Source organism: Vibrio fluminensis (genome assembly GCF_015278125.1).
GTDB classification, from domain to species: domain Bacteria; phylum Pseudomonadota; class Gammaproteobacteria; order Enterobacterales; family Vibrionaceae; genus Vibrio; species Vibrio fluminensis.
The window spans coordinates 1-115,343 of the sequence record NZ_JADILO010000005.1; the positions used below are offsets into that span (position 1 = coordinate 1).

Genomic DNA, 115,343 nt, shown 5'->3' on the forward strand with positions numbered 1-115,343 from the left:
ATGGTATGACCCCATAAAAGTAGACACATGGGGTTAATTCATTAGTTCAAAGTCAATGGGGCTCATACCACCTAGAGTCCCATGCCTTCTTACTGGATTGTAATACGTATCGATATAAAGTCGACTTTGCATCGTCATTTCTTGACGCGACATCTCTCCTAAATTGCTTATCCACTCTTTCTTGTATTGGGCAAAGAAGCTCTCTGAGCAAGCATTATCCCAGCAGTTTCCTTTACCTGACATACTGACTGTTATTTTACGTTTCCGGTGCCATCTGAGTGTCTCTAATGCTCGATATTGAACCCCTTGGTCTGAATGGAACATCAGCTTCTCTCCATCAGGTCGCCGAGTTTTCCATGCTTTATTCAGCGTCGTAAGTACTAAGCTAGCGCTGTTAATTCGGCTTGTTGCCCACGCTATTACCCTTCGTGAATATAGGTCGAGAATAACGCACAGGTAGCTCCAACCTTCTTTACATCGTACTTGAGTGATATCTGAAGCCCATACTTTATTCGGTTGGTTAACCTCAAATCGGCGGTTGAGAAGATTATATGCAGGTCGCAACGTTTTCTGCCTTGGGGCTAGCCCATGACGTTTCTTACTGGCTCTTGAACGATACCCCATTGACTGTAGCAACCGTTGAACTCGCTTCTTATTGCAAGCGAAGCCATAAGCAACGGCAGCCTCCCAAAGCTTACGGTAGCCAGGTATACAATGTTGTTTGTCACTTTCTTCTTTAAGGAAGTGACGTAAGCCTCGGTTCTTTTGCTCACGTTTACTGGGCTCACGCCGAAGCCACTTATAGTACCCAGCTGGAGATACTCCTAACCATTGGCATAGCCGTATAACGGGACGCTTCATCGTTGCATGTTTGAGAATGTGTTCGAACCTTATTCTTTTAGGCTGTCGAAGTAAGCTTTCGCTTCCTTTAAAAATTCATTCTCCATTTCAGCCATTTCCAGTCGTTTTTTAAGTTCTCGAATTTCTTTTTCAAGTTGGGCAATCGACTTTTCTGGACCGTTATTGGGTATAGGATGAGAACTGTGTTTTCGAGAGGTCATTTGAGCCCTCCATTTAGAAAGTAGATTAGGTGCAATCCCTAACGATTTTGCCACTGATTTTACTGTATCAGAGGATTCTAAAGATTGCTGTACTGCTTGCTTCTTAAATTCATCCGAATGTTTACGAACAGTTTTTACTTTCATAGTACTCGATGCTCCGGCATTGAGTGTCTACTTTATGGGGGTCATATCAGAATTGAGAATTGAGAATTGAGAATTGAGAGGCGATAATCGCGACCAGTTTAATTTTGCAAGGTCGCATCAATATGAAATCGCCAATGTATTCTACCTTCGCCCATCAGTACGACGAAGTGATTCAAGATAATATTTATAACGCCTACTTAGAGCGACCTAGTTTACAAGCCTTATTACCTGAATTCGCTGGGCTTAAAGTACTTGATCTTGGCTGCGGTTCTGGCGTTTATATGCAGTATCTGTTTGAAAATGGCGCCGCGGATGTGACGTGCATTGATTATTCAGCCCAAATGGTCGATATCGTTAAGAGCAAAGCAACTCAGCTTGGGGTTGATGAGCGTGTTAACGCGTACGCACAAGACTTAAAAACAGGTTTGCCTGCTGAACATGATAACAGTTTTGATTTGGTGATTTCGCCCCTGATGATTCACTATCTTGAGGATCTTAATCCGCTGTTTAAAGATGTGCATCGTGTGCTCAAAAAAGATGGACGCTTTGTGTTTTCGACTCATCACCCGTTTGCGGATTTTGAGTGTTCTACATCAGGTAACTATTTCACCTGTGAGCAAGTTAAAGAAGAGTGGAACACAATAGGTGAACTTGTAGAAGTTACATTTTATCGACGTTCGCTGACAGAAATAACGAATGCACTGACTCAACATGGTCTCGTTATCACCACGCTTTCTGAAGGTCAGGTGTCTGAGCAAGTGAAACAGATTGATGCAGAGCGTTTCGAGTACCTGTCAAAGAACCCGAACTTCATCTTTATTCAGTGTCAGAAGATAGGCTAGGGCTTGGATTAGATGTAAAAAAGCCGAGATTCTTCATCTCGGCTGTTTAAATTAGCTTTCGTTTTTATGATCATGTCTAACGTTTATGACCATGTCTAATTTGGGTTTTTTATTAGCTAAGCCCAATGATATTCCCGTCATCATCTAAGTCTAGGTTCATAAAAGCGGGCTTCTCAGGTAAACCCGGCATGGTCATCACATTGCCACACAAAGCATAGATAAAGCCTGCACCTGCGCAGAGTTTTAGCTCGCGAATTGGAACATTGAATTGGCTTGGTGCGCCTTTGATGCTGCCGTCGGTTGAGATTGAAAGTGGTGTTTTCGCTAGACACACCGCAAGGTTGTCAAAGCCTTGTTTTTGATACTCTTCTAGCTGATGTCTTGCTTGATAGCTCAGCGTCACACTGGTAGCGCCGTAACCCACTTCCGCAACGGCCATTAATTTCTCTTCAGTGGTCTGAGAAAAATAATAAAGAGGCTTAAAGTGGCATTCCTGCTCACTCTGTTTGATGACTTTGCTCGCGAGTTCAAGTGTACCATCACCGCCTTTTGCGAAACCTTCACTTAAGGCTACTTCAACATTATGCGGCAGAGCCTCAATCATAGTGCGTAATTGTGCTAATTCAGCATCACTATCTTGTGGGAAGCGGTTGATGGCAACCACTGCTGGTACGCCATACTTAGCGACGTTTTCAATATGCCACTTTAAGTTGGCAAAACCCGCTTCTAATGCGTTAGCATCATCTTCAAACAGTGAGTCTGGAATCGCTTGCCCCGGTTTTAAGTCATACAAACCTGAGTTGGCTTTTAAGCCGCGTAGTGTCGCAACGATGACGGCACAATCAGGCGCTTTTCCTGCAACTTGCGCTTTGATGTTACACGCTTTCTCAAAGCCCATGTCTGAGCCAAAACCACCTTCTGTGACGGTGTAATCGGCAAGATGTGTCGCGATGTTATCCGCGATTATTGACGAGTTACCATGAGCGATATTAGCAAAAGGGCCAGCGTGGATAAGAGTCGGTACACCTTCCAGCGTTTGCATTAGCGTTGGTTCTATCGCGTCACGCATGCTCACTGCCATGGCGCCAGCTACTTGCAAGTCTTCGGTGGTGATAGGCTCGCCATCGAGTGAATAGGCGACCACCACACGACCAATGCGTTGACGAAGATCTTTGAGATCTGACGACAGTGCGAGAATGGCCATGAGTTCGGAAGCGGCAGAAATATCAAAGCCGTCTTCACGTTCGAAGCCGTTAATGTCTTTGCCAAGCTCGTTTTTGCCTACCGTCACCATGCGTAAAGCGCGATCGTTATGGTCCATCACACGCTTCCAAACGACGCGCTTATGGTCGATTTTCAGTGCCTTTAAGCCGCTACGGGCTTCAAAGTCATCATAGCCATTGCGTTGTTCGTGGTAGATGCGAGCATCGATCGCCGCTGCTGCTAGGTTGTGTGCGGCGGTGACAGCATGAATGTCGCCCGTTAGGTGGAGGTTAAGCTCCTCCATAGGGGCAACCTGTGAGTAACCACCACCTGCTGCGCCACCTTTAACGCCAAATACTGGCCCCATAGATGGCTGACGGATGCACGCCATGACTGAGTGATTAAGTTTGGCAAGACCTTGAGCTAAACCAATGGTGGTCACCGTTTTACCTTCACCTAATGGTGTAGGGGTGATAGCGGTCACCACGATTAACTTACCACTGCGGTTTTGATTAATACGTTTTAAGCAGTGAAGTGAAACTTTAGCTTTATGTTTACCTTGACTGTGAAATTCTTCTGGTAGTAAACCAGCGCGCGAGGCGATGTCATTAATTGGTGATAATGACGTAGTACGGCAAATATCTATATCCGACAGCATAAAACCCTCAATTATGCGAAAAACATGGACACGAAAACGTTTGCGCAAGAATAATAGCGCCAAAACGTGCTTTGTAAAGGATTAGTTTGTAGCACACTGTCCAGTAAGGGGGCTACTATGCTCGCGAAATGGGGTTTATACAAGTCAAAAGTGAATCGGTGGGTAAAACAAAAGCCCCTTTCGGGGCTTTTCAGTACAGTGCGAGTAAGACGAGTTTACCACTCATCGTCAAGGAAAAGTTTTCCCTCTGGCGCGTAGGGGTCATCGTCAAAAGGGTGCTCCGCTTTAGTGCGTAGCATTTCTAACTGATGCTCGAGCATGTTGACTGTGTCGTAATCACCTTCGGAGCAAGCAACATAAATCTGTTGCTCAAGGTTTCGCATTGTCTCTTTGCTGTTCATACACACCTCCTGAACTAGGATAGAAGGGTTAAAGATTTCTACCTATTCTCAAATCTATTGTAGTCAAGCAAACCAAATTCGATAGGTTGATCTTGCTGATACCAACGATGAACTTTATCGCTAAAAGACCAGAACTCTGAGTTACTGCGGCGAATTGCGAATGTATCCAATAACTTGATGTAATCTTCCTCGTCACGCATGTTTTTCAGCAAATTGACTAACAGTGGAATTTGATTCTCTTCGAGTGATAGATACGCGGCAGGGTAGCTACCGATCACTCCACGAGCCAAAGTGAGATCATCATGTTGGTAATCACGGTTGCTTTCTTCATCGAACAGACTCGTAATGTTGGTGTGCGCGTTGTTATGTAGCAGAGTAAACAATTGCTGCTTGCCATTTTCTGATTCAATCATCAGCATCATGATTTGTGGAACTGGACGCAGTCCTTCACCTTTAATAGCAGCGATTTGGCGCAAAAGCACTTCATTTTCATGCTTAAATCCGGTCTCAACAATGTCAAAGCGGTTATTGAGAACGGGTGCCAACTTGTCGTGCAAAATGTCGTACAGCTCTGCCTTTGGATTCGCCGTTGTGTAAGGAACCTGTGTAGGCTGGTCAAATGGCTTTACATTGCGCTGCAAGAAGTCACTTAATTGGGTGCTTTGGTTTTGATACCAACTCGATTGCTCTTTATGGCGTACATCTCTCGGTAATAGAGCAACGAAGTTACTTTCTCCCTCTAGGCGCAAAAAGTCCATGAACATGCGAGTGATGAGCTGGTGGCCAAAGTTACCATAGACGTCAAACCCTGCCACCAATAGATAATGGATACGTTCAAGAAGCGCATAATCGAGGATCCACGCTGTCTTAGGTGGGGTTCCGACCATTCCTTGCACTACGGATGCACTATCAAAGTGGCGGAAGATAGTGAGGGCTGCATTTGGGTTAGTGCCATTACCATCCCAGATAAGACCAGTATCGAGATGTTCACCGTTCTTAAATGTTGTGTTAATGAACTCAGACTTAGCTTCTAAGTAGCGTGCCTGCTGGCGAGCATATTTAACCCAGTTGGTGACAGGTAGAGTATTGCTTTCTAGTTCACCAGGCAGCTTTAAATTGTCTGCTTGGCTGCGATAAAAGTCGTTAACTTCAGGAATGTCGCTCTTGTCTGGATCTAGGAAGAACACCCAGAAGCGGTCGTTAATCACATTGAGCGCGAGTTGCCCACGACACACCGGACCTTTGATATAGGCCGCGATGGTATTTTGCGCATTATCCAGCATAAATTTAAAGCGAGACTTAACCGGCAAATCGATAAATGCTGTCATTGGGTTTGCGGCAACTTCAGGTGCATAGCTTGGTAGTTGCTTAACTTGGTACTCGGCGTTGAAAAACCACTGTTGCCAATCGTTCATGCGTTTTTTGCTCAGTGCAAAAGGCATATGTGTTTTATCAACAATCGTTCCTTGCTCCGGAATAATTCGGTAGTAAACGCGTTCAACCATCGGATCGTCATAAGGGCGTCTTGTCGCAATACGTTTAACCTGCTCACCTGGTGGCGTTGCTGAACGAACCAGAGTAAAGAAGCGAGGCGTAGTCGCTTTTAAATCAGAGAAATAGAGATGAGATAAAAACAGATGTTCATACACGTAACGTGCAACCAATTGGTGTTTAAAGCTCTTTCCATTAAACAGAGCTTCATATTCGTTAACCATTGCTTGCTGTTCAATCGTTAGCGGGATCTGCTTGTTCATCACTGCGCCATCTTCTAGCCAACTGAGCAGCGTGTTGTACTCTTGGTTGTTTAGATTTGGCATACCATAAGGCATTCCCCACGTTGGGTAATCTTGCTGGTACTGATCTAATTCTTCAATTGTCGGGCAAACTTGTTCGCGATCAATCGAAAAATCAAACCCTTCAAGCTGAACTTGTTCAGGTTGAGGATGTTGATCCTTCTGTATTAATAAACGAGCGACTAGGCCCGCCTCAATATTTGCTGTGGGCGTTTGACTGCGTTCGTTGAGTACTGGGTGAAAGCCTAATGCTCGCCACTCTTCCGTTGTTTGTGCATCTTCAAATAAGCGAGTTGGTACTGCTGCGGTTAATCGAGTGCCTTCGTAAACCAATGCTTTAGTTGCACCGCGTTCTATCCCCTCAACAGAGGTCATTTTTAATTGACAAGGGGCATCATAACAGGCGTGACAGACTACGCAGCGGTTATCAATGATTGGTTTGACGGTTTCAAGAAAATCGACGCTTTGTTGAGACGTTAATTCAACACGACGATCACGTACTTGTTGCTCACCAAACAGTTGGTCGTAGTTTAGGCCCGCATACGTCGCGCAACCCGCGAAAAAGAGAACAAGGATTAAAGAGAATAGTTTACTAAATTGCATTACTTGGATTGTTTTCGAATTTGCCACTAAGTGTACACCAAAATGACATACGGTTACGGAATGTTTTTTGGTAGTAACTGTTTATAAATCAAGCGATGAAAGTGAATAATAAATTGATGGTGACTTTACAAAATTCATTCAATTCAAGGTGTTTTGTCGCACGAGGATTGCACTAAGTATCTAAATAAGAAGGAAAAAATTTACATTTTCCTTGAAGTTAGTCGTATTTATCATTTTAACTAATGAAACGTTTTGCAAATGTTTTTCTGGTCTATATTTCTGAGTTTAAACATTAAATTGGAGTAAAATTCTGTTTAATTAATTGTTAAATAACTTTGCCGATAAAAAATATTAAAACCAGAGATTTGGTGCATTTTTGTTGTTGTTAATATGGAGTTACAAAATTAACTGGTTGAGTGCGAGGGTTCTAATTTAAGTATCTGATTTTTAATGGATATATTTTTTCTGTGATTGGTTTTTGCTCAAATTGACAGTGGTTAGTGAAATTTGTCAACCTAAAAAGGAACTCAGATGTTTATAAGCATAAGTTTCTCAAATTATTAATATTTTTTGATTTTTTGGAATTCAGGTAGGAATTCCACTTTTTAACAAGGTTGTAATAAATATATGAAAAAAACATTCCTAGCACTAGCAGTTGCAGCAGTGGCGACTTCAGCGCACGCAAAAATCGATCTATACAAAGATGATACAAAGAAAGTTACGGTAAAAGGTGAGGTAGATGTTTATTTAAACATTGTTGACGAAGTGAAGTCAGAAGATGCTTCGGAAGTAAAAGATGATGACTTCAATGTATCAACATGGGCTCAAGTAGAGTTTGGCTTCGAACATCAAATCAATGATGATCTAAAGGGTTTTGCAAGCTTTGAAGTCGATTACAGCGATAGTGATGCAGTGTTTGATGATGTGTATGCAGGTGTGACTGGTTCTTTCGGTACACTTAAAGGTGGTGAAACTGGTGACTCGTTAAGTGTAGTTGGTAACCTAACTGACATCACAAACGAAGGTACTTACGCTTACGATTCAAATATCGAGAGCAAAGGCAAAGGTATTCGTTACGAGAAGACTCTAGGAGGCCTTTATGTTTCTGCCGACTTACAAACTACGTCTGCAGAAGATTCTGATGATGAAATAAACGTTGGTGCATCTTACTCGTTTGATTACGTAACATTTGCAGCTGCATATTCTGATGGCGGCGAAGATGTATCTTCATCGGCATTTGGCGCTTCTTTAAGTGTAAGTGATTTCTACCTTGCTGCACTTTACTCTGTTTACGAGGGCGGATACGCACAAGTTGGAAGTGGTTTTGGTGAAGGTGAAGTTTATGGTTTAGCTGCATCTTACAGCTTTAATGACTTCCGTTTTTACGCATCAACCGCTTTTGATTCTGAGGATGACACTGATAACAGAGGTGATTCTAAGACTGTAGGTTTAGATTACACGGTCAACGGTGATATTACCTTGTTCGCAGAATACACTGGCGCATCTTACGACGTAAATGACAAAGATGCAGACACATTATTAGCTGGTGTTTACTACGCATTCTAAGCAGATTTCAAATTTCATACTGCCTTAAGCCAGCTAATCTAAGCTGGCTTTTATTGTCTGGGGGGAAGCCTATATGAAAAAATGGTTGGGAATTCTAGTGGCGTTGGTTTCATTGCCAACTTATTCAGCACAAGTGAATCTCGCAAAAGGTGTTGAATTGAGTGTGCTTAATGAAGAAGTTGTTCGCTACAAAAGTGACGTTAATTTGGTCGAGGGTGAAAACCAATTGATTTTGCGAATGGAGCGAGATTTGCGCGATGGGGCTCGAAAAGAGCAGGTACTTACGCCTCCTTATGTGGTCGTTTTGTCAGCCAAACCAGAACCGAAAAATTTAGATATTGATTTGGTCTCAACTAACTTAACTAAGATAGAAAGATTGATTGAATCAGGTGAGAGCATTTTTATCATCACTTTGGACGGCGTTGAGATAACACACACAATTGAAGAATTACCGCCAGCTGTTGGCTTTATGCCCTATGGTGATATTTTAGGGCTAACGGAAAAATTCAATAAAGAGAATGGCTATTTGTATGATTCTGGCAAGATCCGTAATTTAAAACAAGAGTTAGAAAACGTCGCAGGTAAGAATGAGGTTGTAGAGAGTGCTGAAACGGAAACAACATTAAATCTGAAAATTTGGTTTAATCGAGCGAGTGACGAAGAGAAAAAACAACACCTAGAATGGGTACTTTCACAGCTTGGTAAATAAAATAGCTCAGATCTATACCCAAGTCACGTTATACCGAAGTGACTGGATAATAGAGTGCGGCCGCTTGATATCAAGCGGCCGTATGTCGATTATCGTAGGGCGCGATTCATATCTTCGATCATGATATTGGTCGCGGTGATACCGCTCGCTGATATATACCATGCCTGAGAATCTAATTCGGTAATTCGGTCATTCTTCGCTGCGTTAGTTTGTCCGACTAATGCGTTGTAGAAATCTTGTTTTGCCTCGCCCGAAGCACGACCGATAGCTCTGTCTCTATCCATGAGTAATAGGTAGTCAGGATTGGCTTGTGAAATGAACTCAAAGCTAATTAGTTCCCCATGGGCAAGCGCTTTGTCGTTATGCACTAATTGTTTGAAGCCAAATTCATCAAAAATTGCGTTATAACGCGAGCCAGAGCCAAATGTGGTTACATTGCCACCATTAGTCATCACCATCAGTGCAGTCGCGTCTTTAGCCTTAGTTTTTGCTTTAACTGCGTCAATTTTTTCTTCAGTTTTTGAGATTAAGCTTTCCACCTTTTGCTCAATTTCAAAGATTTGACCAAACATTCGCCAGCCTTGCTGAGTTGTTTGCCAAAACTTTTGTGCATCCGCCATAAATACCACTGTAGGCGCAATTTTGCTCAGTTCTTCATAAGCAGTGGAGTTGCGATTACTGGCAATAATGAGATCTGGCTTGAGGGTAAAGATAGTCTCAAAATCAGGCTCATGCAGAGTTCCAACGCTGATGTATTTATCATCTTGATAATCAGTTAGATAACTTGGAATTGGCGCTTTTACGACGCCAATTGGTTCAATATCCAGGTAATCCAAGATATCGAGTGTATCCATACCCAAAACGACGACACGTTCAGGCTTAGTATCTAATTGCGTTGTACCAAGCGCGTGCTCGACGGTAATAGTTTTGCTGTTGGCTATAAATGAAACCGCCATCAAGGCGGCCACTAACCATGGTGTTACATTCAGTGTCATAGATGTGGCCTCTTAATTAAAATGCGTAACTTAGGTTAAAGCGGTAATCACGGCCAGCAGCAGCATAGCCACCTAAGCTGTTTCCAGCTGAACCATGGTAAGTTCCGTGCGCAACGTATTGCTTGTTTAGGACATTTTTCACTGAGAGCGTTAAAACAAGCGCTTCGTTATCGATAGGTAACCATTGTGCATAAAGGTCGTGTACGCCGTAGCCGGCTTTTTCTTGGTAGCCGTCAGCAACGTCATCAAGTCTTTCAACAAATTTCGAAGTCCAGCCGAAATCCAGGTTCTGTGATAGTGCGTAATCGAGGTTTAATACCCAGGTGTCACCTACAGCGGTACCGAGTGTCATATCGCCATCACTTAGAGGTTCGCCATTTAACTCAGGATTCGATTGGTTGTAGCTTAAACGAGTGGAAAGGTCACCAAATACCTGGCCAACATATGCTGTTACGCCTTTTGTCGTGAGATCGCCGACATTATCGAAATCGCCATTGTCGTTTTTATCCACCACATTTTTAATCTTAGTATCAAACACGGTGATTCCAGCGATAAAGCTGTCACGTTCAACTTTAACCCCAAACTCGAAGTTTTTAGCACGCTCAGGGCCGCGGCTTGGATCATTTGCAGTCCAGTCTATAATGAATAGCTCTTTTGCGGTTTGGCCACGAAATGCTTCAGCATAGCCGGTGAAAAGACTAACACCAGGCGCTACTTCATAATTAACAGAGATATTCGGGCTAAAGCCAGAAGAGTCAAATTCTTGATCGATGTTATCGATGAGTTCATACCAATCGTAACGGGCACCTGCTGAAAGCAACACTGTATCTGAAACTTGCCAGTCATCTTGCAGAAATATGCCGTAGACTTTGCCTTTCTCATAGTGAATTTTGTTGTCCCAATCGGTCGCAAATTTTGATTCATCGTTGCGATATTCCGTACCGACACTCAATGAGTGACTGCCAATCTGTGCGGTATTGAAAATCTTTCCACCAAAGGTCTCAATGTTGCCATCGCTTGTGCCCCAGCGAGGGTGATTCAAATGAGCGATTCGGCTACGAGTATTATAAGCAGTCAAATCGAGTTTGACGTAATCGCCATTCGTAAATACGTAATTACCCGTGATAGTGGTACGGTCAGTCTCTTGGTCTAATGGAATATTACGGGATGACTCTTGAAAGTGAGGCTTGTGTAGACGAGTTTCATTGTCTTCACGATAGTCGTAAGCCAGTGATAGATAGTGATTAGGGTTGATGTCTCCGGATAGTTTAATCAGGCCAACCTGCTGCTCAGCAGCGGTATAAGGTTGCTCTTCACCCTCAGAATCTTCGATGTTGTCATTGTCGATGTAACCGTAGGTTGCGAGTAGTCCTAAACCATCAAGTACTTCTCCATAGACACTGGTAGAATACTTTTTGCCATTATTGTTGGTGTAATAGCCGCCTTTAACCATAGCACCAAATTTTTCATTCGCTTGCAGCAAATCATGAGCATCTTTGGTTTTAAACTGGATAGCACCGCCTAACGCTCCAGGACCGTTTGTTGCTCGACCTGCACCCGCGCTGATATCAACCTGTTTAAGCAGTTCAGGCTCGATAGATAGTCGGCCTTGGTGGTGGAACAAATTACTGGTTTGTGAGGCGCCATCTATGGTGACATTGAGCATAGTATCTTCCAAACCACGCACATAAAGTTTCTGGGTGATCCCAGATGAGCCTCCTATAGTAACCTCTGGATTGTCTCGAAAGATGTCATCGAGATCGATGGCTTGACGCTTGGCCAAATCATCGGCGGTGACTACGGCATCAACGCCTTTTAATTGATGTCCGGTGACTTCGATTGTTTCTGTTTCTTGAGCTGATGCGGAAAAGGCGATAAGCGCCAAAGTGATAGGGCTTAATTTACAAACGGCGTCCATTTACCGTTACTCCTTTGGTAATGAGAATGATTATCAAAGGAATTTTGCTTATTTTAACCTAAGCAGTAAATTGATTTTACAACTGTTACATTTGATTAGTTGGAGAGCGATATTTTTCTCCAACTAATAGAGTTTAAAGATTAGTTCTTTGGTTGTGGCAGGGTGATTATCATGTCTAGTCCCTGATATTTTCGATTGCTCGCGGTTATTGAACCTTTAATTGCTTCGATATGTCGTTTAGCCAACGCAAGGCCGACACCAAATCCTTTGCGAGAGTGAGTTTGATTGTCGGCTTTAAAGAATGGTTTGAAGATCGATTCAGTTAAAGTTGGGTCGAGGCCCGGACCTGAATCTGAAATCGTGATGACCCAGGTGTTTTCTTGTTTGCACGCCCTTATAACAAGCGCTTCGTTGCTTGGTGTAAAGCGCAGGCCATTGCGGATGATATTCTCAAACGCTTGGGAGAGCGCTCGTTGATTGGAGGAGGTTAGTAACAGTGATTCGGGGAGCTCATTGACGATAATTCTATCTGGAAATTCGAACTGAGCATCATCAATGATCGCATCAAGTAGTTCGATTAAATCAAATGACTCGGTGCACAGATTAGGCTGTTCGTTTTCGAGCCAAGCTAAAGTCAATGTATCCTCGGCCATTTGACGCATATTACTGACTTCAATACGAATTCTATCAATCATACTTTCTTTGTCTAAGCCATTAGCGGCGCAGTCAGCGGCCATTTCGATTCTGGCAAGAGGTGTTCTGATTTCATGAGACATTTCGGCAATAAGATTACGATTATGTTGGATAACATCCGCGGTTCTCTCGGCCATTTTGTCGAAGGTCTTGGCGACTTGGCTGAGTTCGTCATTGCCAAGTGTTATATGATCCGTTACTCGTGCTTGGTAGTTGCCTTGGCTAAATTCTTTAGCGGCAAGAGAAAAGCCTTTCATTGGCTTCATGATGTAACGGTAAATGAAAATTGTCAGTGTCAGTAAGGCAATAAAAGGGATCACGACACGGAATGTCCAAAAAGCATGAGACATATACGTACCGGGTCTCATTCGGTCAGGTAAGATTAATAGAAAATGATAGTTTGAAGGTGTTAGGGCGACTTCCATGATTGGGTTATTCGGAAAATCGAGATGAATCTTCCATTCAACACTTCGGCCAATACCATAGCCAGACCAAAATCGCTCAGTTAACTCATTCCCGCCAATCACTTTAATGTTCGATTCAACTAACGTGACCCAAGTATCTTCTTTTTCTGCTAGAGCATTAAGCCAATCATTCAGTTCATTGCGATCACCATTTTCAAGCAATGTTTGCGCTTGATTACCCCAATCTAAAATTTCTTGTTGATGAGCCTTTTTTAAATAGCTCATCTTTTCACTGGATAAGATAGCAACACTATGCAGTAGCGAGAAAAAGATCACTCCTCCTAGAGCTAACGCAACAAACAGTCGCCAAAACAAGATTTTTTTCATTTGAGTAAATACCCTTTGCCGTGAACGGTTTTGATTCGTTCCTTGTCCATGCCATTTTGGGTTAGTGTTTTGCGAATACGGCTCAAATGCATATCGAGGGAACGGTCGTAAAGACTAAACTCACGCTCTAAGACCGCTTGGTACAGGTAAGGTTTATTTTGTATCACGCCGTGATTCTTGGTTAAAACCCAAAGCAATTGAAACTGTGTCGCAGTAAGCGTGACCACTTGTTTGCCGAGATTACCGTTAACCATAACTTCTTGGCGTTGTTTGTCTAAGGTAAGTTCCTGATATTCCAAGTAGCGTACAGATATCGAGTTTTGGATCTGAGTTCTCCTCAGCACCGCTTCAATTCTTAAACTCACTTCTTCAAAATTACATGGCTTGCTTATGTAATCATCCGCTCCAAATCGAAGCCCTTGTATACGGTGTTCTTCAGCGCCAAAAGCGGTAAGCATAATTGTGGGGGTAGTGGAGTAGGATCGGATATAGTTTAATAGTTCAAAGCCATCAACATTCGGTAAGTTTATATCCAATATTATCAGATCAAAATGTTGTTGCTTTAAGGTATTGAGAGCTTCTGAACCGCAGCGGAGAGTCATTACACGGTACTGTTGGTTGCGTAATAACATGGTTAGCTGATGGCTGAGGGTTTCATCGTCCTCGACGAGTAAGATCGATGCCTCTCGCTCATAACTTGATGTATCCACATCTTTGGTTGATAAGTAACTGTTGCTGCTGCATGCATCAAACATATTAAATATTCACAATAATGATAAGAGTTATCATTATCAATAAATTTATCTATGTTTCAAATCTGTTACTTTCATAAATTATAACATTTTGTTTCGATGTGTGATTTTGCGGTCGTTGTTGATATTTCTTTGTTCAGACTGGTTGAATTTTACGTATATCAATGAATGTTAGGCATCTTGTGTCGAATCATAGGCAGAGAAAATTAAAGCCACCCAAAGTAGGTGGCTTTAATGCTAGGTTAAACAGTGCTTATTGCATTGAATTCACTTGTTGTTTCAACTGCTCAAGTTGTTGCATCTTACCTTGCAAACCAAGTGACTGGTAATTGATTGAAGCAGGATTCATGGTTTGACCTTGCTGCATTGGATAGTCAGGCAATGTTTGGAAGAAATCCCCCAGTACATCTTGGATTGGTACAAATAGCCACATGTTGTCGGCCATCCAGCGCAGGTACATGCCAGACTCATGCGGCGCTCGCTCAAACGGGTCAGCACGTAGATGGATGATTTGCGGCCAGTTTGGCGAGAAGCGAACCGCGTCAGAGATGTTGCCTTCAAGCGTGGCGAAGTTGAGTTTCCAATCATGCCAGCGTACCGCGTTTAGTTCACCATTCGCCGTGAAGTAGAGCAGCGACTCTCTCGGACCTTGCTCTTGCTTGCCTTCAAAATAAGGTTTGAAGTTGTAACCATCAATATGCACGCGCCATTCTTTGCCATTGGCTTGGTAGCCTTCAGCCAGTTTTTCTTTTACATCAGGAACGCCCGCGGCGGCCATAAGTGTTGGCAACCAATCTTGGTGTGCCATCATCTCATTGACCTTTGTACCTGGTTCAATCACGCCCGGCCAACGAACTAATTGAGGAACGCGCATACCGCCTTCCCAAGTTGTGCCTTTTTCACCATGGAATGGTGTTGCGCCACCATCTGGCCAAGAAACTGTCTCAGCACCATTGTCGGTCGAGTAGATCACGATAGTATTATCAGCTACACCAAGCTCATCCAGCTTATCGAGCAATACGCCGACATGATCATCATGCTCTAACATACCGTCGGCATAGATGCTGACGCCTGACTGACCTTGGTATTTTTCTTGTAAACGAGTCCATACGTGCATACGCGTCGTGTTATGCCAGATAAAGAAAGGCTTGTCGTCTTTAACCGCTTTTTCCATAAAGGCGAGTGAGGATTCTAAAAACTCTTCGTCAGCGGTTTCCATGCGTTTGCGCGTCATTGGACCGGTATCTTCGATTTTGCCATCCGCATAGGACTTGATAACACCGCGCGGGCCGTATTTCTGACGAAACTCAGGATCTTTTGGATAGTAGTAAGTTTCAGGTTCTTCCTCGGCGTTTAAGTGATACAGGTTGCCAAAAAACTCATCAAAACCGTGGTTGGTCGGCAGGTGCTGATCTTGGTCGCCTAAGTGGTTTTTACCGAACTGCGCTGTTACGTAGCCTTGGTCTTTAAGCAAATCAGCAATGGTTGGCGCCCAATCTGGGATCCCGTGAGTTGATCCCGGCATGCCAATCGTCAGCAAACCAGTACGAAATGGCTCTTGACCAGTGATAAAGGACGCACGTCCTGCTGTACAAGATTGTTGACCATAGTGGTCGGTAAATAGTGCACCTTCATTGGCGATGCGGTCGATATTCGGCGTTTCGTATCCCATCATGCCTTGGTTATAAGCACTGATATTCCAGTAACCAACATCGTCGCCAAAAATAGCGAGGATATTGGGTTTGTCGGCAGCAACAGCGACGGATGATGTGGCAAGCACACCAACGCCAACAGCCAGTTTGGTTAATTGATTAGCCATAAAAGCTCCAAAGTTAGTTAACAGTCTGGTTTGATGGACAAATTTATTGTGCAATTAACTTAACTAACCTGAAGCTAAGTGTCGCTTTATAGTCAATATAACCCTTAGTTATGTTGATAGCGTATCACCATGATTTTTCAACAATAGTTATCTTTACTCTCGGTGAAGCAATCGATTTGTGAGAGTGATGCGTATCACATTTTTTCGGGTGCTTAATGGCTAATAACCTGATGTTTTGTAGGCAAAACGACAGTCGTGAAAATATGGCTAACAATTCGCATTCGCTTGATTTGTGAACTATATGTTTGTCTGCAGGATGCAAAAGTACTCATATCGGTTGAGACGGGCAAGAGTTAAGCAATCGCTAGTATTGATCGGTATTACAACAAGAGGTTTCTATGAAAGCGAATCATGGTGCTAAGCGCCGATTAGCGATTCTTGCAGCAGCTCTGATGGGCTTTGCAAGTAGCAGTATCGCAGCAGAAAAACCAAACATTTTAGTCATATGGGGTGACGACATTGGCCAATCAAACGTGAGTGCGTACACGTTTGGCTTAATGGGATACCAAACGCCAAACATCGACTCTATCGCCAAAGAAGGCATGATGTTTACCGACTATTACGGTGAACAATCTTGTACAGCAGGGCGCTCTACTTTCATTACCGGTCAAACTGTACTTCGAACTGGTTTGAGTAAAGTCGGTTTGCCGGGAGCAGATCTTGGCTTGAAAGAAGAAGACGTTACCATTGCTGAACTTCTCAAACCAATGGGCTACATGACAGGGCAATTTGGTAAGAATCACCTCGGTGATAAGGACGAACACTTACCAACTAACCACGGCTTCGACGAATTTTTTGGCAACCTTTATCATTTGAACGCCGAGGAAGAACCTGAAAATGTAGACTACCCAAGCGACCCAGAGTTTCGTAAGAAGTTTGGTCCGCGTGGTGTGATTAAGTCTTATGCCGACGGTAAGATTGAAGATACCGGTCCGCTAACCCGCAAACGTATGGAAACGGTTGATGCAGAGACACTCGATGCGGCGCTTGATTTTATGGATCGCGCGGTCAAAGCAGACAAGCCATTTTTTGTTTGGTGGAACTCGACTCGAATGCATTTCCGCACTCATGTGAAGGAAGAAAATCTCGGCAAAACCGGGATCAGTTTTTATGCCGATGCCATGGTTGAACATGATAATCACGTTGGTCAGCTGCTGAAAAAAGTGGACGATTTAGGCATTAAAGACAACACGATTGTGTTCTACTCAACCGATAATGGCCCACATATGAACACCTGGCCTGATGCTGGCTTAACTCCTTTCCGTGGTGAGAAGAATACCAACTGGGAAGGGGCATACCGAGTGCCAGCCATGGTACGTTGGCCTGGCAAAATCGAGGCCGGTACGGTTTCCAATGAAATCATGCACCATATGGATTGGATGCCGACTTTCGTTGCCGCCGCGGGTGATGCTGATGTGAAAGAGAAGCTATTGGAAGGTTTCCAAGTAGGTGATACCAACTACAAACTGCATCTTGATGGCTATAACTTCTTACCTTATCTAACGGGTGAGTCGGAAGCCGCGCCACGAGAGGAGATTTTCTACTTCTCTGATGATGGTGACCTCACCGCGCTTCGTTACAACAATTGGAAAATTGTCTTTATGGAGCAGCGCGCAGAGGGGACCTTGCGTATTTGGGCAGAACCGTTTACTGAACTGCGCTTGCCGAAAATCTTTAACTTACGTATGGACCCATACGAAGTCGCGGATATTACCTCCAATACTTACTACGACTGGATGATTGACCGAGCTTATATGTTGGTACCGGCACAAGCGTACGTGGGCAAATTCTTAGAGACATTCCAAGAGTATCCACCTAGGCAAAAACCCGCCAGTTTCTCACTCGAGCAAGTGATGGAGAAGCTGCAAGAAAATCCAAACAAGTAATCTGAAACTGACCAAGGGCTCTACGGAGCCCTTTTTGCTAATTGTTTGTATAAAAAGACAAAGTTGCCTATCTTTTTACATACAGCAACGATAAAAATAACAAGGAATGTTATGCAATGGACGTTGGCAGTCAGATGGATAGGTTTACTTTTTTGGCTACTCGCTACCGGGCTTGCAAATGCTGAGAGCGTGAATGCTCAGCCACAAGCTAATCAATATGTTGGATCTGAAGTGTGTCGTGATTGTCATCAAGAGCAAGCAGAGGCTTGGCAAGGGTCACACCATGATATGGCGATGAAGCATGCAGACCCTCTATCTGTACGGGGCAATTTTGCTGACGCGACGGTTAAGTTCAATAACCAAGACAACCGCTTTTTCATGCGCGGTGATGAGTATTGGGTCAATATTCAAGGGCCTGATGGTCAATATCGTGATTATCAAATTCTCTATACCTTTGGCTGGGAGCCACTGCAGCAATACATGGTTCAGTTTGAGGATGGGCGAGTGCAACTGATTCCGTTTGCATGGGATACTAGAGAGAAACAACAAGGCGGGCAGCGATGGTTTCATCTATACCCTGATGCCACACCGACAGATGAGTTTTATTGGACCAACAGCGGTCAGAACTGGAATTTTATGTGCGCGGATTGTCACTCGACCAATTTAGCCAAGAAGTATGATGCCACGACCAATACATACAATACCCAGTGGTCAGAGATCAACGTCGGGTGTGAAGCCTGCCATGGACCTGCAAGTCAACACGTTGAGCTGGCAAAAAACGCCCAACTAACTGAAAACAAGCAAGCGCACTTCGGTTTAACCCGCGATCTTGCTCAAGCGGTGAATGAGTGGGTATTTAAACAAGGCAGCACAACCATGCAGCCCAAAGCGATTCATCCAACTGATCAACTGCAGACTTGCGCTCAATGTCATAGCCGACGAACGCAACTCAATGAAACAGCAGATCATGTTAAAGGTTCATTTCTTGATAAATACCGTTTGAGCCTTATCACGCCAGAGCTTTATCATCATGATGGTCAAATTTATGATGAAAACTATGTCTATGGCTCATTTTTACAATCGGCAATGGCAGAAAAAGGGGTAACTTGCACCAACTGTCATGATCCTCACAGTGCAAAACTCAAAGTGGCTGAAGAAGCCGTTTGCAGCCAATGCCACTTAGCCATTGAATATACTCCAGAGAAACATACTTTCCACCAGCCTGACACGGAAGCGTCGCAATGTACGACATGTCATATGCCGCAAACCACCTATATGCAGGTGGATCCAAGGCGTGACCACAGTTGGCATGTACCACGCGCCGACATCAGCCAGCATATTAACACCCCTAATGTGTGTACTTCCTGTCATGAGGATGAAACTGCGCAGTGGGCGGATAAGCAAGTGGCGAAATGGTTCCCTAATTCAAAATATCGTAATGAGCAGCACTTTTCGGTCGCGTTTTATGCCGATTCGATTGGTCATAGTGGTGCGGCAGACGCGTTGGCTTATTCGGCGCAAGATTCATCCTTAAGCGACATCATTCGCGGCTCTGCGTTGGAGCGAATGGGGGGCAATACTGGCAAGAATACTTTGGTCGCGCTTGCACGGGCGGTCAAACATGAGTCTGAGCTGATTCGCTTAGGTGCGATAGAAGGCAGTGCCGGTTATGAATTGAATGATCGATGGCAGATTTTGGTGCCATTACTGAGTGACTCTGTGTTATCGATTCGCGCTGAAACCGCAGCCGCTTTGGTTAGCCGTTATAGGGAAATGAGTGATGCTCAAAGGATGCTAATTAATGATCCATTAAATGAATACCTCGAGATTCAGCGCTTTAATTCTGATCGCGGCTTTGGTTTGGTTAATTTAGCCAATGTTCAGCGTGACATGGGTGATTTAGCGGATGCGGAACAGCTTTACTTAAGCGCGATCGAAATCGAGCCCTATTTTGAAAACAGTTACGCCAATCTCGCCGATTTGTATCGCTCTCAAGGTAAGGAAGCGTCTGCACTGGCTGTTTTGCAACAAGGCATGCAGGCGCAGCCTAAGTCCAGCGCACTGCCCTATAGCATGGGGCTCGCCTTATTAAGGGCAGATCAAGGCGATAAAGCAGTGAATTACTTACGACAAGCGGCGCAAACTGCTGAGAGCAACGCACAGTATTGGTATGTTTATGGATTGGCATTAGAACATCGAGATTTGTTGGCAGCAAGCAATGCGCTTCAACAAGCCTATCGAGTCGGTGGTAATCCACAACATCTTTATGCGCAGTGCGAAGTGTTGGCAAGAAACCTAAGTACCGGAGAGGTTCAAGCGCCATTTCAACAGTGTCTGGCTGAATTAAGCAAAGTCGTACCGCCGCAAGTTATCGAGCAGTTGGAAAGCAAAATACGCTGACGCCTGAATAAGTAAAGCTATAGGCGGTATAACCAATAGTTATTGGGGAAGTCAGTAGTATTTCAAAGTAAATCAACCTACTGAGGGCAGAATATGAACACTGCACAGCAAGCCATTAACCAACTTATCGCACAAACAGAGCAGAGTGTCATCGGTCAAAGTCATGTGGTGCAAGCTTTGGTGATCGGGCTGTTAACCAACGGGCATATTCTGCTAGAAGGCTTACCGGGTACGGCGAAAACACGTTCGGTAAAGTCATTAGCAAATTTACTCAATACCAGTTTTGGTCGCATTCAGTTTACGCCCGATCTGCTGCCCTCTGATGTCACTGGTACAGAGGTGTATCAGGAAGTTGAGGGCAAGCCACAATTGCATTTTCAGCCAGGTCCTATTTTCAACAGTATTGTATTGGCAGATGAGGTAAACCGCGCGCCAGCCAAAGTTCAAGCCGCTTTGCTTGAGGCGATGGCAGAAGGCACGATTACGGTTGGTGATAAAACCCATCAACTGCCCGATCTCTTTATGGTGCTTGCGACGCAAAACCCGGTAGAACAAGAGGGGACTTATCCACTTCCTGAAGCGCAGATGGATCGCTTTATTATGAAAGTGACGGTGGACTATCCGCACGACGAAGCTGAGCGCGATATTATTCGTTTAGTACGCAGTGAGGAGTTAGGCGCGCTAAGCGAAGCTAGCCAAGCAGAGAGACAATTTATTGAGCCGGAACTGGTGCTTGAAGCAAGGCGACAACTCCCGCATATCAGCGTCTCTGATCTGGTCGAAAAATACATCGTGGCATTAGTCATGGCAACGCGACAGCCTGAGCGATACCCAGAGAGTCAGTTACATGCATGGATAGAAATTGGTGCCAGTCCACGAGCTTCTATTGCGTTAGATAAATGTTCTCGCGCTTATGCTTGGCTACAAGGACGTGACCATGTCACGCCTGATGATGTAAGAGCGATGGTGCCTTTTGTCTTGGGGCATCGCTTTTCGCTCTCTTATGATGCGCTTGCCGATGGTGTGAATCATCATGGTGTCGTCAATGAGTTACTTGATCATGTAGAAATCGCATAAGTGGAGGCGCTATGGCAAAGCCAACACTGGTTCCTCAATCTCAACAACTCGACTCGAGGCTTTATTGTGACTATGCGCGCTTGGTGAGGTTACAAGGGCAAGCTGAGTCGTTTTCACTCCTACCGCATTTAAAAGCTGGCAGTGTTTTATCTGGTCGACACAACTCGCTTTTTCGTGGGCGTGGTCTGAATTTTGAAGAGTTACGCCATTATCAACTGGGTGATGATATTCGTAATCTAGACTGGAAGGTGACACTGCGCACGGGTAAACCGCATGTACGCAGCTATACCGAAGAAAAAGATCGCAATGTCATCATATGTATTGATCAACGCAGCGCGATGTTCTTTGCCTCTGACAATGCAATGAAATCAGTAGTGGCGGCGGAGAGTGCCGCAGTGTGTGCTTGGCGAGTACTGAAAGATGGCGACCGCGTAGGTTTTGTTGTTGCGACGCCACAGCGCATATTGCATAGCAAACCACAACGCTCACAACACCATTTACTTGCGCAGTTAAAGCAGTTAGCGCAGTTTAATCAAGCGTTAAATGTTAACTCGCGAGACAGTGAACAGGTGAGCTTTAAGTCTTGGATAGAGTTAATTAAACGCATGCGTCCCAAGCAATCAACGTTGATCTTCATTAGTGATTGGCGAGATTGCCAAGCCAAGGATTTAGATCAGCTCAAGCAATTGCAGCAACATAATGATGTGTTGGCGATAACGGTCAATGATGCGTTTGAACACTCTTTGCCGCAGCATTTGGCTAACGCCAACTGGGTGGTGGGCGATGGTCAATATCAGCTTAATCTAGATACACACAGCAAAGTCGACCTCGCGAGTAATGAGTTGCGGCAACAAAGCCAAATGCAACGTCATGCGCTGGTGAAGTTAATGGCAATGAAGCATTTGCCACATATCGAGTTGGATACTGCAGGGCAACATATTAGTCAGCTACAAAAAATGGTCGGGGGTCGTTAATGTCAGTCGAACATACACCGCCAAGCACTTATATATTACGTGAATTGCATGATGTAGCTGTACCTGAGAGCATCAGTTGGATGCCGCAAACCATCGGTTGGCAAATGCTAGCGCTGCTGGTGTTATTACTATTGCTAATGTTGATGGTAAAGCGAGCACGCCTTTGGTGGGTAAATCGATATCGCAGCGAAGCCATCAATGCGCTCGAGCAGCTAGATATTAACCACGCCACACAGCCTTATCAGGTGTTTTCGGTTCTTAAGATTGTGTTGGTGCATCTTAATGCGCGCCACCGTTCACTTCATGATACCGCTTTTTTACAGGTGCTTGATGACTTGATGCCAAGTGAACGGGACTTTTCCGCTAGCTTCCCTGCCAACTGGTTAGCGAGCCTCAATGATCCCAATAGCAATTTGGATGCAGCCGAGAGGGAGATCTTAGTTACGCAAGCCAAACGCTGGGTTTTACAGCACAGCAACGCTGATTTAATTCCTCAATCTAATTGGGCTAGTTTGCTACAAAGAGTCGGGTTGAAAAGCCGTTTTGAGAAGTTAGGGGATAAGAGATGAGCATGAATAGCGTTTTATCATCTATCCACTGGAGCAGCGTTGAATTAGCGCATCCGATGTGGCTAGTTATTTTACCGTTACCTCTGGTCGTTTATTGGCTTGTTCCCGCTTATCGCACCAAACAGACGGCGATAAAAGTGCCGTTTTTTGGTCAACTTGTCGCAGCCATTGGTGAGTCGCCAACTCATGGTGCAAGTCAACTAAGTCCAAGCTGGTGGCAGCGTGCAACCTTAGTGGTTTCATGGCTGTTGGTGGTGTTGGCGCTGGCAAAACCTACCGTATTGGGTGAGCCACAAGTGCGTGAAAGTTTAGGTCGTGATGTGATGGTGTTGGTCGACTTGTCTGGCTCTATGGCTGAGCAGGATTTTACCTCGAAAAACGGCGACAAAGTTTCTCGTTTAGAGGCGGCGAAAGAAGTGTTAGGCGAATTTGTCCAAACCCGAAAGGGTGACAGGTTAGGGCTGATTTTGTTTGGCGATGCTGCTTTTGTGCAAACGCCGTTTACTGCCGATCAGAAAGTCTGGTTGGAGCTCCTACAACAAACAGATGTGGCGATGGCAGGACAGAGTACGCATCTTGGCGACGCGATAGGTTTAGCCATAAAAGTATTTGAGCAAAGTAAGCAAAGCCGTAATGACGCTGGTGATGTTAACTCACCGCAGCTAGTGGCAATAGTGCTAACCGATGGCAATGATACCGGGAGTTTTGTCGAACCAATCGATGCGGCAAAAGTAGCCAAAGCGAAAGATGTTCGTATCCACGTGATAGCGATGGGCGATCCGCTCACTGTTGGCGAGGTGGCGTTGGATACAGAAACGATGGATCGAATTGCAAAAGAATCTGGCGGCGAGTCTTTTCAAGCACTAAACCGAGATGAGTTGGCAGAGGCTTACCAAGCGATTGGTGAGCTCGAACCTCAGTTGTACGAAAGCACCACCTATCGCCCCAAACAGAGCTTACATCATTATCTGATCGCAATTGTGGTGGTGATCTATTTGGCGGCGTTTAGTTTGGCGACGCTGAAACGTCGGATGCTTGCCACGACTATGAAAATAAGCACCACGAAAGCGCGCACTCAGCCCACTAACCAATCACAAGGAGAACATGATGTTTGATTCTCTTACGTGGCTAACAGGTGCTTGGCTAACAGGTGCTTGGCTAACAGAAGGTTGGCTAGCGGAGCTGAGCCAATTTCACTTTATTCGCCCACTATGGTTACTTGCGTTCTTGCCGATGGTGTTGTTGATATGGTTGAGATGGCGGGAAGACAATAAACCGAGTTGGAAAGATGTACTGCCAGCGCATCTGCGTGATGCACTTACCATTGGCGAGCGCGGTTGGCGCAAGCAATTACCCCTTAAATTGCTTATGGCGATTGTGTCGGTCGCGATTGTGATTTGTGCGGGTCCTAGTTGGCAGAGAGAAGCCTCACCATTTGGTGAAGACCAAGCGTCATTGCTGGTGGTTTTGGACAACAGTGATTCCATGTTGGCGACCGACATTGCGCCAAGTCGTTTGGAGCGTTCTAAACATAAGATACGCGATTTGCTGAAAGTGAGAAAAGGAGGGCGCACAGGGTTGGTTGTTTACGCGGGTTCCGCGCATGTCGCGATGCCTATTACACAAGACAGTAAAGTGTTTGAGCCCTTTTTAGCGGCGATTGAGCCACAAATAATGCCTATTGCAGGCAAACAAGCAGAGCAAGCGTTGCCGCTGATTAAACAACAATTGTCTGACCAAATAGGTGCGAGCGTATTGTTGATAAGCGATGGTGTTAATCCAACCACTGTTGAAGCCTATCAACGTTTTTTCGCGCAAGGTGAACATCAGCTTTTGATACTCGCGGCGGGCAATCGTAACGTAGTCAGTAACAATCCTATCGATATCGACTCACTACAAAATTTGGCGTCTGCGACCGGAGGCAAGGTGGTGGAGATCAGTGTCGATGATAGCGATATTCAACAACTCAATCGTATGATTGAGCGAAATATGCAGCTTAATGGTGAATCGTCCATGCCATGGAAAGATATGGGCTATTACTTGCTAATACCGATGGCATTGGTGATGTTAGTCTGGTTTAGAAAAGGTTGGCTGGTGCAATGGTGTGTTTCTGCGTTGTTGGTTGCTCAGTTAGCGTTTGTGCCGCCAGTGCAAGCAGAGACGGTGGCGATTAAGGCAGAGCAAGTAACGGTATTAGAAACGCGCTCAAACTGGGACAAGTTTACTCAGTGGTGGTGGGATTTATGGTTAACGCCGAATCAGCAAGGTCAGCGTTGGTTCAATCAGCAAGAGTATTTGCAAGCGGCAAAACACTTTGTTGATCCATTGAGAAAAGGCACCGCTTACTACTATGCCGGCGAATACAAACTTGCTCATAGTGCCTTTCTTGAGATGCTCAACGACCCAGATCCTGATGTGGTTAATTATGGTTTGTATAACGCTGCAAGTGCCTTAGCGAGACAACGAGAGTACTTAGCTGCGCGAGAACTATTGCAAAATCTTGCTGACGACGAGCAGCTTAATCCGGCATTAAGGACAGACGTTGAGCACAACCTGACAGTGATTGCAGGTATCGTCGAAGAGATAAACCGCACCAGTGAAAGCCAAGCGGGCACGACAGATGGACCAGAAGAGTCTTTTGAGCTTGATGATGATAAACCGCGCACAGCGGATGGGGCTGACGAAGAAACAGTGGCGGAGCTTATGCTCAAAGAAACGTTAAACGCCAATGAAATTCTCGGTAGTGAAGAGTTAGCCGATAAGTGGCTTAAGCGTGTTGAAGCTGACCCTAAATTCTTTTTGCGCGCCAAGTTTCAAATTCAACTGCGTGAAGCATCGAATTTTGTGGCAGAACCAACTGCTGAGAGTGAGGATAAACAATGAAAGTAAACCGCGTTCCCACCGTTGTTTGGCTGGCGTTGATTGGCTCGCTGTTCTTTAGCTCACTGTTTTTTAGCACGTTGAGTTTGGCGCAAGAGAATCAGGGATTATCCATTTATGATCTGCAAGCAAGCCAGAATGTGGCGATTTCTGCTTGGGTAGGTGATAAATCCAATCCTGCGTCGAGCGCTACGTTTAGCGTCAACCAGCAGGTCATCCTCAATATTGAGGTTGCCACGCCGCGCTGGTTTACCGGCGGTACGCGTATTGGCAGTGTCGAAATCCCTAATGTGATCGCTAAGCAGCGCAACCAACTGGCGACCAACTATACCGAGCGCAAAGATGGCAAAACTTGGTCGAGGCAGCATTGGGAAGTCACCCTATATCCGCAAGAGTCAGGCGAGTTTGTCGTTCCGCCAATTGCGGTAAGGGTTCAGGTATCCGCCCCTGATGGTAGCAATGTATCGGGTACACTCTATACAGAGCCTGTACGTTTTACTGCTCAATTACCGTCTGGCTTGCTTAGCGATAAAGCGAACTGGTTTGCAGCAACAAACGTAACGGTTGAGCAGCAGTGGTTTACCTCCAATGACGATCTGCAAGTCGGCGATTCTGTTACGCGCGCGATCACTATCCAAGCACAAGATAGCTTATCAATACTGTTACCGGATTTACTACAAGCCCCTGTAGAGTCCTCAGCAAAAGCTAAGCAACACTCTCAAGGGCAACCACCGACACGTTTATATCAAGTCTATCCGATGCCAAATCGTCTTGCGGACTCTCAAAGCCGAGGAGACTATCAATCGAGCCGTGAAGAGCAATCGGTCTATGTGTTGCAACAAGGGGGAGAGATTGCTTTTCCCGAGTTAACATTTCAGTGGTGGAATACACACAAAAACCGTTTAGAAACGGTGACAATTGAAGGGCGTCGGTTTGAGGTTCAACATACCGTGAAATCATTTGTCATTATGTATGCAAAAGGTTTGTCGATAGCCGCGACGCTATTCTTGCTGATCGTTTTAAGTGTGTATGCGGCTAAACGTTATTTTAAACATCATGCAAAGCCAGCTTGGCTTGTATTACATCAATTAATTAAACAAAGAGAGTGGGGGAAAATCCGATTATTTATCTACCGTGAGTTGAGAATGACCAATGGCGATTTGGAGTTGGCTAAATTTAAACCAGACGACCAGTGGCGTGAGAGCAGTCAGCGATTTCAAGCGGGGGAGCAAGATAGTCATTTAGCGCGAAAATTGTGGCTAACGATTGGAAATAAGCGAAAAAACAATCGCTCTAAGCGTGGATTTCGAGGTTCAATACCGCCAGCGTTACCCCAACTTGAACGTTTGCTCAATACTATCAATAGCACAAATAAAGCAGACAAATAAAGCAGACAAATAAACCGCGCAGAGACCGGATCAAAATCGCAATTATTTAACGCGCCACTAACTTAACTATCGAAGAAGTTCCTATACTATCAGTAACTTTGGTCATTGTTACTGTGGTAGTAAGTACTTTAGTAATATGTGCTTTGGTAATAAGTGCTGTGGAGCGTTATGAAAAATACTGATCTCAACTTAGTCCCAATTTTTGTCGCTATCTATGAGGAACAAAACCTCTCTAAAGCGGCCGTGCGGCTGGAGATCAGTCAGCCTGCGGTGAGTAAAGCGTTAGCGCGATTAAGAGATATATACGACGAACCCCTTTTTCATCGCTCACCTAATGGCGTGGAACCGACCGCTTTTGCGATGGATATCTATCCCGCCATGGGCGCGGCATTAAAGAACTTTACTTCTACACTCTCAGCATCACGAGACTTTGATCCTAGTATCGCCAATAAAACTTTTTCAATTGCCTGTGTCTCGGTGGCGAGTTATGAACTTATGCCGCAACTGTTCAAGCAAATCCGTCAAATTGCACCGCACATCAGTTTAGAAATCCATCCACTTTTTACTGAAGATCATGAAAGTGATCTTCGTCTGCAACGTTACGATCTGATTGTTGATATGGCGCCAAGAGGGCGAACGATGCTCAAGTTTGAAACGATATTTTCTGAGCGTTTAATGGTGGTGTGCAGTGAGCACCATCCAAGAATTAAGGGCTCAATTACGGTGGAGCAATTTCTCACAGAGCAACATGTGGTGGTATCACGTTGGCAAAGCCGGCAAAGTTTGATGGATGAAGACGATATTGCTGAACTGAACAAGCGAGACATCGTTTATCGCGCGTCTGGTGCGCTGGAAATGTTACCAGTCATTCACGATAGCGAACTGATCGGCATGTTACCAGAATCGACCATCAAAGCCTTTTCTGATGCTTACCAAATCAAAGGCGTACCACTACCATTTAGTGACAAAATCCATGATTTGTGTGCGATATGGCATCCAAGTAGAAGTAATGAGAGTGCGCATATTTGGTTGAGAAATCAGCTTAAACTGGCGGGTAAGACGATGTCATAACGGGATAAATAATTAAACTTGAGTAATATGGCGAGTGTGAAATCGCGAATCATTAGCTCAGTAATGCTCGCGAATTCACAGGCTAGAACCGGTGGTATCTAACGGTGGTATCTAACTTAGATTTTTTGTACTGAATCGACGTCGATTTTAGGCGTGCTCCACTCTGAATCAACTTCACCACGGATCACTACGCGATCGTTTGGAGTCACATCAACACCCATCCAATCTTCATCATCGATTTCAATTTGAATTTGACCTGTCTCATCTTTAAACAGGTAAGTTTCATTGCCAATTGATTCAATAATATTACCTGTTAGTAGAACAGCACTATCATCAGCAGCATCATTCGCTTGTTTAACGGTATTCACTGCCGCGGTTTCAGGACCTTTGAAAGCAGCAAAAGCAGGAGCAGTAATCACTGAGCAAGCGACAACAATAGCTAGGAGTGTTTTTTTCATTTTAGTTTTCCTATTTAGGTGACTCGGTCATAACCGCTAGGTTAGTCAGTCATGATTGAGTTCTGAACTTTATACAACGGATTATGCGCCTGGTTGTGTGAAGTGATCGTGAAGAAAACAAAGTATGCAGAATTGGTGTGATGTGCCAGGTATGATGGAAAAGATTTGATGTGTAAGGTGCGAGTGATAAAAAGCCCCACAGCGTAATGTATCCGCGGTGAGGCTCAGTAATGGAGCGCTTCGCTTACCCGATGATGGGGGCTAGTAGATCGTGCACCATTCGTTTTTCATGTCGATCAGATGCCAATTGTCACGTTGGTTTGCTTCATCCATCGCTTTATCAAGATGACCGACACTGGATTTTCTATCGTACTGCCATTCTCGCTCGGCGTCAGTATGGTGAACAATCATTGCCATTGAGTTGGGTTGGCTCGTTGCCCATTGCATCATAGCGTGGTCGCCATCCGAGTTACCGACTGCGAGAACCGGCTTCTTACCGATGATGTGTTGAATGTTTTCAACTTTGCCGGCTTTGTCGTCAATGGTCAGGATCTCACCGAGTTTAATCACTTGCGGCTGACCATTGTTGTAGTCGTATTGGTATTTTAGTGCGCTGCCAATAATTTGCTCCGCAGGGATGTTATACACCTCAGGAGCCCATGCGCGCATAAAGTCTACACCACCACCTGAAACGATGTAGGTTTTGAAGTCGTTCGCTTGTAAATAAGCGAGCATTTCCTTCATCGGTTGGTAAGTCAGCTCGGTGTAGGCTTTTTCAAAGCGAGGGTCTTTTGCAGCGGCAATCCAATTTGCAACTGTGGTTTGGTATTCTTCTACCGTCATACCACTGTGGGTTGCGGTGACTATCTCAAGTAGTGCTTCTTCACCGCCAGCGAGAACGCTTTTTACATCATCTTCGAGCACAAACTTAAACGGTTCTTGAGTTTTCCATTCAGGATGTTGCTCCGCCATCTTCTTTACTTGGTCAAATGCGTAAGCGAGTTGAAAGTAATAAGGTTTTTCTGACCAAAGTGTGCCGTCGTTATCGAATACCGCGATGCGTTCAGCAACGGGAACGAATGAATCCTTGCGCTCATCAGTCGAGTTTTCGACATAGTTTAAAAGCGCGGTTTTACTACTACCATCTTTCCATGAGGGTAGTAGGTTAGGGTCACAATCAATCGCCACCGCGGAGAATGAGAGGGTTGATAAGATTGCTAGAGCACAGAGGTTTGTTTTCATAGTTGTTGTTACCCATTTTTAAGTAAGAGTGGATTCAATCATGTACTGCTAGGGGACTAACCTTGCCCATCTGTAAAGAGAACGTGGTTATCGGTCTTTGGCGAGACGCAGTCCCATGTCAGACATAATTATAGATTGGCTAGCAAAATCACGACGGAAATTTTCCGACTGTTCAGCATCATAGGCGAAGCTTCCACCTCGTACTGACTTGTGTGCTAAACCAGAATCGCTGTGTTGTTGATTATTTGGATTATCATTGCCACCCCAGCGATAGAATGTGTCGTCAAACGCATCCATAACGAACTCACCTACGTTGCCCGTCATGTCATATAGCCCTAGCTCGTTGGGCTGTTTCTGTCCGACAGGATGAGCGCGGTTTTGCGCGTTACCGGCATACCAAGCGACATCATCAATGTTGTTTGAGCCCGAGTAGGTGAAACCTTGGCTTTTATTGCCTCCTTGGGCGGCAAATTCCCACTCGGCTTCGGTCGGTAAGCGATAGGTTTCGCCAGTTAATAGATTGAGCTGTTCGACGAAGTAGTTCGCTTGCTGCCAGCTTAAGTTGTTGACCGGAATATCATCGCCCGGGAAGTAACTGAGAGAAGAGCCCATCACGCTTTCAAACAGCGCTTGTGTGACCTCAAACTTGGCCAAGTAGAAACTATCTACACGCACTTCTCTTGCTGGCGTCTCGGCTTTGCTGGCACCGTTTTGCTCTGAGCCCATCACAAAGTGACCGCCTTCAACGAGCACCATCTCTTGATCGATTTGCAGTGCAATAGGATGGGGCGTATCTGCACTGCAACCATTGAGCAGGGCTAACAAGCTAAAGATTGAGATAATCTTTATCGGCGAACGGTTAACTGGTGTCATAGGGCGGCTCTCGTTAGTAAGTTCACCATCAACACTAGCAATAAACGCCATGAAAAAAGGTTATATACGCTATAACAAGCACCGGTTAAGGCGAGGATTTATGATGTGGTTATTCCATAGTTAGCCCAGATCGATGGCTAGCTCAGGTCGATAGATAACTCAGCTCAACCATCAATTCGCTCAACGATTAGGTGACTTATGCATATTACTCAAGGTCCACAGTTTAACGGTAAAGCTTCCAAGCGTTTACATGTCATGGCTAAGCCAATAGGGGCGGCATGCAACATTGACTGCACCTATTGCTACTACCTAAGTAAACAGGAGTTACTTGAGTACAAAAAAGGATGTTCACCAGTGATGAATGAAGACACCTTAGAGACATACATTCGTCAGTACATCGAGGGACAAAATACCCCGGAGATCATTTTTTCATGGCAAGGTGGTGAACCGACCATATTGGGCGTGGATTACTTTCGTCGCATTGTCGAGTTACAACAAAAGTACTGTCCTGAAGGGGTGAGTATTGCCAATGATCTACAAACCAATGGTACTTTGCTGACCGACGAATGGTGCCAATTTTTAAAGCAGCATAACTTTCTGGTTGGACTAAGTATTGATGGACCAGAAATGTTGCACAATGCTTACCGAACCAATAAGGCAGGACGCGGCACATTTAAGCAAGTGATGAAGGCAGTCGAGTTGCTGCATAAGCACCAAGTGAACTTCGCGACCTTGACTTGCGTGAACAATCTGACCAGTTGTAACCCTTTAGAAGTGTACCGATTCTTACGTGATGAAGTGCGCTCACCGCAAATGCAGTTTATTCCCATTGTGGAACAAAAGAGTTTTCGCAGTACTGCGCCACAAACATGGTCGGCAACTGAACAATTAAAGCAGGGCGATAAGCGTTTAATTCCTGGCAATAAAGACTCAATCATGGAGCCTTGGTGCGTGTCTGATCAAGCTTGGGGTAATTTCCTTATCACGATATTTGATGAATGGATTGCAAACGACATCGGTAAGGTCTTCGTTCAGTATTTTGAAGCGAGTGTCGAGCGATGGATGGGGCGTGCGAACCCGCTTTGCACATTGGGTGAAATCTGCGGTAAAGGGTTAGCCATGGAGCCCAATGGCGATGTCTACACATGCGACCATTACGTCTATCCCGAGTATCAGACAGGTAACATCCATAGACAAAATCTTGAGAGTTTGGCTTACAGCGCGCAGCAGCAGAAATTTGGTTACGGCAAGACGCGCAATCTTACTGAGCAATGCAAAGCGTGTGACTATCAATTTGCCTGCAATGGGGAGTGTCCGAAAAATCGTTTTATTCGTACACAAGCAGGCGAACCAGGACTCAATTATCTGTGTGCGGGTTGGCATAAGTTCTTTGCTCACGCAGATAAATCACTGGCTTATATTCTGCGTGCGACGGGGAATCCGGTCGCTTTTGGCAAATATAGCGACGAGCAGTTAAAGCAGCAGTTACAGCAGCGCCAAGTCTCGAGCGCTGGCTTTGCAACGCGATTTTAAGTGAGGTTTGATATGAAGAAATTCACGATAAGAAAAGTCGCGTTGATGTTGACGCTTGTGTTTGCAGCACCGACTTTTGCTCAAACAGGTACTCCTCAAAGCGCCCAAGTACACAACGAGTCACTATCCAGTACCCAAGCCAGTAGTTCGGTTACACAAGCGCCCAACACAAGCATTAGCCAGCCATTAAGTCAGCATATTGCAGATTTGTCTTATCAGGCGCAGGACAAAACACTCGATTCTGCCCAACGAGCGAAAGCGTTACGAGAGCTAGCTCAGTACCCGAACCAAAATGCCTTGGTTGCGGTGGCGCGAGGGTTGAAAGACCAAGATGCAGAGATTAGAGAGGCGGCGGTGATTGCTGCAGAGCCCTACGGCATTGAATATCGTTGGCGTTTGTTGTCACCACTGCTTAATGACGCCAATCATTCAGTAAGAGTCACCAGTGCGGCGAATTTAGTGCGTGATTATCAACGGTTAGAGCCCGTTCAGCAGCAACAGCTGAGCCGCCCTATTGCGGAGTTGATTGATTACCTAAAGCCTCAGCAGGAGAGTTCATCACGGTTATTGCTGGCTGATGTCTATCGTTGGCAAGGCGAGTGGCAACAAGCGGACGTTATCTATCAAGCATTATTAGCCAAACAGCCGGATAACCGACAAATTTGGTTAAGTTTAGCCGATAACTATCGAGCGCAAGAGCTCGATAAGGCGGCGTTGGAAACGCTGAATAGCGCAATTCAAAGAGTCCCTGCAAATGCCTTGAAAAATGCCCCTCTGCATTATTCAAAAGCACTAACACTTGTACGTTTAGAGCGTCCAGAAGAAGCGGCTCAGGAAATGGCGATCGCAGCAAGTTCAGCAAAAGACAATAGCTACTACTGGTATTTAAATGGCGTGTTGCAAGAGCCTATTAACGTTAAAACTGCTACCAGTTCGTTTGAAAAAGCTTACGTAATTTCAGGTGCGCCCGAACAGCTATATGCCTTGTGTGATATCTACCTTCGCCACGATAACGCAAAAGGCACTCAGTGTTTGGCTGAGCTTGAGATGATTGCGCCGCCTTATGTAATTGAGAAGCTCAAAACAAGTCGCAGTGAATCTTGAGGTGCCTATAAACTCGTTTGCATTACATAAATTTATGCGGTTAAGAACACATTTATCGGCTGTTCACCATCAGCAGAGTTTTGTTACTTTAGTCATATTCGTTGTTAGAACGCAAATGAAATGATGAAAGGAGCAGCGGTAGATGGAGATCAACAACTTACCTTTTGGTATCACTGAATGGGAAAACGTTGAAGTTACACAACATTCCGGCGAGACGGGGGTAGCATTGTGGCGAACCAAACATTTTGGCGAGCTACGAGTACGTATGGTGGAGTATTCAGAGAACTATCTTGCGGACCACTGGTGCTCAAAGGGACATATTCTCTTTTGTCTGTCAGGTGAGCTCACCACTGAATTGGATGACGGTCGCGTGTTCGTATTAAAGCCGGGAATGAGTTATCAGGTCGCAGATAATGCAGAAGCGCATCGCTCTTCTACGCTGTTGGGTGCAACGTTGTTTGTGGTCGATTAATTGAATTAGTAAGTGGTGGTAGCCATGTTTCAATGCCCCAATTGTCATGCTAAATCGATCTCTCTGATGGCGAAAATGACAGCAAAATCGAAGGAAGCTTACCTGTGTAAGATGTGCAATAAAAAGTGGCAAGTATCAACATACTTTTACGTTGCAGGCGTTATGCTGCCGCCACTGTTTCTGCTCCTTTCAAATGGCTTTGGCTGGTTGTCACTTGATATGGCGGCAATCATCGCCGTCACATTTTGGGTTTGTCTTTTGTTGCTTCAACCGCTTCGCAAATCCTATTAGTGTCAGGGTTGTTATCAACGTAACAGACGGAAAAAGGCACGCCTAGGCGGCTAAACTGTTTGAACCAGCGAATTTGGTTATCTTGCAGTTTGTCTCCGGGACCTTTGACTTCAATCCACTCAAACTGTCCATCTTTAAACGCGATAAGATCGGGCATACCATTTCGATACAGTTTTAAATCACTGAGTTGCACTTTGATTAAATTGACCAGTAGTTCAGGTTTTACGGTGCTTAACGCCAAGCTAAGCAGCTCCTCAGTGAAATGACTCCAAACGACAAACGGATTGCTTATCCCAAATTTGTTGTGGTAGTTGTCGATAACGAATTGGTGGTTGCCTTGTGCGAGTTTATCAAGCGCTCGGTTAATTTGCTTAGAGCGTTTGGCGTAAAAATCCTTATGATATAGATCCAATGGCTTGAACTGATAGGCGTTGATGAACGCCCCTTCAACTGGGGCAAATATTGCATCCCAAAGCGCTACGCCCATAATGCCATTGAGCAGCGAGTTTTCACTATAGAATACTTGCCAACCTTGGTCCTCAAAATGGTGTTTCACCGCAAGTTCAACTCGTTGCTGCGACAAGTTTAACGCTAAGTGATGCTCTTTATATGTTGGTTTTGCCACGCGAGTAATTTTAACTCCCTGTTTACGTAGCAGGCGCTGCTCAAGCTTTTGACTGATTTCAAGCTCAGAGATGTCGCTGGGTTGGTTTAAAATTAATGTGACAACGTCACTAAATTTGTCGTTTTGCTCTAGCTTGTCATAAATCCTGGCTTGTCGCTCTCTGCTTGGCGGCAGTGAAGTTTGCTTAAATAGGTTTAATGCCGTTTCAAACTCTCCGAGGCGTTCAAAGTCACGTGCGATATCATTGATAAGGTGCTGTCGCTTTCTCTCTATATATGGGTGATCAATGACGGCGGGAATTGCACCGGCAAGCTGTTTCACTACTTTCAATTGCTTTCTATCGGCATTCCAATAGCTATCCGCTAACTTACTCAGTGCCAGCAGTTGTTCGACTTGGTCGCGATGGTTGAAAAATCGTCGCTCGATGCTGAGGGGGTAATTCTCAAACTGATTTAAACCCAGATCATCGAGGACAAATTGGGTTAAGTCTTGATGAGTGTTGGCAAAGAATAGCGCTAACAGCAGGTCTATCATCTCAGCAAAGTGCAATTCAATGACCACAAAACTGAGCTCGTCAAATCGCTCAAATGGTTCATCCGTGAGTAGTTCAACCATTTGCGGTTTTTTCAGTGAGCGTGAGTGATCTAAAAATCGCTTTGGAAATAGGGGAGTTAACTCGGTTTTGGTCAGCAGAGTTTGGGCTAACTGCTGCTCGCTAATAGCAGGGTTTAGCGAAATAAAGTCTTTAGCTGCCAATTGCTCTAAAGCGAGTGGAATGGAAGGAATTTCGTTGTAGATGAGTTTGTCACTGCGAAATAACGATCCTTTGCGGCTATATAAGCGCACCAGCAAACATTGACTGGCTTTATCGAGTGAGCGATAGGCAGATATCCACTCCAGTTCTGAAATATGGAGTATATCGTTATACCAAGCTTGGGCGTGTTCAATCAGGCGATTGAAATTAGCCAGGTAATAATCTTCAGCGAGTTGTATTTGAGATTCCATAACGCACACATACAAAAAAGGCTTACCACAAGGGTAAGCCTTTTAACTTTCAATTCAAGCTATTAAGCGTTTTTCAGTTCAGCAACTTTTGCTTCTGAAAGTGGCTTAGTGATGAATGCTAGAACGATACACACTGCCATCATTACTGCAGAGATAGTGTACGCTAGAGTGTAGCCTTCACCGTTAGTCATTGAGAAACCAACTACAGCTGCGCCGATCGCACCACCAATACCCCATGCAGTGTATAGTACACCGTAGTTTGTACCGTAGTTTTTCAGGCCGTAGAACTCAGCTGTTAGAGTAGGGAATACCGCTAGTAGAGTACCGTAACCAACTGCAGCAATTGCTGTACCGATGATTAGCGTTACTTCTGATTTAAACGTTGCAAATAGCACCATGTTAATGCCTTGCAGTACGAATGCGATTAGTAGAGTGCGAACACCACCAATTTTGTCAGCAAGCATACCAGCTGCTACACGACCGCCTGAGTTAAATACCGCTAGAAGAGACGCTAGGTAAACTGCATTTGGCAGGTTAGCTTGCACGCTTGCGATAGTTGTGATGTTACCGATGATCATTAGACCAACAGAAGCTGCGAACGCGTACATGATCCATAGAGAGTAGAACTGAGGCGTTTTAAGCATCGCTTTCCAAGTTAGGTCTTCAGACTTGCTTGCCGCTTTTGGTGCTGCGCCGTCTTTAACCGCTGGCTCTGCTGGAGAGTAACCTGCTGGTGGGTTGTTGATTGTTGCTGCTAGCGGAACTGCGATAGCAAGAATACCAACACCAAGGATCATAAAGCTTGTTTGGATGCCCATGCTTTCGATTAGTGCAGACGTTACTGGCGCTAGGTAAATAGCTGCAAGACCAAAACCTGCTGCGATGATGCCGTTAACCATACCTTTCTTAGAAGAGTGGAACCACTTCATTGCAGATGGCGCAAGACATGCATAACCAAAACCGATACCAGCACCTGTGATAACACCGAACGTGATGTTTAGCATCATTGGTGAGTCAACAAAGCCAGAAGCGATCATGCCAATACCCGTTAGGATAGTACCTAGGATCAGGATCATACGTGGACCCATACGGTCTTGAAGGATACCTGCAACTAAAAGACAGATAGAGAAAGTGATTGTTGCAGTTGCGTAAGGTGCAGATGCTTCAGCTGCACTCCAGCCTGACTCAGTCACAAGCGCTTTGTTAAATACACTCCAAGCATACAGGATGCCAAGACAAAGGTTGATACAGAATCCTGCTAGCAGAATGCGCATAGCTTTATCAATCTTGCTCATTTTATTTCTCAGTTTGCCTCTATAGAAGAGGATGGTTTAACACACGATTTATTCAAAATTTGTTTGCGTTTATCAACATAAAGCGCAATGGGCGCGAATTATAACCAAATAAAATGTGATTGGAATCTCTTTTTCCACTAAATCCAAAAATAAACTTACTTTTTAAATGATTGAGTTAACGAATAAACAACCAAACATCTCGGAAGACGTTGTTTTGGACAGATTTTGTCCATGTTTATTGTGGCAACCCAGCAAAGTGCTAGGCAATAATTCCGAAAACTAAGATTTACCATGAAGGCCGAGTAAGTTTTTTGTCAATTAAGCCCACTCAAGATTCCAATGATAAGAAAGGAGGGTTAGCATGCGCGCAAATTTTCTAAAGGTAGTCACAAATGAAATTCAAAGCTGCAAAAATTGCTGTAGTGGCAGCACTAGGCGCATCTTCTCTAACTGGTTGTATGGGGCAAATGGCAACGACAGGTTTAGTCTCTAAATTCAACCTAGAGATAGTGGATAACCGTTATGCGCGTGAAGGTATGTTCTTACTATTGTCACCGGTGTACGGCTTAGCGGGTACTGTCGACCTATTCATTTTCAACTCTATTGAGTTCTGGACCGGTACTAACCCAATTTCAGGTAAATCACCAGCTGTGGTTGATACACCAACTAAAAACTACATCAAAGTAAATGACCAACTGGATCCTTCTTTAACTAGCGTACCGCTAACCAACAACAGCGATATCGATAGCGCTATCATGCAACAAATCGATGAGAACACGCTGCAGATGGAAATTACTTATCTAAATGGTGAGCAGAAAGTACTGCGTGGTGAAAAGGGTGCAGACTCGGTAGATTTCTACTTAAATGATGAATTAGTGACTACGGTTTCTAATCAAGAACTGACGAATTACATTACTTCAGCTCAGATCTAATCTACTTCGCCTTCTGGATGTCATCTTCGGAAGGCGAAAACTCTTTTTCGCCCGTCATTAAAACATCTTCATATAACCATATTTCAGCTAGCTTTTGTCTGCGATTGTTTCCTGATACATCGACTCAAATTAATGTTGAATAGAATTCGAACCGACCAATTCTTTAGTTGCATGATCGATGCAATGACTAATGTGCAAAACATTGATTTTTGTCGTAAAACTAGCTTAGGTCAAAGAGTTCTACTTGCCTACCATCTCAAGACGTTAAACGTAAAAGCTAATAGATAACTAGTTATATCGTTTATATATCACTCTCGGTCAAAGTTAATTTTATAGATATATTTGTAGTACTTTAAGCCTATTTCGTTTCAATTGAACTCAATTCATACCTTATTTGTACAGATAAAAAAATTTAGCTGCGAGTGAGGAATGTCAGAGTAGTTTAAAATTAACCCACCTAGGCGTGACTATGGTCTCGAAATGGATGAAATTTGTATGCAAGTCTTATGCGTGAGATTTTCGTCGATTAATAAACTTTTGTTCTCTATCTTGCTTGAAAGTGCCTATTAAACGGTTTAACTTGCAGGCCTGTAGAAATGCGCGATGGATGCGACTTTTACTGGCTGTCAGTATTATTGATGAATCACTGTGGTTTGTCTTTTTATACTTCGGACTGGTTGAGCGATTAAGGAACAATTATGAAAAGCCCTCAGAACGGTATTTTTGTTGTAATCGGTTTTGCTATGTCATTTGCAACTTCAGCAAATGAGCAGTCTGGCTATATTACTGAGTCTGGCATTCGAGTTCTTCCTATTTTAGAGAGCAAAATCGAGCACGTAGATAATATAGGTCGATTGTCTGACGCTCAAAAAGCACAATCTTCGACAGTCTTCGTCATTGAGCCTGGTGTGGTTTTATCATCTGATCGCAATGGTAATAGCTATAACGTGCTCTATCAGCTGTCATCTGGTCACTATTTTGATAGCTCAGATGATAATTACATCGACCACAAATTAATTTCTAACAATAGCATCCAACTAAGTCGTAGACATGCCATAGGTATAAATTATGCCTATATTAACTCGCATCAAGAGCGAGGAACTGGATTATTAGCCGGTGATGAATTGTCTACTATTGCTGATGAGCCAGTGAGATTTAGTATTCATAGCGCGAGCTTAACTTATGCGTTTGGTTCTCAGGGCGCTAAAGGCCTTATAGAGTCGAATATAAAGTACGAAAACAAACGATTCGATAATTATCGCGATATAACCTTAACTAACTATTCACAGTTAAGCACCCGCTACAAAGATTACGATGAATTTGGTGGTGGTTTGGGCTTCTACTATCGCCTGTCTCCATCAACTCAATTGCTCACCGAGTTTAATCTCGCAAGTAGAGATTATGAGCTCAATGACCCTGAAACCAATCAGTCGCAAGATAACTTAGATACATATTATTACGTTGGTGCTCGATGGGATCTGACAGGTAAGACCGAAGGCAAGTTTAGAGTTGGCTTGCAAGATAAGAACTATGAAGACAAAACTAAAACTGATTTCGACGGTGTGAGTTGGGACTTAGAGTTTAGTTGGAAACCTGTAAATTATTCGACCTTCTCTTTAGCCGCTGCGTTACGCGCGTTAGACCCTTATCAAAGCAGCGATTTCGTAGACCGAACGAGCTTTGAAGGCGATTGGAAGCATTTTTGGGTATCAAACTTTTACAGCAAATTAGCGCTTGATTACATCCAAGATGATTATTCCGGTTCGCAACGCGAAGATGAATTGATTCGAACCGACGTCTCGCTTGGCTATGAACTACGACAATATATGGGCATTGCTATGGGCTGGAGACAGGAATCGAATGACTCAAGCATAGAATCGAATACCTACGACCAAAATGTTTGGTACTTATCTGCAAATTTACTTTTTTAATTGATTTATTGTAGGGAGAGATTATGAATCAACCAATAAGTGCAGTTTTGATGGCGCTCTTATTGATGCTTGCCTCTATGCAAGTACACGCGTTCCAAGATACTTATATCATTGGTGCAGGCGATAAAATTCAAATATCCGTTTATGGTGAAGAAGAGTTGTCCATTGAACAGCTTTATATTAATAACAGTGGTCGATTTGAATACCCTTACTTGGGGGAAATGGTCGCCGTTAATAAAACGCCAGAGCAGTTAAAGAATGAGATTACTCAGGGGCTAAAAGGTGACTATTTAATCTCGCCAAAAGTGAGAGTTAGCATCACCGAGTTTCGTAGTATTTATGTTAATGGCGAGGTAAAAAAACCAGGCGGTTATGAGTATCAACCTGGTTTAACCGTTGATAAAGCGATTGCTCTGGCCGGAGGTTTCACTGACCGAGCTGCTCGTAGCAAGATCAGCATTTCTCAAGCAGGTAGTAACGACCAGAAAAATGTTAATCTTTCAGCGAAGGTGTTGCCGGGCGATATCATCGTAATTGATCAAAGCTTCTTTTAACCCATTTACCTAAGATTCAGTTTCTCGGAAGTTAATATGTTTAGTAGTTTACAACAGGGTAAAGTAGAAAAAGAACAGATAATTGATATCGGTTATTACGTTCACATTGTGAAGGTGAAATGGCTGTCGATTGCACTGTTTTCTATTTTGTGTACAGCAATATCAATTCTATTTGCGTTGTCACTCAAACCCACATACAAAGCGACGGCAACTTTGTTGATAGAGTCATCGCAGAAAAAAGCGATTTCTATTGAAGAGGTCGTTGGTATTGATACGTCGGCAAAAGAATACTATTTGACTCAATTTGAAATCTTAAAATCGAATCAAGTTGCATTGCGTGTTATAGATAAACTCGATTTAGAAAATAATATCGAGTTTAATCCAAGTCTAATTCAGTCTGAGCCGAGTCTGATTGATAACCTTAAAGTGGAAATCAAGTCTCTGCCTGTCATTGCTTCCTATCTATCAAAAGACGAAACAGATTCGAAATCGATTGTTGTCGATGATTCTGGTATCAACCAAACAGTCCTGAAAATATTTAAGTCTAAATTAAGTATTGAACCTATTCGCAAAACTCAATTGGTCAACATCTCGTTCGAATCTCTTGATCCAAATCTTGCGGCAACCATTGCCAATGAAGTCGCTCACGCTTATATCGAAAACAGCCTTGAGTCTAAGTTGGTTGCTACGGAGCAGGCAACAGGGTGGATCAATCAACGTCTAGCTTCGCTCAAAAAGCAACTTGAAGATTCTGAACAGGCACTATTGTTATTTCTCAAACAACAGAAGCTTATCGATAACAGCGGAATTGAAGCTTTAACGAGCTCAGAGTTAACCAATTTAACTGACCGAATCAGTAGTGCTACCAACCAGCGCATTGAGGCACAATCTCTTTATAATGCTTTGAAGAGTAAACCAAATGGCGATATTTCTTCGATTTCCTCAGTTTCGCTCATTTCTAATCACCCGCAGATTCGCGATATTCGTTTAGCAGAATCAAACGCAGAGAAGCAAGTTAGTGAGCTATCTAAACGTTATGGCCCAAAGCACGACAAAATGATCCAAGCTCAAGCGCAACTTCAATCAATTCAACTTCGAGCTAACAAGTTAACGAAAAAATTGATTGATGGTGTTGAGAAAGAGTTGATCAGCGCTCGTGAACAAGAGCAGATGTTGAAGAGTGAACTTTTGTCAAAGAAAGCTGAGTTCCAATCGTTAAGTGTTGTTAAACGTGAGTATGACGCGTTAAAGCGTGAAGTGGACACCAATGCTAAACTTTACGATTTGTTCCTGACCAGACAGAAAGAAACGACAGCCACTCGAGACTTCAGCGCTTCTAATGCACGCTTTAGTGACTATGCTCTTGTCCCATTAAAACCAAGCAAGCCAAATAGAAAACTTATCGTTCTTTTAGCCCTATGTGGCAGTATCGGTTTCGCCGTGTTAACGATTATTTTCTTAGATGCGTTTAATAGCCGAATTGAATCAAGCCGTGATTTTGAAAACAAACTAGGCTTGTTGCCAACGGGTGCTATTCCAATGATTAGTGACAAGAAGTACAAGAACTCACCAATCGATGCGTCGGTGTTTGCGAGCGAAAGGCACAGTGTGTTCCAAGAGTCTGTTGATTCAATCAGAACCTCTTTGTATCTCAGCCTACGAAACTCGCAAAGAAAACTCTTGGCGATATCGTCAGCCGTACCCGCTGAAGGTAAGACGACGACAGCCGTTAACTTAGCGATGTCTTTTGCCAAGTTGGAACGTGTTTTATTGATAGACTGTGACTTACGTAAGCCATCGGTTGCCGAGCGATTTTCTCTACCATCAAGCCAAGCTGGCTTAGTTAACGTGTTGTTGACTAATGCCTCTGTTGAGGAATGCATCACATCCGTAAATGAAAATCTTGATGTGATGACTGGCGGGATGCTAGCACCAAACCCACAAGAGATTCTAAGCAGCGCCGCTTTTGAAGAGTTAATCGAGGAGTTAGCCACCAAATACGATCGAATCATTCTCGATACGCCACCTATTTTACCGGTTAAAGATGCCTATATTATTGGACGACTGGCTCAGGGTTTGGTGTTGGTGATGAAGGCGAACAGCACCAGTAAGTCAGTTTATAATCATACAATGACGTTACTGAATCGACATGGCGTTTCTGTCGATGGTGTGGTCTTGAACCAAGTACCAATTCGAAAAGAAGGTAAGCACGCATATACCGAGTACTCATTGTATGCCTATGGTAAAAACAGCTAGACGCCATATTTAGCTGATTAATACGCTGAGTTTTTACACTAACCTGTTACAAGGGCAGGTTAGTTGAATAATTCAGCGTACTTTCTCAACCGTTCAGAATTCATTTCTCGAGAAACAAAGGTTGTACGCTATGACAAAGAGCTTCAATGTTTTGTTTTTATTGATATCTATCGTTACTTTATTTGGTGGCATTTCTTATTTAACCCAGTCAATTTACACAGGTGCTGTCCATCATCGGTTAGAATCTCTGATGGTGGCCGATAGATCATCCGAGCTCAAAGAGCTATCGTTACTACATCCTAACCATTCTTCCATGTTTGTCACCGCGCATGACTTGTATATTTTCGCTAAGTATCGCCAATGGCAAGCTTTCCTAAGTCACTCATTGAACGAGAGCGCGGATATCGAAGGTCTGTATCAGCAGAGCGCCATTCTACGACCTACATGGTCAGAAACACATGTTGAACTATCGAAAATTGCGATGACCCAAGGCGAGTGGGAAAAGGCGGAAAAACACTTACAATTGGCACAGCAGTTTGGTTTACAAAAAAACTCGACAAGTATTGCCGTGATTGAACAAACCTATATTAATTGGCAGCGTGCAGAGGTGAAGGAGAAACTTAACGCTACCCAATTGCTGTTAAGTCTGGCAGCGAACAAAAGGTATCTTGCAGATGTTGATCATATGATTCGGTTCTCACCAGCCAAGGTGCGGTTATGTAACATGTTAACTTTTAATCGAATAGATATACCGACTTGTCAGCCATCAAACTGAATATCCTACAAGCGATTTTTCCAACTCAAAACCGCTTTTTCTAGTGTTGTGTAGCACTCTTCAAACTCATTTACGCTCTTGCCTAACGGGTCTCTCACGTGGCCAACATTAATCCATTGGCCGATAAGCAGTGTTTTCGCTTTAGCACCAGAAAATGAATAGGCCAGTTGGCTGGCGTGATTTTGCGACATGGTGAGGATCAAATCATTTTCTTTAACATCTGCAGCAGTGATTTGCTTAGCGTAGTGTTGAGAGATATCTAACCCGTGAGCAGAGGCGACCGCTATTGCGTTTGGTTCAGCGTGGTATCCATCTAGATCATTTTCCGTTACCACGATACCTGCTGAGCGTACTTGTAGTGAGGGTACGTGCATGTTAAATAGGGCTTCAGCAAGCGGAGAGCGGCAAATATTTCCTGTACAGACTATTAAGATTTTATTAAACACTTTTTGGCTCTCTTGACTCTAAAATAGGTGATATAGACGCGTGCTTGAACTTACCTGTCGCCGGTAAAACCGAACATGCGTTGGCTAAGAAGAGAATGAGAATAAAAGTAACCGCATTTGCGGCGGGTTGAAGGTGAAAATCCACACTCATGTGGATCAACATTCCGACAATCGCCATCATGCAGCCTAAACTGATCCCTTTCATCGTTCGACTGTTTCTGTTGCGTATAGTATTAAAGCAGCGCCAAATAGTGAAAACAACGGATGTTGCAAGTAAGAGTGTCGCAGGTATTCCAGCTTCAACAAAAAACTGCAGATAATCGTTATGAGCATGATCATACACACCGACATCGCCCTGAGCGTAGCTTGGGAAAATGGTATAGAAGCTGGCCATTCCCGTCCCAGTCACTGGAAAGTCTTTAATTATCTCCAACGCCCATAGTAGAACTTGATCTCGTGACTCGAACACCAAGGAGGTTTCGACCAATCGTTGTTTTACTTTTTCTAAGCCAAACAACGAACCAATGACAATTGCGTCAATCAGCAAAATACTGGCCACTAATAAAGGTAAGGCGAAGGGGCGGTTCTTATAAATTAACAGCGCGAGGATACCGCCGAAGGTTACAGCAAAAAAGAAAGCGGAGTTTCCCATTCTAGATCGTGTCATAACCAGAGCGATGACCATGATGATAAGACACAAGCGCACGAGCATTTTACTGCTAAGGATACCTTCTAGAGTCCGACGGATCGCGCTATGCCATGACGGTGCGTGATGGACGTGTAATTGGGAGATGATTAATCCAATGCCAACACAAAGTGTCATCATTAAATAATTCGCAAGGTGATTTTTGTAAACAAAAGAACCCGTCGCCGTCGTTTCAGCAGGTAAGCCGAAAATGGGACTAGTTGGTGATTCGAGTAAGACGTATGTAGCGCCGTAAAATGCCTGAAATGTGCCACTAACAATGAGCGTGATAACAACGAGCTTAAGGCGTTTACTTGAATTGACAAGAAAGATGGCGTTAATCAGTAAGAGCGTGTAGCTGAAGCCTTTAAATAGCGCTACTAAGGTGATCCGGCTATCGACAGAAATAGTGCCCCAAGATGCTTCTACTTGTTGGTAAATTTGGAAGCTAGAACTGGAGATAAACTCAAGTAAGAACAAGGGAACTGGGATTGTTTGTAACAGCACCCAAACTTGAAAAACACCTATCGGTATGAGCAAATATTTGTAATGGGTTAGCTGGTAGAAGGGAAGTCGACCTTTATAACAGGCAAGCAACACTATTGATTGGATCGACGCGATAATTTGGATGAGTGACCAAGCCCACATGCGGTTGCTGCCAAGGGGAATCGGTAACCAGATGATCATTACTAATAGTGAGGCAAAGATAACTTTTTCTATGGTACTGACAGTAATGAGAGAGACAGGCAGCCTGGCGCGAAACTGCCTCAACCTAAACCACCTCAATCTAAGCCGACTCAATCTAAACTGCTTGGCGTTAATTTGGCGAAACAACACCGCTACCTCCGCCGCCGTTACTTCCTATGGCAGGTGCTGAGGGCGGGGAGACTGGCTGGAGGGCAATACCAGCCGCGGTCGCTTCTGCAACGATTGTAGGGTCGGCATTCGCAAGTAGAGCCGCAGTAGTAATATCTTCGTTACTGATACCGGCTACCCGAGCTAACTCGACAATTTGCGACAATTCATTCGGCGCGGCATTGATCGCTTCAGTGATTGCTAAAATAGGATCAACTCGTTCATTACTAAGTAGCACCGTAAGTACATCAAGTACATGGTTTGGATTTTGGCTAAATGCACTTTGAATTATTTGTTGTGTTGGCTGTTTTGACAACTGCTCTAGCACCGCGTTAGAAAGTGCTTCTGAGTCTGCCCATGACGAGAAGGAAAATAGCAGTGCTATTAAGCTCGCCCCAATATTGTGGATTTTCATAGATTTTCCTTCTTTTCGTAGGTACTTGATGATTGTGACAAAAAATCCAAGTGCTATTACATACCTTGCCCAACAAATTAAAAGTAATCATGTGTCAAAAATTGGAATGTGCGTAATTGGTTAGCGAGAAGGCGGTCTATTGCTTTGCTCAATTTAGACGAGAAAGGTTTTTCGGCGAATAAAACGAAAATAGACTTATCAATGAGAGGGTAAAGAGTTTCTAAAAATAGTGAAGCTACATGTGTATATGTCACACAATTACATTACTACTGAGTCATCACTCGTAAAAATGGGTTAATAACTACAGGTAGTATGATTTTTGCACTATACACTAATAATAAAATTAATATTTATCTGAAACTCATTTTGATTCGCTGTTGTTATCGAGGTTCGTTGTGTGTCGCTTGTTAGTGCTAGTGCTTCTGATGTTCTGCCCAGTCTCCCTATTTGCTCAAGAAGAAAGTGAAACTCTGGTGATCGCGAATTCAAAAGCATGGAAGCCATTCTCGTTTATTAATGCACAAGGCCAGCCTGACGGTATTTTGATTGATTACTGGCGAGAGTATTCTCGGGTGACAGGTACTCAAATTGAGTTTCTATTACTCGATTGGAACGATTCAATAGAAGCGGTAAAAGAAGGCAGAGCAGACGTGCATGCCGGTTTACTTTGGTCAATTGACCGAGATGAAATTCTAGATTTCAGTCAACCGATAATGACGATCGACACGCAACTCTTTGTTAGTCAAAAGTTGCTAATGACGGATGTTAATTATCTTCTATCCGGTGAACATGACTTTAAACTAGGCGTCGTAGAGGGCGGTTTTGAGCATACGTACGCTAAGAACAACTACCCATATATTAACTTAGTTGTATTTCGCAATAATGCTGAGTTGATTGAAGGTGCCTTCGAGGGTGATATAGACGCCTTTGTTGCCGATTTGCAAGTCGCAAATTTTTACTTGCATACCCCCAAAAGTAATCGACAGTTCACGAGTGTAAAACATTTGTATTCTGGTGTATTAAGGCCAGCGGTGGCAGAGAGCAATGATGTTTTGTTGCTTCAGCTCGCAAAGGGCCTTGTTAAAATAACCGATGAAGCTAAACAAAAAGTGTTTAGTCGCTGGATGTATATTGAAACAGTTTATCCCAACTTTCTTGTTCCAATATTATTCGCTATCGCCGTTATCGCGATTATTAGCTATATGATAGTGTTGCGCATGGCTGTACGATCCAAAACACATGAGCTTGAGCATGCCAACAAAGAGTTGAAATATCTGTCACAAACGGATCAATTGACAGGTTTAAGCAATCGTTATCACTTCTACAACCAGTTTTCTGATCGTGTCTCTAAAGGTGGTAAGGTGTGTGTGATGTTGTTTGATATTGATGATTTCAAATCGATCAACGATACCTATGGCCACCAAGTAGGAGATGTAGTGATTCGCGCGGTTGGAGAGGCGGTGAGTTACGTCACTGAAAAGCAGCATCTAATTGGACGCATTGGTGGCGAAGAGTTTGCTGTGGTTGCTATTCAGCTAACAGTGAAACAGGCGGAAGACTTGGCAGAGCAACTGTGTGAGTCGGTCAGGCAGTTAGTGATTTTTGAAGATAACCGCCGAGTAAGTGTGAGTTTAGGCTGTGCTTATTACCATCAGTCGAGTGAAGAGATTTCTCTTAGTGATGCGGACCACTTAATGTATCAAGCCAAAGCGAACGGCAAAGATCAGGTGGTGCTTAAAGAGTTCTATACTCAGTGATTAGCTCCAAAGGAAAAGTTTACGAGGATCGTACTTTTCGTTATCGATTCTTGATTTAGAACCACTTGATTTAGAGAGGATAGCTATCCAAATCGTTGCCTTGCCTTGCCTTGCCTTGCCTTGCCTTGCCTTGCCTACACCAAGTCAATCTAGATGAACCTAGCATCTTGAGGTTACTTGAGGATATAAGGTGCCAACATTAACAATGGCACCTAAAGCGGATATCGCTTATTAGTTTACGATTTTTGTAAGTTTAATGATGGGTTATCACGCTCAAGAAAACCACTTAAACGAGTCAGTGCAAGCGCTAAGATAACGATTAACGCGCCATACCAAGGTGTACTCGTCACACCGGAGTGAGTAACAATCATACCACCGCCAAAAGAGCCTAGTGCAATGCCGATATTAAAGGCGGCAATGTTTAACCCTGAAGCAACATCGACTGCTTCTGGAGCGTATTTTTCCGCTAAATTCACGACATAAACTTGCAGCCCAGGGACATTACCGAAAGCAAATGCGCCCCATACTAAGATAGTAAGTACCGCTGCAATTGGGTTAAATACCGTAAAGCCGAAAACGAACAATACGAGAGCCAATCCGGTAAAGATTACCGTGAGAGCTTTCACTGGCCCCATTTTATCTGCAAGTTTCCCTCCCCAAATATTGCCAACGGCAACGGAAACACCATAAACCAACATAATAATGCTGACCGCATTAGCGCTAAAGCCTGATACGTCTTGAAGTAGTGGCGCTAAGAAAGTAAACGCCGTAAACGTACCACCATAGCCAAGCGCGGTAATGGCAAATACCAACAATAAATGAGGATTGGTTAACACTTTCATTTGAGTTGAAAGCTTACTTGCCGGAGGCTGCGCGAGATCATTTGGAACTAATAAAGCGCTGCCAACTAGTGCGATAAGACCAAGTACAGAGACAATTAAAAATGTGGTTTCCCAGCCAAATTGCTGACCAATGTAAGTACCCAGCGGCACTCCTGTCACTAGCGCGACGGTTAAACCAGTAAACATAATCGCGATAGCACTTGCGGCTTTCTCTTTGCTCACCAGCCCAGTAGCGATAGTTGAACCGATAGAAAAGAACACACCATGGGCAAGACCGGTGAGTATACGTGCAACGATCAAAGTGTTATAGCCAGGAGCCTGCCATGCCAAAAGGTTACCTAATACAAAAAGCGACATAACGGCCAGCAATACTTTTTTGCGCGGCCAGTTTCCGGTTAGCGCAGTAAGTACTGGCGCGCCGACCGCGACACCAAGCGCGTATAGGCTGACAAGTAAGCCAGCAGAAGGGATGGAAACGCCAAGATCTGTCGCCATGGTTGGGATCAGTCCGACAATAACAAACTCAGTGGTACCGATTGCAAAGGCACTGAGAGTTAAAGCAAACAATGCGATAGGCATAATTTAATCTCTACTAATAAAGAAGTGGCGCTATTATCAGTAGAACTTTATTTGTGAAAAATAGGGTTATTTACAAAATACTTTTGTAGAAAATAGCATTAATTGTTACGCTGCAAAGTCTACTTACTAGAGAAGAGCACCATGAAAAGCCGTTCAGACGATCTAATGTTACTCCTTGCTGTCATTGATAACGGCGGCTTTTCCGCAGCCGCTGAGGCGCTCGGAATTCAAGTCGCTAAGATATCGAGAGCGGTAAATAAAATTGAGCAGCAACTGGGTGTGACTATTCTTAACCGCACAACACGCCGCATTGAATTGACCAATGAAGGCGCAAAGTTTGCGGATTCAGTAAGACAAGGCTTGCAGTTGATCTCACAAGCTGAAATGGAATTACAAGCGCAGGGTGATTCTCCTAAAGGACACTTAAGAGTAGATGCAGCCAGTCCGTTTATTTTCCATCAGCTAGTCCCTTTGATGGCGGAATTTCAAACCGCGTTTCCTGATATAGAACTAGAGTTGACTTCAAATGAAGGATTCGTTGATTTGATAGAGAAACGTACCGATGTCGCGATTAGAATTGGCAAGCTAGAAGATTCCACCTTACATGCTAAACCCTTAGGGAAAAGTCAGTTGCATATTGTTGCATCCCCACAATATTTAGCGAGAAAGGGGATACCTAAAAATATAACTGACTTGCCTCATCATCAAATCGTCGGCTTTACCGCGCCAAGAGTTCTCAACCAATGGCCACTACCCAATTTGCCCATTATTACACCCAATATAAGTGCCAGTAATGGTGAAACGGTGCGACAACTGGTACTGACTGGCAATGGTATTGGCGTCTTGTCAGGTTTTATGGTCAACGATGACATTGAATCAGGGCGGTTAGTGTCTTTGATGCAAAGTGAAAAACGGACCAATACTGGCAGGGAGTTGATTAACGCGGTTTACTATCGCAGCTCCAATGTAGCTAGACGCATATCAGCCTTTATCGACTTTATCCAGCCGCGCTTAAAGCTCTAAAATGGACGAAAACACAACCAAGTGGTTGCATAATGACCGAACGGTTGGTTTTCGATGAAAAAACGCTTTTCTTTTCAGTCATATGTGGCATATTAACTACGCCTTCACGATAAAGCGTACTTCGTATAATGGCTATTACCTCAGCCTTCCAAGCTGATGATGCGGGTTCGATTCCCGCAGTACGCTCCAAATCCTTTCTAGCAAAAAACACCTGTAACTGATTGAAAACCTAAGCGCCGAATGGCGTTTTTTTGTGTCTGATATTTGGCGTACTAGTCTGTCAAATTGCTTGGGGACCTGAAAGGGACTCAAAAGGGACTGCTTGCTTCCCCGTCTGTTTTGCTCACAGAAAATCAGATTTGAGCTGAAAACATCGGCTCAATATAAGAAAATCTAATCAGAATCCGTTGAAGGCGCGTCTTCAACAATTTCCAACAAGTCCTCAATTTTGCAATCTAGGTATTTACACAGTTTTTCAAGCGTATCGTATTCGATTCGGTTGTTTGTTTCGTGGTACAAGCGAGTCACCGTGTTTCGATTTATCCCTGCATCTCTGACAACATCAGCAATTTTTAATCGCTTCGCGCCCATTAGTGTGGATAAGTGGCACTTAATCATACTCTGAAAATTTCCCGTTTCTGCGAAAACTCTAAGTATAACTTACGTTTACGAAAATAAGTGAATCATTTGTACCTTTAGACTGCTCTAATGTACCTCTATAGAATCATAATGACACTTGCTAATGTTATCTTAGCGGCCTACATTGAACCTCAAGAGGTACATTTAATGCCTGGAGGGGTCATGAACTTTACATATCTAACCACTGACGAACTGTCAGCAGTCATCAAGTACGATGCCCGAGTGATTCGAGAACAACTGAAAGATTCCGTGCTTTTCGAGGGCATTCACTACGTTCGTCCATTCGGCGGAAGAAAAATACTGTTCATTTGGGAGCGGGTTGAGGAAGAAATGCTTCATGGTACAACCGCAATCAGCTTGATTTCAGGTGTATAGGGGAGGGTTTAAATGGGAGCGGTTAATGCCAAAAACGGAACATTGTATGTCGATTTTCAGTATCGAGGCGTGCGATGTAAAGAGTACACCAAGTTACCGGATACACCTGCTAACCGAAATCGATTGAAGAAACTGGTAGACCGGATTGAAGCCGAAATACTGTTAGGCTGCTTTGATTATGCCGCGTATTTTCCAAACAGTAAGAAGTGCAAGAAATTTCAGTTGATAGACGAGCGTGAGCGTCAACGCAAAGCCTACTTTGATGCGGCAGACTCACCGAAATTCGCAGAGTTCGCCAACATTTGGCTAGCTGAGATGAAAGTCGAGTGGAGCAAATCGCATTACATGGATGTGGAGGGCGTATTAAACAAATACTTGTTGCCTACCTTCGGTAACAAGAAGATCAGCGCCATCAATAAGGGGCAAATCCTACAGTTTCGTTCCATCCTCGCCAAAGTACCGGGACGAAGCAAAGGTTTTCTGAGCCCTTCACGGATCAATCACATCATGACGCCACTACGGGTCATTCTTAATGAAGCCGCTGATCGTTATGACTTTACCTCACCATGGAAAAATATCAAGGCACTGAAAGTGGGTAGGACGGAAGTGGATCCTTTCAATCTGGATGAGGTGGAGTTGTTCTTATCAGCGGTTGAGCCTGAGTTCCATTGCTACTACACCACGCGATTTTTTACCGGAATGAGAACCGGTGAAATAGATGCCTTGATGTGGAAAGACGTCGATCTGGATTCGAAAACCATTACCGTGTCACAAAGTTATGTCCGTGGCGAAATGAAAGCACTGAAAACGGATGGCTCTTATCGTGTCATTCACCTCACTGAGCGCGTGATTCAATCTTTGAGAGCGCACAAAGGGAACAATACATCAAAAGGCAAAGACTTGGTGTTCAAGAACTCGAAAGGAGCAATCTTGAACTATGCCGTGGTCTCACGCTCGGTTTGGTATCCAACACTAGAGACATGCAACCACAAGCGTCGTAACCCTTATCAAACCAGACACACCTTTGCCACTTTACTCTTGGCATCAGGAGAGTCGCCAGAGTGGATTGCGAATCAACTCGGGCATACGACCACAACAATGTTGTTTCGCGTTTACTCGCACTATGTCCCTAACCTAACCCGCCGTGACGGCAGTGCCTTTGCCAATTTTTTGAACAATGGAGGTCAGTTATGAACTATTCGCCGCTTTCAGTGCATTGCACAAGCCTGTGTCTTGATATCTTAATGCAGCACAAGTTTAAGCCGTTAAATCATTACCAAATCGATGATATGCGCAGCGACATTTATGAGTTGATTGCAGAACGAGCTGCTACAGAGAAACTGCCTCAATTTAAGCACCAGCGGGTCATTGATAACGCCACATGCAGCGTGATGGCCGTGCTCCACCAATATTGCACTGTACAAGATCCAGTCGACACAATGTGGATTTTGCAGAGCGTTGAAGTTCAGATCAGTGAGGCGGTGGGCGGGAATTATCATATCATTATTGATTGATCGTGTTTATAGCGCTTTGGCTCCTGAAAAATCATGATGCCGAACGAACCTCTCGAAGAGTGTGATTCTTTGAGAGGTTTTTTTTGTTCAATATTCTTTAACGGTGAAAGTTATGACGATTTTCTGAACAATATCGGTTTTGGCGAAAGCCTGCCGAATTGTGATACCTGTTCATTTGTCAGCAGTTATCTTTGTTTTTGAAAAGAAACCGTTACTTAATAACGTAACTGGTACCAAGTTTTAGTGATTACTTAAACAGCCAGTAATTTGTCTGTTTTTGGTGCAACTAACTGATTCTTTTTGATTGATAAAGCCGCTTTGACTCGAACTTTTGCACCTACTGGGTGTAGGTCGCGCTCTTTTTGAGAGCATTGAACATACAAGCCACTATATGGACCTTCAATGCATTTGACACGTTTTTTCGATCGTTCCCAGACAATTTCACAAACAATCGTCGAACGATCCGATGAAGCGTTACGGTTTTGGTCACTATTATCTCGGCGCGCAAATAAAGTACATACACCATACTCTTTGCTGAGAGGTTGAAAACAACGGGTATCGTGAAGCGCCTTATTTTCACGGATCGCATTAAGGGTTGCATCATAGTACACCATAGCGGCTGATTTTAAACGGTTGGCCTCCTTTCGTGTTTCGGCGGTGGCGATAATGTATGTTTGGTTTGGAAAACTGCGCATCGCTTGTTTGAGTTCGGCGTTACACCCTCGGTCATTATGTGTTTTCCATGCACTGTGATAATGAGAGAAGTAGCGTGTGACAAAGTCATTACTCATTCCTACATAAAAGCCTTTTTCACCAAAGTCAAAGCCATAAACGGAGAAGTTAGCGCATTCTACCTGTGTTTGGGTTAAACCATTTAATAGCACAACATCAACGTGATTTGCAGCAGTCATATTATTTTCCAATAGTGGTGTCTTTGAAGATTTTTCTAACATGGTGATGTGTTGAAAACATCGGAATTAAATTCAATGGATATAAAAACTATATTTTAAACATATTGTTTTTGACGGTGTTATCTTGAGTACGGTTTGGGTTTTATAACAATGTTTTTGATTAGGTATAACCAGCATAAGACAGCAGAACGTTTTATGGTTCTGCTGTCTTTTAGGCTTAGTTAGTTGATGCTGGAGGAGCCCCCAATCTTCGGCTGAATACTTAACTCACACCCAATGCCTTAAACACGGCATCAATCGGGTCGCTGTAGAAACTCACTTGGAATTTCGTAAACGTTTCTGATGGCACGGTGGGAATATCCATTGCCGATGACATCGGTAGTAATACCTTGGTTGCACCTGCTTCAAGCGCGACTTGCATTGAGCCTGCTAAGTCGTGAACCGGGTTAACAACACCACCCAAAGACATGTCTCCTAGCACCACCATTTTTTCCTGCATCGGTTTTACCAACAGGGCAGAGCAAAACGCAATTAAAGAAGCGAGGCTCGCTGAATGGCTGCTGCCAGAACTTTGCAAGTCGACACAGTGAAGGTGGAACTCATGCTCGGAAAACTTAGCGGCGCCGCTCACGCGGCTGAGGTTGCCACGGAAGTAGTCAAAACCAACGCGTACTTGTTCTTTCGCGGTGGTATCACCGAACCCGCTGGTGGAATGTTTACCGTTACCTGCGGTTTTTTGCGTTTCTAATCGGTAGACGCCCAGTTTGCCCGAAGCGCCGAAGCTGACGAAATGCACCACACCCGCATTGGGTGTACCCGCAGGGATCAAGCTGGAACCGCCTTGTTCAGGTACATTCACAAAGAACTCTTCCAGTGTATCGTTATCAATGTACGAGAAGTTCACATCGTAGAACTCCATGCCGCCAATCTTTTTCAACTGCTCTTTGATACGGCGACGGGTTTCCAGTGCATAGGTTAAACACACACGTACATCTTCTTTGGTGTATTCACCGTGCGGGAACAACAACTTTAACAGGCCTGATGTCGTGCGTTTCACGCCAATCACATCACGTTGATTCAAGTTGTTGCCCAGCTTGAAGAACTTGCTGATGGCATCAGAAAACGTCTGTTTGCGCATTTCACGCATAAACTCAGCAAGATAGTCTGTGATTAAACCAAAACGGTCGGTGAACAGCTCTGGTCGCATCTTCGGAATTTCCCACCCTGGAATATAACCATGGAAACGGTCGAAAAAGGCTGAGTCGATCATCTCCGGTGGGAAAGGCTCTAGCAGGTGACTGGTTTTCACCAAGGTTTCGACGCTTTTATCAATGTTACCGACAAACACCATAGAGGCTTTGGCTTCAATTGAATCACGGCCACGACTAAATGAACCCGAAGCCATGAAATCTTTCATGATCTGAATGCCATCTTTGTCTTTAAAGCGAATGCCTGCCACTTCGTCGAATGCCACCACATCCCACATGCCCACCAAGCCAACTTGGCGAGAGGACATATTGTAGAACAGGTTCGCCACACTGGTTTGTCCGCCAGAGACAAGCAAGGAGTTGGGTGAACACTCTTTATAAATATGCGATTTACCCGTACCGCGAGGGCCGAGTTCACAAATGTTATAGTTGTTTTCAACATACGGGATCATTCGGTTGAGTAAGTGCCATTTAGTGCGCTGTTCGAGGTTGGCGGGCTCCATGCCCACAGAGCGCATTAGCATGTCCATCCATTGATCCATGTTAAAGCCACGGCGCGCTTCAAATACCTCGTTCATGTTCATCGACGGCATTTGGATCGGTTTAACCGAAACCACAGAAAATGGCGATGTCTTCTGGCCTTCTTCAAAGAAGTAACTCAAAGACACAATGCACCAAATTCCGCCAGTCAGGAGCTTTTCATTGTCCTTGATGATGTTGGCAGGGATCACCGCATCTTTGATGCCCATGTTTGACAGGCTGGCTTCATACACATCTTTGCGCTGGTTCAGTTTCACCGAAACCTTATCAATCACCTTGTGAGTGCCTTTTTCACGCACCAATGATTTTACTTTCTCGGCTTCGTCTGGGCGTACGTAGTTATCCGTTAAGATTTGTTTAACACGCGCCATACCCGCATCAATCAAATCATCATCGTCAGACGAGCAGTACATACCCAGCAAGTATTCCAATACATACACTGGGACATTCGCCCCTTCTTTGAGCTGTTTAGTCAGATCTTTACGTACTACGCGGCCTTTGAAACGTTCAATCATGAGCGCGTCCAGATCCGCCTCTCTCACTGCTTGCACTTCTTCAGCAATGATTTCTTCATGGCTAGCACCAACAGGTTCAAGGTTAAGTCCGAAGTCATACTCAGCGTTTGGTGTAGGGGTGTCAGTCTCGCTTTCAATCGGTGACACGGCGTTTATTTCGTTGTTATGCATGCGTAGTTGCCCTTAAAAGAAATCATCTTCGATGGCGATATCAATCGTCACCGAATGCGCGGGTAGACGGCTGATTTTGCCTTCCTGTGTAATGTCATCCATCACCAATTTGTAATCGGTATTGCGGTCAAAACCATTCCCTTGTAAGACAAACACCACTTTGCGTTTTCGGTCATCAATGCTGGTGGAGGTGGAATCAAACAGCACGTCTTGTTTGCCTGAAACCGCTACGCCATTCGGGTCTTCAATCCACACTTTCAGCTTGCGCGCCATAAACTGATCGCCCACAGCATCGGTTTGCAAGAACTCAATCTTGTCGGAAAGGGAAACCAAACGAATTGGGGAGATAGGCACCACGTTCACTTTCTCTTTGGCGTATTGGGCTTGTTGCTTCTCGGATTTTAAACCTCGGATATGCAGAACTGGCACACAGATCTCCTGCGGCATAATGCCCCCGTGAATAAACTTGGCACCGCCAACGAAGTTAAAGCGGTTAGAACCTCGCGGCACCATAAATTCAGGGTCGCTGCCTTCTTTACACAGGTTTGCTGTGGTGACCATTTTACCCAGCCAGTAATAGTCATCCGCAGGTAAATGCTCGCCAATTAAGTAGCGTTTTTTCGCTTCAATGGCCCCTTGTGGCATCACAGCCAATGCGGTTTTATCGCTTTCCACAACGTCAGAAGTTTTGAAGAGGAACCCGTGATCCGCCGTGACCACAATGCGGCTACCGTTCAAACGGTTAATAATACGGTCAACCAACTTCTTGATTTGGTTAACGGCATCGGCACAAGCGGCAAAGGTTTGATCTTCCGTTGCTGCTTTATCGCCAATGGCATCAATTTGATCGTGATAAATGTAAACCACACGGGCGTCATAGACATTTTGACGACCTTGTTCATTGGTCCACGACATCACCTCTGACGCTTTAAATGCAACGCCATTGCGGCTTGCCAAGATCTTCTGGCGATTCTCCAACCCATGCACGCTGATCCCATCGGCTTTGTATTCCACTTTGTTGCCCAAATGCGCGGTCAGCTTGTTGTGTGGTAACAGTGCCGCCATGCCTAACTGGGTATAAGACGGCACCACACCAAGCTGGGATTTGATTTCAGACTTAAAGCGCTTTTCATTGTTGAGCTGGTCGTGAATGTCGTGGGCAACTTCATAGCGCAGCGCATCAGAAATGATCACAAACACTTTCTTCACTTGTGATGCAGTATGAAAGACGCTTTCTACTTGGCGCTGATAAAAGTCGTATTGATTGCTCACGCCTGCCAGTTTCCAGTTATCCAGCAGCTTGTCTTGATCCACCAACTTGCCCCAGGCAATTGCCAAATCATGCAGGTACCAGTTCACATACAGGTTTTCGATGTCATCAACCAGCCCGGTGCCCTTGAGAATGTCAGCACCATCTTGGGCAACATGTGTGGCGTTTTCGCAGAATTGACGGTAGGTGGCATCAAAGCGAAACAAGGTCTGCTCGTAAGCGCGGTACATAGCTTGTGCTGAATCAAAATGAAAACCACCGATGTATTGCTGCTTTAGGCTATAAAACTGTTTCGCCGCTTTGATGGCTTTAAGCATGTAGCCATATTTGGGTTCGCTGCGTGACCAGTGTGAGGTTAAACGCTGCGCCACCAAATCATCCACTTTGGCTTGGTCCAGATCGTTGATCTGATTGGCCAACAGCAAGATCATCTTCTGCTCGGCATATTCAAAGGTTTCCGATGCGCTCAGGTAACACGGCATATTGACTTGCGACAGAATGGATTTCAGCTCGAACGTGCGCTCAACCTCCGCCGATAACCGATTGTATGCGGCTTGGTTTTTGCTGTTTTCACGCCAATTCTTGATCAGAAACACCGCCGCCGCGCGTTTTGACGAGTTAAAACCCACGCGCTGTGCGTCTTCATCTCGCTCGCCATGTTCATTAATGGGTAACGGCAGCAGGTGAGGAGTAAAGCAGTCCAGTACGCTTTCTTTAGTGGGTAAACCACCATTGAGCAGGCTTTGATAGCATTCGGTAAACAGCAGTTTTACGGCTAAATCGTGCAATTGTGGCACTGGCTTGGCGTCAGCATCGCCATCACATGCCACGCCGAAGCCAAACTCTTGGTAAGCAAATTGCCAAAAAGTGCTTAGCAGGTTGTATTTGGCTAGCTCAGCAAGTGATGTTGTTTGCGCTTCAACGTGCTCATCACAGTGTGCATCCTCTGCCAGCTCCACCAATAGCTGTTGAACAATCGCCTGAAAGTTCGGTGACTCTACCTTTAGTGTTGCTGCCATTAGCGCCAGCTCGAATTCTTCTTTGTTGGCATTCGTCGGTAGCAATTTTTTCAGCCGAACAATGCGTTCTTTGTTGGTAAAGAATGTGCGGTATTGTGCTGCCAGCGGGCGAAACTCCATGCGCATGCCTAAATCATGCAAAATCATCGAGCTGGAATCGGCGTAGAAAGCGGGCGCGTACAGGCGAATGTCGTACAGCCAATCGCGGGCTGGTTCACTCGGTGTTTGGGTGCTGTAAAGCAAGAACTGCGTTGTTGGCTCACGCAGTTCAATGCGTTCTTTCACCTGAAAGTGAGAGAAATCATCAAGGTTGATCACCTCAATACCGTTAATCGCCAGTTGGTCTAGCTGTTCAGTGAATTCTTGATCTTCATCTTGCCAAAGCACTAGGCGGCAGGTATCAAATTTGGCGAGAATGCCTTGGGAAATTTGGTCGATATTCATGGTTGTTTTGTGTCTTGTATCGCGTGCGATTGGATCGCTAAAAATGCCACTGCACGCTCAGGTGCAGTGGCAAACACTGAAAATAGGGAACGGTTACTTTTTGCCCGCTTTTACGCCCGTAATGGCTTTCACTTCCGCCAGCAGATTGCCGAACTTGCCGTAGTTGACCTTTACCCCGTCATCGAGGTCGAGGCTGATCTTCATTTCGGCGTAGTGCTTGAGCTCTTCATCGAAGCTGCGCAGCTCAACCTGTTTTTTCTCCAGTGATTTCAATTCTTTGTCGATGCGGCGCTGCTCGGCAGGGGAGGCACTGGCACGGCTGTCACGCAAAATGCTGAGCTGAGTTTCCATTTTGCCCATCAGCGGCGTGACGTATTCGGTGCGCATACGTGACAAGGTGCCTTCGTTATAGCGGTGCAGGTACACCAAACACTCAAACGCTTTCTCTTTGCCTGAGCTGAACAGCCAGTAAATCGGACGTTTTTTGTAGGTCTTCATGTGGTCTTTGAAGAACTGGGTAGAAAGATAGCGGCGGATGGTGTCCATCGCGCTTTCGCCTTTCTTCGCCTTGATTGCATCCAAACACAAGCTCTCGGCCACAAAGTCGAGGTTTTCCTGCAAATGCGCTTCAGGCCAGACCGTTTTCACGAATTGGCGGAAACGCGAAGCGGCATCGTCTTCAAACAGCCATTCTTCGGCGGCAAGGGGAATAATGCCGTCGTCGTCCGCCGGGAAGGTATCGTAAGCCCCTTCGGCAACCCGTTCTTTAAAGCCTTCGTTACCCGCATGGGCGTACACCAAACCTTCGCGATCCAGCGAATAGCGGCCCATCATGCAGCCGATGGAGTAGCTTACGAATTCAGAAAGAATCTTCATTTTAATAAGGTTTTTTTCCTTTATGGGGTCATTCACTTCTTTAAAGGAATATTTTGTATTCGATAGAAGTGTAATATCACTGTCAGTTATTTTCTCATTTTCATTAAGCGAGTATTTATACAAATCGGAAATGTTGTCATTAAGCTCTCTTTCTAATTCGATTACTCTCAAATACTCAGATTGATGATGCTCTCGAAGTAGGTTATAGTTTTTAGATATATCACATTCGTTTTGTTCTAATAAAGGTGAGCGTGAAAAATCCCATGAAGTTTCATATTCATCCCAATCATTTTTATGGATGGCTATTAGTAAAGCAATTGATTTGTGGCAACTAGGTAGAGCGATAAATGGTACTTTTGCCACGACGCCAGAATTAAAATCAAGTGTAGGTGCAAGAAATTCCATTATTCTATTTGCTACCCTGCTGTTAAGTAGAGCCATTATTTCATATAACTCTGATTTTTCTTCAGAGAATATACACTGCCCTTTTGTATCGAAAATAAATCCTGCTGGACTATATCTGAGTGAAATTCCACCACTAGATAGCGCTGACCATGTTATGGACTCTTTGAAATAATGTTTTATATTCTTTATTGTTCTAGTAGGGGAACCATATAAGCTTGAAGCGAAATCTAATAATTCTTTACCATTATTTTCCCAATTGATTACATGAAGGTTGTTTCCATACCATTTCCTAAAGCTACCTCCTTTGTTGTAAGGAAACCACCTGCACTTTGACGACTGGGCTTTGTCGTGGTTTTCAGAATGCTTAGAAAATTTGCTGTTGTTAATTTCGAACCATGCTCTTAGAAATCGGTCATTATTGCTTGTTGCTAATCCTTGTCTTGGTTTAGAAACGGTTCCAATATTCGTTGGAAAATTAAAAGTTTCTCTGAGGTTTTCATGTATCCAATAAGCAATAGGACTTCCCGGGATTTTCTTAAAGTCATCCGGTTTAGCGTCAAAGAACCAGCCGCAATCTCGGTTTTGGATTGCTTCCAGAGTTTTCGGCCCTTGATTTGCAGAGCCTTTAAAATCAGACAAACGAATATAGCTGCCTTTATAATCAGCAATATGTCCTTTAGTAATGGTAAAGGTACAAATTGGTACGGTCGCACCGTCAAAGCCTGAATACTCTAGTTGAACCAGTGATGAAATCACATCTTCATTGATCAGCTTGCTACGCAGTTTTTCATAGCTGGAAATAAACATCCAAACAAAAGGCGTCATAAAGCCAAGTTCGCCGTGTTCGCGAGCAAACTTCAGGTTACGCACCATAAAGGCAGAAAAGAGATCTTTTTCGTAATCCTGATAGTGCTCTTTAAGATACTTTTTCACCTCTGGGGTATGGTATTTACTGCCCATATACGGTGGGTTAGCCACCACCACATCGTATTGTTTAGCTAGCACCAAGGCTTGTTCCACAATCGGCAATAGGGTGTTTGAAGCCTCTTTTACCGATGGATTGCTGCTTGTTGAGGCATCAAGCAATTTCGCTTTTAGCGCTTCAAGGTTTGACAAATGCTCGCGATCAATCTCAATCAATGAACCCAAGTTTTTGGCATCGGCAAATTTCGCTTTTAGGTAGCGCAGCAGCGACAATAAATGGCGATATTGGCTGGTGGTTTCATCAGCAGCTTTTGGCTCGGCAAACAAATCTAACGATTCGCCAGATTGATGCACGCCATCAAAATCCAGCGTGTTCCAAAGCGCATCAATATTCAGGTGCTCGCTCGGTTGCAGTGAATAGATGTTGAGCTTGATGTCACCATCGGCCAAGCGGTTGAAAATACGTTTGTCATCTTCACGGGCTTTCATCAGTACAGCGAACTGCGCCATTTGCGCGGCGCGATCGTCGATATCCAAACCGAACAGGTTGTTGTTGAGGATAAGCTCTGGAATTTCACGTTGGCGGTAACCGCGCTCAAGGTAAATCTCGCGCAGCACGTCATACACTTCCACCAGAATATGGCCAGAGCCACAGGCAGGGTCGAGCACCTTGATGGTTTCTGGGTCAATGCTGGTTGGCGTCAGGGCTTTCAGTTGCGTGACCACATCATCACTCTGCTCAGCTGGGGTGATGTAGTAGTCCATTTTGCTTTTCAGCGGCGAGTCAGGGTAAGTTGCCATCCACTGTCGGCCCAGCGAGTTTTGCACCAGATATTTCACAATCCAGTTTGGGGTAAACAGCTGGGTGGCTGCGGGAATGTCTTCACGCTTGACCACTTTGCCGATCACCGCATCTTTGTGCTCAGAGATATAGAACTGATACAGCCAGCCAATGGCTTCAATCTGGCCTTTTTCTGCATTCAGATCGCGCCAGTTATCTTCGCTAATATCATCGACTAGCGCTTTTAATAGCGAATCGGTTTTGGTTAAGCCATCAGGCAGCAGCAGTTCAGACGCATCGTCCAGCGCGTTGAACATCAACGGCATGATCTGGCTGAGCTTGCGGCATTGTGCCAGCAGCAGAGTGCGGAACAGCTCCTCATCTTTGTCACCTGCCATCAGCATCTCAACGAGTTCGGCTTTGTTCAGACCAAGGTCTTCAGCCACATCGGTTGCGTGTTTGACGATCTCAAAGCCTTCGCCGAACGCTGAAAACGCATCTTGGCCTTCTGTGCTACTGACTTTCGGCGGCATACTGAGCACACGGAAACCGTGATCAAGGTATTCGTTGACTTCCATATAACGAATGGCGGTCAGGCGGTTAAACCAAGTAAACGCCATTTCGTTGATCAGCTGGTTAAAACCGTGGCGGTAATCAAAACTGGCTTGTTCGCCTTCCTTTGATGGGGCAATCGTGCCCAGTGCTTCAATACGTTTAACCAAGCGGTTACGCAGTTGGCCTTCGTGTCGGGTGAAAATGCGGCCTTCAATCAGGGCGATATTGCTTTCAAACTGGACATCTTCCACTTTGGCTGGTTTGTTTTCGTAAATGCCAAAGTGCGCAGCGCGCTTGGTAACGGCTTGCATAAAGGCCACGCGCGCTTTGGGCGCATAGGCTTTGAGTTTATTGGTGTTCATTGGTGTTCTCTATCCCAGCGCATAGGCGCTGTAAGGCAAATTTAAACAACACCGTCCATGGTGATTTTATTGCGGTATCCCACCGCAACGGCAAATTACTTGATGCGTACGCGGTGATTGCTTTCAACCAGCGTGGTTAAACGCTCACGCAGTGCGGCAACATAGGCTTCGACATCGTCCAAGCTTTCCATGTAGGCCGATTTTGACGTTGAGCGATAAACCGCTACGGCATCGACCGCTTGGGTGGGCTTAACGGCTGGCATGATGGGCGAAATAACCTTTACGGCATCAACGACGGCTGCGTTTCCTGTTCCTGGGGCAGGGTTTGAATCCGTTGCAGTGGCTGTGCCTGTTCCCGTTGCGGGTGTTTTGGCGGCGGCTTGTTCAATCAAGAAACGGTTAACTTGCTCTTCGGCATCTGCAAACCAGTCTTCGGCTTCGCTCAGTTGGTTACGAATTTGCGCGACGTTTTGCTCTTTCTCAATGCGCTTAATGGCGTCTTGGAATGGCATCAGGGCTTTGTTACTAAGTTCTGCTGGGGCGTTCGCATCATCGAGCAAGGTTTTGACACTGGTGACGTGTGCCAGAAGTTTTTGGCTGACCACATCGCGCTGCTGAGCAATAAAGTTGCTGTCAATCGCGGCAATGTTTTCTATCAGCGGTTGAATGTCGCGGATCTCGCGGTATGGACGTGGGCTGTGATAAATCGCATTCAGTTTATCGAGTGCGGATTTAGCGACGTCGTCTTTTTCCAGATACGCGCGGTTCGGCGCGAAGGTTACGCTTAACGCGCGCTCAAGGTTTTGCCAAGTAGCAAACTGGGTTTCATAGAAGTTTTCCAGTTCGCTGTAGTCTTCTTCAAAATCGCACAGGTCATCGGCCACGCTGATAAAGCGTTCAATAAATTGGAAGCTTGATGGCATGTCCGTTAATGACGCGAGCAGGGCAATGCCATCAGCCATTTCCTGTTTACCCGGGTAATGGCCGGTAGACGCTTTCGACTGAAAGCCTTTGAGCTTGCCAAGCCACTGGTTCAGTTTGTCGCTGGCACTGGTGAACAGCTCTTTTTCTGAGCTAGGCGCACTGCCAAACTGCAAGTCTTTATACAGGCGTGCGGCTTTCTTCAGGTTCGCTTCTGACTGTTGCTTGATTTTACGAATGCGCAGGTTGGCACGTTTTTGCGTTTTGCTTAGGTGCTCGTAACTTTGCTTGAGTGCGACCTCTTGTTGGTTAGCTTGGAAAGTGATTTTGTTGGCAAGCCCAAGACGTGCGAGCAGCAACACGATTTCATCGCTGTTCCAACCGTACGGACGTTTAGAGAAACGCTTGAGAATATCGTCTGCGGTGATGGCGTGGCTGTTATCTTCTGCCAGCGTAATGTACTGCTCGACTTCCATGAGCGCTTGCGGGTTAGCATCAGCCGCGTTTAAATCCAAGCCAAACTGCGCAGTATCCCCTGCGACGAGGGTTTGCTGAATTTCGGTGATGATGTTGCCTGAAAATGGCTTAATATATTTCAGTTTGCCGAAGGTGTTTTCGATGATGTAACGGTACGCACCATCCAGCATGGTGCTGATAGAGCCGCCTTTGGCATCAAATTCTGAACCCAGCGCATAGAAATCAGACTGTTTGATCAGATCTTCCAGTTCCAGTACCAATCGCTTGCGACGCGCCATGTTTTCATTGGCTTTATCACGGCGCAGTTGTTCTTGCTCTGGCGTACTGGCGTTGGATTTACGAATGTACTTTTCGGTTTTAATGTAGGTGCGCAGTTCGTCAAACAGCTTTGGCTTGTCTGCTAGTTTGATCAGAATGCAGTCTGCTGAACGGTTTGTGCAGTAACCGTGAGTGTAATCGTCGTAGTTGGCATCAATCTGCGAGACTACGTTCAGCTTGAGATCGCTTTCGCCATTGCGGTCAAACGGCATGCCGTTACACGTGCGGGAGATCGGGAAAAGCTGTTTGTTTTCTGGATAGGTGTACTTGTCGTTCCGGCGCAAGATCTCATCAAAGATGATACGGCTTAGTTCGTGGGTTTCATCTGATGGATCGATATCGGTATGTTGGATCTCTTTTTCGATTTCCCTCTCTTCATTGGTCAGGAACAGGTACTCATCCCCTTGACGGGCGATCAGCTGGTTACGTTCTAACGCATCAAGGCTGTGTTCGATCTGTTTGCGCAGTGTACGTTTGTCTTGATCTACTTCGCTGATGCAAAGCGTTACCAAGTTATCCAATGTCGATTTCACTTCATCGACATAGCGGATCATAAACAGGGTTTGCAGTACGTTGATGGCAAATTCATCAATCGATGACTTTTCCTGTGCGTGGTTAATATCACGTACGACAGCGGTATCAAGGAATTTCTTGATAGACGAGTAGAAACTGTAGATTGGGATCAGGCGGCCAATATCATCGCTGGCAAACTGGTTGCTCGCGATTTGGAAAGCGTCGATCAGTGAACGTTCGCCTTTACTCATGTGCTGACCCGATGCACCTGCTCGGCTGATCCCTGAGAAGATCTTTTGCACCAAGTTGTAGTGATAGGGGATGAACGGGTAGCTGTTAACGAAGTTTTCCGTACTGGTGTAGTTAGCCAGCTCCGCGCTGTTGCTGTGCTCGAAGCTCAGTTGGGCACGAATGATGTCGCCTTTGCTGTCATACAGTTGACTTAGGGTGTGCTTGGCCTCGTCTGTTTTTTCCAGCAGACGCTTTTCAATGACTTCATTGGTGTTTGAACTGGACAGAGAGATGCGTTCAAATCGGCCTTGGATCTTTGAGAAATCTTGGCTTTTTGAACCCTGCATTTTGCCAAGTACGGCATCAATGTCTTCTTGTGAGGTTACCACCACCCACGCACGACCACCACAAATGGTGCCGAGGTTTTCGGTGATGGTTTGCAGCTTCAGCATCATTTGGGTGTTCTGGCCAATAAACTGGCCGACTTCATCGACGAAGAACAAAATGCGGCGTTCTTGGCTGACGTCGAGGTAGTCTTTTACCCATTTGCAGAAGTTCGCGATGTCTAGCGGGAAGTTGTCTTCCAGCTTTTCAACCCACTGTGTGGTGGATGCCAGAGACTGACCAGTGACTTGGCTTAGTGCCTCGGCAATGTCGTCACGGTAAAAATCGAACGAATCACGTTGTTCCAGCCACGGTTCTCCAGAGATAGACTGGAAAGCTTGTTGGAATTGAATGAACATTCCACGAGCTTCAAGATCGCGTTCTAGATGGGCGATATGGGCGTGATCACCCGAGTAACCTAAGTGCTCGTTGAACACTTTTAGGAAGACTTTGAGGATCGCATCTTCTTTGTCGTCAGTATCTGCGCGGCTATCGATGTTAAACAGGATGACTTGGTTCTGTTTTTGAATCGCTTTTTCGATATCGCCAATTAGAAACGGTTCGTCCTTCAACTTGTCGCTGAAAAAATCGAATGCACGCTTGCTGTCGTCGTTGTGACGGGTTTCTACATTGCGCAACAGGTAAGAGAGGATCTTGATAAAATGCGATTTACCACTGCCGAAGAAGCCAGAGACCCAAATCCCTGATTTGCCCGCAATAGCGGCTTGTTCTGGGTTGTGGACGGAAGGCATGTAGAACTTGAAGAAGTTCTCAATATGGCCCTTTAGCTCTTCTGTGATCACGTATTCGTCGAGTTCGACAAACACGGTTTCATTTTCAGTTTGATCGGCTTTGACCACGCCATTAATTGGGCGGGCAATGTCTTTAGTAAATAACTGCTTAATTTTCATGGGTTGATTTTCGTCGACAGCTTGGTCAGTGTTTAAGGCACCAGCTTGAAGGCTCGGTAGTAGTTGTTGGATTCGATTTTTCCGAACGGACGAAGGGTGGCACCATCGTATTCGCCGGGGTAAAACATCACGGTGGGCTTGTTGCCGACTTTAGCGTGCAAGGCGTTGAGTAACCCGTGTCCACGCACAATCGGCCACACGCTGCCTAATCCGTGTAGAATGATAAAATCGCATTGAGCAATATCAGATTGTTCAACGATAAACTCGGCCACTCGGTTTTGTTCTAGTGGGCCTTTGAGTGCTTTGAACAGCGCATCATCACCTTTTTCAAATTGCATTTTGTAGGCGCGATCAAGCAGCCCGCGTGACTGCAAAAGCGTTACGATCATTTCAAACAAGTTAATGGAAGCGAAGCGGCGTCCCGTACTTTCTGCGCGCACAGTTAACTTGTTGATGACGATATTTAAATGCTCGCGAACCATTAATTCGTGCTCGGGAGCGTAATCAAAGATGTAAAAGCCAATCTCGCCGCCTAACTCTTTATTGGTTAGAAATTCTTCGCTTTCCAACCGTGATTGGATTTTAGCTAAGCGGGATCGAAGTGTGGTTGAGTTTTCCATTTAGGGCTCCATTACACGTAAAATATCTTCCCGATTCATATTGATAAGAATGGTTCTTAGCTCAGATGAGAGATAAACGTTTTGAATGTTCTTATCCTTAGTGGAGTCGATATAGCCAGCATCGAATAATATTTTAAAAACCACTTGCCCTATTTTATATACCGAACTCTGTGATAACTCAGAAAGTTCTGGGATTACGCGAGTACGATCTTCCCAAAAATGTAGCCAGTCATCTTGATTCAAAGATGTTCTATATAATCTCCTAGCTTCTAAGAGTACATGTTTGATGAAATCAATAAGAATAGGGGAGTCAATTAATGTCGCTACCAGCATTAGTTGCTTTGCGTCATTATTATTACTTTTTTCTAGCGTCGACAAAAAATCAGTGCCTAAACTAGCAATTCTTTTCCTAATGGTTGCCGCATTTCTTTTGGACGATGCTTGGCTTGGCTTTTGCAATAAATTTTCTTCAATAATTGCTTGATGCCAATCATTGCTTGAGGGTGATTGGATTAACAACTGGGCAATGAGTTGGCTTTCTCTAGCCATGAGTGAACCGCCAATAATGTCACCTAAGTATTTTTTTCTATTCACTAGGTTTGAATGATTTGAGTTGTGATGGCCAAACGATACATCAATGTCTTGATTATATAATGTTACATTTTTAAATTTATGATCGGTTTTTTTTGTTCTTTTTTCTGGTGAAAATTATTTAGTTACATTATCGACTGACACTCTTTGTATAAATGCTATGTGACAACTTAAACTCTAGTCTACCAAGTGTACCCATTACGTGGATTAGAAGGAAAATCATTTAATATTAGTTGTTTATGTTATTTCTTTGTTGGTGTTGAGGATGTTGGTGCGCAAAAAATAAAGTGAGGATTTGTTGTTATTAAATGATTTTTAACTAATGCAACCATCATTATGTAACAGCTTGCTTTCTGTTGTTAATGAGATTTACTTTTTAATTGTTTACATTGTAATTATTTAAAGGTTAAATTGCCGGATTTTGGCTTTGATTAAATATTTAGTTTTGACTTGTATTATTACTCAATAGTTTTGTTGTTGATGTGTTTTTTTCTGTCTATAAAGGTTTTTTTGTTATCTGATGACAACTATATGAATTCTACCAGGGGGGGGGGTTGTTGATAAAATTATAATCTAGTAATTTTAATGTTTACCATTGTTTGTCAATGAATTGTTTTCTTTGTTATTGTTCAAAACGTTGCGTGTATAATATTTTTTTCGATAAAATAATAGTTGATTTGCAAGTCAATTGATTTGGTTTTAATACAATTAAGGTGAGAAGCATAGCATCCTGATGTTGGGATGAAATTAATTAAATGATGATTATCCATTCTTTTCCGGACGTTATGAATCAGATTTGGATGTGATCATCTTCACATTTTGTATGATTTGTGTATAATGCCCGCTTTCTGTATACGGTATTCCATAGAGTAATTATCCGATGATAAATCAAGGTAACACTATAATTCTTGGTGATTTAATATGGGAAGTGGAGTCTAAAGAGCTTAAAAAAGTGGATGGTGATGCTGCCAATGAAGTCGCAGTAGTGTTGACGCCAAAGCAGTATCAGTTGTTAAAGTGTCTATACGATGCTTACCCCAATGTACTAAAAAAAGAAGAAATTGTTGGAGAGGTTTGGAGCAATACATTTACCTCACCGGAAAGTTTGCCGCAATTGATTATTCGCACGAGACAAGCAATCGGTGATACGACCAAGCAGATACTAGTAAATCAACCGGGTGTTGGCTACTCGCTAAACTTTCAATCGCCAGTTATCAATGAAGTTGAAAGCCTGCCAACGGACTGTGAACCAAGCAACGATTCTAAGCGAAAAAAAACGCGTTACTTTTGGAGGTTACTGTTAGGCTTAATGTGTTTAGTGACAGCTTACAATGTATTTGAAGTTTGTAGCGCATTCTATTACGCATCGGTGTTCAAGCAGTTACATCACAAAAATTATTATCCAAATATTTTGAGCACCACTGACGGTAAAACTGAGGTTTTAATTGGCGAAACTAAGTGTATTTATGAAAAGAAAAAACTCATTCTTCAATGCCCATAGGATTAAAACAATACTGCTATTCTTAATTGTGAACGTCGTATTACTCGTGCTTTATCAATTCAGTGTTGTGGAATTTTATGGCACAGTTGAAAGGCCACATGTGGCATGGAGTTCTTACACTCAATTTCACAATAAAGACATTGAAACTCAGGTGGTTATTTCTCGCAAAGCGGACGATTATATAAAATCACTTTCTTATGATTATCATTTAAGTAAATCTAAAGGGGGAGAGTATATTGTAACTGGAGGCTCTAACCCTGAACCAGTCAGGCATACCCGGGTTTTTTATCTAGATGAGCAGTGCAGTTTAGTTTTTAGTAACTTTACTGAAATGATTGTTAATAAAGTGGCGCTGCGCTGTTTATACTAGATATTGATAATGAATAATTATCCCCAGAGTATGTCCTCTGGGGCTTGTCAGTAAAAACATCGCAGTGAGGCATTTTCCATTGCGAGTTTATCCCTGCCGCTAAAGAAAAGCGCACACTTATCATCGATCGCAAATAGTCGGTTATGGCTAATCGCAATCGAGTCATCGTCCCCTAGTGATATAAACGAATTACCATGCGTTTCAGACTCTACATAAGTGTTGGTATGAGAAACTGTCTTTGCATGTGGATCATCTACTTTTGAGTAGATGATCCGAGTTTTGAAATCTTGCTTATACAGAGTTGAGTGTATCGCCCATCGGTAACCTTCAGCCTCTATACGACCATAAACATTCACTTCAGAGTTCGATATCACAAAAAACGATGCGATATTGAGTATTAGCAGAACGGTTATCGTAATCGTTTTATTGGCATGTAAGTAGTTGAGTGTTCTTAGTGTAGTTGCATTCATTGTTATCAATCACGATAGAAATATTGTTGTTGTCAATTTGTTTTGCGTTAGAGTACGGCTGCGCGAAAAATGCGCTCACAAATTGATGTTTGTAATAAGCAGCCTCAACAGCCGAACCTAAGTTAAATAGGGTCAATACAACTAGCACCGGCATGACGAGCTTTACTTTCAGGTTTGCTGGTTTGGCTTCCACACATTCTTTTGGTGTTGGTGCTGGCTGAGCTGAATTTTCAAAATCATTTTGCTCGTTAACTTCCTGCTGTTTTTCCTTTACCGAGAAATTGAGCGTGTAACCTACGCCTGGCTCGTTAACCAATATATCCTTATTAGTATCACCTAGAGCGAGTCGAGTTCGGTTGATAAGCTGAGGCAAACTCTCTGGAGATGTCGGTTTAGACTCCCAAACAAAATCAACGATTTCGCTTCTTTGCAAAATGCTTGGATGCGCGTGGTATAAGCAATGTAGTAGCCGAAATTGTTTTGGCGTCAGGGTGACTTCTTTACTGTTGTATCCAGTTGTGTCGCTTTGGATTCGTTCCAGTTTTCTTGATTCTACATCCCATGTAAAACCGCCGATAATTAGCGTTGTTTTATTCATAGCTCAATTAATAGTGCTTAAGCAAAAAAGTGTAATTCGCAACACAAGCTTGATTGTCTGTTACGAACGTTTTTAAGACGACTGTTTGCTAACGGTTAGCGCCTTATAATCTGTGGTGGTGATTTTGGGCTGGATTATAGGAGTAGTGGTGTTGTGTAAAATAGTTACATGCCCCAGATGAGAAGAGACGAGTTAAGTAATGAGTGAAATCGGTTTTTTCATTCTAAGTTGTTGATAATATTCAATTATAATTTAATGTAATCGTCACTTACATCAAATTACAGTTTCATTTGTACGGCACAGGTTCAGTGTTTTTTCGCATCTATGTACTGCTCGTTACTAAAACGAATTAGGATGCCTTAGCGTTTAACCATCGAGCATATTTAGGTGTTTAACTGTGAATTCGTGGCTTAGTTTTGACACAGAACTTCGCTGTTACATATTCCGATACCCCGGTCCGCCGCCACCTTCTGGCGCATTCCAGATGATGTTTTTTGACGGGTCTTTAATGTCACAGGTTTTACAGTGGACGCAGTTACTGGCATTAATCTGTAAGCGAGGTTTACCACTGTCGGCGATCACTTCATAGACACCGGCAGGGCAATAACGTTGGCTTGGCTCATCAAACTCACTTAAGTGAACGTCAATCGGGATAGTTTGGTCGACAAGGTGCAAGTGGCAAGGTTGGTTTTCTTCATGCTGCGTGGCTGATAGGTAGACCGAGGACGGCTTATCAAAGCTGACAATGCCGTCAGGTTTTGGGTAGTGGATGGGCTGGCAATCACGGATGGGTTTTAACGTTTCATGATCGTGCGCTTTATCTTTTAGCGTCCAAGGCAAGGGCTGATTGAGTAGGGGCTGCCAAAGGTTGTGTTCCAAAGTCGACAACGCGCCGCCAAGCACACTGCCAAACTTGTGAATTGAAGCGCCAAAGTTACGTGACTCATGCAACTCTTCAAATAACCATGATTGTTCAAACAGAGTTTGGTAGTCAGGCTCGGCTTTCGACTCTTTAACCGCTTGATGAATTGCTTCGGCGGCAAGTAAGCCGGATTTCATCGCGGTATGGCTGCCTTTAATTTTCGCAACGTTGAGTGTTCCGGCATCACAGCCAATTAATAAACCGCCCGGGAACTGTTGCTTCGGTAAGGAAGATAGCCCACCTTTGGCGATTGCTCTTGCACCATAAGCGATGCGTTCTGCGCCATGTATATGTTGGCTAATAGCAGGGTGGTGTTTAAAGCGTTGGAATTCATCAAAGGGGCTAAGGTAAGCATTGGTATAGTTTAAGTCGACAATCAGCCCGACGCTTATTTGGTTATCTTCCATATGGTAGAGAAAACCACCGCCGGTGGTATCAGACTCACTGAGTGGCCAGCCAGTGGTATGAATCACTGTGCCAGCGTTGGCTGCGCTATCTGCTGGCAGTTGCCAAATCTCTTTTAAGCCTAACGCGTAGTGTTGAGGTTGTTTGCCTTTATCCAGTTCAAAGTGTTGGATTAGCTGTTTGCCTAAATGTCCGCGGCAACCTTCTGCAAAAATCGTAAACTTGGCTTTAAGCTCAATACCAGCCTCAAAATTACTTTTCTTCTCGCCGTTTTTATCGATTCCCATATCGACGGTATTGATGCCCGTTACTTTGTTTTGCTCATCATAGTTTATCGACGCTGCCGCGAAGCCGGGGTAGATCTCGACGCCGAGCTCCTCTGCTTGTGCACCAAGCCAGCGACACAAGTTCGCTAGGCTGATCACGTGGTTGTTGGCATTATTGTGCATCGGTTTGGGAATTAAAAACTGGGGCAGTCGAACATGATTATGCTCTGTGGTGAGATAGAGCATGGCATCACGCTCGACTGGGTTGCAAACCGGTGCACCGAGAGATTGCCAATCTGGGAAAAGCTCATCGAGTGCTCGAGTTTCAAACACCGCGCCAGAGAGTATATGTGCGCCAACTTCGGAGCCTTTGTCGATCACACAGATCGATAACGGTGATTCTACCTGCTGGTTGAGTTGTGCCAAGTGGCATGCAGCGCTAAGCCCAGCTGGACCCGCGCCAACAATCACCACATCAAATTCCATACACTCTCTGTCCATCCTTGGTCCCTCTGGTTATAAGTCCAACTCTCGCTTATAAGTTGGTCGTTGTTTTGTGTGCATCCTCTGGATTAATACCAATCAGCATAAGTCTTTGATCATTCTTGCTGATTAAAATCGCTGATAACGTTGTTGCAGGTTTTGTAATTAGAATAACTAGTTAGCGGCAACCTGCGCCTAGTTCTAAGCGATTTTCCTTGCGCAATTAGCTGACCACTTACTTATCCTGATTGGTATAAAGCGTTAACTGCCTGATCTGCCGAGATGCTGAGTGAGCGCTTTGGTAAATCTTGCTGCCTCACCACCGGTACATGCTCGGTGGTCAAAGGTAATCGACAGAGGCATTGCTTTCACTGCGATGGCTTTTCCATCCCTTATCACCACTTTTTCGATTATTCGACCAGCACCGACAATCGCGACTTGTGGCGGAGTCACAACTGGTGTGGCATAGATGCCCGCGATCGCGCCGAAGTTAGACAGGGTAATGGTGGCATGTTGAAGCTGCTCGCGACCAATTTTTCGCTCGCGAATGCCTTGAACGGTTTCATCTAACCAGCGGCGCACATCATGAGGCTGATATTCATCGGCATGGCGCAGCACGGGCACATACAAACCATGGCGGCTATCTACAGCAATACCAATGTTGACTGTGGTGTGCACACATCGGGTCATGGTTTCAGCATCAAACCAAGCGTTCATAGCAGGTTCTTCTTGGCAAGCGTGGACGACTGCTTGTATCAAGCGGATACTGATATCTTCTTGTGGCTTCCAGCCATCGAGTACCGCCTCTTCTGTAATGGTTACGGCTGCAACGTTGTGGTGTGACTCTGCCATGGTCGACACCATTGTGCGCCGCGCACCTTTAAGTACTTCAGTACCTGGGCGTTGTTTGCCTGCTTCGTTGTAAACGTCTGCGTCAACGATCAGTCCATCCTGTCCACTGCCTTTGATTCGATTGATATCGACACCCAGTTTGTTGGCAAGCAAGCGAGCAGATGGCAGGGCAGTCACTAAAATATCTGCTGACGGGTTGTGCTCGCCACCAATCCAAAAATCGTCAACGTTTACACTGTGCGCATGCTGGGATACGTTACCGACTACTGTGGCAGCGTCCGCTTTCTTTGTTTGTTTGCTGTGCTCAGAGGTGGAAGAGGTTGCACCTGTCTCATCGATCTCCAGTAATAGAGCGCCGATATTGACGATATCGCCTTCTTCACCATGACGAGAAACAATGCGACCACTGTAGGGCGCTGGAACATCGACAGTGGCTTTGGCGGTCTCTACGGTGAGAACCACCTGATCAAGCTCAACCATGTCACCAACATTGATATGCCATTTTACAATTTCTGACTCGGCGAGCCCTTCGCCAAGATCGGGTAAGTTAAAGGTTTTCATTGCCAATCCTCCATAAGTTCACGCGCTGCAAGCACAATATCGTCTTGTTGGATCATGTAATAATCTTCATTGCGGTAGTAGGGCATGATGGTGTCCATTCCGGTTACGCGCTTTGGTGGTGCTTTGAGCAGGCACATCGCATGTTCAGCGGTGCGCGCCAACAGCTCAGCGCCGACACCACAAGTCTTACTGGCTTCATGGACAATCAGTAAGCGTCCGGTTTTCTCTAAGGAGCGGAATATCGTCGCGGTATCAATCGGCTTAATGCTGGCTAAGTCGATCACTTCAACCTCGATGCCTTGGGTAGATAATGCTTGTGCAGCTTGAAGAGATTCCACCACACACGCTCCCCAAGTTACCAGAGTAATGTCGCGTCCTTTACGCAGGGTAAAACAGCTATCGAGTGGCAGCGCTTCACCGTTATCGACTACCTGCGATTTAACGGTACGATAGATGCGCTTAGGTTCAAAGAACATCACCGGATCGTTACTGCGAATCGCCGCGAGCAATAGACCGTAAGCGCGTTGTGGGGAAGAAGGCACGATGACCTTGAAACCGGCTGTGTGGGCAAATAGCGCTTCGACACTTTCTGAATGGTGCTCAGGAGCGTGGATACCACCGCCAAAAGGCGCACGAAAAACGGCTGGGCAGGTGAGCCTACCGCGTGTGCGATTGCGCATCCGTGCGGCATGACACATCAAATGTTCCATAGCAGGGAAGACAAAGCCTTGAAACTGGAACTCCGCCACAGGGCGTAGCCCTTGCGTCGCCATACCCACGGTCACTCCGCCAATCAGCGCTTCGGCTAGCGGTGTATCAATCACACGCTTAAGACCAAATTTCTGTTTTAGACCGACCGTGGCACGGAAAACACCGCCATTGTCGCCGACATCTTCACCGAGCACGACAACATTCGAGTCTTGCTCCATTTCATGATGGAGCGCGAGGTTCACTGCCTCAACTAAAGTTAGTTCAGCCATGTTTGCCTCCTTGCATGCGCATTGCTTTGTTGATCAGATGATCTCTTTGCGGGTGGAGTTCTAGTGGAAGAGATTCATAGAGGTAGTCAAAGCCTGTTTCTGGCGCTTGGTTTGGTGTATTTAAGTAACGTTCAACGGCTAATTCCACTTCATTTTTGCAATGCTCTTGCCACTCTATTTCTTGTTGGTGGCTCCAAACACCTTGGTGGGTCAAAAACAGTTTTAAGCGACGAATCGGTTCATATTGCCATGCAGTTTGCACTTCATCTTCGTTACGGTAGCGAGTTGCGTCGTCGGCGGTGGTGTGGTCGCTCAAACGGTAACTGATGGCTTCGATTAAGGTTGCACCTTTCCCCTTTCTTGCACGTTCTAATGCCGTCATGGTTGCGTCGTAAACCGCAACCACATCATTACCATCGACGGTAATACCCGGAATTCCGGCTCCTTTGGCTTTCTCGGAGAGAAATTCAGCGGCACATTGCAAACGACGTGGTACCGAAATCGCCCATTGATTGTTGTTAACCATGAATACTAAAGGTATGTTCCAAGCACCTGCACAATTAATCGACTCTAGGAAGTCACCTTTTGATGTGCCACCATCGCCACACATCACCAGCGCAGCGTCATGATTGCCTTTAATTTTGAGAGCTGAAGCCACGCCGACTGCATGGGTACACTGGGTAGCGATTGGCACGCAAAACGGTAAATCTTTGCTCGGAAAAGGGCTGCCTTGCGGCGTAAAGTCACTGCCTCTTTCGTCACCGCCCCAATATTGAAGGTTTTTTTCCATTGCGACACCGCGACACCACATGGCGGGCATATCGCGATAGTAGGGAACGAATACATCACTGACTTTGAGTGAGCGCCCAACGGCGATGCCAATTGCCTCTGAACCAAGGTGTGAAGGGTAAGTACCGAGTTTACCTGTGCGTTGTAGCGCCACGGCTTTGTTGTCGTAGGTGCGCGTTAGCACCATATCTTGATAAAACCCGACTAAAGTGTCGAGATCAGCCCAGTTGGGTAGTTGGCTGACGAGGTTCCCATCATGGTCGATAAACCGGTGCATGGGTAATGCCTGAACGTTCATCTCAAGCTCCTTTTGACGTTGCTTGTCTTTTGGACGGCAACTGTTCACTTTAATCAAAGTCCGTATGGGTAGTCAGACTTTGAAGATTACTAATAGCTCTAACGATCTTCGACTTGCTCAATACTTGCTTTTTCAGCTAATCACAACACTGTCTGCTGCAATTGGAGAGTGTGTTGCTAGTTACTGCTGGCAAAGCGGAGTAAAACAGCGACGAATCTCGATATAAACTTATACGTTAAGTGTAAATAAAATGTTAAACATTGCATCAAGTCTATTGAGTGGAATCAGTAAACTCTGTCTTACAAGGGCGTTTTACAGTGTAAAATGCTAATAATTGCGAAGGCGACTTAATAAATATGAATATTATCACTAGTTGAAATAACAAATTCGCAACATAATAAAGAGTTGAACAATGGGTGATTTGGGGATTTATAACTTATAAATCACGACTTTGGTAAAGACGCTCGGTTAATTAGAGCGAAGCAAAACGACTTACAGTGAAAGGTTAGCAATAGGCGCAAGTGGACGTGCTTACCTGCGCCTCTTTGCTTGACATCTCGATTTTATGACGGCTTTAACTGCGGAAATCACAGCGATACCGCCGTGATATTAGGAGTTGATAGCAGAGGTGACCGCTTTTATCTCATCTAATATCTCTGGGTTAGCGATAGCGCCGACATTTTTTACCTCTTGACCATTGATTACTTGTTTTACCGCTAACTCAACGATTTTACCTGAGCGGGTTTTGGGGATATCGCTAATGGCAAATATCTGCTTTGGTACATGGCGTGGAGAACAATTGTTTTTCAATACAGCGCTAATTTGGTCTTTAAGTGTCTGATTAAGAGCAATGTTTTTCTCAAGTTTTACCATCAGCCATATCTCTTCTGTTTGTTGATTCAATTTGCCTACGGCAACGGAATCCTCCACGCCCGCGATATGATTAACCTGCTGATAAATCTCTGCGGTGCCGATCCTTACGCCTCCGGGGTTTAGGGTCGCGTCACTGCGCCCGTAGAAGACAAAGCCATCCGTATTGCGTTGCATGACATCATCACCATGGTGCCAAATATCTTGGAATTTGTCCCAATATGCGTTGTGGTAGCGTTCGCCATCATCATTCCAAAAACCGATAGGGAAATTAGGCAGAGAATTGACGCAGGTGAGCTCGCCACGTTGTTGTATTACCCGCTCGCCTTTGTCATTCAGTACTTGTGCATCCACGCCTAATCCCGCGTGTTGGCATTCTCCTTTGTAAAGCGGTGAGATAGGGTTGCCGAGTACAAAACAGCCGCAAATATCGGTGCCACCTGAGATGGAAGCAAGATGTAAATCAGATTTAATGTTCTGATATACATAACTAAATTGTTCCGGATAAAGCGCCGAACCCGTTGAGCAAAGGGTGCGCAGGTTAGGCAATTTAAATTCTTGATTTGGGGAATAATGACTGTGTTCGATCGCTTCTAGGTACTTTGCTGACGTGCCAAATAAGCTGACGGATTGCTGCTCGGCTAGGCGCCATAGTGTGCTGTTATCAGGATAGACGGGATTTCCATCATAAATCACTAATGTCACGCCCGAGGCGAGCGACGATACATGCCAATTCCACATCATCCACCCACATGTGGTGTAATAGAACACGTTGTCATTAGGTTTTACGTCACAGTGTAACACGTGTTCTTTTAAGTGATTAAGCAGCGTACCTCCAACAGAATGCACGATGCATTTAGGTTGTCCGGTTGTTCCTGATGAGTAAAGAATGAAGAGTGGATGGTTGAATGGTACGCGTTGAAAGGTGAGTCGTTGCGGTGATGAGCTCGCGGTGAATTTGGTTAAAAGATCTTGCCACGTGATGAAGTCAGACTCGGTTGTTGGGTTTGATTGAGATTGAGTATTTAGATAGTCGATCTGGCAGACCTTGATGTTGCGGCTTATCTTTCCGTTAGATGCTTTTTCGTCAAATGATGTGTCGTTAAGTGATTTGCTGCGATTTAGCTCTTTACTAATGGCTGCGTTCTTTTCCTGCATCGGGAAAGTCTTACCGTTAAACTGATACCCATCACAGCAGAAAAGAACCTTGGGAGAAACCTGACCAAAGCGTTCAATGACACTGTCTACACCAAAGTCTGGAGAGGTTGAGGTCCATATTGCTCCGAGGCTGGTGGCGGCGAGCATAGCAATAACCGCTTCTGGAATGTAGGGCAAATAGCCTGCTACAACGTCGCCTTGGCTCACACCGCACTCTCGTAACCAAGTTTGCACACAGTAGACTTGATCAATAAGTTGCTGTCCGGTGAGAGAGCGCTGCTGATTTTGCTCGTTAGTAAAGGTAATAAACGCGCGATCTGAGTGCTTCAATGCGGCGTTTAACGCATTCTTAAGCAGGTTTTCGGTGTAATTCAATTGGCTATCTTCAAACCATAGCGCATCTCTGTTTAGGGCTGGCTGTTGCCATTTAGGAGCGCCGATAGTCTTGGTCTTTTCGCCCAACTCACCAACCACATCACAGAAATGCCAAGTTTGGCGCCAAAATTCCTCGTTGTGCGTTAGTGACCATTGGTGAAGTGAGGAGTAATCCGAAATTGGCTCAGAGTTATCAAGATGGTTTATTTGTTCGATAAAGCGAGCAAGGTTACTGTTGGCAATTCGCTCTTCTGTTGGCGACCATATTGGTGATTCCTTCATTATGAATTACTCCGTCATGTTTCCCTTGAAACGGTGTTCCTGTTTAGTGTTTAGTGTTTAGTGTTTATTGCTGATGGCGCTTGATCACGGCAACCAAAGATTGTGTAGTAACGACAAAAGGGGAGCAAACCGCTAATCCCCTTCGGTGTATATAGCCATGCATACAGCTATTGCATACATAGAAGTCTGATATCTGATCAGTTGTACTGATTACAGCTGCTCGACGAGCTGTGGCAGAATTTCAAAAAGGTCGCCGACCAAACCATAGTCTGCTATTTCAAATATAGGACAATCAGGATCTTTGTTGATTGCGACTATCACTTTCGATTCTTTCATACCGGCTAAATGTTGAATTGCTCCTGAGATACCAACAGCAATATAGAGTTTCGGCGCGACGATTTTACCCGTCTGTCCTACTTGCAGATCATTGGCGACATACCCGGCGTCTACCGCGGCTCGTGAAGCGCCAATCGCTGCGCCCAATTTGTCCGCGACTTGCTCGATCAAAGCAAAGTTCTCTTTGCTGCCAACGCCTCTTCCGCCTGACACCACCACTTCAGCCGCGGTTAATTCAGGACGCTCACTTTCAGTTTTATCAACGCTGATGAGCGTCACTTGCGCTTGGGTTAAATCTGTCTGGTAACTTTCGATAGGCGCGGTGTTGCTAAGCTCAACAGGTTCGAGCGCGGATGGACGAACCGTGATCACGCGAACAGGATCGCTTGTTGTGACACTCGCGAAGGCGTTACCTGCATAAATAGGGCGAATAAAGGTATCTTGATTGACGACTTGAACGATATCGGAAATCTGCCCAACATCAAGTTTAGCGGCGACGCGAGGAGAGAGGTCTTTACCTTTTGAAGAGGCACAAAACCAAACGGCTTGAAAGTCTGAGGCGAGATTGGCAATCACAGGAGCTAGGTTTTCTGCGAAATGATGGAGATAGTTGGGGCTATCGATAACCAATACTTGCGCGACATGGTTCGCTTGGCTTGCCTGCTGTGCAACGGTTTGGCAGTCACTACCAATCACTAATAGCGTGTTTTCTTCACTGACTTGGCGAGCAGCATCAATGACTTTGAGCGTATCAGCATGAAGTTGATGGTTGTCGTGTTCTGCGATGATTAAGTTCTTCATTCGATCACCTTGGCTTCATTACGTAGTTTGTCGAGTAGTTCTTCAACGCTCGCCACTTTAATACCACTTTTGCGTGGTTGTGGCGGCTTGACTTCATTAATGGTCTGAGAAAATCTTACTTCAACCCCAAGACCCTCTGGTGTCTCGACACTCATCGGTTTTTTCTTTGCTTTCATGATATTAGGTAATGAAGCGAAGCGAGGTTCGTTGAGGCGAAGGTCGGTACTGACCACGGCAGGTAAAGGCATCGCAACAGTCATCAATCCACCATCCACTTCTCGAGTGACTTGTAGTTGTTGATCTGAGATCGACACTTCAGAAGCAAACGTCGCTTGCGGCCAATCCATGAGGGCAGACAGCATTTGTGCGACTTGATTATTGTCAGTATCAATCGATTGTTTACCCGTGATCACTAGGCTTACTTGCTCACGTTCTGCTACGGCTTTCAATAACTTCGCCACAATCAACGGCTCGATATTGTTTTCGGTATCAATATGAATGGCTCGATCCGCTCCGAGGGCGAGGGCAGTGCGTAACTGCTCTTGACTATTTGTTTCCCCCGCACTGACCACAATAACTTCTTCGGCAATCCCTTGCTCTTTGAGCCTAACGGCTTCTTCTACCGCTATCTCACAAAACGGGTTAATCGTCATTTTGACATTGTTCGTTTCTACGTCGCTGTTATCTGGCTTTACGCGAACCTTAATGTAGGGGTCGATGACCCTTTTTACCGGCACTAGTATTTTCACGTTCTATTCCTTTTTACAGTGAAGATATTGTGGTTACTTGTACGTCATGTTGTGTTGTTTAAATTTATGTTAATTTACCTTTACGTTTACGTCAACTTAAAATATATTGATGATTAACAAGTTGGCAACATAACAATAAAAAGGAAAGAAACCATGGAAAGAGACTGCATGGAATTTGATGTGCTGATTGTTGGTGCCGGTCCCGCAGGGCTTTCGGCTGCGTGTAAGATCAAACAATTAGCCGTCGAGCAGCAGCAAGACATCTCGGTGTGTGTGGTAGAGAAGGGCTCGGAAGTTGGCGCTCATATCTTGTCTGGAGCACTGTTTGATACCACCAGCTTGGCAGAGCTGTTCCCGCAGTGGCAAAGCCTTGGGGCACCGTTACAAACGGCGGTGACTGAGGATAAAACTTGTTATCTCACTAGTGAAAACGACAGTTATGAATTGGCACCTTGGGCGGTACCCAAATCGCTGCATAACCATGATAACTATATAATAAGCCTAGGCAATTTGTGCCGCTGGTTAGCAGAGCAAGCAGAGTCGCTCGGTGTTGAGGTGTATGCGGGGTTTAGTGCCGCTCACCCCATTATTGATGATGGAAAAGTGAAGGGCGTGATCACCGGAGATATGGGGCTGGATAAGGCGGGGGATCCAAAAGCAAATTTTGAGCCTGGAATTGAACTTAGAGCCCAATTTACCTTGTTTGCAGAGGGCGCGCGCGGGCATTTGGGCAAGCAAATGATCAAACATTTTCAACTAGACTCTGAGCAAGTTGCACAGCATTACGCCATTGGATTTAAAGAGCTTTGGCAAGTGCCCTCTGAGCAGCATCAACCCGGTCTCGTGGTGCATGGCACTGGTTGGCCATTACAAAAAGAGGCGACAGGTGGCAGCTATCTTTATCATCTTGAGAACAACCAAGTGGCTGTTGGGTTGATTGTCGACCTGAACTACAGCAATCCACACCTTAGTCCTTTCGAAGAATTTCAACGCCTTAAGCACCATCCACTATTTAGCCAATGCTTAAAAAATGGTAAACGAATAAGCTATGGGGCAAGGGCGATTACTAAAGGCGGTTACCACTCTTTACCCACTCAGCAGTTTGCTGGTGGCTTATTGATCGGCTGCGATGCAGGTACGCTCAACCCCGCGAAAATTAAAGGGACACACACCGCAATGAAGTCAGGTATGTTGGCTGCGGAATCGGTGGTTGAAGCGTTAGCGAATAAAATGGAAATGGCTGACTACCAGAAACATTTTGAGCAATCTTGGTTGTATGACGAACTCTATAAAGCAAGAAACTTCTCCCATGGCATTCATCGCTATGGCACATTAGGTGGGGGCGGTATTGCGTTACTTGAACAGAGCATTCTAAACGGTAACGCCCCGTGGAACATACGTTGCGACAGGCCTGACTATCAAACATTGATGTTGGCTAATTCCTCTCAAGTGATCGAATATCCTAAACCAGACGGGTTACTCAGTTTTGATCGACTCTCATCGGTATTTCTCTCAAATATTTACCACGAAGAGAATCAACCTTGTCATTTACGCTTGCAGAGTGAGCGAATTCCAATCGAGCAGAACCTTGAATTGTATGCTGAACCTGCCCAGCGATATTGCCCTGCGGGAGTGTATGAAATTGTGCAAGATCAGCAGCAGACCACTCTAAACTCTGCGCCGAACTCCTCGTCGGAATCTAGGGCGCAACCCGTGTTGCAAATCAATGCGGCCAACTGCATTCACTGCAAGACCTGCGACATCAAAGATCCCAGTCAAAATATTGATTGGACACCGCCAGAAGGTGGGGGTGGACCAAACTATCCCAATATGTAGTTAAGTGAATAAACCTCTTATTAACTGTTAACATTTTATTTACCAAAAACTTGCGCTAGTTCAAATCTTTAATCAGGAACTGGTTTGCAACTTAACCATCGAGACACTATTCTGAATCTTAGTTGACGTTTACGTAAACTGAATTAACAAGTTGATGCATAGGTTTTAAAGCTGTTGCCGGTATCAAAGTTAAGTTTGATTTCAAATAGTGGTTATAGAAACGCACGAAACAAATGATAGGGAGATCAACTATGGTATCGGAGACACCTCTATTGCAGGTAAACGATATTTCATTGGCTTTTGGTGGGGTTAAAGCGCTGACCGATGTGAGCTTCCACGTGAATGAAAAGGAAATCTTTTCAATCATTGGGCCAAATGGCGCAGGCAAAACCTCAATGCTCAACTGCATTTCAGGGCGTTATACACCCAATAAAGGCTCAGTCGTTTTTTCTGGTAAAGATGTGACTAAGCGAACACCAAGCCAGCGAGCCCAACTCGGCATTGGGCGTACCTTCCAAAATCTTGCGCTGTTTTCTCATATGTCTGTGTTAGACAACATCATGGTCGGTCGTCATCACTTGCTTAAGAATAACTTTGTTACAGGTCCACTGTACTGGTTTTCCAATGCACAAAAAGAGGAGATGGCACACCGAAAATACGTAGAAGAAGTGATCGACTTTCTTGAAATTCAGCATATCCGCAAAGCAACAGCAGGCACGCTTTCCTATGGGTTGCGTAAACGAGTGGAATTGGCACGAGCCATCGCTCTCAAACCGAAATTGTTACTGCTTGATGAGCCAATGGCAGGCATGAACCTCGAAGAAAAAGAGGATATGGCGCGATTTATCATGGATCTCAATGAGGAGCTAGACATCACGATTATCATGATCGAACACGACATGGGGGTGGTGATGGATATCTCGAATCGTGTGTTAGTGCTGGATTTTGGTAAACACATCGCGATGGGTAATCCGGATCAGGTGATGGAAAACCCGCATGTGAAGAAAGCTTATCTAGGTGAAGAGATGCCAACATTAGAGGAGAGCGCGTAATGGTGCAGCAACGTAATGACTGGGCAGACATCGAGAACCTAGATACTTTCCCAAAAGTATTGCAGTTCAACGCTCAATTTTGGCCTAACGATGTCGCCATGCGCGAGAAAGAGTTCGGTATTTGGCGTGAGTTCACCTGGCTAGATTACCAAAATCGCGTTAAGTGGATGGCGCTGGCTTTACAAGAGTTAGGTATCGGTGAAACCGACGTCGTAGGTCTGTTAGGGGACAATCGACCTGAATGGGTATGGGGAGAATTAGCCGCTCACGCGATCAAAGCCTATTCGCTGGGGATCTACCAAGACTCGATGCATGAAGAAGTGGCGTACCTAATTAACTACGCGAAAGCCAAAGTGGTCATTGCCGAAGATGAAGAGCAATGTGACAAACTACTCGAATTAGGCGATGAGATTCCCAGTGTTGAGTTCATTGTTTATTGCGACCCTCGCGGCATGCGCAAGTATGATGATCCGCGCTTAATTGATGTTGAAAAGCTCTATCAGCAAGGTCAAGCAATCGATCAAGCTCATCCGGATAGATACACTCAGCTAGTCGCAGCTACCAAAGGCGACGATCTGTCGATTCTTTGTACCACCTCAGGGACGACGTCTAAACCGAAATTAGCGTTATTGCACAGCGGCACATTTCTCGACCATTGCGCGGCTTATCTGCGTGCTGATCCCCGTAGTCCGAGCGATAACTATGTTTCAGTACTGCCGTTACCTTGGATTATGGAACAAGTGTACGTGGTGGGTCAGGCGTTGGTGGCGCGTCAAATCGTAAATTTCGTCGAAGAGCAAGAGACCATGATGTCTGACTTGCGCGAAATCGGTCCTAGCTTTGTATTGTTAGCACCACGTGTATGGGAAAACATCGTCGCTGACGTGTCTGCACGCATGATGGATTCCACCCCATTTAAGCAGAAGATGTATAACTGGGGCATGAAGCTTGCCAATCAAGCCCTTGAACAAGGCAAACGTTCTAAATTGGCGGAGTTTATTTTGCTGCGTGCACTGCGTGACCGCTTAGGTTTTTCCAACTTAACATCGGCGGCCACCGGCGGAGCGGCAATGGGTCCCGATACCTTCCGCTATTTACAAGCGATTGGTGTGCCACTGAAACAACTCTATGGTCAGACCGAAATGTGCGGCGCTTACACGGTGCATCAATCGGATGATGTGGACTATGACTCGGTTGGTGTCGCCTTTGATAATGCCGAAGTGAAAGTGATTAACCCAGACAGTAACGGTGTGGGGGAAATCATTGCGAAAAGCAGCGGCATGTTCACCGGTTATCTCAACAACATGGCGGCGTTTGAAGAAGATGTACGCGATGGTTGGATGCACACCGGTGATGCGGGCTACTTTAAAGAATCAGGCCATTTGGTGGTTATTGATCGCCTGAAAGATATGTCTGAAACCAGCCATGGTGACCGTTATTCTCCGCAGTTTATTGAAAATAAACTCAAGTTCTCGCCTTTTATTGCTGAAGCGGTGGTGCTGGGTAAACAGCGCCCTTGGTTGTCAGCCATCATCTGTATTCGCTATGCCATTGTGGCTAAGTGGGCAGAACAAAAAGGTATCGCTTTTACCAACTATACCAACCTGTCTGCTCAGCCAGAGGTTTACCAGGCGATCCGCGAAGAAGTACTTAAGGTGAACGAGTCACTGCCTGATGCGCAAAAAATGAGTAAATTCATATTGTTATATAAAGAGTTAGATGCTGATGATGGTGAGCTAACTCGAACACGTAAAGTGCGCCGTGGTGTAGTAGCAGAGAAGTATGGCGACATTATCGAGACCATCTATAGCGATCAACCGAATGTCGATGTCGATACGGTGATCACTTATCAAGATGGCACTAAGACACGTATCAAAACTTCACTGGTAGTGGAAACATTGATCGAACACGAACCAGTTGCAGAGCAAAGCGAACAACGGAGGATCGCATAGTGAATACGGACTTATTATTACAGCTCGTCATTAATGGCGTGATAGTTGGCATGTTATACGGTGTGGTCGCCATGTGTTTTGTGTTGATTTATAAGTCAACGCAAGTGGTGAACTTTGCGCAAGGTGAGTTTCTACTGATTGGTGCATGGGTGTGTTGGGCCGCATTAGTGCACTTGCAGCTACCTTTCTTTCTCGGCTTCTTGCTCACCTTAGCGTTTATGACCGTATTTGGTATTGCGGTGCAAACCATTGTTTTACGGCCGTTAATTGGCGAGCCAATTATCTCGGTCATCATGGTCACCATCGGTTTGTCGATGTTCTTCCAAGCTTTGATGAAGTGGATCTTCGGCGTTTCAGCGGTTTCCTACCCGCAAGTATTTGAAACCAATGTGGTGAACATTGGCGGCCTGAACGTCGAGTTTGCTTACATCCTGAGTTTGATCTTCTCCGTGATCATCATGGGCGCTTTCTATTGGTTCTTTAAGTTCAGCAAGATGGGTTTGGCAATGCGCGCAACTGCGTTTAACCAGCAAGTTGCTCAAAGCCTTGGTATTTCAATTAAAAAGGTGTTTGCGATTAGTTGGGCGATTTCCGCCATGGTTTCAGCAACGGCAGGCATTGTTATCGGTATCGTTAACGGGGTATCAGACGCGCTGTCGATTATTGGCATTAAGGTGTTCCCTGCGGTGATTTTAGGAGGTTTAGATTCGGTGGTAGGGGCGATAGTTGGCGGTATTACTATCGGCTTATTGGAGAACCTCGCCGAGTTTGTTGATAGCCAATATCTGCAAGTGGGCAACCTATACAACATTGCACCATTTTATGTGCTGCTAATCATCCTTGCCTTCAAGCCATATGGTCTGTTTGGTACGAAAGACATCGAGCGTATTTAAGGAGAAACAATATGGCTCATGTAAGTATGCGTCCGTGTGGTGATTTTCGTACCACATACAAAAGTGATACCCCAATTTTTGAAACTAAAACCATCCGTTCACTCGCGGTGGCGGGTTTAATCGCGATGTTGGCTGCACCGCTGGTTTTAGATATCTACTTTTTAAACTTGTTTATTCAGATCGCTTACCTAGGGATCGCGGCACTAGGGCTTAACATTTTGGTTGGCTTTACCGGGCAGATTTCACTCGGTCATGGCGCGTTTTTTGGCTTTGGCGCATTTGCTTCAGCTTGGCTAAATAATCAGTTCAATATTCCTGTGGTGTTGGCGATTCCTCTGGCGGGTTATTTAACCATGATTGTCGGCATGCTATTTGGTTTGCCTGCCGCGCGAATCAAAGGGCTTTACCTAGCTATTGCGACTTTAGCTGCGCAGTTTATTTTGGAAGATTTCTTTGCTCGCGCAGAATGGTTTAGTGGCGGCTCTTATGGGGCGAGTGCCAATCCGGTCAATCTGTTTGGCTATGAGTTCTACAGTGATGAAAGCTTCTTCTATATCGCGCTGTTTGCGTTGGTATTCATGTATATGTGGGCAGCCAACCTGATCCGTTCTCGTGATGGTCGAGCCTTTGTCTCGGTGCGCGATCACTATCTGTCTGCCGAGATCATGGGCATCAATTTAACCAAGTATCGTCTGTTATCGTTTGGTATTTGTGCCTTTTATGCGGGTATTGGTGGTGCGCTGTATGGTCACTACTTAGGTTTTGTATCGGCAGAGGGCTTTACCATCATGATGTCGATACAGTTTCTCGCGATGATCATTATCGGTGGGTTGGGCTCAGTGAAAGGAACCCTAATGGGGACTATCTTTATCGTCCTCCTGCCAGAACTATTAGAGTTTAGTGTTGCTGGATTGTCGGTTTTTGGCACTTCAACCTCGTTTACTGACGGTCTGGCGTATATCAAAGAAATGGCTGTCGGACTGGTAATTATGCTGTTCCTTATTTTCGAACCTCAGGGTCTCGCGCATCGCTGGCAGCAGATTCGAGCATATTGGAAACATTATCCGTTCTCTTATTAATCAACATCAGAAAGCAGTTCACGTGTGATACCCAAACTTGGCGTGTTGGCCACGCCGAGTTTGGCATGTGCGTAAATAACCTAAATAACAAGGATTACGAGTTATGAACAAAGGATATCTAGCAACAACGTTGGTGCTATCTTCAACGCTATGTACGGCGACAGTACAAGCGCAAGATTCGGTATTTGTTGGACACTTGGTGGATTTTTCAGGTCCGACGGCTTACGTAAGCAAACCTTATGGTTCAGGGGTACGAGATGCGTTGAAATGGATCAATGCTAATGGCGGCATCGATGGCACAGAGCTTGAGTTTGAAACTGTTGATATGGCTTACAAAGTGCCAGTTGCCATTTCAAACTATAAGCGTTGGGTAGCGCGTAAAAACATGGTTGCGATGCAGGGTTGGGGCACTGCCGATACGGAGGCGCTGATCTCGTTCGTCACCAAAGACAAAGTGCCGGTATTCTCCGCCTCTTACTCGGGTCACTTAACCGATCCTACGGGTAAAAACCCAAAAACAGCCAAGCCTGCTCCTTACAACTTCTTCTACGGCGCTTCTTACTCCGATGCGTGTCGCGCCTTAGTTAAATGGGCCAAGGATGATTGGGATGCCAAAGGCAATAGCGGAGCGCCGAAGTTTACCCATATTGGTGATAACCACCCATTCCCGAATGCACCGAAAAAAGCTTGTGCTGAATACGCAGAAGAGTTGGGCTTTGAGGTTCAAAACCCAGTGGTGGTTTCCCTTAAACCAGGTGATTTTAAGGCGCAATGTCTATCGCTAAAAGAGTCGGGTACGAACTATGGTTACATTGCCAACTTAGGTGGCTCGGTGATTTCATTGGTTAAATCGTGTAATACCGTTGGCACTGACTTCCAATATATGGCGAATATTTGGGGCGGTGATAAACCTGTGATTGAGGCTGCCGGCGATGGACTGAAAGACTATGTCTTCCCGGGTATGACAGCATTCTGGGGTGATGACAGTGAAGGGATGAAGCTGGTGCAAGAGATTTCAGCTCAGTCGTCAAGCGATCCAGAACAGTTTAGAACCCACCACTATATTCGCGGGGTATGCTCGGCGTTTTACATGAAAGAAGCCATGGAGTGGGCAAAAGCGAACGGTGGCATCACCGGTGAAAACATTAAGAAAGGCATGTATGTGCGCGATAACTGGGTACCGCAAGGCTTAGAAGGCGTGTGTATTCCGGCTAATTGGCAGCAAGATGATCACCGTGGTACGACAACGGTCAATGTGTTTATGGGTAATAACCAAGGCGGTAAGGTCGATATCAATAAAGTTGCAGAGGTGACATTGTCACGCCGTGACGATTGGCTAGGTTACTAACGTTTAAGGATGATTGATTAGATGAGGGGTAACCCTCATCTTGCAAGGAGCAGCTTAATGAGTGAATTAGCAAAACAGCTAGAACCGGAAGAAATCCTGTTGTCTGTAAACAACATCGAAGTGGTGTATGACGAAGTGATTCTGGTTTTACGCGGCGTGAGCCTAGAAGTTCCCAAAGGAAAAATCGTAACTCTACTTGGCGCCAACGGGGCAGGTAAGTCCACGACCTTAAAAGCGATTTCAGGTTTGCTAAAAACTGAAGATGGTGAAGTTACCCGAGGTGAAATTACCTTTATGGGTGAGCGCATTGATACCAAAAGCCCTGAAGAGATTGTCCGCTCAGGGATCTTTCAGGTGATGGAGGGGCGTCGTATCGTTGAAGATATGACGGTTATCGAAAACTTGCGTTTAGGTGCTTACACCCGAACAGACAATGAAGTCGAGCAAGACATTGAAATGGTGTTTAACTATTTTCCGCGCCTAAAAGAGCGCACGGGGCTTGCCGGTTATCTCTCGGGTGGTGAGCAGCAGATGTTGGCAATTGGACGGGCATTAATGGCGCGCCCAAAAATGATATTGCTGGATGAGCCTTCAATGGGATTATCGCCGCTGCTGGTAAAAGAAGTCTTTGGCATCATTGATAAGATCAACAAAGAACATGGTATTACCATGCTGCTGGTGGAACAAAACGCTAACTTTGCCCTGCAGGCTGCGGATTATGGTTACATCATGGAGTCTGGCAAGATCGTGCTTGATGGATCTAAACACGCGCTACTTAACAATGAAGACGTTAAAGAGTTTTATCTTGGCGGTGGTGAAGGTGAGCGCAAAAGTTTTAAAAACCTCAAGTCTTATAAACGTCGTAAGCGTTGGCTATAAGGAGCGGTGATGAACGATCAATTTGATGATAAAGAGTCTAAGGATGCAGTGCAAAGAGAGCGCGATTTGTTTGCAAGGCTGCCTAGTGTAATTGAGTCAGCAATCCAACAAAGCGCACATTATGGCGCTTTGTATTCCCATGTCGACTCTAGCGAGGTTATCGACCGCCAAACATTAGCAACGCTGCCAATTACGCGCAAATTCCATCTGCCCATGCAGCAAAAGCAACATCCGCCTTGTGGTGGCATTAATGCGGTTGCACTCGGGCAACTTGCCCGCGTGTTTCAATCACCAGGGCCGCTCTATGAAGGGCAAAGCCACGAGCAAGACTTTTGGCGCACTGGGCGGGCGTTTTATGCCGCTGGGTTCCGTGCAGGAGAGTTAGTCCACAACAGCTTTTCTTATCATTTCTCGCCGGGTGGCTTTATTATGGATGGCGGCGCTCGTGCTTGTGGCTGTGCGGTTTTCCCTGCAGGTGTTGGCAATACCGAAGCGCAACTTGAAGCGATTCACCAATTGCAACCAAGTGGCTATACCGGCACGCCTTCCTACCTTGCCAACTTACTTGAGCAATATCAGTGCACTTATCAAGTGCCGATATCAATAACCAAAGCACTTGTCTCTGGCGAAGCCGTTACTGCAGATATGCAAGCCTTGTTTGAACAGCACGGCGTCAGCGTCGCCCAAGCCTACGCAAGTGCCGAACTTGGTTTGATTGCTTATCAAGTCGCTGGAGAAAAGGGGCTGGTTGTGGCGGAAGACATCATTGTCGAGATTGTTGACCCAGATGGTAATCCAGTTGAAATAGGTGAGGTGGGTGAAGTGCTCGTTACGTCGTTTGATGAGAAATTCCCTCTGATTCGTTACGCTACTGGCGACTTATCCGCGCAGGTCGATCAGGATGCGAGCTTACTTCATACCAATATGCGCCTCAAAGGCTGGATGGGGCGAGCAGACTCCGCCATCAAAGTGAAAGGGCTGTTTATTTATCCGCATCAGGTACAAGAGATATGTCGCCGACATGCTGTAAGAGGCTCTTTGTTGATTGATAGCGATGGATTGAAAGACACCATTACGTTTTATTGCCATGACAATCACGTTTCTGCCGAAGATATCCAAGCGACGTTAAAATCCGTCACCAAACTAAAAGGCGATGTCATCTTTGTCCCTAATGAGCAAGAGGTGCCGTCATTGATTGAAGATCGGCGTTAACTAGCACGTCAATTGCTGACTCAAAGAAGTAGCAAAAAGGATAGCAAGAGGGATAGAAGCAATAAATGTCTATCCCTTTCGTTTTAAGTGAAGGGTTAAATATGGATAAGTCAGCAGCACCACAAATTGACGCCCAGTTTTGGGATGAGCTATTTACCACGGGCAACATGCCGTGGGATAACAAGCAGTCGCCCAACGAGCTATTAGAGTTTCTTGGAAAATATCCTCTGCCTGCACTAACGCAATCAAGCTCTCGAGTATTTATTCCAGGTTGCGGCGCCGCTTATGAAGTGAAGGCTTTTACTCGCTATGGTTGTGATGTCACTGCGATGGACTATAGTGAACAAGCGGTCGCAGTGGCAAAAGATCAACTCGGCGAGTTGGGTAAATCGGTAGTACTTGGGGATGTGTTTAAAGCCGACTTCGCGCAACCTTTCGATGTGATTTATGAGCGAGCATTTCTCGCCGCACTACCGAGAGAGTATTGGAATGACTATTTCGCCATGCTTGATAGGTTACTGCCAAGTGGCGGCTTAATTATCGGTTATTTTGTTATCAGCGATGAATACCGCTCTCGCTTCCCGCCATTTTGTTTGAAAACCAACGAACTAGCCCAAGCGCTGGGTTCCAAATTTGAATTGATAACCTCATCACCAGTGGACGACAGTGTTGCGGTATTCGCAGGGAAAGAGCAGTGGATGATCTGGCAGAAAAAATAATCGCTATTGGCGCAAAATCTATTGCTAACTTAACTGCCTAATATGGGAGGCGATATCATGCAACATCTCTTGTCCGGAGTCCCCTCTAAGCTTCACTAGGCTAATAAACAGTGCATCGGTTACCACGTTTTGTGCGGTGCGAGCGCTCATCGATGAGGCTCGGTGCTGAGATTCATCTGCGATGGTATCTAAATTGAAATCGGCAAGATCGCGCAGTTCACTCGGTGTGGGAGCGGTCAGTGCGATAACTGTCGCGCCGCGCTCGGTTGCCGCTTCTGCGGCGGCGTTGATCTCTTTGGTATGTCCCGAAAATGAAATCACAATCTGTACGTCATTCTCTGTCAGTGTTCTGGCAATGCCTATTTGTACATGGCTATCAAATTCGCTAATTACGGCGATACCAAGTTTGAGTAGCTTATATGCGAGATCTTTACCCGAAAGAGCGGAGCCACCCATCCCGACAATCTGCACTCTATGGGCTTGATTAACTAAGCTCACTACTTGATCGAACGGGCTATTTAATAAAGCATTGCTGGTTTGAAAGATCGCTTCCGATTTGGCTTTAACCAATTTTTGAATGATGGTTGATGTGGAGTCATTGGTATCAATATTGGTATGCAGTGGCGCGTGTTGTATTGCACTTTTTCGACTCAGTTCTTCAATCAGCGCACGCTTAAATTGGCTAAACCCACTGTAGCCAAGTCGTTGCGTGAATTTAACGATACTAGATTGCCCCACATCGATCTGCGCCGCTAATGCTTGGCTGGTTAGTGCGACGGCGTCATTTGGGTTGGCAATGATCCAATCTGCAATCCTTTTGCCACTCGCAGATAACTTGTTGCGTGTAATGAGAATTTTGTGGGTGATGGACATCACATTTTCCTTCATTTGTTACAATCAAATATTCCGTTTTGAGACGGATTATTCAGAAAAAATCGCCGTATAAGCCAAGTTCCACAAGGCACTTAGACTATCTCAGACTTGGAGGGGTAAATTATTCCATAAAAACTTGCATTCGGAATAAAAAATCCTGTGACTGCAATCACTAATTATCGACTTTGAAAGCAATATTATCGCTGCAAATCACAGTTAATCTGAGTAAAGAAATGAAATTAGAGATAGACCACTTGGTGACGGAAACGCGCAATAGTCACAGCCAGAACATTGATCAGCTATCGACGTTTGAGATGCTGAAAGTGATTAACGCAGAAGATAAAACAGTCGCGTTGGCTGTTGAACAAACCTTGGGCGAAGTGACGCAAGTTGTCGATGAAATTACCAAAGCGTTTGCCAATGGCGGTCGCCTTATTTACATGGGCGCGGGGACATCGGGACGACTCGGTATTTTAGATGCCAGTGAATGTCCGCCAACCTATGGTACGCCAGCAGAGCAAGTTGTTGGGCTGATTGCAGGCGGACATACCGCGATTTTTAAAGCGGTGGAGAATGCCGAAGACTCACCACAATTAGCGATTGAAGATCTGCAAAATATTGGATTTAGCAACAAAGATGTGTTGGTGGGTATCGCTGCCAGTGGCCGTACGCCTTATGTGATCGGCGGAATGGAATACGCCAAGCAGCAGGGCGCTTTTGTTGCTTGCATCGTGTGTAACCCAGTTTGTCCAATGATTGATGCTGCCGATGTCGCGATTACGCCTATCGTTGGCCCTGAGGTCGTCACCGGTTCATCAAGAATGAAAGCGGGTACTGCACAAAAGCTGGTGCTTAACATGTTGACTACCGGCGCGATGATCCGCTCAGGTAAGGTATTTGGCAATCTTATGGTTGATGTTGAAGCCACTAATGCGAAGTTGATTCAACGCCAAACCAATATTGTGGTTGAGGCGACAGGATGCAGTGAAGCAGCGGCAGAACGGGCGCTTGAGGCATGCGGACGTCACTGTAAGACAGCAATTCTTATGTTGCTTGCTGATTTAACCGCGGATGAAGCCGCGAACTTATTGCGCGATAAGCAAGGCTTTATTCGTGCGGCACTTAATGCAGAGTAGTTGTAGCTAAGGAAATCATTATGGCTAAGATAAATATTGATACCATGAAGGAGATCCTCGTCGCGGTCGGAGGAGGAGGCAACATCGTCAAAGCGGGCAACTGTATGACCCGCCTGCGTCTAACTCTCGCAGACTTCGGCAAGGTGGATAAAAGCACGCTAAATGCGATGGCAGCGGTTATGGGTGTGGTTGAATCCGATGAGCAACTGCAGATCATCGTTGGCCCAGGTAAAGCGCAGCAAGCATCGGAGATGATGAACGAGTTGCTAGGTGGTGGGTGGGACAGCGCGCCTGCACAAAGCACGCAAGATCTGGCTTCGATCGCTAAACAGCAGAAATCTCAAGTTAAGAGCAAGCAAACAAGCGCAGTACAACGCTTTCTCAGTAAGTTCGCCACCATTTTTACGCCGTTAATTCCAGGCTTTATCGCGGCTGGTCTTCTTTTAGGTGTGGCAACACTGATTGAACAAACCATGATTGTTGGTCAGGATGCGAGCTCATTTGTAATTAGCCTTGTGGCGTACATGAAAATCTTCGGCAAGGGGTTGTTTGCCTTCCTGAGCATTTTGATTGGTTACAACGCCCAGCAAGCGTTTGGTGGTTCGGGAGTCAACGGTGCGATTCTCGCGTCCTTGTTTGTACTTGGCTATAACCCTGAAGCGACATCCGGTATCTACTCGGGGATGAGTGACTTCTTTGGCTTTACAATTGACCCGCGTGGCAACATTATTGGTGTGCTACTTGCGGCAATTATTGGTGCCAAAGTTGAACGTTTGGTTCGCCAGTTTATGCCTGATGACCTTGATATGATCCTTACTTCAGTGGTGACTTTACTGATCATGGGTGCGGTGACGTTTATTGTTATTATGCCTGTTGGCGGCGTGTTGTTTAAAGGTATGTCTTGGCTCTTCTTGAACCTCAATGACAACCCATTGGGCGCAGCAATACTGGCGGGTCTGTTCTTAATTTCCGTTGTATTTGGTATCCACCAAGGGTTCGTGCCAGTTTACTTCGCGTTAATGGAAGCTCAAGGTTTCAACTCACTATTCCCAATTTTGGCGATGGCTGGCGCGGGTCAAGTAGGTGCTTCATTAGCTCTTTACTGGAAATCTGACAAAGCATCAGTGCTGCGTACACAAATTCGCGGTGCGATCATTCCTGGGATTTTGGGTATCGGTGAGCCGCTGATTTATGGTGTAACCCTGCCACGTGTAAAACCGTTTGTTACTGCATGTATTGGTGGCGCGGCTGGTGGTTTCTTTATCGGTTTAGTCTCGTTCTTAGGTCTTCCAGTTGGTCTAAACACTGTCTTTGGCCCTTCTGGTATCGTGGCGATTCCTCTGATGACTTCAAACGAGGGCATCTTCGTCGGTATGGCGGTATTTGTCGGCGGATTGTTGATTTCTTACGTTGCGGGCTTCTTTGCGACCTTACTTTTCGGCACCAAAGACATTGATTTAAGTTAATGTCAGCGAGAACGTATGTGGCAATGCCACATACGTTTTTATTTGAGTAATCTGCCTCATCGCACTTTTCAGAAAGCAATACTGTAAAATAATTTGACTTGTTTTTAACTCTCTTCAAAATTAAACGTAGAAGCTGATAATTAATGCTTTAAGCATCTTTCTCGGCTAAATGAACAGACTTGTTTGAGTCGAACGGAAAGATGAACACAAGTTATTAAGTTTGCTCTCGGTTAAATGGATTTTAAGAGGTAGGGATGAGCGTTAAGCGGGCGTTTTTTGATGAACATGTGGTAAACACGATAAGGATGGCATTACTAATCATTATTGTGTTCTCGATGTTGAGTTTTGCGCATTACCACATGAATTTGAAAGTCTTCCGGCAAAACACCACAGAGACTACCTTACAAAGAACCACCAACTACATCTCTAGAACACTGCAAGACGTTAACGAAACCTATGCCTATTCGAGCCAGACTTTAGCAGAATTATATCGCTATAAAATTCAACAAGGGTACGTTGTTGATGAAATATTGGCCGATCTCAAACAAAAAGCTCAATCCTTGTCAGTTAAAACCATTGGTTTGGTCGATGTTCGTAATCAGTTGTACTTCGATAGCTATGGCCGTGTACTTTCTCTTGATATCACGTCTGAACGCGACATCTGGGTACAAAAGTTTCTCGATATGCCCCAAGACTCCCGCTATCAATTCTATGACCCAGATAGCCAAGAATATGAGATGTTATACTCGTTTTATTATGACTACAAAATCAAAGCCGATGATGGTGAGGTGATTGGCATTCTTGGCGTTGGCATCGATTACACCGAGTATTACCGTCGTGTGCAGGGGCTAGATGACAATATTGACGTTGCATTTCTTACTCCAAAAGGGGAATTGAGACTGCCGGAATCTTTAAAAGGAGAATCGGTTTTTACGCGTTTCCCATATTTGGATAAGAGTCTGCTATTGACGGCAGAGAAGCAAGATCAGATCTTTTGGGAACATCGAAACGGAGAGAACTTCTTATTATATTTCCGTTACTTGGAAGATATTAACCGAATTCTAGCCCTTAAGATGGACTTTACCGACTACTATAACCAATCTAAAAAAGAACACTTCTATTCATTCTTACTGGGCTTAGTGCTCACGTTTGTCGTTGTCATTGTGAATCTTTGGATCAGTTTGTATCAAGGTGGCAAGCTTAAGCATACGGCGTTTTACGATTCACTGACTCGATGCCGAAACCGACACTATTTAGAAAATAGCATCATCAAAAGCAGCTATTGGCAACAGATTAGGCACAGTCAGTTTTCCATGATCTTATTTGACATCGATTACTTTAAGCTTATCAACGATACCTCGGGCCATTTGGAAGGAGACCGAGTTCTACAGCAAGTCGCCCAAATCGTAAGAGGCTGTCTACGCGACAGTGATGAATTTATTCGCTGGGGGGGCGATGAGTTTATTGTTCTACTGGATATGGACGCTCAAAATGCATTGAAGGTTGCCGACAGAATAAGAATGGCAGTAGATAAACAAACCGTCATTTCTCTGTCTCTTGGCATTACCAATATTGCAGAAGCAGATAGCTTTAAAACGGTCATGGACAGAGCGGATTCGGCCTTATATGACGCTAAGGAAAGCGGGCGTAATCAAGTTAAAGCGCATTGGTTGTTTGATGAATAGTCCTTTACTGAAGAGTAATTCACAGAAGAGTAGTTATTGAATAGTGAGTTTGATTCTAGCGTTTCTATCTGTACTATTAGCCGATTATCCGTTCTCAAGCCAAGGGCTACTTTGCAGTTAACAAGCTTTAAATACAAATCACGCCAAGGTCCTGATTATCGCCATGGTGAACAAGTGTCGTTTATTGATATTAAACAGACATTTGGCATTGGCGGTATTCGTATTGGCAAGTGGGTAAACTCGGAAGAGAAAGACCTAGCGGCGAACTTGATCTTCGATTCGTTGGCGGATTTGGCTTACATACTGGCACTGCCGCCCCATGCAATAGGGCTTCGTGGTAACTTAAATTTGGCGTTTGGTACTGGAGGTCGTAAAGGCGTTCAAGCGCACTATGCACCCAATCAGCGCGAGTTAGCGTTGGCCAAAAATGCTGGCGCAGGGGCGCTCGCCCATGAGTTTTGGCATGCGTTTGACCACTATATTGCCGAAAAAGCCTTCGATATTGGCGATAGATCTGGTCCGCAACGCACCATTTTGTTTGCCAGTGACTGCTGGCTGAAAAACAAAGCGCATTTCCCTCACCCGTTGAATGAAAAGCTACTCACAATTTTTGATAAAACGTTGCTGAGCGAAGATGGAAAAGAGCGCCACGACTATGTTTCACGCAGTGTGAAAGCCGATCTTACTATGGGCTCGAACTATTTTTCGACTCCGACGGAGATGATGGCGCGCGCTTTTGAAGCTGCGGTAGAATCTTGTTCCGGCATCACGAATAGCTACTTAGTGTCAGGCACGACAGCCACTGAAACACTCCATGTCTTTCCAGACCTGCACCATCGACAGACTATTTATGAAGCACTGCAGGCCTATTTTAAACCGCTCGGTGAGGCGTTAAGTCGATAGTAAACGACTCAACGAGCGTCTTAAACTTTGCGTATTGAGCGTTAGTTACGTGCAAGCGGTGGATCGATTTCATTCATTACTGAATGAATATTTTCGATAATGGACTGACAACACCATTCGCACCTCGATCAATTATGTGAGTATAGATTTGCGTGGTTTTTAAGTCCGCATGCCCAAGTTGTTCCTGAACAGTTCTAATATCAGCACCACTTAAAAGAAGGTGCGTCGCAAATGAGTGCCTTAAAGTATGACACGATATATTCTTTTCAATCTTGGCTTTTAGCCCCGCTAATTTGATGTGTTTTTGTAGCGCGGTTGGGTGGATATGATGCCTACGTAGCTCGCCAGTTTGTAAATCCGGAGACAAACGGCTAGAAGGAAAAAGAAATTGCCAATTGAGGCTTCGCTCTGCGTTTGAATACTTTCTCGCTAGAGCCTCAGGTATATATACACCAGAAAAAGCTTCGTCATTTAAATCTTGCTGATAGTAACTGGCCGATCTCAATTGCTGCTGTTTGATTGCAGGGAAAAGCTCTGGGGCTAGGGTAACTATGCGGTTTTTACCTCCTTTACTTTTCCATATTCGTATAGATTTATACTCATAGTCGATGTCTTGTATACGTAAGCAAACACATTCCATTAAACGCAGACCAGAACCATACATCAATTGATAATGTAGTTTGTATTGGGGTGAGCAATGACGAAGTAGTCGCTCAATCTCTTCTGGAGTCATCACTGTGGGCAGTTTTCTCGACTTGTCTGAGCGACGGAACTGCATATCAATATCTATAGGTTCTTGAATGATGTCTTTGTATAAAAAGACGAGAGCATTGAGCGCTAAGCTTTGGGTTTTCTGGGCAGACTTTTTGTTAACGACTAAGTGCGTTAGGAAATCTTCAACGTGTCTCGAATTTAAGCTTTTTGGGTGCTTTTTATCATGGTAAAGAATGTATTGATGAATCCAGTAGATATAGGCTTCGACTGTTCTAAGTGCGTAGTGCCGAGCCAACATATACTCTTTTATAAACGATAGAAATGGTGATTTTTTCATTTTTGCTACCACTGTTTATATATACATGAGATGGAGTTTGGCACATCAATTCATGCTATATAGAAAAAGTCTGTATTTTGGGATTAGGGTAAAGTGTTTCACTGCTTAAGTTACTGTTATTTTGCATAAAAACGGGGTATGGTTTATCTCATAAAAGTACTAGGCAGAATAATTCTGTATTTAATTATAGAATTTTTCGGTCTAAGAACTGTTAGGCTATTGAGGAGAATTTGAGCTTGAAAACAGTTTGCGTAGCTCTAAGTATGTTGCTTATTTCATCGCCTGTATATGCAGCAGTCTTTCCTGATTTTCAGGGGCATTATGAGCGGTATAACAATGATCAATTGGATACTGACACTGCCTTTATTGACTTGACTAAGGTGGGTTCGAACACATACGAACTATCTGGTACATCAGTTTGGGTAGGTGACTCTTCTTCTGGCCTTGTAAATTTTGGAGAAATCGACGGAGTTGTAACGTTAAAAGGTAATCAAATAGACTATGACGTTGACGGCTGTACTCTCCAAGTTTTGTTAGATCAAGATACCCTCGTAGTTAGCAAAGACAACGGTTGTGGCGGGCTAAATGTCACCTTCAATGGGACGTACGTGAGAATCTCAGAGGGTCAATAGCCTAACAAACTGTTCAAGAGGGATTCGCAACGCGTGGCATTTTCACTATGCGTTGGTTTTAGTGTTTAAGGCGGTATGCGGCGGCTCGTGTATTGCGTTGCTCACCCCTTAACAGGGCGTTAGATGTGAGATTTAGAGTGTCAGCTCACGTACCAAGATTGAAAGATAAATATTATGAAAGTGGAAAAATACTATATTGATCGTAAGTTTGAAACTATCTTTAGAGATAGTATCTATTTCACCAAAGCAGCCTTTGAAGCCCTTGAAACAGAAAATTATGATGATGAAGCTCACTTATCAAGAGCCGCTATTCTTAACCTTTCTATCCTTCCAGAAGTTGTAGCCAACTGTTTATTAGAAACACTTAGCCTCCCCAAGAGTTTATTTAAGGAGGTGGACAAGTTTTCGCCCATTAGTAAGTTTGAATTTTTCCTGTGGGAGAAAAAGAAGATAAAACTCGACCGCGGCTTACAAGAAATACAAAACATTCAAGAATTACAGTCGATCAGAAATTTTATGGTCCATCCCAAGTCAAAAAAAGCTGAATGGGTACCGTTGGGTGGATCTGCACGAATGGCTGATCTAGGGAGAACGAAGCTTTTAGAGATCCCTTACAGTAGTGATGAGTGGCAAGGTGATGACCCGGTCATTGTTATGCGCGTCGTTATGGCATTTTTTGACCATATCTTTAGAGTTTTGTGCGACTTTGGCCCTGGTGAGGTGCAGCATTTATTGTTTAATAATGGTGAGTATATCGAAGGGCACAGAGCAGGGTATTTTGTTCTCAGCGAATGGGAGACGATTCAGGAAAAATGGGCTCTTAGAATGGGTTTTTTAGGTATTGAATGCTCCTCTGAGAAAAACATCTAACAAACTGTTTAAGAGGGATTCGCAACGCGTGGCATTTATCCTATGCGTTGAGTTTAGTGATTAAAGTGGTGTGCGGTAGCTTCGGTATTGCGTTGCTCACCCCTTAACAGGGCGTTATGTTTTAATGGAATTTCAATGGCTTAAATGCCTCTGAGTCGTTCTTTTCCCCTTTGGCTATTCGTTGGGAGTAGACTCAGCAAATCACCATTATCGCTCAGTTCTTAAATCTCTCAGCCCGTAAAACATGCCAAAGTTCGTGGGTTGCTTCATTCGAGTTTTAGGGTGGTTTGCTCGCCTTGTTTCTCTGGCTCAAAGTCGCTTTGGGCATATTTCTCAATCAGCCAATAACCTTGGCAGTTGAGTCGGCAAATCGCCATTGTTCTGCGCTGCTTGTGCTAAGAAAGGGCACTTGTTGAGGCTTAACCGAGTTGCCTCATTATCAGGGAAGTGGACTTACTCGTTTCTGCTTTAGTGCATCTGGCGGTCAAGTGAGTTTGAGCTTGTGATTTAGTTCAGAAATCTAGTTTTGCATCTCAGTTCTTTGCCAAGTAAATCAACGAATTGTGCTAAAACATAACAAAGCATTTAAGACGGATTCTCAACGCTTGGCGATTTCAGCCTAGGTCAGCTTCAGTGCTAAATGTGGCAAGGTTTAGGCTTGGGTGGTCGCGTTGCTCACCACTTAATGCGGCGTTATGTTTTAATGTAATTTCAATGGCTTAAATGCCTTTGAGTCGTTCTTTGCCCCTTTGGCTATTCGTTGGGAGTAGACTCAGCAAATCACTATTATCGATCCATTCTTAAATCCCTTAACCCGTAAAACATGCCAAGGTTCGCGGGTTGCTTCATTCGAGTTTTCGAGTGGTTTGGTCGTCTTGTTTCTCTGGCTCAAAGTCGCTTCGGGCGTATTTCTCAATCAGCCAATAACCTTGGCAGTTGAGTCGGCAAATTGTCATTGTTCTGCGCTGCTGTTGCTAAGAAAGGGCGCTTGTTGGAGCTTGGTCGAGTTGCCTCATTATCAGGGAAGTGGACTTACTTGTTTTTGGTTTGGCGCATCTGCCGGTCAAGTGAGTTCGAGCTTGTGACTTGGTTCAGAAATCTAGGTCTGCATCCCAGTTCTTTGCCAAGTAAATCAACGAATTGTGCTAAAACATAACAAAGCATTTAAGACGGATTCTCAACGCTTGGCAATTTCAGCCTAGGTCAGCTTCAGTGCTAAATGTGGCAAGGTTTAAGGTTGGGTGGTCGCGTTGTTCACCACTTAATGCGGCGTTATGTCACCGAAAGTAATATTGTCTTAATTTATAGGAAGTTAATATGTGTAACATTGATAATGAGTCCGATAGTACCTCTAAAGCTACAGAAAATAATAATAGTGAAACAGATGTAATGGCTGATGTTCCCAGATTTCTTGACGAGATTGTAAGAAGGGAAGCGATTAAAAAACTAGCTCGAGAAACAGGACTATCAAAAAATAAGATTGGTAAATTTTATGATCATTGTAAAAAGCGTGGAGCAAAAGACGTAGAACAATGTGTTCGAAATCGAGCTAAAGCTTTTCTAGCTAAGAAGAAAAAATTGAGGAAGTAGTGACATAACAAACAATTTAAGAGGGATTCCCAACGCTTGGCATTTTGGTTCTACTTCCAATTTAGTGTTTATGGCACAATGCTTTAGGTTTGGGAGGTAGCGTTGCTCACCCCTTAATTGGGCGTTATAACACTTTCCGGAGTGTCAGCATGGAGGCAATAATATGGACATAAAAAGAGTACACAATGCAAAATGTCATTGTGGTGCAGTTGAATTGGAACTAACGATGCCAAATGGGCTAGAAGACCCTCGTCGTTGCTCTTGTTCTATGTGTAGGATGCGGGGAGCAATTGCTGCATCTGTCTTGCTTGAAAACCTCAAAATTGTAAAAGGTGAAGATAACTTGACCCTTTATCAATTTAATACCATGACGGCGAAGCACTACTTTTGTAAAACTTGCGGCATATACACTCATCACCAAAGGCGCTCGAATCCACATCAATTCGCAATTAATGTTGCGTGTCTTGAAGGTGTTAATCCTTATGATTTGGAGCCGGTCAAAATTTACGATGGTATTCATCACCCAAAAGACAGTATTAACTTGTAAGCGCAAACATTGAGGCGTGTTATAACAAGGCGTTTAAGACGGACTCCCAACGTATGGCGTTTTAGGCTTACTTCGGTTTAAGTGTTTATGTCACAATGGTTTAGGTAGGGTGGTAGCGTTGCTCGCCACTTAACGCAGCGTTAGCCCATTTTAGAGGAAAATTTGATGTCCTATGTAGGTCGGTCTGAAGGGAATATACTTTCGCATTGTTGGTTTTATGAATCAGCAAGACGCTCGATTCTAAATGAAGAGTTAGGAGAAATATGTGGTGGTATCACTGTCTTAACTTTAACGGCATTCATGGTTGAGAGTTACCTCAATTACTGTTGTGAGAGTATTTTTGATGTACAGACAAGGGTCAATGAAGTATTAGACGATTGCGGTAACGAAGTTTTCGAAACAGTTGATAAACTCCCGAAGGAATTAGACTTCGAAGCACGAGTTGCTATTGGCTACGGTTTCAAAGGGCAATTTGATGAGTTAGTTTCAAACTTAAGCGAAAAATTGCACGGTTATAAAAAGGCTAAGTTTGAAAAGTTGCTAGGAGATGAGTTAAGCAACAAGGTTACTTTTAATAACCTTGATGACGAGTTGCGTTTTTCTCCAATTGCGAAGTTTGACGCAATAAGCAGAGTCATCTATGCAGATGAAGCATTGAGGTTAGAACATTTTGAAATAGTAAAAAATTTATTCAAGTCCAGAAATTTGCTTGCGCATGGTAAGTCAGAGTTCTGCACTCAAGAGTTCAGAATAAGTAGTGACGAACCTCTTGAGCCTAAACATATCCCTGTATTGAAAGCTTCTTGGCAAGAACAATGTTCTCTTAGCAATGCCAAAGAATTCCATGAGTTATGTTGTGGAATTATCCACTACATAAGTAAGCAAGCTTTTGACAATTCAAGACCTTTCAATATGCCTTGCCAACTTACTGCAGTTACAATGGGCTAACAAACTGTTCAAGAGGGATTCGCAACGCGTGGCATTTTTACTATGCGTTGCGTTTAGTGTTTAAGGTGGTATGCGGTGGCTTTTGTATTGCGTTGCTCACACCTTAACAGGGCGTTATAAATTTATCGGAGTTAGCGACAGTGGCATCAAGAAACTTAAAATTGGCTGTTTCCAATGGGAGAGGGATTGAGAAAATCATCTATTTTGAAGGCTTAGAGCATGAGATGATTATTCACCCTACAATTCACGGGGAACCTATTTTAACAAGCCAAGCTTTTTATTATCTAAAGAACCTTGATTCAGTCGCACTTCTTAAGTTCGACATATCAGCTCCTCAGTTGTCGGATGATCAAGTAGAGTACCTCATAGATAACTACTTATTCGAGTATAGTACTATCAATCTAACCTCTCGTATGACCACGAAGATAAGTGAGATGGTGTTTTGGAAAGATGATTATAACGAGATATATCATCACTATGACCAAGCCAACACTGGCGCCCTTATTTTAGATCAAGGGAATGATCCAACGGTAATAAGTGTTGAACCTATCGACGAAAATGTTGGGTTGAGCGATTGGTGCATACCTAAGAACTATACTGCCCCAATTATCGAAGACTACGTTGACCAGATGCATGAGTTATTGTTTAAAAAAGTCATGATCCAAGTAATGCCAAATGAGCATCGAGATGGCTACTTTGGCAAGAAGCGTATATTTGAGTTAGGTGAAGGGCTACTAGATTTGCACCAAGCCGAACGCCTTGATTGGCTGAGAAATCTTGACAAAAATGCTGACTATCACACTTTATCTAGCTCTTATGGTAGCGAACTAGATGTGGATATACCTATAGAAAAAGTAACTTGTACCAAGCTGTATAATCCGCTGCTTCTATCGTATTACTTTTCGGGTTTGAATGATAAAAGCCATTGGGTAGTTTTGTTGGTTATTACAATGTTCTTGAGTACTATTTTGAAGAAGCACCGACATTACTTAACATCAATGCTCGAGTTGAAAGAGATCAACTTAAAGCCGTAGTTCAGTACCTTGTTTGTGAAGCTGATATAAAAGCATATATAGCAAATCTACCCGAAGCAGAAGTCGCTGAGTTATCGAAAGATATTACAACGTCTTCAAGTGTTGTGATTGATGCTTTAAAAGTGAATAGCAGCGATTTAACCGCTGAACTGACTAGGTGGCTCTACGAATTGCGCTGTGCGATAGTCCACTCCAAAAAAACTAGGAGAGGGAAAAATGTCGCAATCTTTGAACCTTACTCAAAAGAAGCGAATCGGGTCAAAGTAGCCTTACCAATAGTTAGATGGTTAGCCATTCATTGCATAAGAAAAGATTACACGTTGGGCAATGGTAGACAAAATTTATAACACATATGAGCCTTCTGCCTGTCAATAGACAATAACATCCTGTTGGCTGCGTGAGCAGCCAACGCTCCTCGAACAACAAAGTTATCTACTTCGCTTTGTCATTTCGGTCATTAAGCATTGCTTACGACAAACACATATTGAGGATCTCTTATTGCGGTCTCGCCGCTGCCTATGACTTGTCATAGGGTCACTAGACACATATCGGTTAACCCCAGCAGGCGCTATTCAAAAAAATGGTTAAACAGTTGTTTTCCAGTTATCTTCAGGCTCAGCCGAGGTGTAAGCAACTTTGCTGTTCGTTGTTATGGATGCGCACCAATGAAGCGGCTAATCAAAGCAAGCGGGCTTGGACTACCTGACACAACCGACCTTTTCGGGCTTAAATCCCAGTAAATTTGAGTCAGTGACGTGTTCTCACTCAGCACCAGTTAGACTTTCAGCTCACTTCACTGTGCGACTTATTGGGGTAAAAATCGTTTCTCATCAAACACCGTTTTGTTCCTCAGTATGAATAAGCGCGCATGTAGATCAATGCCACAGTAATAGTTATGCTGGTTGTTATAGAATCTCATAGAGTCTTCTCCATTTTGGGTTTCGTCGCCTTCCAGCTTAGTCGAGAGGCTAAGTTGGAGGAGAAGGCTCAATGAGTATCAAGACGACCAAGAACGATTCCCCACGCTTGGCATTTTTAGTATGCGTTTAGTATAGTGATTTCGGGGCTTACGACGGGTTTTGTGAAAGCGTGGCTCACGTCTTAACTAATCTTTATATGCTTTGATGCTTATTCTGGTCTGGTTCGCACGTTAACTCTTCTTTTCTGTAACTCCCTCAATTGTGGTAGAGAATTTTCGTCGATATGCAGGGAGCACTGGAAATGGGTAATTGGAAAAGCAAGAGATTACATCGTTGGGCACAAACTCGTAAAAAAGGGCGTAGGCATTACGTTTTGAAGACGACCTTAATTGCGGGAGGCTCTGTCTTAGTCGGTAAAACAATTGGTTTTATGCTATTTGATAAAGTGCGGACGTGGGCTGAATTTTGGATTGATTTCAGCTTATCGGCGGTAGTGTTGCTAGCTCTTGGGTTGTTTTTAGGTCTGGTTACTTGGGCCGTTGCTGAAAAATTGTATGAACGAGAGACGAACAAATAAAAACGCACATAACACATATAGAAGATCTCTTATTGCGGTCTCTCCGCTGCCTATGACTTGTCATAGGGTCAGACTAGGCGTCGCCCTAAACATTCATCGGTTAACCTCAGCCGGCGCAATTCAAAAAAATGGTTAAACAGTTGTTTTATCAACATGTCATGTTCAATTTACTGTACAAGTAGAGTAGTGGAGACTATACTTGTTCCATTTAATGTACATGTGGAGATTCTTATGAGAATCGTATCTTTTACTGAAGCTAGAAATGGTCTCAAAGCTGTTTTAGACGGTGTAGTTAATGATGCTGATACAACAGTTATTACACGCCGTGATTCTGAAGATGCAGTGGTTATGTCTTTAGACTACTACAATAGCCTTATGGAGACAGTTCACTTACTACGCTCTCCTCAAAACGCTGAACACCTAAATCGTTCGATTGCACAGTACCGTGCTGGTAAAACAACAGCACGAGAGTTAGTTGATGAGTAGTAGTCAACGTTTACTGTCGTGGACTGATGATGCTTGGGATGACTATCTGTATTGGCAAACTCAAAACAAGAAAACACTCAAACGCATCAATAAGCTCATCAATGATGTTAAACGCTCTCCATTTGAGGGCATCGGTAAACCAGAGCCGTTAAAAGAGAACTTATCTGGTTTTTGGTCTCGCCGTATTGATGACACTAATAGGCTTATTTACGCAGTCGATGATCAAGCGATAACGATAATTTCGTGTCGTTACCACTACTAAATTAGCCTTAGAGATCTGGCATCTAACACATATGAGCCTTCTGCCTGTCAATAGGCAATAGCACCTTGTTGGCTGCGTGAGCAGTCAATGCTCTTCGAACATCAAAGTTATCTACTTCGCTTTGTCATTTTGGTCATTAAGCATTGCTTAGGGCAAACACCTATTGAGGATCTCTTATTGCGGTCTCTCCGCTGCCAACCATTATTGGTTGGGTCAGGCTAGGCGTCCCCCTAAACATTCATCGGTTAACCCCTGAAGGTGCTATTCAAAAAATGGTTAAACAGTTGTTTTCCAATTATGTTCTCACTCGGCAGCAGTTTATGGGTTAACCCTGAATACAGAATTATACTCTATGGTGAAAAATGGAATTTATTGGAGGTCTGTATGAGCATCAAAGAGTGTGATTGGAAAGTCTTTTGCGAGATTAAAAATGAAGCTATTCAGCTGTATTGCGCAAGACAACTAAATGAAATTATTGAAACTATCACTGACGAATCGCAACCGGCAGGGGAAAGGTTTCACTTCATGTGCCGATATTCCAAAACATCTGAAAAGCAAATGAAATTTATCTTTGATGGTCATTCTCGGAATAAGGCATTTATTCAGCTCATGCTAATGTGTGAAGAAAACCTAGTTGCAGAAGCGCAGTACGAACGCCTATCGGATGAGTTAAAAAAGGAAATGATGGCGTTGTTAGAAAGACGGGCATAACACATGAATCTTCCCGCTGTCATTATTCCCAAGTTTGCGCCATGTTCTCGCCCAATAATGTGCACCACCACACGCTTCGACACCTATTCGCATATGTGGCATATTTGCTATTGTAGTCAGCAATTTAGAGCGAGTGACTGATTTATGAAGTAAAACTTTGCCGTGCTGGTCAACAGCATGAATGCTGAAGTGGTTTTTAGCTAAATCAATCCCGCAAAAATAAGAGTAGTCAGACATGGTGCCTCCGGTGCAAATGTGTACCACTTAAGTGTGGCAGTTTCTGGGGAGGGGGAATCCATGTCATTCGTTATATGCCAATGAAAGGAATACGAAAAATGTCAGAGAAATATATGCTTAGAGCCTTAGAAATTTCTAAGAATGCATTACCCGCTTGTATTCCAAATCCTCCTGTTGGTTGTGTTCTTGTCAAAAATGGTGAAGTGGTGGCCGAAGGGTTTACACAATCAATAGGTGGCAACCATGCTGAAGTTCAGGCTCTTGAATCCTATTCTGCGTCAAAAGAAGGTGTGACCGCATATGTAACATTGGAACCTTGTTCCTTTGTTGGTCGGACTCCTGCTTGTGCAAACACCTTAGTTGAATCGGGAGTACGGCATGTCGTTGTAGCTATGCTGGATCCAGATTCACGGAACAGTGGAAAGGGTATCGAAATCCTAAGGCAGGCGGGTGTCTCTGTACAAGTTGGTTTATGTGCAGAGCAAGTCAGTGCATTCTTGGAACCATACTTAGGTCAATCGTAAAGGCATATATCAAACTGCTCGAGGCGGACTATCAACGCTCGGTGATTTTGGTTCTAGTCAGTTTAAGTATCGTGTTATGCGTTGCTAGCCACTTAGCAGGGCGTCATATGCCAGTAATCAAAAAGTCGATAGCAGCAATAATTTCGTTTCTAAACGTGCTTAGATCGTTGACTGGGGTCGTAAGGATTTTAGTTGGTACACTAGCCATTTGTTGAGTAAGAATCACAAAGTCACCTTCATCAATATGGATCGTAGGGCATAGGTGGCTAGGGGCTTTTTTCTCTAACAGCTCGATAGGAGTTAAGGGAACTACCAAGCGAGTATTCAGTGAATCTAGCAACTCGCTTTGGACATCAACAAAATATGGGTAAGCGCTTGCGGTGTTTTTATCGTTGTTTTTATAAAGCGTAAATTGTGACATTAGAATACTCGGTATGAATCGGAAAATAGTCCGTGTTTTGCCGTTAGATCGTTACAAGCTTCAATAGCTTCGGCATTTTGTTCTAACCATTCGGCTTTCAATTGTTGTTTTACTTCCTTTTCCAAAGCCTTTTCCATTGTTGCTGATAGGTTGATGTTTAGGCGCTTAGCTTCGGCAAGTAACTCACTGTTAAGGCTAAGGTTTGTGGCCTTTTTAGGTGCATGTTTGCTATATGTGTTTCTCATAAAGAAATCCTATGCGTATTAATGGTGCGCATTGAGTGTAGGTGAAATCTAGGCATATAACAAATTGTTCAAAAGTGATTCGGCACGCGTGGCATTTTTACTATGCGTTAGTTTTAGTGGTTAAGGTGGTATGCAGAGGCTTTGGTATTACGTGCCTTACATATATGGTCTCCCATGCTTTGCAAGTCAGCATCATGTTGGTCAACAGCATGAATGCTGAAGTGGTTTTTAGCTAAATCAATCCCGCAGAAATAAGAGTAATCAGACATGGTGCCTCCGGTGCAAATGTGTACCACTTAAGTGTGGCAGTTCCTCGGGTAGGGGAATCCATGCCATTCGTTATAACTACTTGGCAGCATGATCTCCCTCGAAATATATTCTTACAGCTTTGCAAGTGAAGGTCACTATAGCTAGTTTGTTCTTTATACAGTCATAAGTTAGGAACACACATGTTCAAGTGCCCAAACTGCTCAGCGCCCTTGACCGTATGGGATAAACTCAATTTCACCCCTGATAAACCAGTGATTTGTAAAAAATGCTCGCAAAAGTTATTACCGTTTAGAGTGTATTATTTTGGAACATTTTTTGTTCTGACTTTTGGCACGTCCTCTTTAATAAACTATCTCGAATTCAATGCGTTAAGTGCATCAGGGATAGCATTGACGTGTAGCTTCTTCCTATATATATGTCAGCCAATTCGAAAAGCTTAGTTATAACACATATGAGCCTTCTACCTGTCAATAGGCAATAACATTCTGTTGGCTGCGCAAAAAGCCAATGCTCTTCGAACAACAGGTGGTTAGAGTGTAAGAATTTAGCTAACTTTATATAGTAATGAACATAGTGTTCAGGCGTTTTAGCCAATTTTAAGTTTAGCGTATTACAATTATTGGAGGATTCATGAAAGGTCAGGGAAAGTGCCTATGTGGCTTGGTTCAGTTGGAAGTAGAGTACGCCAGTAATGAACTAGCGGCTTGTCATTGTAGTATGTGTCGAAATTGGTCTGGCGGTCCGATGTTAGCCATCGATTGCGCTGATTCAGTTAAAATATCAGGCGAAGCAAACGTTGTAAGGTATCGATCATCAGATTGGGCAGAAAGAGGTTTCTGCGGTAAATGTGGCACCCATTTATTCTACTTTTTAGTACCAAATAATCAGTATCATCTTCCTGTCGGACTATTGATGTCAGGGGCAGATTTCAAGCTAACTCACCAAATATTCATTGATGAAAAGCCAGAATATTATGATTTTGAAAATGAAACGCAAAATATGACAGGTGCAGAAGTTTTTGCTTACTTTGAAAGTGGTGAGTAAGTCGGTACTTCTGACAGTTTGCTCGGTTTCACTTCAAATTCAGTAATTGTATTAATTAGTCGATATGCGCTCACCGTATTTAGCAGGGAACCAAGTAGTTTGTTTACTATTAAGGACATAGAAACGTTGTTAGAAAAACGATATGGTCAGTCTATGCCATTCGTTCAATGGTCGGAGGGTTAATATGCAGTGGAGTAAACGTAAGAAGCGGGTGGAAAGCTTCTTTGCTGACTCAGTTAAGGGGCGAGTAGAACTGCGCACAACACATTACAGATCAACACATGATCAACAAGGTCGTGGTTATATCACCTTCGATAAGAACGAAGTATGGAGTATGTGTACTCTGTCATTTTACTCAGTTGAATATGAACGAATTGACGTCTTCGTAAGTGAAGTAATCACGCCCTATCAAGCTCAACTGCTTGCTCATGAACAGCTCAAGTCAGAGGGTAGGTTAAGTCAGTACCTGTACTATGAATCACTCGACGAATACTGCGATAACACAATTGAAGAATCATTAACGTCACCGAATCTACTCATACGGTGTTTGGCTTTGCTTGATTCTCGTTTAGGGCAGAGACGCATACGTAAAATTGACTTAGACAAAGAAAGCCCAATGTTTGCGAAGTTTTATGAGATAAGAAGAGAATGTGACAATGCCATTTAATAGTTGCGTTAGCCTGACTGCTAACTTTTGGCATTTTGAGTTCTAGTTGGCATTTATAGAGGAATAGGGAGTCATAATTGACCGTTTGGGCAACAACTCTCTTGAGTAATCACTTCTCGCTACAATGAGTGAGTGGAGCAAATTAGCTCCGCTCATCAAAAGCCAGTCTAAAATGAAACTTAAGGAGCTTTCGGGGATCCATATGTTCCATCTTATATACTTCGCAGTTACCATTCGGCTTATAAGACAAAATTCCGAACAGCACCTTATCGAGTTGTCTATGACGTCATTGATAATGTGATGGTCGTATACATATTGGCTATAGGGATGCATGGATTACCATAAATGCTATGGCTCCCCTAAAGCCAACGCCACTTTTGAGACAGGCTGTTTACCTAGGGCGCGGCAAATCTCCCAGCCAGCTTGGTTGATGGCATCGATATCAACGCCTGTTTCAATGCCTAGGTTGTGACAAAGATAGAGCACATCTTCCGTTGCTACGTTGCCACTGGCGCCTTTCGCATAAGGGCAGCCACCTAAACCTGCGACTGCGCTGTCTACAGTACCAATACCCATCAACAATGCTTGGTAAATGTTTGCTAAAGCTTGTCCGTAAGTATCATGGAAATGTACTGCTAAGGCATCTTTTGGTAGTTGCTTAAACAGTGCATCAAGCATCGCTTCGACTCGTTTCGGCGTTGCTTTGCCGACCGTATCTCCGAGTGAGATTTCATAGCACCCCATATCAAACAGTTTACTGGCGATTAAAGCGGTCTGCTCTGGCTTGATGTTGCCCTCATAAGGACAAACCATGGTGCAAGAGAGATAGCCGCGTACGTCAATTTTATGTTGTTGAGCGAGGGCGATCACAGGTTCAAAGCGCTGTAAGCTTTCCTCGATAGAACAGTTAATGTTCTTTTGACTAAAGGACTCGGAAGCAGAACCAAACACCGCGACTTGTTTCACGCCACTTTCTATCGCACGCTCTAAACCGGCAAGATTAGGGGTGAGGGCGCTATAGATGATCCCCGGCTGCTGGTGGATGTTGGCAAAAACCTGAGCGGAGTCTGCCATCTGTGGCACCCATTTGGGTGACACAAATGATCCGGCTTCGATGTGTTTGAGTCCGCTGTGGCTTAATCGGTTGATTAAGCGAACTTTGTCCTCTAGCATGACTGACTGTTCATTTTGCAGCCCATCACGTGCACCAACTTCAACGATGTTAACTTTGGTTGGAAGCATGTTTTATCTCCGGAGTGGAATCATCATCTGGCGTAGAGAGATGCAGTAGCACGGCGCCGTGCTGAACTTGATCGCCCAACTCACATAACACATCATCAATGACTGCGGCTTGGGTGGCATTGATGGTGTATTCCATCTTCATTGCTTCAACTACTAACAATGGGTCACCTTGTGCGACTTGGTCGCCTTTCTCAACCAGAAGGGCGGAGACAATGCCATTGAGCGGTGCCGTCGGGTTGAGCTCTTCTTGGTTATCTTGAGCCGATTCATAGTTGGGCTGATGAGTAAATTCATAGGCTTGCCCTTGATAGAAAACAGCCGTCGAATCTGGAGTCACTTGTGCTTGAAAGTGGTAGCGTACGCCATCGATTTCTACAGTCATGACCGCGCCATTTTTAATAATCGTGTCAATATTCGTGTCAATAGTCGTCACGCGGTACAGTTGGTCTTGCACATTCACTTTGAAGTGATTGTTTCTTTGACCAGTATGGGTAATGACTGTTTGGTGATTTTCGTTTTTCTTACTTTCATTTGGATGAGTGAAGTTGAATCGAGACACATGCTGCTGCGAGAGTCGAAAGCCTTCACGGCTTGGTTCAGGTAGCGTCTTTCGGTGCTGTGGGCATGATTGGTTTAGGCGTGCGATGGTCGCCATAGTCAGCAAGATTGCGTGCTCGCAGGTTTGTCGTTGTTGGATCGACTCTTGGTGGGTGATTAGAAAGTCAGTATCCAAAGCAACGTCAGCAAAAGCATCCTGGCTGATAATGCTGTGCAAATAGCCAATATTGGTGGTGATACCGAGGACATGATAGTGGCTTAATGCCTCTTTAAGCAGTCTAATGGCGCTGGTGCGAGTATCGCCGAATACAATCAGCTTGCTGATCATCGGATCATAATATTCGCTAACACTATCGCCTTGTACAATCCCGCTGTCTACACGAACGTTCGAAAGAAAGCTTGGCTCAGAGAGATAATGGATTTTCCCTGTAGAGGGTATAAAGTCACGGGCAGGATCTTCTGCGTAAATGCGTAGCTCAATGGCGTGCCCTGAATGGACAATGTCATGCTGCGTAATTGGTAAAGCTTCACCTGATGCTACTCGTAACTGCCATTCGACCAAATCTACACCGGTAATGAGTTCAGTCACTGGATGTTCAACCTGCAAGCGCGTGTTCATTTCCATAAAGTAGAATTCGCCACTGCTATCGAGCAGGAATTCCACCGTTCCTGCCCCAACGTAATTAATCGCTTGGGCAGCTTGTACAGCGGCTTCACCCATGGTACGACGCAGTTGATCGCTCAATCCAGGCGCTGGGGCTTCTTCAACCACTTTCTGGTGGCGACGTTGGATTGAACAATCGCGGTCTGATAAGTAGAGGCAATGGCCATGTTGATCTGCAAATACTTGGATTTCAACATGGCGCGGTTTTACGATGCATTTTTCAATTAAGAGTTGTTGGTCGCCAAAGCTCGATTGAGCTTCACGCTGAGCACTCTCTATGGCGAATGGCATTTCTTCTGCGCGGTTGACGACCCGCATCCCTTTACCGCCGCCGCCCATGACTGCTTTGAGCATTACCGGGTAGCCAATTTTGTTTGCTTCCTCGGTAAGGTGCTTGAGTGAATTATCTTGACCGTGGTAGCCGGGGACCAATGGTACCTTGGCTTGTTCCATAATCGCTTTCGCTTGGGATTTAGATCCCATTTGGTCAATCGCATCAACAGGTGGACCGATAAATACGATCCCATTCTCTTGGCACGCTTTGGCGAACTGGGCGTTTTCTGAAAGAAAACCGTAACCGGGATGAATGGCGTCCACTTGATGCTGCTTAGCCACTTGGATGATCTTATCGATATTTAAGTAGGATTCACTCGCAGGAGATGAGCCAATATACTCAGCAATATCCGCTTGCTTGCAATGCTGACTAGTGCGGTCTGCATCGGAGTATACCGCAACGGTTTCGACGCCCATTTCTTTTGCTGTGCGCATGACTCGACAGGCAATTTCACCACGGTTGGCGATTAAAATTCGTTTAAACATATTACCTCCAAACCGGTGAACGTTTTGCAAAGAATGCGCTAAGCCCTTCTTGACCCTCTTTGGAGACTCGAGCAGAAGCGATCGCTTGGCTGGTGTGATCAATCAAGGCTTGATCAATAGGTTGATTGTCACAATGCAGACAGAGCTGTTTAGCCGCTGCTAAAGCATTGGGACCATGACTGGCTAACTGTTGTGTGATGCTGTTGGCAAGTTCATGGGGCTGATAGGAAAGATGGTGGAGGATCGCTAAGTTTAATGCTGTATCACTGTCGATGACCTCTGCCGTTAAAAAGTAACGACGGCATTGTCTTTGACCAATGGTGCGCATTACATAAGGCCCAATCGTTGCTGGGATTAACCCCAACTTGACTTCACTGAGACAAAAGCGGCTATCAGGTGTGCCTATCGCAATATCGCAGCAGCAAATTAAGCCGAGCGCACCGCCATACGCAGCCCCTTGGGCAATAACGATGGTAGGCTTAGGGAAGGTATCGAGTTTATGCAGCAGCAAGGCTAATTGCTGCGCGTCACGCAAGTTGTCTTGCTCGGACATACTCGCCATCGATTTCATCCAGTTTAAATCCGCTCCGGCGGAAAAGTGTTTACCATTCGCGTCTAAAACCAGCGCGTTAAGTGATGAGTCTTGTTTTAACTCATCCAGTTTGGTGATTAAATTGGCAATCAGCACATCGTCAAACGCGTTGTGCTTTTCAGGGCGATTGAGGGTTAACCAAGCCACGCCGTTGCTGTCTTTTTCAAGCAGTAGTCCTGTCATATGACGTCCTGTGTCAAAATTAACGTTGAACCTTTGTCTTTTTAATTTTAGTAGATAAAGATCAATATGTTATTTACATGCGGAAGATACCGAATTTGCTCTCTGGAATCGGTGCATTTAACGCGGCTGATAATGCTATGCCAACTACATCGCGGGTTTTGACCGGGTCAATAATGCCGTCATCCCACAGGCGAGCACTGGCGTAATAGGCGTGGCTCTGGGTTTGGTATTGGTCGATGATCGGCTGCTTGAACTGTTGCTCTTGCTCGTCACTCCAGCTTTCACCCTTACGTGCTTTGATGTCTCGCGTGACTTGCGCCATAACATTGGCTGCTTGGTCACCGCCCATAACTGAAATGCGGGCATTGGGCCACATCCACATCATGGTAGGGTCATAAGCACGACCGCACATGCCGTAGTTACCAGCACCGTATGAGCCACCAATGATCACGGTAAATTTAGGTACATCGGCGC

96 protein-coding genes, 1 tRNA gene and 1 pseudogene (1 of these 98 running past the window's edge) are annotated in these 115,343 nt (G+C 44.5%); 53 read left to right on the plus strand and 45 right to left on the minus strand.

Annotation, left to right across the window (positions count from 1 at the left end; genetic code table 11):
• Positions 1-33: 33 nt before the first annotated feature.
• Positions 34-1,205, minus strand: a protein-coding gene (locus IRQ95_RS05545; protein WP_194436013.1) for an IS3 family transposase whose coding sequence is annotated in 2 segments (ribosomal slippage) — positions 34-923 and positions 923-1,205 — 1,173 coding nt in all. Because the reading frame shifts where the segments join, the coding sequence is not laid out codon by codon here.
• A gap of 122 nt (positions 1,206-1,327) precedes the next feature.
• Between IRQ95_RS05545 and IRQ95_RS05550 the strand changes: the two genes are divergently transcribed.
• Positions 1,328-2,047 (plus strand): class I SAM-dependent methyltransferase, encoded by a 720-nt coding sequence (locus IRQ95_RS05550; RefSeq protein WP_194436014.1) that lies wholly within the window; start codon positions 1,328-1,330, stop codon positions 2,045-2,047.
• Between the two features lie 112 nt (positions 2,048-2,159).
• On the opposite strand, the gene IRQ95_RS05555 is transcribed toward IRQ95_RS05550, so the two are convergent.
• From IRQ95_RS05555 to IRQ95_RS05565, 3 genes are all read right to left on the minus strand, one after another.
• The gene (locus IRQ95_RS05555) at positions 2,160-3,908 is read right to left on the minus strand and encodes a formate--tetrahydrofolate ligase (RefSeq protein WP_194436015.1); all 1,749 of its coding nucleotides are present in this window, start codon (positions 3,906-3,908) and stop codon (positions 2,160-2,162) included.
• Positions 3,909-4,123: 215 nt separating this feature from the next.
• A complete protein-coding gene (locus tag IRQ95_RS05560; RefSeq protein WP_194436016.1) occupies positions 4,124-4,309 on the minus strand; it encodes a hypothetical protein in 186 nt (61 codons plus the stop codon).
• A gap of 38 nt (positions 4,310-4,347) precedes the next feature.
• On the minus strand, positions 4,348-6,705 hold the full coding sequence (locus IRQ95_RS05565) for a fatty acid cis/trans isomerase (protein ID WP_194436017.1): 2,358 nt from the start codon (positions 6,703-6,705) through the stop codon (positions 4,348-4,350).
• Between the two features lie 627 nt (positions 6,706-7,332).
• Between IRQ95_RS05565 and IRQ95_RS05570 the strand changes: the two genes are divergently transcribed.
• Together IRQ95_RS05570 and IRQ95_RS05575 are read left to right on the plus strand one after the other, a co-directional pair.
• Positions 7,333-8,271, plus strand: coding sequence for a porin (locus IRQ95_RS05570; protein WP_194436018.1), 939 nt, complete (start codon positions 7,333-7,335; stop codon positions 8,269-8,271).
• 73 nt (positions 8,272-8,344) lie between these two features.
• On the plus strand, positions 8,345-8,980 hold the full coding sequence (locus IRQ95_RS05575) for a DUF2057 family protein (protein ID WP_194436019.1): 636 nt from the start codon (positions 8,345-8,347) through the stop codon (positions 8,978-8,980).
• An 89-nt stretch (positions 8,981-9,069) separates the two neighbouring features.
• On the opposite strand, the gene IRQ95_RS05580 is transcribed toward IRQ95_RS05575, so the two are convergent.
• The 5 genes from IRQ95_RS05580 to IRQ95_RS05600 all read right to left on the minus strand — a co-directional run bounded on the left by IRQ95_RS05580 (position 9,070) and on the right by IRQ95_RS05600 (position 15,948).
• The gene (locus tag IRQ95_RS05580) at positions 9,070-9,975 is read right to left on the minus strand and encodes a siderophore ABC transporter substrate-binding protein (RefSeq protein WP_194436020.1); all 906 of its coding nucleotides are present in this window, start codon (positions 9,973-9,975) and stop codon (positions 9,070-9,072) included.
• Between the two features lie 16 nt (positions 9,976-9,991).
• Positions 9,992-11,893 carry a TonB-dependent receptor domain-containing protein gene (locus IRQ95_RS05585; RefSeq protein ID WP_194436021.1) on the minus strand — a complete coding sequence of 634 codons (1,902 nt, stop codon included), beginning with the start codon at positions 11,891-11,893 and terminating at the stop codon, positions 9,992-9,994.
• Between the two features lie 140 nt (positions 11,894-12,033).
• A complete protein-coding gene (locus tag IRQ95_RS05590; RefSeq protein WP_194436022.1) occupies positions 12,034-13,377 on the minus strand; it encodes a sensor histidine kinase in 1,344 nt (447 codons plus the stop codon).
• Entirely contained in the window at positions 13,374-14,132 is a 759-nt protein-coding gene (locus tag IRQ95_RS05595) for a response regulator transcription factor (protein WP_194436023.1), read from the minus strand. The genes IRQ95_RS05590 and IRQ95_RS05595 overlap by 4 nt, the downstream gene beginning before the upstream one ends.
• A gap of 250 nt (positions 14,133-14,382) precedes the next feature.
• Positions 14,383-15,948 (minus strand): arylsulfatase, encoded by a 1,566-nt coding sequence (locus IRQ95_RS05600; RefSeq protein ID WP_194436024.1) that lies wholly within the window; start codon positions 15,946-15,948, stop codon positions 14,383-14,385.
• A gap of 398 nt (positions 15,949-16,346) precedes the next feature.
• On the opposite strand from IRQ95_RS05600, the gene IRQ95_RS05605 reads away from it, so the two are divergent.
• The 9 genes from IRQ95_RS05605 to IRQ95_RS05645 all read left to right on the plus strand — a co-directional run bounded on the left by IRQ95_RS05605 (position 16,347) and on the right by IRQ95_RS05645 (position 28,253).
• Positions 16,347-17,894 (plus strand): arylsulfatase, encoded by a 1,548-nt coding sequence (locus IRQ95_RS05605; protein ID WP_114764587.1) that lies wholly within the window; start codon positions 16,347-16,349, stop codon positions 17,892-17,894.
• A 111-nt stretch (positions 17,895-18,005) separates the two neighbouring features.
• Positions 18,006-20,294 carry a multiheme c-type cytochrome gene (locus tag IRQ95_RS05610; RefSeq protein ID WP_194436025.1) on the plus strand — a complete coding sequence of 763 codons (2,289 nt, stop codon included), beginning with the start codon at positions 18,006-18,008 and terminating at the stop codon, positions 20,292-20,294.
• Positions 20,295-20,387: 93 nt separating this feature from the next.
• The gene (locus IRQ95_RS05615; protein ID WP_194436026.1) at positions 20,388-21,371 is read left to right on the plus strand and encodes an AAA family ATPase; all 984 of its coding nucleotides are present in this window, start codon (positions 20,388-20,390) and stop codon (positions 21,369-21,371) included.
• A gap of 11 nt (positions 21,372-21,382) precedes the next feature.
• A complete protein-coding gene (locus IRQ95_RS05620; protein ID WP_194436027.1) occupies positions 21,383-22,345 on the plus strand; it encodes a DUF58 domain-containing protein in 963 nt (320 codons plus the stop codon).
• The gene (locus IRQ95_RS05625) at positions 22,345-22,914 is read left to right on the plus strand and encodes a DUF4381 domain-containing protein (RefSeq protein WP_194436028.1); all 570 of its coding nucleotides are present in this window, start codon (positions 22,345-22,347) and stop codon (positions 22,912-22,914) included. Before IRQ95_RS05620 ends, IRQ95_RS05625 begins: the two co-directional genes overlap by 1 nt.
• Positions 22,915-22,916: 2 nt before the next feature.
• A complete protein-coding gene (locus tag IRQ95_RS05630; RefSeq protein ID WP_194436029.1) occupies positions 22,917-24,029 on the plus strand; it encodes a vWA domain-containing protein in 1,113 nt (370 codons plus the stop codon).
• On the plus strand, positions 24,022-25,797 hold the full coding sequence (locus tag IRQ95_RS05635; protein ID WP_194436030.1) for a vWA domain-containing protein: 1,776 nt from the start codon (positions 24,022-24,024) through the stop codon (positions 25,795-25,797). Before IRQ95_RS05630 ends, IRQ95_RS05635 begins: the two co-directional genes overlap by 8 nt.
• The gene (locus tag IRQ95_RS05640; protein WP_194436031.1) at positions 25,794-27,182 is read left to right on the plus strand and encodes a BatD family protein; all 1,389 of its coding nucleotides are present in this window, start codon (positions 25,794-25,796) and stop codon (positions 27,180-27,182) included. The genes IRQ95_RS05635 and IRQ95_RS05640 overlap by 4 nt, the downstream gene beginning before the upstream one ends.
• A gap of 168 nt (positions 27,183-27,350) precedes the next feature.
• Positions 27,351-28,253 carry a LysR family transcriptional regulator gene (locus IRQ95_RS05645; RefSeq protein ID WP_194436032.1) on the plus strand — a complete coding sequence of 301 codons (903 nt, stop codon included), beginning with the start codon at positions 27,351-27,353 and terminating at the stop codon, positions 28,251-28,253.
• Positions 28,254-28,369: 116 nt separating this feature from the next.
• Here IRQ95_RS05645 and IRQ95_RS05650 read toward each other — a convergent pair whose 3' ends face one another.
• The 3 genes from IRQ95_RS05650 to IRQ95_RS05660 form a co-directional block, all read right to left on the minus strand.
• A complete protein-coding gene (locus IRQ95_RS05650) occupies positions 28,370-28,711 on the minus strand; it encodes a YgiW/YdeI family stress tolerance OB fold protein (RefSeq protein WP_075652804.1) in 342 nt (113 codons plus the stop codon).
• A gap of 261 nt (positions 28,712-28,972) precedes the next feature.
• Positions 28,973-29,953 carry an HAD family hydrolase gene (locus IRQ95_RS05655; RefSeq protein ID WP_194436033.1) on the minus strand — a complete coding sequence of 327 codons (981 nt, stop codon included), beginning with the start codon at positions 29,951-29,953 and terminating at the stop codon, positions 28,973-28,975.
• A gap of 87 nt (positions 29,954-30,040) precedes the next feature.
• Entirely contained in the window at positions 30,041-30,709 is a 669-nt protein-coding gene (locus IRQ95_RS05660) for a formylglycine-generating enzyme family protein (RefSeq protein WP_431358048.1), read from the minus strand.
• 315 nt (positions 30,710-31,024) lie between these two features.
• On the opposite strand from IRQ95_RS05660, the gene IRQ95_RS05665 reads away from it, so the two are divergent.
• From IRQ95_RS05665 to IRQ95_RS05675, 3 genes are all read left to right on the plus strand, one after another.
• On the plus strand, positions 31,025-32,359 hold the full coding sequence (locus IRQ95_RS05665; protein ID WP_194436034.1) for an anaerobic sulfatase maturase: 1,335 nt from the start codon (positions 31,025-31,027) through the stop codon (positions 32,357-32,359).
• Positions 32,360-32,371: 12 nt separating this feature from the next.
• The gene (locus IRQ95_RS05670) at positions 32,372-33,463 is read left to right on the plus strand and encodes a tetratricopeptide repeat protein (protein WP_228481305.1); all 1,092 of its coding nucleotides are present in this window, start codon (positions 32,372-32,374) and stop codon (positions 33,461-33,463) included.
• Between the two features lie 142 nt (positions 33,464-33,605).
• Positions 33,606-33,935: a DHCW motif cupin fold protein gene (locus tag IRQ95_RS05675; RefSeq protein ID WP_194436035.1), complete on the plus strand. Its 330-nt coding sequence runs from the start codon at positions 33,606-33,608 to the stop codon at positions 33,933-33,935.
• A gap of 238 nt (positions 33,936-34,173) precedes the next feature.
• Here IRQ95_RS05675 and IRQ95_RS05680 read toward each other — a convergent pair whose 3' ends face one another.
• Together IRQ95_RS05680 and IRQ95_RS05685 are read right to left on the minus strand one after the other, a co-directional pair.
• A complete protein-coding gene (locus IRQ95_RS05680) occupies positions 34,174-35,856 on the minus strand; it encodes a VRR-NUC domain-containing protein (RefSeq protein WP_194436036.1) in 1,683 nt (560 codons plus the stop codon).
• Between the two features lie 62 nt (positions 35,857-35,918).
• Positions 35,919-37,151, minus strand: a complete 1,233-nt coding sequence (locus IRQ95_RS05685; RefSeq protein ID WP_194436037.1) for an L-lactate MFS transporter — start codon at positions 37,149-37,151, stop codon at positions 35,919-35,921.
• A 392-nt stretch (positions 37,152-37,543) separates the two neighbouring features.
• On the opposite strand from IRQ95_RS05685, the gene IRQ95_RS05690 reads away from it, so the two are divergent.
• The 5 genes from IRQ95_RS05690 to IRQ95_RS05710 all read left to right on the plus strand — a co-directional run bounded on the left by IRQ95_RS05690 (position 37,544) and on the right by IRQ95_RS05710 (position 43,599).
• Positions 37,544-38,083 (plus strand): DUF3332 domain-containing protein, encoded by a 540-nt coding sequence (locus IRQ95_RS05690; RefSeq protein WP_194436038.1) that lies wholly within the window; start codon positions 37,544-37,546, stop codon positions 38,081-38,083.
• A gap of 698 nt (positions 38,084-38,781) precedes the next feature.
• Positions 38,782-40,014, plus strand: coding sequence for an outer membrane beta-barrel protein (locus tag IRQ95_RS05695; RefSeq protein WP_194436039.1), 1,233 nt, complete (start codon positions 38,782-38,784; stop codon positions 40,012-40,014).
• A 23-nt stretch (positions 40,015-40,037) separates the two neighbouring features.
• The gene (locus IRQ95_RS05700) at positions 40,038-40,568 is read left to right on the plus strand and encodes a polysaccharide biosynthesis/export family protein (RefSeq protein WP_194436040.1); all 531 of its coding nucleotides are present in this window, start codon (positions 40,038-40,040) and stop codon (positions 40,566-40,568) included.
• 36 nt (positions 40,569-40,604) lie between these two features.
• Positions 40,605-42,824, plus strand: a complete 2,220-nt coding sequence (locus tag IRQ95_RS05705) for a GumC family protein (RefSeq protein WP_194436041.1) — start codon at positions 40,605-40,607, stop codon at positions 42,822-42,824.
• Positions 42,825-42,954: 130 nt separating this feature from the next.
• The gene (locus tag IRQ95_RS05710; protein ID WP_194436042.1) at positions 42,955-43,599 is read left to right on the plus strand and encodes a hypothetical protein; all 645 of its coding nucleotides are present in this window, start codon (positions 42,955-42,957) and stop codon (positions 43,597-43,599) included.
• A gap of 5 nt (positions 43,600-43,604) precedes the next feature.
• Here the strand turns inward: IRQ95_RS05710 and IRQ95_RS05715 are convergent, their stop codons facing one another.
• Genes IRQ95_RS05715 through IRQ95_RS05725 form a run of 3 tightly spaced genes read right to left on the minus strand, consistent with a single transcriptional unit; the run spans position 43,605 to position 46,000 of the window.
• Complete coding sequence (locus tag IRQ95_RS05715) at positions 43,605-44,045, minus strand: arsenate reductase/protein-tyrosine-phosphatase family protein (RefSeq protein ID WP_194436043.1); 441 nt, start codon at positions 44,043-44,045, stop codon at positions 43,605-43,607.
• Complete coding sequence (locus tag IRQ95_RS05720) at positions 44,038-45,501, minus strand: O-antigen ligase family protein (RefSeq protein ID WP_228481306.1); 1,464 nt, start codon at positions 45,499-45,501, stop codon at positions 44,038-44,040. The genes IRQ95_RS05715 and IRQ95_RS05720 overlap by 8 nt, the downstream gene beginning before the upstream one ends.
• Before the next feature lie 46 nt (positions 45,502-45,547).
• The gene (locus IRQ95_RS05725; RefSeq protein WP_194436044.1) at positions 45,548-46,000 is read right to left on the minus strand and encodes a hypothetical protein; all 453 of its coding nucleotides are present in this window, start codon (positions 45,998-46,000) and stop codon (positions 45,548-45,550) included.
• A 395-nt stretch (positions 46,001-46,395) separates the two neighbouring features.
• Here IRQ95_RS05725 and IRQ95_RS05730 point away from each other — a divergent pair, with 395 nt between their 5' ends.
• Positions 46,396-47,757 (plus strand): transporter substrate-binding domain-containing diguanylate cyclase, encoded by a 1,362-nt coding sequence (locus IRQ95_RS05730; RefSeq protein WP_348541583.1) that lies wholly within the window; start codon positions 46,396-46,398, stop codon positions 47,755-47,757.
• Positions 47,758-47,993: 236 nt separating this feature from the next.
• On the opposite strand, the gene IRQ95_RS05735 is transcribed toward IRQ95_RS05730, so the two are convergent.
• On the minus strand, positions 47,994-49,178 hold the full coding sequence (locus IRQ95_RS05735) for an MFS transporter (protein WP_194436045.1): 1,185 nt from the start codon (positions 49,176-49,178) through the stop codon (positions 47,994-47,996).
• 141 nt (positions 49,179-49,319) lie between these two features.
• Between IRQ95_RS05735 and IRQ95_RS05740 the strand changes: the two genes are divergently transcribed.
• A complete protein-coding gene (locus IRQ95_RS05740; protein WP_194436046.1) occupies positions 49,320-50,201 on the plus strand; it encodes a LysR family transcriptional regulator in 882 nt (293 codons plus the stop codon).
• A 114-nt stretch (positions 50,202-50,315) separates the two neighbouring features.
• Positions 50,316-50,390, plus strand: a tRNA-Gly gene (locus IRQ95_RS05745).
• Positions 50,391-50,594: 204 nt separating this feature from the next.
• Here the strand turns inward: IRQ95_RS05745 and IRQ95_RS05750 are convergent.
• Positions 50,595-50,819 (minus strand): helix-turn-helix domain-containing protein, encoded by a 225-nt coding sequence (locus tag IRQ95_RS05750; protein WP_194436047.1) that lies wholly within the window; start codon positions 50,817-50,819, stop codon positions 50,595-50,597.
• Positions 50,820-51,002: 183 nt separating this feature from the next.
• On the opposite strand from IRQ95_RS05750, the gene IRQ95_RS05755 reads away from it, so the two are divergent.
• From IRQ95_RS05755 to IRQ95_RS05765, 3 genes are read left to right on the plus strand one after another with little or no spacing between them, the layout of a single operon-like run.
• The gene (locus tag IRQ95_RS05755; RefSeq protein ID WP_194436048.1) at positions 51,003-51,215 is read left to right on the plus strand and encodes a hypothetical protein; all 213 of its coding nucleotides are present in this window, start codon (positions 51,003-51,005) and stop codon (positions 51,213-51,215) included.
• 12 nt (positions 51,216-51,227) lie between these two features.
• Complete coding sequence (locus tag IRQ95_RS05760; protein ID WP_194436049.1) at positions 51,228-52,409, plus strand: site-specific integrase; 1,182 nt, start codon at positions 51,228-51,230, stop codon at positions 52,407-52,409.
• Positions 52,406-52,729, plus strand: coding sequence for a hypothetical protein (locus tag IRQ95_RS05765; protein WP_194436050.1), 324 nt, complete (start codon positions 52,406-52,408; stop codon positions 52,727-52,729). The genes IRQ95_RS05760 and IRQ95_RS05765 overlap by 4 nt, the downstream gene beginning before the upstream one ends.
• A 251-nt stretch (positions 52,730-52,980) precedes the next feature.
• Here the strand turns inward: IRQ95_RS05765 and IRQ95_RS05770 are convergent, their stop codons facing one another.
• The 7 genes from IRQ95_RS05770 to IRQ95_RS05800 all read right to left on the minus strand — a co-directional run bounded on the left by IRQ95_RS05770 (position 52,981) and on the right by IRQ95_RS05800 (position 67,679).
• A complete protein-coding gene (locus tag IRQ95_RS05770) occupies positions 52,981-53,640 on the minus strand; it encodes a hypothetical protein (RefSeq protein WP_194436051.1) in 660 nt (219 codons plus the stop codon).
• Positions 53,641-53,902: 262 nt separating this feature from the next.
• Positions 53,903-56,074 carry a protease Lon-related BREX system protein BrxL gene (brxL, locus tag IRQ95_RS05775; protein WP_194436052.1) on the minus strand — a complete coding sequence of 724 codons (2,172 nt, stop codon included), beginning with the start codon at positions 56,072-56,074 and terminating at the stop codon, positions 53,903-53,905.
• A gap of 12 nt (positions 56,075-56,086) precedes the next feature.
• Positions 56,087-58,807, minus strand: coding sequence for a BREX-1 system phosphatase PglZ type A (gene pglZ / locus IRQ95_RS05780; RefSeq protein ID WP_194436053.1), 2,721 nt, complete (start codon positions 58,805-58,807; stop codon positions 56,087-56,089).
• Positions 58,808-58,900: 93 nt separating this feature from the next.
• A complete protein-coding gene (gene pglX, locus IRQ95_RS05785; protein ID WP_194436054.1) occupies positions 58,901-62,710 on the minus strand; it encodes a BREX-1 system adenine-specific DNA-methyltransferase PglX in 3,810 nt (1,269 codons plus the stop codon).
• 95 nt (positions 62,711-62,805) lie between these two features.
• On the minus strand, positions 62,806-66,465 hold the full coding sequence (gene brxC, locus IRQ95_RS05790) for a BREX system P-loop protein BrxC (protein ID WP_194436055.1): 3,660 nt from the start codon (positions 66,463-66,465) through the stop codon (positions 62,806-62,808).
• 32 nt (positions 66,466-66,497) lie between these two features.
• Positions 66,498-67,085, minus strand: coding sequence for a DUF1788 domain-containing protein (locus IRQ95_RS05795; protein WP_194436056.1), 588 nt, complete (start codon positions 67,083-67,085; stop codon positions 66,498-66,500).
• Entirely contained in the window at positions 67,086-67,679 is a 594-nt protein-coding gene (locus tag IRQ95_RS05800; RefSeq protein ID WP_348541584.1) for a DUF1819 family protein, read from the minus strand.
• A gap of 877 nt (positions 67,680-68,556) precedes the next feature.
• Between IRQ95_RS05800 and IRQ95_RS05805 the strand changes: the two genes are divergently transcribed.
• Entirely contained in the window at positions 68,557-69,177 is a 621-nt protein-coding gene (locus IRQ95_RS05805) for a winged helix-turn-helix domain-containing protein (RefSeq protein WP_194436058.1), read from the plus strand.
• A complete protein-coding gene (locus IRQ95_RS05810) occupies positions 69,143-69,547 on the plus strand; it encodes a hypothetical protein (protein ID WP_194436059.1) in 405 nt (134 codons plus the stop codon). The genes IRQ95_RS05805 and IRQ95_RS05810 overlap by 35 nt, the downstream gene beginning before the upstream one ends.
• A 47-nt stretch (positions 69,548-69,594) precedes the next feature.
• On the opposite strand, the gene IRQ95_RS05815 is transcribed toward IRQ95_RS05810, so the two are convergent.
• From IRQ95_RS05815 to IRQ95_RS05855, 9 genes are all read right to left on the minus strand, one after another.
• Positions 69,595-70,017 (minus strand): hypothetical protein, encoded by a 423-nt coding sequence (locus IRQ95_RS05815; protein WP_194436148.1) that lies wholly within the window; start codon positions 70,015-70,017, stop codon positions 69,595-69,597.
• A complete protein-coding gene (locus IRQ95_RS05820; RefSeq protein ID WP_194436060.1) occupies positions 69,971-70,615 on the minus strand; it encodes a winged helix-turn-helix domain-containing protein in 645 nt (214 codons plus the stop codon). The genes IRQ95_RS05815 and IRQ95_RS05820 overlap by 47 nt, the downstream gene beginning before the upstream one ends.
• A 435-nt stretch (positions 70,616-71,050) precedes the next feature.
• Positions 71,051-72,709, minus strand: a complete 1,659-nt coding sequence (locus tag IRQ95_RS05825) for an electron transfer flavoprotein-ubiquinone oxidoreductase (protein WP_194436061.1) — start codon at positions 72,707-72,709, stop codon at positions 71,051-71,053.
• 243 nt (positions 72,710-72,952) lie between these two features.
• A complete protein-coding gene (locus tag IRQ95_RS05830) occupies positions 72,953-74,104 on the minus strand; it encodes a dihydrolipoamide acetyltransferase family protein (protein WP_194436062.1) in 1,152 nt (383 codons plus the stop codon).
• Positions 74,101-75,084 carry an alpha-ketoacid dehydrogenase subunit beta gene (locus IRQ95_RS05835; protein ID WP_194436063.1) on the minus strand — a complete coding sequence of 328 codons (984 nt, stop codon included), beginning with the start codon at positions 75,082-75,084 and terminating at the stop codon, positions 74,101-74,103. Before IRQ95_RS05835 ends, IRQ95_RS05830 begins: the two co-directional genes overlap by 4 nt.
• The gene (pdhA, locus tag IRQ95_RS05840; RefSeq protein ID WP_123781923.1) at positions 75,077-76,171 is read right to left on the minus strand and encodes a pyruvate dehydrogenase (acetyl-transferring) E1 component subunit alpha; all 1,095 of its coding nucleotides are present in this window, start codon (positions 76,169-76,171) and stop codon (positions 75,077-75,079) included. The genes IRQ95_RS05835 and pdhA overlap by 8 nt, the downstream gene beginning before the upstream one ends.
• 609 nt (positions 76,172-76,780) lie before the next feature.
• Positions 76,781-78,856 carry an acetoacetate--CoA ligase gene (locus IRQ95_RS05845; protein WP_194436064.1) on the minus strand — a complete coding sequence of 692 codons (2,076 nt, stop codon included), beginning with the start codon at positions 78,854-78,856 and terminating at the stop codon, positions 76,781-76,783.
• Between the two features lie 210 nt (positions 78,857-79,066).
• Positions 79,067-79,993: an electron transfer flavoprotein subunit alpha/FixB family protein gene (locus IRQ95_RS05850; protein ID WP_194436065.1), complete on the minus strand. Its 927-nt coding sequence runs from the start codon at positions 79,991-79,993 to the stop codon at positions 79,067-79,069.
• Positions 79,990-80,742 carry an electron transfer flavoprotein subunit beta/FixA family protein gene (locus IRQ95_RS05855; RefSeq protein ID WP_194436066.1) on the minus strand — a complete coding sequence of 251 codons (753 nt, stop codon included), beginning with the start codon at positions 80,740-80,742 and terminating at the stop codon, positions 79,990-79,992. Before IRQ95_RS05855 ends, IRQ95_RS05850 begins: the two co-directional genes overlap by 4 nt.
• Before the next feature lie 153 nt (positions 80,743-80,895).
• Here IRQ95_RS05855 and IRQ95_RS05860 point away from each other — a divergent pair, with 153 nt between their 5' ends.
• From IRQ95_RS05860 to IRQ95_RS05900, 9 genes are all read left to right on the plus strand, one after another.
• Positions 80,896-82,578, plus strand: a complete 1,683-nt coding sequence (locus IRQ95_RS05860; RefSeq protein ID WP_194436067.1) for an electron transfer flavoprotein-ubiquinone oxidoreductase — start codon at positions 80,896-80,898, stop codon at positions 82,576-82,578.
• 251 nt (positions 82,579-82,829) lie between these two features.
• Entirely contained in the window at positions 82,830-83,630 is an 801-nt protein-coding gene (locus IRQ95_RS05865; RefSeq protein ID WP_075650274.1) for an ABC transporter ATP-binding protein, read from the plus strand.
• Positions 83,630-85,582: a long-chain fatty acid--CoA ligase gene (locus tag IRQ95_RS05870; RefSeq protein WP_194436068.1), complete on the plus strand. Its 1,953-nt coding sequence runs from the start codon at positions 83,630-83,632 to the stop codon at positions 85,580-85,582. The genes IRQ95_RS05865 and IRQ95_RS05870 overlap by 1 nt, the downstream gene beginning before the upstream one ends.
• A complete protein-coding gene (locus IRQ95_RS05875; RefSeq protein WP_194436069.1) occupies positions 85,582-86,475 on the plus strand; it encodes an ABC transporter permease subunit in 894 nt (297 codons plus the stop codon). The genes IRQ95_RS05870 and IRQ95_RS05875 overlap by 1 nt, the downstream gene beginning before the upstream one ends.
• Positions 86,476-86,486: 11 nt before the next feature.
• A complete protein-coding gene (locus tag IRQ95_RS05880; protein ID WP_075650280.1) occupies positions 86,487-87,554 on the plus strand; it encodes a branched-chain amino acid ABC transporter permease in 1,068 nt (355 codons plus the stop codon).
• Positions 87,555-87,657: 103 nt separating this feature from the next.
• Positions 87,658-88,902: an ABC transporter substrate-binding protein gene (locus IRQ95_RS05885; RefSeq protein WP_194436070.1), complete on the plus strand. Its 1,245-nt coding sequence runs from the start codon at positions 87,658-87,660 to the stop codon at positions 88,900-88,902.
• A 57-nt stretch (positions 88,903-88,959) separates the two neighbouring features.
• Complete coding sequence (locus IRQ95_RS05890; protein ID WP_075650284.1) at positions 88,960-89,781, plus strand: ABC transporter ATP-binding protein; 822 nt, start codon at positions 88,960-88,962, stop codon at positions 89,779-89,781.
• A gap of 9 nt (positions 89,782-89,790) precedes the next feature.
• Positions 89,791-90,993: a phenylacetate--CoA ligase family protein gene (locus IRQ95_RS05895; protein WP_194436071.1), complete on the plus strand. Its 1,203-nt coding sequence runs from the start codon at positions 89,791-89,793 to the stop codon at positions 90,991-90,993.
• A gap of 65 nt (positions 90,994-91,058) precedes the next feature.
• Positions 91,059-91,712, plus strand: coding sequence for a methyltransferase domain-containing protein (locus IRQ95_RS05900; RefSeq protein ID WP_228481307.1), 654 nt, complete (start codon positions 91,059-91,061; stop codon positions 91,710-91,712).
• Positions 91,713-91,736: 24 nt separating this feature from the next.
• Here IRQ95_RS05900 and IRQ95_RS05905 read toward each other — a convergent pair whose 3' ends face one another.
• Positions 91,737-92,585: a MurR/RpiR family transcriptional regulator gene (locus IRQ95_RS05905; RefSeq protein ID WP_194436072.1), complete on the minus strand. Its 849-nt coding sequence runs from the start codon at positions 92,583-92,585 to the stop codon at positions 91,737-91,739.
• 233 nt (positions 92,586-92,818) lie between these two features.
• Between IRQ95_RS05905 and murQ the strand changes: the two genes are divergently transcribed.
• The 4 genes from murQ (at position 92,819) to IRQ95_RS05925 (ending at position 97,775) form a co-directional block, all read left to right on the plus strand.
• Positions 92,819-93,721, plus strand: coding sequence for an N-acetylmuramic acid 6-phosphate etherase (gene murQ, locus IRQ95_RS05910; protein WP_194436073.1), 903 nt, complete (start codon positions 92,819-92,821; stop codon positions 93,719-93,721).
• Positions 93,722-93,741: 20 nt separating this feature from the next.
• Positions 93,742-95,187: a PTS N-acetylmuramic acid transporter subunit IIBC gene (gene murP, locus IRQ95_RS05915; RefSeq protein ID WP_194436074.1), complete on the plus strand. Its 1,446-nt coding sequence runs from the start codon at positions 93,742-93,744 to the stop codon at positions 95,185-95,187.
• Positions 95,188-95,441: 254 nt separating this feature from the next.
• Positions 95,442-96,872, plus strand: coding sequence for a sensor domain-containing diguanylate cyclase (locus IRQ95_RS05920; RefSeq protein ID WP_194436075.1), 1,431 nt, complete (start codon positions 95,442-95,444; stop codon positions 96,870-96,872).
• Between the two features lie 111 nt (positions 96,873-96,983).
• The gene (locus tag IRQ95_RS05925; protein WP_194436143.1) at positions 96,984-97,775 is read left to right on the plus strand and encodes a CLCA_X family protein; all 792 of its coding nucleotides are present in this window, start codon (positions 96,984-96,986) and stop codon (positions 97,773-97,775) included.
• Positions 97,776-97,851: 76 nt separating this feature from the next.
• On the opposite strand, the gene IRQ95_RS05930 is transcribed toward IRQ95_RS05925, so the two are convergent.
• Complete coding sequence (locus IRQ95_RS05930) at positions 97,852-98,826, minus strand: integron integrase (RefSeq protein WP_194436076.1); 975 nt, start codon at positions 98,824-98,826, stop codon at positions 97,852-97,854.
• Between the two features lie 806 nt (positions 98,827-99,632).
• Between IRQ95_RS05930 and IRQ95_RS05940 the strand changes: the two genes are divergently transcribed.
• From IRQ95_RS05940 to IRQ95_RS05990, 9 genes are all read left to right on the plus strand, one after another.
• Positions 99,633-100,328: a hypothetical protein gene (locus tag IRQ95_RS05940; protein ID WP_194436077.1), complete on the plus strand. Its 696-nt coding sequence runs from the start codon at positions 99,633-99,635 to the stop codon at positions 100,326-100,328.
• Positions 100,329-101,645: 1,317 nt separating this feature from the next.
• Complete coding sequence (locus tag IRQ95_RS05950; protein ID WP_194436078.1) at positions 101,646-101,918, plus strand: hypothetical protein; 273 nt, start codon at positions 101,646-101,648, stop codon at positions 101,916-101,918.
• Positions 101,919-102,081: 163 nt separating this feature from the next.
• Positions 102,082-102,465: a GFA family protein gene (locus tag IRQ95_RS05955; RefSeq protein ID WP_194436079.1), complete on the plus strand. Its 384-nt coding sequence runs from the start codon at positions 102,082-102,084 to the stop codon at positions 102,463-102,465.
• 165 nt (positions 102,466-102,630) lie between these two features.
• Positions 102,631-103,413 carry a hypothetical protein gene (locus tag IRQ95_RS05960; RefSeq protein ID WP_194436080.1) on the plus strand — a complete coding sequence of 261 codons (783 nt, stop codon included), beginning with the start codon at positions 102,631-102,633 and terminating at the stop codon, positions 103,411-103,413.
• 140 nt (positions 103,414-103,553) lie between these two features.
• Positions 103,554-104,447 carry a hypothetical protein gene (locus IRQ95_RS05970; RefSeq protein ID WP_194436081.1) on the plus strand — a complete coding sequence of 298 codons (894 nt, stop codon included), beginning with the start codon at positions 103,554-103,556 and terminating at the stop codon, positions 104,445-104,447.
• 1,221 nt (positions 104,448-105,668) lie between these two features.
• Positions 105,669-105,944 (plus strand): hypothetical protein, encoded by a 276-nt coding sequence (locus IRQ95_RS05975; protein WP_194436082.1) that lies wholly within the window; start codon positions 105,669-105,671, stop codon positions 105,942-105,944.
• Positions 105,945-106,175: 231 nt separating this feature from the next.
• Positions 106,176-106,430 carry a type II toxin-antitoxin system Phd/YefM family antitoxin gene (locus tag IRQ95_RS05980; RefSeq protein WP_194436083.1) on the plus strand — a complete coding sequence of 85 codons (255 nt, stop codon included), beginning with the start codon at positions 106,176-106,178 and terminating at the stop codon, positions 106,428-106,430.
• Positions 106,423-106,692: a Txe/YoeB family addiction module toxin gene (locus tag IRQ95_RS05985; RefSeq protein WP_194436084.1), complete on the plus strand. Its 270-nt coding sequence runs from the start codon at positions 106,423-106,425 to the stop codon at positions 106,690-106,692. The genes IRQ95_RS05980 and IRQ95_RS05985 overlap by 8 nt, the downstream gene beginning before the upstream one ends.
• 384 nt (positions 106,693-107,076) lie before the next feature.
• Positions 107,077-107,403: a hypothetical protein gene (locus IRQ95_RS05990; protein ID WP_194436085.1), complete on the plus strand. Its 327-nt coding sequence runs from the start codon at positions 107,077-107,079 to the stop codon at positions 107,401-107,403.
• Between the two features lie 21 nt (positions 107,404-107,424).
• Here the strand turns inward: IRQ95_RS05990 and IRQ95_RS05995 are convergent.
• Positions 107,425-107,640, minus strand: a pseudogene (locus IRQ95_RS05995) (IS110 family transposase); the annotation flags it as partial.
• A 98-nt stretch (positions 107,641-107,738) separates the two neighbouring features.
• On the opposite strand from IRQ95_RS05995, the gene ribD reads away from it, so the two are divergent.
• Positions 107,739-108,164 (plus strand): bifunctional diaminohydroxyphosphoribosylaminopyrimidine deaminase/5-amino-6-(5-phosphoribosylamino)uracil reductase RibD, encoded by a 426-nt coding sequence (gene ribD / locus IRQ95_RS06000; RefSeq protein ID WP_194436086.1) that lies wholly within the window; start codon positions 107,739-107,741, stop codon positions 108,162-108,164.
• 103 nt (positions 108,165-108,267) lie between these two features.
• Here ribD and IRQ95_RS06005 read toward each other — a convergent pair whose 3' ends face one another.
• From IRQ95_RS06005 to IRQ95_RS22185, 3 genes are all read right to left on the minus strand, one after another.
• The gene (locus IRQ95_RS06005; protein WP_194436087.1) at positions 108,268-108,585 is read right to left on the minus strand and encodes a CcdB family protein; all 318 of its coding nucleotides are present in this window, start codon (positions 108,583-108,585) and stop codon (positions 108,268-108,270) included.
• Positions 108,585-108,830: a type II toxin-antitoxin system CcdA family antitoxin gene (locus tag IRQ95_RS06010; protein ID WP_194436088.1), complete on the minus strand. Its 246-nt coding sequence runs from the start codon at positions 108,828-108,830 to the stop codon at positions 108,585-108,587. Before IRQ95_RS06010 ends, IRQ95_RS06005 begins: the two co-directional genes overlap by 1 nt.
• Before the next feature lie 113 nt (positions 108,831-108,943).
• Positions 108,944-109,099 (minus strand): hypothetical protein, encoded by a 156-nt coding sequence (locus tag IRQ95_RS22185; protein ID WP_228481316.1) that lies wholly within the window; start codon positions 109,097-109,099, stop codon positions 108,944-108,946.
• Between the two features lie 631 nt (positions 109,100-109,730).
• Between IRQ95_RS22185 and IRQ95_RS06020 the strand changes: the two genes are divergently transcribed.
• Positions 109,731-110,144, plus strand: coding sequence for a GFA family protein (locus IRQ95_RS06020; RefSeq protein ID WP_194436090.1), 414 nt, complete (start codon positions 109,731-109,733; stop codon positions 110,142-110,144).
• A 184-nt stretch (positions 110,145-110,328) separates the two neighbouring features.
• Positions 110,329-110,811: an SF0329 family protein gene (locus tag IRQ95_RS06025; RefSeq protein ID WP_194436091.1), complete on the plus strand. Its 483-nt coding sequence runs from the start codon at positions 110,329-110,331 to the stop codon at positions 110,809-110,811.
• A gap of 348 nt (positions 110,812-111,159) precedes the next feature.
• Here the strand turns inward: IRQ95_RS06025 and IRQ95_RS06030 are convergent, their stop codons facing one another.
• The 4 genes from IRQ95_RS06030 to IRQ95_RS06045 form a co-directional block, all read right to left on the minus strand.
• Complete coding sequence (locus IRQ95_RS06030) at positions 111,160-112,053, minus strand: hydroxymethylglutaryl-CoA lyase (RefSeq protein WP_194436092.1); 894 nt, start codon at positions 112,051-112,053, stop codon at positions 111,160-111,162.
• Positions 112,034-114,094, minus strand: coding sequence for an acetyl-CoA carboxylase biotin carboxylase subunit (locus tag IRQ95_RS06035; protein WP_194436093.1), 2,061 nt, complete (start codon positions 114,092-114,094; stop codon positions 112,034-112,036). The genes IRQ95_RS06030 and IRQ95_RS06035 overlap by 20 nt, the downstream gene beginning before the upstream one ends.
• Before the next feature lies 1 nt (position 114,095).
• Positions 114,096-114,869: an enoyl-CoA hydratase-related protein gene (locus IRQ95_RS06040; RefSeq protein ID WP_194436094.1), complete on the minus strand. Its 774-nt coding sequence runs from the start codon at positions 114,867-114,869 to the stop codon at positions 114,096-114,098.
• 73 nt (positions 114,870-114,942) lie between these two features.
• Positions 114,943-115,343 carry the end of a carboxyl transferase domain-containing protein gene (locus IRQ95_RS06045; RefSeq protein WP_194436095.1) on the minus strand. 1,207 nt of this gene lie beyond the right edge of the window, so only the last 401 of its 1,608 coding nucleotides appear in the window; its start codon lies off the right edge, out of view; the stop codon is at positions 114,943-114,945.

Coding starts and splice junctions, on each gene's coding strand:
- IRQ95_RS05580 (WP_194436020.1), bottom strand. CDS start 9,975: ATGACACTGAATGTAACACCATGGTTAGTGGCCGCCTTGATGGCGGTT.
- IRQ95_RS05950 (WP_194436078.1), top strand. CDS start 101,646: ATGTGTAACATTGATAATGAGTCCGATAGTACCTCTAAAGCTACAGAA.
- IRQ95_RS05655 (WP_194436033.1), bottom strand. CDS start 29,953: ATGAAAACAAACCTCTGTGCTCTAGCAATCTTATCAACCCTCTCATTC.
- IRQ95_RS05685 (WP_194436037.1), bottom strand. CDS start 37,151: ATGAGCAAGATTGATAAAGCTATGCGCATTCTGCTAGCAGGATTCTGT.
- IRQ95_RS06035 (WP_194436093.1), bottom strand. CDS start 114,094: ATGTTTAAACGAATTTTAATCGCCAACCGTGGTGAAATTGCCTGTCGA.
- IRQ95_RS05815 (WP_194436148.1), bottom strand. CDS start 70,017: ATGAATGCAACTACACTAAGAACACTCAACTACTTACATGCCAATAAA.
- murP (WP_194436074.1), top strand. CDS start 93,742: ATGGCTAAGATAAATATTGATACCATGAAGGAGATCCTCGTCGCGGTC.
- IRQ95_RS05865 (WP_075650274.1), top strand. CDS start 82,830: ATGGTATCGGAGACACCTCTATTGCAGGTAAACGATATTTCATTGGCT.
- IRQ95_RS05870 (WP_194436068.1), top strand. CDS start 83,630: ATGGTGCAGCAACGTAATGACTGGGCAGACATCGAGAACCTAGATACT.
- IRQ95_RS05830 (WP_194436062.1), bottom strand. CDS start 74,104: ATGAAAACCTTTAACTTACCCGATCTTGGCGAAGGGCTCGCCGAGTCA.
- pdhA (WP_123781923.1), bottom strand. CDS start 76,171: ATGAACGTTCAGGCATTACCCATGCACCGGTTTATCGACCATGATGGG.
- IRQ95_RS05725 (WP_194436044.1), bottom strand. CDS start 46,000: ATGAAAATCCACAATATTGGGGCGAGCTTAATAGCACTGCTATTTTCC.
- IRQ95_RS05630 (WP_194436029.1), top strand. CDS start 22,917: ATGAATAGCGTTTTATCATCTATCCACTGGAGCAGCGTTGAATTAGCG.
- IRQ95_RS06020 (WP_194436090.1), top strand. CDS start 109,731: ATGAAAGGTCAGGGAAAGTGCCTATGTGGCTTGGTTCAGTTGGAAGTA.
- IRQ95_RS05900 (WP_228481307.1), top strand. CDS start 91,059: ATGTCTATCCCTTTCGTTTTAAGTGAAGGGTTAAATATGGATAAGTCA.
- IRQ95_RS05835 (WP_194436063.1), bottom strand. CDS start 75,084: ATGGCTGAACTAACTTTAGTTGAGGCAGTGAACCTCGCGCTCCATCAT.
- IRQ95_RS05680 (WP_194436036.1), bottom strand. CDS start 35,856: ATGGAATCTCAAATACAACTCGCTGAAGATTATTACCTGGCTAATTTC.
- IRQ95_RS05710 (WP_194436042.1), top strand. CDS start 42,955: ATGACAAAGAGCTTCAATGTTTTGTTTTTATTGATATCTATCGTTACT.
- IRQ95_RS05705 (WP_194436041.1), top strand. CDS start 40,605: ATGTTTAGTAGTTTACAACAGGGTAAAGTAGAAAAAGAACAGATAATT.
- IRQ95_RS05650 (WP_075652804.1), bottom strand. CDS start 28,711: ATGAAAAAAACACTCCTAGCTATTGTTGTCGCTTGCTCAGTGATTACT.
- IRQ95_RS05695 (WP_194436039.1), top strand. CDS start 38,782: ATGAAAAGCCCTCAGAACGGTATTTTTGTTGTAATCGGTTTTGCTATG.
- IRQ95_RS05565 (WP_194436017.1), bottom strand. CDS start 6,705: ATGCAATTTAGTAAACTATTCTCTTTAATCCTTGTTCTCTTTTTCGCG.
- IRQ95_RS05990 (WP_194436085.1), top strand. CDS start 107,077: ATGAGCATCAAAGAGTGTGATTGGAAAGTCTTTTGCGAGATTAAAAAT.
- IRQ95_RS05670 (WP_228481305.1), top strand. CDS start 32,372: ATGAAGAAATTCACGATAAGAAAAGTCGCGTTGATGTTGACGCTTGTG.
- IRQ95_RS05660 (WP_431358048.1), bottom strand. CDS start 30,709: ATGGTGCTCGTTGAAGGCGGTCACTTTGTGATGGGCTCAGAGCAAAAC.
- IRQ95_RS05735 (WP_194436045.1), bottom strand. CDS start 49,178: ATGCCTATCGCATTGTTTGCTTTAACTCTCAGTGCCTTTGCAATCGGT.
- IRQ95_RS05765 (WP_194436050.1), top strand. CDS start 52,406: ATGAACTATTCGCCGCTTTCAGTGCATTGCACAAGCCTGTGTCTTGAT.
- IRQ95_RS05645 (WP_194436032.1), top strand. CDS start 27,351: ATGAAAAATACTGATCTCAACTTAGTCCCAATTTTTGTCGCTATCTAT.
- IRQ95_RS05860 (WP_194436067.1), top strand. CDS start 80,896: ATGGAAAGAGACTGCATGGAATTTGATGTGCTGATTGTTGGTGCCGGT.
- IRQ95_RS05845 (WP_194436064.1), bottom strand. CDS start 78,856: ATGAAGGAATCACCAATATGGTCGCCAACAGAAGAGCGAATTGCCAAC.
- IRQ95_RS05635 (WP_194436030.1), top strand. CDS start 24,022: ATGTTTGATTCTCTTACGTGGCTAACAGGTGCTTGGCTAACAGGTGCT.
- IRQ95_RS05755 (WP_194436048.1), top strand. CDS start 51,003: ATGAACTTTACATATCTAACCACTGACGAACTGTCAGCAGTCATCAAG.
- IRQ95_RS05880 (WP_075650280.1), top strand. CDS start 86,487: ATGGCTCATGTAAGTATGCGTCCGTGTGGTGATTTTCGTACCACATAC.
- IRQ95_RS05805 (WP_194436058.1), top strand. CDS start 68,557: ATGATAAATCAAGGTAACACTATAATTCTTGGTGATTTAATATGGGAA.
- IRQ95_RS05610 (WP_194436025.1), top strand. CDS start 18,006: ATGCAATGGACGTTGGCAGTCAGATGGATAGGTTTACTTTTTTGGCTA.
- IRQ95_RS05675 (WP_194436035.1), top strand. CDS start 33,606: ATGGAGATCAACAACTTACCTTTTGGTATCACTGAATGGGAAAACGTT.
- IRQ95_RS05625 (WP_194436028.1), top strand. CDS start 22,345: ATGTCAGTCGAACATACACCGCCAAGCACTTATATATTACGTGAATTG.
- pglX (WP_194436054.1), bottom strand. CDS start 62,710: ATGAACACCAATAAACTCAAAGCCTATGCGCCCAAAGCGCGCGTGGCC.
- IRQ95_RS05985 (WP_194436084.1), top strand. CDS start 106,423: ATGAGTAGTAGTCAACGTTTACTGTCGTGGACTGATGATGCTTGGGAT.
- IRQ95_RS05560 (WP_194436016.1), bottom strand. CDS start 4,309: ATGAACAGCAAAGAGACAATGCGAAACCTTGAGCAACAGATTTATGTT.
- IRQ95_RS05895 (WP_194436071.1), top strand. CDS start 89,791: ATGAACGATCAATTTGATGATAAAGAGTCTAAGGATGCAGTGCAAAGA.
- IRQ95_RS05590 (WP_194436022.1), bottom strand. CDS start 13,377: ATGAAAAAAATCTTGTTTTGGCGACTGTTTGTTGCGTTAGCTCTAGGA.
- IRQ95_RS06040 (WP_194436094.1), bottom strand. CDS start 114,869: ATGACAGGACTACTGCTTGAAAAAGACAGCAACGGCGTGGCTTGGTTA.
- IRQ95_RS05885 (WP_194436070.1), top strand. CDS start 87,658: ATGAACAAAGGATATCTAGCAACAACGTTGGTGCTATCTTCAACGCTA.
- IRQ95_RS05825 (WP_194436061.1), bottom strand. CDS start 72,709: ATGGACAGAGAGTGTATGGAATTTGATGTGGTGATTGTTGGCGCGGGT.
- IRQ95_RS05820 (WP_194436060.1), bottom strand. CDS start 70,615: ATGAATAAAACAACGCTAATTATCGGCGGTTTTACATGGGATGTAGAA.
- pglZ (WP_194436053.1), bottom strand. CDS start 58,807: ATGAATATCGACCAAATTTCCCAAGGCATTCTCGCCAAATTTGATACC.
- IRQ95_RS05975 (WP_194436082.1), top strand. CDS start 105,669: ATGGGTAATTGGAAAAGCAAGAGATTACATCGTTGGGCACAAACTCGT.
- IRQ95_RS05620 (WP_194436027.1), top strand. CDS start 21,383: ATGGCAAAGCCAACACTGGTTCCTCAATCTCAACAACTCGACTCGAGG.
- IRQ95_RS05920 (WP_194436075.1), top strand. CDS start 95,442: ATGAGCGTTAAGCGGGCGTTTTTTGATGAACATGTGGTAAACACGATA.
- IRQ95_RS05850 (WP_194436065.1), bottom strand. CDS start 79,993: ATGAAGAACTTAATCATCGCAGAACACGACAACCATCAACTTCATGCT.
- brxL (WP_194436052.1), bottom strand. CDS start 56,074: ATGCATAACAACGAAATAAACGCCGTGTCACCGATTGAAAGCGAGACT.
- IRQ95_RS05690 (WP_194436038.1), top strand. CDS start 37,544: ATGAAATTCAAAGCTGCAAAAATTGCTGTAGTGGCAGCACTAGGCGCA.
- IRQ95_RS05555 (WP_194436015.1), bottom strand. CDS start 3,908: ATGCTGTCGGATATAGATATTTGCCGTACTACGTCATTATCACCAATT.
- ribD (WP_194436086.1), top strand. CDS start 107,739: ATGTCAGAGAAATATATGCTTAGAGCCTTAGAAATTTCTAAGAATGCA.
- IRQ95_RS06030 (WP_194436092.1), bottom strand. CDS start 112,053: ATGCTTCCAACCAAAGTTAACATCGTTGAAGTTGGTGCACGTGATGGG.
- IRQ95_RS05585 (WP_194436021.1), bottom strand. CDS start 11,893: ATGGACGCCGTTTGTAAATTAAGCCCTATCACTTTGGCGCTTATCGCC.
- IRQ95_RS05810 (WP_194436059.1), top strand. CDS start 69,143: ATGAAAAGAAAAAACTCATTCTTCAATGCCCATAGGATTAAAACAATA.
- IRQ95_RS05905 (WP_194436072.1), bottom strand. CDS start 92,585: ATGTCCATCACCCACAAAATTCTCATTACACGCAACAAGTTATCTGCG.
- IRQ95_RS05940 (WP_194436077.1), top strand. CDS start 99,633: ATGAAAGTGGAAAAATACTATATTGATCGTAAGTTTGAAACTATCTTT.
- IRQ95_RS05600 (WP_194436024.1), bottom strand. CDS start 15,948: ATGGCTAATCAATTAACCAAACTGGCTGTTGGCGTTGGTGTGCTTGCC.
- IRQ95_RS05615 (WP_194436026.1), top strand. CDS start 20,388: ATGAACACTGCACAGCAAGCCATTAACCAACTTATCGCACAAACAGAG.
- IRQ95_RS05760 (WP_194436049.1), top strand. CDS start 51,228: ATGGGAGCGGTTAATGCCAAAAACGGAACATTGTATGTCGATTTTCAG.
- IRQ95_RS05665 (WP_194436034.1), top strand. CDS start 31,025: ATGCATATTACTCAAGGTCCACAGTTTAACGGTAAAGCTTCCAAGCGT.
- IRQ95_RS05770 (WP_194436051.1), bottom strand. CDS start 53,640: ATGACTGCTGCAAATCACGTTGATGTTGTGCTATTAAATGGTTTAACC.
- IRQ95_RS05640 (WP_194436031.1), top strand. CDS start 25,794: ATGAAAGTAAACCGCGTTCCCACCGTTGTTTGGCTGGCGTTGATTGGC.
- IRQ95_RS05740 (WP_194436046.1), top strand. CDS start 49,320: ATGAAAAGCCGTTCAGACGATCTAATGTTACTCCTTGCTGTCATTGAT.
- IRQ95_RS05550 (WP_194436014.1), top strand. CDS start 1,328: ATGAAATCGCCAATGTATTCTACCTTCGCCCATCAGTACGACGAAGTG.
- IRQ95_RS05605 (WP_114764587.1), top strand. CDS start 16,347: ATGAAAGCGAATCATGGTGCTAAGCGCCGATTAGCGATTCTTGCAGCA.
- IRQ95_RS05750 (WP_194436047.1), bottom strand. CDS start 50,819: ATGATTAAGTGCCACTTATCCACACTAATGGGCGCGAAGCGATTAAAA.
- IRQ95_RS05795 (WP_194436056.1), bottom strand. CDS start 67,085: ATGGAAAACTCAACCACACTTCGATCCCGCTTAGCTAAAATCCAATCA.
- IRQ95_RS05980 (WP_194436083.1), top strand. CDS start 106,176: ATGAGAATCGTATCTTTTACTGAAGCTAGAAATGGTCTCAAAGCTGTT.
- IRQ95_RS22185 (WP_228481316.1), bottom strand. CDS start 109,099: ATGTCTGATTACTCTTATTTCTGCGGGATTGATTTAGCTAAAAACCAC.
- IRQ95_RS06010 (WP_194436088.1), bottom strand. CDS start 108,830: ATGAGAAACACATATAGCAAACATGCACCTAAAAAGGCCACAAACCTT.
- IRQ95_RS05930 (WP_194436076.1), bottom strand. CDS start 98,826: ATGAAAAAATCACCATTTCTATCGTTTATAAAAGAGTATATGTTGGCT.
- IRQ95_RS06005 (WP_194436087.1), bottom strand. CDS start 108,585: ATGTCACAATTTACGCTTTATAAAAACAACGATAAAAACACCGCAAGC.
- IRQ95_RS05890 (WP_075650284.1), top strand. CDS start 88,960: ATGAGTGAATTAGCAAAACAGCTAGAACCGGAAGAAATCCTGTTGTCT.
- murQ (WP_194436073.1), top strand. CDS start 92,819: ATGAAATTAGAGATAGACCACTTGGTGACGGAAACGCGCAATAGTCAC.
- IRQ95_RS05960 (WP_194436080.1), top strand. CDS start 102,631: ATGTCCTATGTAGGTCGGTCTGAAGGGAATATACTTTCGCATTGTTGG.
- brxC (WP_194436055.1), bottom strand. CDS start 66,465: ATGAAAATTAAGCAGTTATTTACTAAAGACATTGCCCGCCCAATTAAT.
- IRQ95_RS05570 (WP_194436018.1), top strand. CDS start 7,333: ATGAAAAAAACATTCCTAGCACTAGCAGTTGCAGCAGTGGCGACTTCA.
- IRQ95_RS06025 (WP_194436091.1), top strand. CDS start 110,329: ATGCAGTGGAGTAAACGTAAGAAGCGGGTGGAAAGCTTCTTTGCTGAC.
- IRQ95_RS05700 (WP_194436040.1), top strand. CDS start 40,038: ATGAATCAACCAATAAGTGCAGTTTTGATGGCGCTCTTATTGATGCTT.
- IRQ95_RS05595 (WP_194436023.1), bottom strand. CDS start 14,132: ATGTTTGATGCATGCAGCAGCAACAGTTACTTATCAACCAAAGATGTG.
- IRQ95_RS05575 (WP_194436019.1), top strand. CDS start 8,345: ATGAAAAAATGGTTGGGAATTCTAGTGGCGTTGGTTTCATTGCCAACT.
- IRQ95_RS05955 (WP_194436079.1), top strand. CDS start 102,082: ATGGACATAAAAAGAGTACACAATGCAAAATGTCATTGTGGTGCAGTT.